This is a genomic window from Bacteroides stercoris ATCC 43183 (genome assembly GCF_025147325.1).
GTDB classification, from domain to species: domain Bacteria; phylum Bacteroidota; class Bacteroidia; order Bacteroidales; family Bacteroidaceae; genus Bacteroides; species Bacteroides stercoris.
Genome location: NZ_CP102262.1, coordinates 1,498,652 through 1,613,994, shown reverse-complemented (window position 1 = coordinate 1,613,994; position 115,343 = coordinate 1,498,652). Strand labels below are relative to the sequence as shown.

Here is a 115,343-nt window from a genome sequence, read left to right as displayed (position 1 = left end):
GATGAGGTATATGAAGCGTTTCGCACCGAAAATTTCCCGATGGAATACATATCCGTATGGAAGCCCGAAACGCACAAATACCATATAGATTTGTGGGCAGCCAACCGTTTGCAACTCTCCGACTTCGGAGTGCCGCCCCGGCAGATAGAGAATGCAGGCATCTGTACCTACCGGCAGCATGAGGACTTCTTCTCGGCACGGCGTCTGGGCATCAAGTCGGGACGTATCCTGTCGGGAATTATGTTGAACGGACAGGAAAAGGGAGAAAGAAAGTAACGCCTATATTTGAAAGAGTTGCAGTTTATGGCTACTTTTGTACCGTGCCGATAAGTTGAAGCAACTCTAATTCTCGACTCACATTATACGAACAAACCAATACCTCCAATGATATGAAACAAAACCGGGAAGACATTCCTTTCGAATATGCCCATTGTTTTGCCACAGACGGGCAGTGTCCGCAACGTTCGGGATGCCTGCATGCCCTGATAACGGAGCTTCCGATGAAAACATCGCAATACGCAAGCAATATCATAACCGCCATAGACCCGCGCTACATTGCTTCGCTGCATGGCAAGGGCGGCTGTACCTTCTACCGTAGCTCCGACCTCAAGCGTTATGCCTGCGGAATGTCCCGGATGTTCGACGCCGTGCCCAGCAGAATCGTAAGCGAAGTCAGAAGATGTGTACAGAACTGCTTCACCTGCCGCAGCTATTACTTTGCCAGCCGCAAAGGCAAGAGACTTATCTCACCCGCAGAACAGGCGGAGATTGCATCCGTTTTCCGTGCCCTTTGCCCGGAGTTACGTCCCATATACGACAGCTTTGAGGAAAGATACGAATGGTGACCGGAGAAGTACAGGCGGGTGATACTGCAAACCTGCCTGTGCCAGATCTATCCCACACTTAGTTTATTTTTATTTATCCACAATAAACTTCGAGTTTAATCCTATTAAACTCCGGGTTCATTAGGATTAAACCTGAAGTTTAACGCCGTTAAATTCCAAGTTTATCCACGACGAACCGACAGTAAACCATACACAATGAAAAGCCCCATGTACCACATCACCTTATCCGAAGAGATTAAGCGCCTCTGCCCCGCCTTTCAGGGCGTTGCCGTCATGGCGCAAGTAACCAACTCCGCACACAACGCAGAGCTGTGGCGGGAAATCGACGCTTTCACCCGCGAACTGAGAGCCGATGAAACCGCGGAAAGCATCAAACAGCAACCCGCCATCGCCGCCACCCGCGAAGCCTACAAGCGTTGCGGCAAAGATCCCAGCCGTTACCGTCCTTCCGCCGAAGCATTGCGCCGCCGTCTTATGCGGGGACTCGAACTGTACCAAATCGACACGCTGGTAGACCTCATCAACCTCGTATCGCTCCGCACCGGATATTCCATCGGCGGCTTCGATGCGGACAAGATACAGGGAGACAGCCTTGAACTCGGCATCGGACGTGCGGAAGAGCCCTTCGAAGGCATCGGGCGCGGAACGCTGAACATCGAGGGGCTTCCCGTCTACCGCGACCGGGCAGGCGGCATAGGCACTCCCACCAGCGACAACGAACGTACCAAAATGGGACTCGAAACCCGGCGTATCCTTGCCATAGTCAACGGATACAACGGACGCGAAGGGCTGGCGGAAGCCGCCGGAATGATACAGGAACTCCTGCGGAAATACGCAGACTCCGACGGCGGAACAATACTCTATTTTGAATAAACAATGACAACAAAGAGATGCCGCCATGCAAGCCGGTGCAAAAAAAATAACACGCAGAACCGTCCAAGTATTCAAACGTTTCACTACATTTGCAAAACGTTTTACCTGAAAAAAAGAATTGAACTTTAAAACATATCGATGATAGAAAAACTGATTGTTCTTGAGGATATCGACCCGGTTATCTTTTACGGCGTAAACAACGCCAATATGCAACTGATAAAAGCTTTGTATCCCAAACTCCGCATCGTTGCCCGCGGCAATGTCATCAAAGTGCTGGGAGATGAAGAGGAGATGTGCGCGTTTGAAGAAAACATCACCAAACTCGAAAAATATTGTGCCGAATATAATTCTCTGAAAGAGGAAGTCATCATCGATATCGTCAAAGGGAACGCTCCGCAGGCTGAGAAGTCGGGCAATGTCATCGTGTTCAGCGTAACGGGAAAGCCCATTATTCCGCGCAGCGAAAACCAGTTGAAACTGGTAGAGGCATTTAGCAGGAACGACATGGTATTTGCCATAGGCCCTGCCGGGTCGGGCAAGACCTATACGGCCATCGCCCTTGCCGTACGCGCGTTGAAGAACAAGGAGATAAAGAAAATAATCCTCAGCCGTCCCGCCGTAGAGGCCGGAGAGAAACTCGGCTTCCTGCCCGGCGACATGAAGGACAAGATAGACCCGTACCTGCAACCGCTTTACGACGCCTTGCAGGACATGGTTCCCGCCGCCAAACTGAAAGAGTACATGGAGCTGAACATCATTCAGATTGCCCCCCTTGCTTTCATGCGCGGACGCACGCTGAACGATGCCGTAGTGATTCTGGATGAAGCGCAGAACACCACCACCCAACAGATAAAGATGTTCCTCACCCGTATGGGCATGAATACCAAAATGATTGTAACGGGGGATATGACGCAAATCGACCTTCCCCAGTCACAGACTTCCGGACTGGTGCAAGCGCTCCGCATCCTGAAGGGCGTGAAAGGAATCAGCTTCATCGAGCTGAACAAAAAAGACATTGTACGCCACAAACTGGTTACTCAGATTGTGGAAGCCTACGAAAAGTTTGACAAAGAAGCGAAAGCCGAACGGGAGAAACGGAAAGCAGAACAAGCCGCCGGACAGCAACTCCCGGCATAGACAGTAAATATCCAACTCATAAATATCACTAAAATGAATGCATTAACAGCAACAGATTTCAACTTTCCCGGACAGCAAAGTGTCTATCATGGAAAAGTGCGCGATGTGTACAACATCAATGGCGAAAAGTTAGTTATGGTCGCTACCGACCGCATTTCAGCCTTCGACGTAGTATTGCCGAAAGGTATTCCTTTCAAAGGACAGATGCTGAACCAGATTGCAGCCAAGTTCCTCGATGCCACCACCGACATCTGCCCCAACTGGAAAACAGCCACCCCCGACCCTATGGTAACCGTGGGCGTAATGTGCGAAGGCTTCCCGGTTGAGATGATTGTACGCGGCTATCTCTGCGGCAGTGCATGGCGCGCCTACAAGAGCGGTGTCCGCGAAATCTGCGGCGTAAAGTTGCCCGAAGGCATGAAGGAGAACCAGAAATTCCCCGAACCCATCATCACCCCGACCACAAAAGCTGAAATCGGCGAGCATGACGCCGACATCTCCAAAGAGGAGATTCTTGCCAAAGGCCTGGCCACTCCCGAAGAGTATGCAATTCTGGAGAAATATACAATGGCGCTCTTCAAACGCGGTACGGAAATCGCTGCAGAACGCGACCTGATTCTCGTCGACACCAAGTACGAATTCGGCAAGCACAACGGCACTATCTACCTGATGGACGAAATCCACACACCGGACTCCAGCCGCTATTTCTACTCCGAAGGCTACGAAGAACGCTTTGCCAAAGGCGAACCGCAAAAGCAGCTTTCAAAGGAATTCGTGCGCGAATGGCTAATGGACAACGGTTTCCAGGGCAAAGAGGGACAGCAGGTTCCGGAAATGACCGACGAAATCGTGACTTCCATCAGCGAACGTTACATCGAGCTGTACGAGCACATCACCGGCGAGAAGTTTGTTAAAGAGGACACAAGCAACATCGCCGAACGTATTGAAAAGAACGTAACGGAGTACTTAAAGTAACGATTGACGGATGGACTACCCCCAAGAACACATCAAGCCTTACGGCAACGACGGCAAGAAGAGCGAACAGGTTGAAGAGATGTTCGACAACATCGCCCCCGCTTACGACAAGCTGAACCATACCCTGTCGATGGGCATAGACCGCAGCTGGCGCAAGAAGGCGATTGACACGCTCCGCCCTTTCAGCCCCCGGCGCATCATGGACGTAGCGACCGGAACCGGAGACTTTGCCATACTTGCCTGCCGCGAATTGCAGCCCGATATGCTCATCGGAACCGACATATCCGAAGGCATGATGAACGTGGGACGTGAAAAAGTAAAACAGGCGCACCTCTCGGACAGGATTTCCTTTGCCCGGGAGGACTGCACCTCTCTCTCGTTTGCCGATGAAAGCTTCGATGCCGTGACCGTGGCGTTCGGCATCCGTAACTTTGACGGACTGGATAAAGGATTGTCCGAAATGTGCCGCGTACTCGTACCCGGCGGACATCTCGTCATTCTGGAACTCTCCACGCCGGACCGCTTCCCGATGAAACAACTCTTTACCGTCTACTCCAAAGCCGTCATCCCGCTGCTCGGCAAGTTCATTTCGAAAGACAACAGCGCCTACACCTATCTGCCCCAAAGTATCCGCGCCTTTCCGCAAGGCGAAATCATGCAGGGAGTAATCCTCAAGGCAGGGTTCAGCGAGGTACGCTTCAAGCGATTGACTTTCGGAATATGCACCTTATACATTGCTAAGAAATAGTCACTTATATTCCCCCTTTAACACATTTTGGATATGCAGAAATACGGTTTAATCGGTTACCCGCTGAAACATTCGTTCTCCATCGGCTACTTCAACGAGAAATTTAAAGCAGAGAACATTGACGCCGAATATGTGAACTTCGAGATTCCCCGCATCGAAGACTTCATGGAAGTGATTGAAGAAAACCCCAATCTCTGTGGACTCAATGTAACCATTCCCTATAAAGAACAGGTTATACCCTACCTCGACGAACTGGATAAGGACACCGCCAAGATTGGTGCGGTCAACGTTATCAAGATTGTCCGCCTTCCCAAAGGCAAAATCAAGCTGATAGGCTGCAACTCGGACATCATCGGATTTACGCAATCCATCGAACCCCTGCTGCAACCCCAGCACAAGAAAGCGCTTATCCTGGGCACAGGCGGTGCATCCAAAGCCGTATATCGCGGCCTGGAGAATTTAGGAATAGAAAGCACTTTTGTGTCACGTACCAAAAAGGACGACAAGTTCCTGACCTACGGGGAGCTGACTCCCGAAATCATGGCCGGACATACGGTCATCGTAAACTGTACGCCCGTGGGCATGTTCCCCAAAGTGGATTTCTGCCCGGACATACCCTACGAACTGCTTACTCCCAACCATTTGCTCTACGATTTGTTGTATAATCCAAATGAAACACTCTTCATGAAGAAAGGCAAAGCGCAGGGAGCCGTCACCAAGAACGGACTTGAAATGTTGCTGCTGCAAGCCTTTGCCGCATGGGAAATTTGGAACAAGTAACATGAAAAAAATACTGAAATATTCATTCATAGGTCTCGCTGCGCTTTGTACCGCCCTGTTGTGCGGCGGATACTATATGCTGGGGCATGCGCTGAACCCGGATGAACTGATTACACGCTCCCGCAACAGCCAGGCTTCCTACGAATACATGTTCGGGCAATATCCCGAGCTGAAGCCGTGGGTGGACAGCCTGCAGACGGCAGGGGCGCTGCGCGACTTCTATATAAAGAACGACCGGGGCGAAACCCTGCATGCGCTGTATGTAGCCGCCGCCGAACCCACCCGTAAAACAGCCGTCATTGTGCACGGCTATACCGACAACTCCATCCGCATGCTCAACATCGGCTACCTGTACAACCGGCAACTGAAGTACAACATCCTTCTGCCCGACCTGCACGGTCATGGCGCAAGCGAGGGTGCCGAGATACAAATGGGCTGGCTCGACCGTCTCGACGTACTGCAATGGACCGCAACCGCCGACGAGCTTTTCGGCAGGAACAATGAAACGGTGACCGCAGGCGACAGCACCCGTATGCGCAGCAGCGGTACGGAAATGGTAGTACACGGCATCTCGATGGGAGCTGCCACCACCATGATGGTGTCCGGCGAAGTGGAACATGGAATACACCAGCAACCGTTCATCAAATGTTTCGTCGAGGACTGCGGCTATACCAGCGTATGGGATGAATTCCGGGGCGAACTGAAAGCACAATACGGCTTGCCCGCTTTCCCGCTGCTGCATGTGGCAAGCCGACTTTGCGAGCAAGAGTACGGATGGGATTTCCGTGAAGCTTCGGCTTTGGAGCAGGTCAGAAAGTGTACCTTGCCCATGCTCTTTATACACGGCGATGCGGACTCCTATGTGCCTACATGGATGGTCTACCCTCTTTACGAAGCCAAGCCGGAACCGAAAGAGCTGTGGATTGTTCCGGGTTCCGCACATGCCATGTCCTACAAGGACTATCCGCAGGAATATACGGAGCATGTAAAGAAATTCGTAGGGAAATACATACGTTGACGTGATTTTTCCTACCTTAGCCCCTACAAATACAATAAGTATGAAACGATTTATCTCCATAGCATTCCTCTTGTGCATGCTTATTTCCCTGCAGGCACAAGAGATTTACACCACCGGAAACATTCCTAAAGTACATCTTCAGGACAAGACACGCTACGTTTGCAACCCCGCCGGTATCCTTTCCACTTCGGCATGCGACGAAATAGACCGTATGCTCTATGCCCTGGAACAGCAAACCGGCATTGAAACCGTAGTGGCGGTTGTCCCGTCCATCGGCAGTGAAGACTGTTTTGACTTCTCGCACCGGTTGCTCAACGAATGGGGCGTTGGCAAGAAAGGAAAGAATAACGGACTGGTTATCCTGCTGGTAACCGACCAGCGCTGTATTCAGTTCTATACCGGATACGGACTGGAAGGAGACCTGCCCGATGCCATTTGCAAACGCATTCAAACGAGGGACATGATTCCTTACCTGAAAGACGGTAACTGGGATGCCGGTATGGTGGCCGGCGTTCGTGCCGTATGCGCCCGTCTTGACGGAAGTATGGCAAACGACCCGGACGAAAGTGACGGCGGCTCTCCGATAGGATTGATTCTGGCCGTTGCGGGGTTCTTTGCCATCGCCATCGCGGCAGGAATACTGAAAACACGCGCTGCAAGCAAATGCCCGCAATGCGGCCAGCATAAGCTGCAACGGAGCAACAGCGTGCTTATCTCACGCCGCAACGGAGTACGGACGGAAGATGTCACCTATACCTGCCGCAATTGCGGACATAAGGTAGTACGCCGCCAGCAGTCTTACGATGAGAACTATCGGGGCGGAGGTGGCGGCGGTCCCGTCATTTTCGGAGGCGGCGGCTTCGGCAGCAGTGGCGGAGGATTCAGCGGCGGCAGCTTCGGAGGCGGCATGGGCGGTGGCGGCGGAGCCGGTTCACGGTTCTGAGCGGAACAGCCGGGCGTCTCCTGTAACAAACCAATTCAGATTGCATCATTAATAACAAAAAAAGAAGTATGAAAAAATCAACCATTATCATCATTGTTGTCGTAGCCCTTCTCGCCATTTGGGGAGTCAGCGGTTATAACGGACTTGTTACCATGGACGAAAACGTCAGCGGGCAATGGTCTAACGTAGAAACACAATATCAACGTCGTGCCGACCTGATACCGAATCTCGTAAACACAGTCAAAGGATATGCCTCTCACGAAAAGGAAACGCTGGAAGGTGTGGTAGAAGCCCGTAGCAAGGCCACCCAGATGACCGTAGACGCCAACGACCTGACACCGGAAAAGCTGGCCGAATACCAAAAGGCACAGGGCGCGGTTACTTCTGCTCTCGGCAAGCTGCTCGCCATTACCGAAAACTATCCCGACCTGAAAGCCAACCAGAACTTCCTGGAGCTCCAAGCCCAGTTGGAAGGTACGGAAAACCGCATCAACGTGGCACGTACCAACTTCAACAATGCGGCGAAGAATTTTAATACGGCAATCCGCCGCTTCCCAAAAAACATTCTTGCCGGTCTTTTCGGCTTTGAGAAGCGTGCCTACTTTGAAGCCGCCGAAGGAAGCGAACAAGCACCTAAGGTGGAGTTCTAAAGAGACGGAATTGAATATCAAACATCCCCTCATCCGGTGTCGCACCCGCACAGACTTGCAAGTACGATGCCGGATGAGGGGATATTTTTTACGCAAAGCTAAGGCTATAAGCGAAATAATCACTACTTTTGTGCTCAATTGAACAAACTTATTATCCCATGAGTAATCAACGATATATGATGAGGGGCGTCAGCGCATCCAAAGAAGATGTGCACAACGCCATTAAGAACATCGACAAAGGTATATTCCCGCAGGCTTTCTGCAAAATCATCCCCGATATCCTGGGCGGTGACCCTGAGTATTGTAATATCATGCACGCAGACGGCGCAGGAACAAAATCCAGTCTGGCCTACATGTACTGGAAAGAGACAGGCGACCTCTCCGTCTGGAAAGGCATCGCACAGGATGCGCTGATTATGAACATCGACGACCTGCTCTGTGTAGGTGCTGTGGACAATATCCTGGTATCGAGCACCATCGGACGCAACAAGCTGCTTGTGCCCGGAGAAGTGATTTCCGCCATCATCAACGGTACGGACGAACTGCTTGCCGAACTCCGCGAAATGGGTGTAGGCGTATATGCCACCGGTGGCGAGACCGCCGATGTGGGCGACCTGGTGCGTACCATCATCGTTGACTCTACGGTAACCTGCCGCATGAAGCGTTCGGATGTTATCGACAATGCCAATATCCGTCCGGGAGACGTGATTGTAGGTCTCTCCTCTTGCGGACAAGCCACTTACGAAAAAGAGTATAACGGCGGTATGGGCAGCAACGGGCTTACCAGCGCCCGCCACGACGTATTCGCCAAATATCTGGCGGAGAAATATCCGGAAAGCTATGACAAAGCCGTACCCGACGAATTGGTATACAGCGGAAAGCTGAAACTGACAGACAGCGTGGAAGGCAGTCCGCTGGATGCCGGAAAGCTGGTGCTCTCTCCCACCCGTACATATGCGCCGGTGGTTAAGAAACTGCTCGATGCGCTCCGTCCCGAAATTCATGGTATGGTACACTGCTCCGGCGGTGCGCAGACCAAAGTGCTGCACTTTGTCGGAGATAACTGCCGCGTTGTCAAAGACAACCTTTTCCCCGTTCCGCCGCTGTTCAGGACCATCAAGGAGCAAAGCGATACGGACTGGAGCGAAATGTATAAGGTATTCAATATGGGACACCGTCTGGAAGTATATCTTTCTCCTGAGCATGCGGAAGAAGTGATTGCCATCAGCAAAAGCTTCAACATCGATGCACAGATTGTAGGACGTATCGAAGAGAGCGATAAGAAAGAACTGATTATCAAGAGTGAATTCGGAGAGTTCAGATATTAATGCCGACTTGTCATCTCATAACATTACCACTTTAATTAAATGGCAGATAACAACACCATATTAGAGAAACTGGAAGGCCTCGTTGCCCGCTTCGAAGAAGTGTCCACACTGATTACCGACCCGGCGGTGATTGCCGACCAGAAGCGCTACGTCAAACTCACCAAAGAGTACAAAGAACTGGGCGACCTGATGAATGCCCGCAAAGAGTACATGCAGGTACTGAACGGCATCGAGGAAGCCAAAGAAATCATCGCTAACGAAACCGACGCCGAGATGCGTGAAATGGCACGCGAAGAACTTGATGCCTGCCAGGCACGCCAGCCTGAACTGGAAGAAGAGATAAAGCTCCTGCTTGTCCCCGCCGACCCGCAGGACAGCCGCAACGCCATTCTCGAAATCCGCGGTGGTGCAGGTGGAGACGAAGCCGCCATTTTTGCAGGCGACCTCTTCCGCATGTACACCAAGTATTGTGAGGCTAAAGGCTGGAGACTGGATATATCCAGCGCCAACGAAGGCGCAGCCGGCGGTTTCAAGGAAATCATCTGCTCCGTAACGGGAGACAACGTATATGGCACGCTGAAATATGAATCGGGCGTACATCGCGTACAACGCGTGCCTGCCACCGAAACGCAGGGACGTGTACACACATCCGCCGCATCCGTGGCGGTACTGCCCGAAGCCGAAGAGTTCGATGTAGTCATCAACGAGGGAGAAATCAAATGGGATACCTTCCGAAGCGGCGGTGCGGGCGGTCAGAACGTAAATAAGGTGGAATCCGGCGTACGCCTGCGCTATAACTGGAAGAACCCGAATACGGGTGTCGTAGAGGAAATTCTCATCGAATGTACCGAAACGCGCGACCAGCCGAAGAACAAAGAACGCGCCCTGTCGCGCCTGCGTACCTTTATATACGACAAAGAGCACCAGAAATACATTGACGACATCGCTTCCAAGCGCAAGACAATGGTCTCTACCGGTGACCGCTCGGCAAAGATACGTACCTACAACTATCCGCAGGGACGTATTACCGACCACCGCATCAACTATACCATTTATAACCTTGCCGCCTTTATGGACGGTGATATTCAGGATTGCATCGACCATCTGATTGTTGCGGAAAATGCAGAGCGACTGAAAGAAAGCGAATTGTAGTTATGAAAGGGCTATCAGTAGAGAAAGCGTTTCACACGGTTACCGAAGCGTTTCAGAACTGCCTGAAGCGCTTCCCGGTTACGGTAGCCTTTATCTTTGCATTCACAGCCTATCTCATTCATCTGACATCAATAAGCTGGACAGGCGAAGAACGGTTGCTGTTTATAACCGGTTACTACCTGTCGGTAGGCATCCTGCTTTCGCTCACGCTTCATCTGTGGAGCGAAGAAGTAAAAAGCCGGATGTGGAAGACAGGCATACAACTTGCCGCACACGCCCTGCTCATAGCCGATGCTTTCCTGCTCTACCGTTATCTCGGTACAGAGAGTTCATGGATTGAAATCGGCATCGCCCACACGGCGGCCATTCTCACCATAGGGCTTTCCACATTCTTCCTCTCGTTCCTGCGCGAGAAGAATGACATTGCCAGTTGGAATTTTGCACTGAACGCTGTTTCTTCGTTCGCTGTTACACAAATCATAGGCCTCATCCTATGGGCAGGCATCAGTCTGCTGTTGTTCTCACTGCACCAGCTGTTCGACATCCATTTCAGCGGAAAGTGCTATGCCTATATCTATTATCTGTGCAGCATAACGCTCGCCTTGATACTGTTCCTCGGATTGTTGCCGCAGGGAGAGGACAAACACAACCGCGACCCCCACTCATCCGAATTCCTGAACGGCATCATACACTACCTGTTCCTTCCGCTTACAGCCGGATATCTGACAGTGCTTTACATGTATGCCGCCCGCATCCTTGTCAGTTGGGAACTGCCCACAGGCTGGGTGTCATGGCTCATCGTAGCATTAATGACGGTGTGCATCGCCATTCAATTCGGTCTGTATCCCGCACGCCTTGAAAATAACAAACGGTTTGACAACTGGATTGCCCGCTGGATGCCCGTACTGATACTGCCTCTGCTGTTGCTGATGACCATAGGCATCGTGCGCCGGTTCAACGATTACGGCATTACCGTTAACCGGCTCTATCTCGCCACACTCAACGGCTGGTTCTATTTTGTCTGTATCGGGTTGTTCGCCATCAAGGCACGGCGTATCAACTGGATACCCATTTCGTTTGCCATCATCTTTTTGCTGACATCGGCATTGCCCGTCAACTATGCCGGCATTACAAAGAATGTCATTCTTAACGAAATCAAAGCCGAGATGCAACGCAGTTGCCAGGCAAAAGCCCCCCTCTCGCTACAACAATATGAGGAATGGATGTACTCGCTGCCGGAAAAGCAGGCGATACGGATAAACAGTAAATTCAGATACCTGAACAGCTGGTTCGGCACGGAGAGCGTCACTCATCTGATAGACAGAAACGTAACCTACAACCTCTATTCCGTGGCAGCGGATACTGAAACAAATGCAGCGCCCGCCGGCACTGATAGCGGCAAGGTTACTTATAGCGGAGCAATCGACAGTCAAACGAACATCAGTGTTCCCAAAGGCTACACGCGATTTATCGCCATACCCAGCGACGGTATGTCAAGCCGCTTTCTTACCATCCCCCGCCAATATCTTGAAAATGGAATATTGCCCGTTTCACTCGATACCCGGACGGACAATCTGAACGATAGCGCATATATCGAACTCAGCACATTGGAAATGTTGGAAAAGAACAGCAAGCACGGTCATATACCGCCTACCTCTTTCCGATGCAATTCTCCCAAGAACCTGTTCATGCTGACTGCATTCGATATCCATTATGAAAAGAACAGTGACGAAGATATAAGAATGAGCATCAAGGGATATTTATTTAAAAAGTAAAACCATTAAACCAACAAATTGCGATATGAACAAACAACAACTCTTTGAGAATATCAAACGCAAGAAATCATTTCTATGCGTAGGTCTGGACACGGATATCAAAAAGATTCCGGAACACCTGCTGAAAGAAGAAGACCCCATCTTTGTCTTCAACAAAGCGATTATCGATGCAACAGCCGACCTGTGTATCGCCTACAAACCGAATCTCGCTTTCTATGAGAGCATGGGAGTAAAAGGCTGGATTGCCTTTGAAAAGACCGTGAACTACATCAAGCAGAACTATCCCGACCAGTTTATCATCGCCGATGCCAAACGCGGCGACATCGGTAATACCTCTGCCATGTATGCACGTACTTTCTTTGAAGAACTGGACATAGACTCGGTAACCGTAGCTCCTTATATGGGCGAAGACAGCGTTACTCCATTCCTCACCTACGAAGGCAAATGGGTTATCCTGCTCGCACTGACCAGCAACAAAGGTTCGCACGACTTCCAACTGACGGAAGACAAAAACGGTGAACGTCTCTTTGAAAAAGTATTGCGCAAGTCACAGGAATGGGCAAACGACGAGCAAATGATGTACGTGGTAGGCGCCACCCAAGGACGTGCTTTCGAAGATATTCGTAAGATTGTTCCCAACCACTTCCTTTTAGTGCCCGGCGTAGGTGCGCAAGGCGGTTCATTGGAAGAGGTCTGCAAGTACGGCATGAACAAGACTTGCGGGCTGATTGTTAACTCCAGCCGCGGTATCATCTATGTAGACAAGACCGAAAATTTCGCAGCTGCTGCACGCAAAGCCGCACAGGAAGTACAGGCTCAGATGGCGGAACAGCTGAAAGCGATACTCTGAGAAGCAAATAAGAACTTATTTTAAACATAACCGGGCAGAATCAGGTGAACAACTACCCATTTCGCCGATTCTGCCCGGTTCGTATCAATACATGATAATCCCGCATGATATGCTCGAAGGTTTCAAAAGGACCAATCTGTCATAGCCCGCCACATTGCAAATGTTTTCAATGAAGGAGAACTTGACAGAGACGAAGGTGTGTCGTAATGCACGATGCACCTCTTTTTTGTTCATCACTATACAAATCTGTTCATTTTCTTTAAGCTGCGATAATTCGAAGATTTCTTTGATTTATGTGTCTCCAGCATCTAAATAAAGCGACAGTAAGTTCATAAAACCATCCAATCAGCCATTTCGTATCTTCTTTTGTCAGTTTTGCACACATTTTTTTTATATTGAAGGCAATGGCTAGGAAGGCAAAGTCCATGAAGACCTTGTCCTTTCCAAAATGTCGGAAACGTTTGTAGTTCATATTGTTTTTAATTTGTCCGAACACGGCCTCCGGTTCTATGCATCTCTGCCCTCTGTGTTTCAGTCCTTTCTCAGAGCAGAGCAGTTCTTTGGCTCTCCGCTTGTATTGTCTAAGCCTATGATTCAGTTCTATCGTCCTGTTTCCTTTTGCTTTAAAACAGCGGCATCGCAGGGGACAACCTTCACACCTGACAGCTCTGTACCGTGCATTTTCGCTGACATATCCGGATGCGGTTTTCACATTCCTGGTGCCTATCCTCCGCATCCTTTGCCCCATAGGGCAGATGCAGAAGTCATGTTCTTCATTGTAGTAGAAGTTTTCGGCCTTGAACGGGGCCGGTTTGAATCTCGGCCGCTGCTCCATGTGGAAATAGTTGTACTTTACGTAGGCTTCCATGCCGTTTTCGGACATGAAGCGGTAATTCTCTTCGGAGCCATAGCCGGAATCAGCAACCACCGTATGGGCCATCCGTTCATACCTGTTTGAAAAAGATTGCAGGAAAGGAATCAGGGTCAGTGTATCCGTAGGGTTCGGGAAGAGTGCAAAATCGGTGATGAACTGATTTTCGGTGCCGATTTGAAGGTTGTAACCGGGCTTCGTCTGTCCGTTGCGCATGGCATCCTCCTTCATTCTCATAAAAGTAGCGTCCTTGTCCGTCTTGGAATAGGAATTCCTCTCTTGCAGTGTTTCCAGATGGCAGTCGTATTCCTGCAGTTTGTCCCTGTGTTCTTCCAGTTCCTTCAGCTGTTTGCGTTTCTTTTTCAGTTCAGTCTTTTCCTCTTTCGCGGATGGCTCGGAAACCTGTTCCAGTGCATGACGCAATTCTCCTGCCATTTCAGTCAGCATGGCCGGAGTGAACTCAACTTCCTCATTGTTCTCTGATGACTTCTCCTGAGCAATGACATCGTCTATCTGCCCTAACAGGACATGTATCTTCTTCATCAGGCGTTCACGGTTCCGCTCAACCGTTTTTCGCCAGACGAAAGTGTACTTGTTGGCTTTGGATTCGAGCTTTGTCCCGTCAATATATTCCACATTCAGGCTGATGAAGCCTTTGGAAGAGAGAAGAAGTACGGTTTGCGTAAACACTTCGTTAATTTCCTTCTTCACCCGGTTGCGGAAACGGTTGATGGTAATGAAATCCGGTTTCTCATATCCGGCCAGCCAGATATAATGGATGTCACGGTGAAGGAGTTTTTCAATTTTCCGGCAGGAGTAGATGTTGTTCATATAGGCATACAGAATGACCTTGAGCATCATCTTGGGGTGGTAAGGGCTGCGACCGCATTCCTTATACAGTTTTCTGAAACTTTCAAGATTCAAGCCCTCAACCAGGGCGTCAACCATGCGCACCGGATCGTTTTCTGCAATATCCTCATCAATTCTTTGAGGAAAAAGAACGGTTTGGTTGGGATTGTAAGGACGAAAATGTATCTTTGTCATAGTAAAGAACTTATGCTTAAAGATACAAAATCTTTAGGTAATAACAAAGCCCCAGCTTGTGAAAGTCGGGGCTTTGTGCGTAAAAAACAGAAGGTGTGCATTTTGACACACCTTCATCTCAAAATATAAACCTACTGCGATTTACAACTTAGAGGTTATCATCTCAACACGACTGGTGATGAACTTCCTTGTATAGCATCATATTTTGTCATCTCCTAAAAACAAATTACCTTTGTCCTCAAATACTTAGCTATGCCTTACGAACGTAAAATCATCAACGATCCGGTGTTCGGATTCATCAACATACCCAAAGGACTGCTGTACGACCTTGTACGACATCCCCTTTTGCAACGCCTCACCCGTATCAAACAATTGGGATTATCGTCCGTGGTGTATCCCGGCGCACAGCATACCCGGTTCCAGCACTCACTGGGGGCATTCTACCTTATGAGTGAAGCTATCCAGCAACTTACCGCCAAGGGAAACTTCATTTTCGACAGTGAAGCGGAAGCCGTACAGGCGGCTATCCTCATGCACGACATCGGGCACGGTCCGTTCTCGCACGTGCTTGAAGATACTATTGTAAAAGGTGTCTCGCACGAAGACATTTCCCTGATGCTCATGGAACGCATCAACAAAGAAATAAACGGGCAACTGACACTTGCCATCCAAATATTCAAGGACGAATATCCCAAGCGTTTCCTCCACCAGCTGGTAAGCGGACAACTGGACATGGACCGCCTCGACTACCTGCGCCGCGACAGCTTCTATACCGGAGTGACGGAAGGTAACATAGGTTCGGCGCGCATCATCAAGATGCTCGATGTAAAAGACGACCATCTGGTCGTAGAATCCAAAGGAATCTACTCTATCGAAAACTTCCTCACTGCACGCCGCCTGATGTACTGGCAGGTATATCTGCATAAGACATCGGTTGCCTACGAAAAGATGCTCATCAGCACCCTGCTGCGTGCCAAGGAGTTAGCCGGCAAAGGCGTGGACTTGTTTGCCCCGCCCGCACTGAAATTCTTTTTATACAATGATATCAACCGGGAAATATTCTACAATAACCCGGACTGCCTGGAAAACTTTATCCAACTGGACGACAACGATCTTTGGACTGCCCTGAAAGTATGGAGCACACATCCGGACAGGGTGCTTTCCACACTAAGTATGGGCATGGTTAACCGTAACATATTCAAAGTGGAAATCTCCACCGAACCTTTCAGCGAGGAGCGTAAAGAAGAAATCACCCGGCAAATCGGCAAACAGCTGGACATCCCTCTTTCCGAAGCCGGTTATTTTATCTCTACCCCAAGCATTGAGAAGAATATGTACGACCCGGCAGACGACAGCATCGACATCCTGTACAACGACGGCTCCATTAAAAACATAGCCGAAGCATCGGACATGCTCAACATCTCCCTACTCTCAAAAAAAGTAAAAAAGTACTACTTATGTTATCAACGTTTGCATAGATAAGTATAAAATATTCACCGCAGGACAAGGATATATAAAAAAAAAGTCCGTTATTTGTGTTTTGAAACCATCTAACAACAATAAAACATGGAGTTCTCTGCTAAACAAATTGCAACATTTATACAAGGAGAAATCGTAGGAGACGAGAATGCAACCGTGCATACCTTCGCCAAGATTGAAGAAGGAATACCGGGGGCAATCTCTTTCTTATCCAACCCTAAATACATACCTTATCTGTATGAAACCCAATCGAGTATTGTTTTGGTTAATAAGGATTTCACTCCCGAACAGGAAGTAAAAGCTACCATGATTAAGGTAGACAATGCCTACGAAAGCCTTGCCAAATTATTAAACCTGTATGAACAGAGCAAACCGAAACGCACCGGCATCGACCCGCGCGCATACGTTGCCGAAACTGCCAAAATAGGCAAAGATGTTTACATTGCGCCTTTTGCTTATGTAGGAGACCATGCAGAAGTGGGCGACAATACGGTAATTCATCCGCATGCCACTATCGGAAGCGGTGCTAAAGTAGGCAATGATTGCATTATTTACGCAAATGCAACAATCTACCACGATTGTCGCGTAGGCAACCGTTGCATCCTGCATGCCGGCTGTGTAATCGGTGCAGACGGTTTCGGTTTCGCCCCCACTCCCGAAGGGTATGAAAAGATTCCCCAAATCGGAATCACCCTATTGGAAGACAATGTGGAAATCGGCGCCAATACATGTGTAGACCGTGCCACGATGGGAGCGACTATCGTTCACAGCGGTGTAAAACTGGATAATCTGGTGCAGGTGGCACATAATGATGAAATCGGTTCGCATACGGTAATGGCGGCCCAAGTGGGCATAGCCGGTTCCACCAAAGTAGGCGAATGGTGTATGTTTGGCGGTCAGGTGGGTATAGCCGGACACATCCACATCGGAAACAAAGTGAACCTTGGCGCACAATCCGGTGTTCCCAGCAGTATTAAAGAAAGCAGTGTATTAATAGGTACGCCGCCTATGGAAGTGAAGCCCTACTTCAAGTCACAGTCCGTATTCCGCAAGCTGCCGGATATGTACTTTGAGTTGAATGCGCTCCGCAAAGAACTCGATGAATTAAAAAAACAATTAAATAAGTAACCAATGTTGAAACAAAAGACTCTGAAAGACAGCTTTTCACTCAGTGGGAAAGGTCTTCACACTGGACTTGATCTGACCGTTACTTTCAACCCTGCTCCGGACAATCACGGATATAAGATTCAGCGTACCGACCTGGAAGGTCAGCCTATCATTGACGCTGTTGCCGATAACGTGACCGAAACGACACGCGGCACCGTGCTTTCCAAAAACGGGGTTAAGATAAGTACCGTAGAGCACGGCATGGCTGCGCTTTACGCTTTGGGCATAGATAACTGCCTTATTCAGGTGAACGGTCCGGAATTTCCTATCCTGGATGGAAGTGCCCAATATTATGTCAACGAAATAGAACGTGTAGGTACGGTGGAACAAAGTGCCGTAAAGGATTTCTATATCATCAAATCCAAGATTGAATTCCGTGACGATGCCACCGGCTCATCCATCATCGTATTGCCCGATGAAAACTTCAGTCTGAACGTACTGGTATCCTACGACTCGACCATCATCCCCAACCAGTTTGCCACATTGGAAGATATGGCAAAGTTCAAGGATGAAGTAGCAGCCAGCCGCACTTTCGTATTTGTACGTGAGATAGAACCGCTGTTGCAAGCCGGACTTATCAAAGGCGGCGACCTGGACAACGCCATTGTTATCTATGAACGTGAAATGCCGCAGAATGCCTATGACAAGCTTGCCGACGTAATGGGCGTGCCTCACATGGACGCCAAACAGTTGGGTTACATCAACCACAAACCGCTGGTATGGCCCAACGAATGCGCCCGCCACAAACTGCTGGACGTTATCGGCGACCTGGCTCTGATTGGCAAGCCCATCAAGGGACGTATCATTGCCACACGTCCGGGACATACCATCAACAACAAGTTTGCCCGCCAGATGCGTAAGGAAATCCGTCTGCACGAGATACAGGCCCCTACTTACGACTGCAACCGCGAACCCATTATGGATGTAAACCGCATCCGTGAACTGTTGCCGCACCGCTATCCGTTCCAACTGGTAGATAAAGTAATTGAGATAGGTGCCAACTACATCGTAGGTGTCAAGAACGTAACAGCCAACGAACCTTTCTTCCAGGGACACTTCCCGCAAGAACCCGTCATGCCGGGCGTATTGCAGGTAGAGGCCATGGCGCAGACAGGCGGTTTACTTGTTCTGAACTCCGTAGACGAACCCGAACGCTATTCCACCTACTTTATGAAGATAGACGGCGTCAAGTTCCGCCAGAAAGTAGTGCCGGGAGATACTTTGATTTTCCGTGTCGAACTGCTGGCTCCTATCCGCCGGGGTATCTCTACTATGAAAGGCTATGTATTTGTAGGCGAAAAGGTAGTGTGTGAGGCTGAATTTATGGCTCAAATAGTAAAAAACAAGTAAATTAATTATGATAAGTCCCTTAGCGTATATTCATCCCGAAGCGAAAATCGGGGAAAACGTAGAGATTGCTCCTTTTGTTTTCATCGACAAGAATGTGGTAATCGGCGATAACAATAAGATTATGGCGAATGCCAACATTCTGTACGGTTCACGCATCGGCAACGGGAATACAATCTTTCCCGGAGCTGTAATCGGTGCTATCCCGCAAGACCTGAAATTCCGGGGAGAAGAGACTACCGCCGAGATAGGCAATAATAATACCATCCGCGAGAACGTGACAATCAACCGGGGTACAGCTGCCAAAGGAAAGACAATCGTTGGCAGCAACAACCTGCTGATGGAAGGTGTACATGTTGCACACGATGCCTTTATCGGCAACGGTTGCATCATCGGCAATTCCACAAAAATGGCAGGCGAGATTGTCATAGACGACAATTCCATCATCAGCGCCAACGTACTGATGCACCAGTTCTGCCACGTAGGCGGATTCGGCATGATACAGGGCGGATGCCGCTTCAGCAAAGACATACCGCCGTACATCATAGCCGGACGGGAGCCCATCTGCTATGCAGGCATCAACATCGTGGGACTGCGCCGTCGCGGTTTCTCCAACGAAACCATCGAGGCCATTCACAACGCCTACCGCATTATCTATCAAAGTGGACTGAACAATACGGAAGCTTTGAAAAAGATTGAGAATGAAATGGAAATGACCCCAGAAATCAGCTATATTGTAAACTTTATACGCGAATCGGCTCGCGGCATTATTCCTGCAAGCAAATAAAAAGTTAATAATATGATATATAGATTTACCCTCATCTCCGATGAAGCGGACGACTTCATCAGAGAAATACAGATTGACCCGGAAGCCACGTTCTATGATTTTCATGAAGCCATCGTGAAATCAGTAGGTTATACCGACGACCAGATGACCTCTTTCTTCATCTGCGACGATGATTGGGAAAAGGAAAAAGAAGTTACCCTCGAAGAAATGGACGACAATCCGGAAATAGACAGTTGGGTGATGAAAGACACTCAGGTCAGCGAATTGGTAGAGGACGAAAAGCAGAAACTTCTGTACGTGTTCGACTACATGACAGAACGTTGTTTCTTCATCGAACTCTCCGAAATCATTACCGGCAAGAATATGACCGGAGCAAAATGCACCAAGAAAGCCGGAGAGGCTCCCAAGCAGACCGTTGACTTTGAAGAAATGGCTGCTGCCAGCGGCTCGCTCGACTTGGACGAAAGTTTCTACGGCGACCAGGACTTCGACATGGAAGACTTCGATAAAGAAGGATTCGGCGGTTTGGACGATGGAGCCGCAGGTATTGCTTACGAAGACGACAAATTCTGATAAACCGGTTCGGGCGAATAGCACCTGCTCCAATGACAACGAGACTTCCCTTGAGGATACATTCGTTTCAAAGGATGCAATTGTTTTTCGCCCGAATTATTTTGTTGCAATCTCATGAAAACATTGATAGTACTTATAGGCCCCACGGGAGTAGGAAAGACAGAACTCAGTCTCCGACTGGCGGAACACTTCGGAACATGTATCATTTCCGCCGATTCACGACAGCTTTATGCCGATTTGAAAATCGGTACGGCCGCCCCTACCCCGGAACAACTGCAACGGGTACGGCATTACTTTGTAGGCACACTGCAACTGACCGACTATTACAGTGCCGCCCAATATGAAGCCGAAGTACTGCAACTTCTTGAGCAACTCTATACCCAGCACGAGGTCGTACTCCTGACCGGCGGCTCCATGATGTACGTAGATGCCGTATGCAAAGGCATTGACGACATTCCTACCGTAGATGCCGAAACCCGCCGGCTTATGCTGCACAAATACGAAACGGAAGGTTTGGAGCACCTCTGTGCCGAACTGAAACTGCTGGACCCGGAATATTACAAAATCGTAGACCTGAAGAACCACAAACGGGTAATCCACGCACTGGAAATCTGTTATATGACTGGCAAGACCTACACCTCTTTCCGCACACAGCAAAAGAAAGAACGCCCCTTCCGCATCATCAAAATAGGACTCACCCGTGACCGTGAAGAATTATATGCCCGTATCAACCAACGCGTAGAACAGATGATAACGGACGGACTGGTAGAGGAAGCCCGCAGTGTCTACCCTCACCGTGCACTCAATTCACTGAACACCGTAGGCTACAAGGAAATCTTCAACTATCTGGACGGTGAATGGACACTGCCTTTTGCCATTGAGAAAATCCAGCAGAATTCACGCATCTACTCCCGTAAGCAGATGACGTGGTTCAAGAGGGACGAAGAGATACGCTGGTTCCATCCGGAACAAGAAACGGAGATACTTGCATATCTCCGTTCCCAGCTATCGTAAACCTGCCCGCAACCGGCACAGCCCCTAAAACCTTTCCGAGCCTTTGCACCCGGCTATCGTCAAGGCAAAGCCGTTATTGTCTTTTTCAGCCTTATGTCCTGGCTGGATGCGCCTATCATAACCTCAAACTCGCCCGGCTCCACTGTCCAGTTCATATTGCGGTCCAGAATCTGCAAGTCTTCCGGCTTCAAGGAGAAAGTGACCTGCCTGGTTTCACCCGGTTGCAAGGATACCCTCTCAAAACCGCGCAACTGCGAATCGTAGGTAATGACACTGCTCACCTTATCGCGTACATACAATTGCACCACCTCGTCACCCGCACGTTTTCCAGTATTCGTAACGTTGACTTTAATCGTATATTCGCCCTGCGTATGCTGTTGCAACGGAGAGACTTCCAAATCGGAGTAAGCAAAAGTCGTATAGCTCAGACCGAAACCGAACGGATACAGTTCGCCGATGATGCGTGTTGCGCCCGAACCGTTTGGACCGGAATGCGGTTGAGCGCCATGCGAACCGGGTTTGAAAGGGAAGTTCAGCTCTATCTGTCCTACGCTCTTAGGGAAAGTCACTGTCAGTTTGCCACCCGGATTATGCTCGCCAAACAGAGTCTCCGCAATCACCGTTCCCCCCTGACAACCAGGAAACCACGACTCCAAGATGGCTGGGATATAAGCATTTGCCCAGTTGACGGTGAGCGGCTGCCCGTTTATCAGCACCAGTATCACCGGCTTTCCCGTTGCATGCAATGCCTCAAGTAATTGCTGCTGGCGTCCCGGCAAGTCGAGCGAAGTACGCGAACGGCTCTCTCCCGTACGATACTCATCCTCGCCAAGCACGGCAATAATGACATCACTTTCACCGGCTTTTGCTACGGCTTCGGCAATGCCTTGCTTTTCCTGTTCGCTCATGGGCGCAGGCAATATCTCTGTGGCAGGCCAACCTGCATCCACAATATCACAGCCTTTGGCATAATCCACTTCGGCAATGCCTTTCAGATAATTACGCAAACCGGCAAGCACGGTAACCGTCTCCAGTCCGTTAGGGCCGTAACGGCTGGTCATAAAGTTATCCTCATCAGCCAACGGGCCGGTCACCAGCACCTTCTTTATCTGCCGTTTATCCAGCGGAAGGATATTATTCTCGTTTTTCAGAAGCACAAGTGCCTGTTGCTGCATCTGCTTCACAAAATCCATATTCCGGTCTGCCCCGCCTACTCTGTCGGCGGCTTTCGTATCGGCTACATAAGGTTGGTCGAACAGTCCCAAGCGGAATTTCACCCGCAGCACTTCCGACACACGCTTGTCTATCACAGCCATTGAAATCTTCTTTTCTTCCAGCAACCGGCGGATGGGCAGAATAAAATCGGAAGGCGGAGTAAAGTGGGTACGCACATTCAAGCCGGCTTCCAAAACCTGACGCACAGCCTCATCATAGGTATCCGCCACATGATGCTTGGACTCCACAAACTCCACAGCCTCGCTGTCGCTCACCACATAGCCGTCGAAGCCATACTCCTCGCGCAGCAATTCCGTCAGAAAATAGTAGCTGGCGGATACGGGCACACCGTCCCAATCGTTATAACTGCTCATCACTCCCATAGGATGCGAGTTCTGAATGACCTTCTTAAAAGGATAAAGAAACAGTTCGTGCAACTCGCGCGGAGCCACATGCGGGTCGGTACGGCAATTCCCGTCACGCCCGCCTTTGGGCACGCTGTAAACTGCATAGTGCTTCAAGGTGGCGGCTACTCCCTGCGACTGGATGCCGTTCACCATTTCCGTTCCCAAAGCCGCTATCAGATAGGGTTCTTCTCCATAACACTCCAGTGTACGTCCCCAACGCGGGTCGCGTACGATATCCAGTATGGGAGCATACACATTGGTATATCCCAACGCTTTCGCCTCTTGTCCGGCTATGACACCGGCACGGCGGACAAGCTCTTTGTTCCAGGTGCTTCCGATGGCAATAGGAGCAGGCAACGGAGTGGCTTTGGTGTGGTTCAGTCCGTGAATCCCCTCATTCGTGAAGTCAACGGGAATCCCCAAACGGGTTTCCTCCACAAACCAGCGTTGCACGGTATTGACGGCCTCGGCATGATTGCTGAAAGGGTACAATAAACCGGGAACCTGCGCAGACTTCTTTCCCACGCCGTTCAGCATCTCATCGATATTGGCAATGCCGTCTTTCCATATTTCGTTTTTCCAGCCGGCAACGGGCAGGGAATCCTTTAACACACGTCCGTAGCCGTAAAGAGTTGCCAGTTGGCAGGTTTTCTCTTCCACTGACATTTGGGAGAGCAGGTCGGCTACCCGCTTTTCAACCGGTTGGGAAGGGTCTTCATAAATGTCCTTCACCCCGTTCTTGTTGAAATCGATCCAACCGTTCCGATACATTTTCTTGTTTTGCGCCTGCACATTTCCGGCAAGCCCCAGACAAAGAGCGGAAATGCAGATAATCAGTTTGTGTTTCATGTATAAAATCAATAATAAGTAATTAAAGTTCAAATAATTCCGCATATTCGGCTTCAATGAACGCATCCAGCTCATTATAGAGCGACTGCATTGCCTTTACATCCGCTTCCCCTTTCCTGCGCCACTCTTTCAATACCGGTACGGTGCGCCGGAACACCTCATCCTCTACCGGAGCCAGCAACTGCATATAGCCGTTCTTATCGGTATTATAAAGCCTTTCCCAGTTCATATAGCGGTTGCTGCCCATACCTTGCCCGTAAGAGAAAACATCCCCTGCCAGTATTACCGACCAATTGCCCAAAGGAGAAACCTTCTTTGCTTCATCACGAACCAGCAACCTCGGCAAAGCCTTGTCCGCCCCTTTCACCCAGACGGGCATTGCCACTCCGGTAGGCGGATACCCCAGAATTGTCCACATCGTAGTGAGTTCGGGCCGCTCCCCTTCTTTCACGCCCTGCACCACCACCGAACTTGCCGTACTGCTGCGTGCGATGAAGTCCTGGTCTACAAACCACCCCGTTGTCTTAGGACGATTGAAATCCCCGCTCTTCAAATCAATCCCCAAAAGCGGATTGGCAAAAGAGCGGGAAAGTTCCCTGAATATCCATTGCGGCGTAATCTGTTCCGTAGCAGAGGCCGGCATCAGCAGCTTATCTTCCTGCATAAAGCGGACATAACCCGCTCCCTCATTCACCTTGCCGGAAAAAGAGAAGTTGGTGCGTGCAATGTATCCGCAAGGCGCATCCTTGGGATTGTTGGCATCGTACACCACATACTCGTAATAATCCACTTCGAACATGGCAGCACCGCCTTTGGCATCAATCACACCGAAGTTGGCCTCTATCAGGCTGGGCTTGGACAGCGTATCGAGAAATTGTCGGAAATCCTTCACCGTGGCACACACTTCCAACGCACGCCGCATTACCCGTCCGTTGGCCTCTCCACGCTCCTCACCGGGTTTCAGCTCGACCAGATTATAGGATTGCGTATTCATAATGGAGAAGCCCGCGGCGTTCGTACCTATCCACACATCCGTCGGATTGTCTTCCACACTGTTCACAACGGCTACAAAAGGATAGCGACCGCCGGAGAAGTATCTCACGCTGTTTTGCGGAAAGTCCGTATCGCGGTTCTTCCACAACAAAGGACGTCCGTCGGGGGTAACCTTGCCGGAAATTACGGCAGAAGTACAGGCGGAAAGCGGTTCGGCGCTTCCCAAAGATACAATGGCGGCAATCAAAGCCAATAAAGTCCGTTTCATAGCAAAGAAGTTTTACCGTTAATCTCGACAAAGATAAAAAATCAATCCGGATTAGTATATCACACCGGTCAAAATACCTACAAATAGCGATTGCAGTTCTCGAAGAAAAGCCGTTACTTTGCGCCCGAAACATAGAGTGGAAAGAAATAACCTGCAATGAATGAACAACATAAATATCGGGCTACGGACAAGATGAGCGACCTCATCTGTGACAATTACTCCTTATTAATGGTGATGAGCCGTTTCGGGCTGTCGCTCGGCTTCGGAGACAAGAGTGTAAAGGATGTCTGCGAAGCCCAGCATGTAGACTACCGCACTTTCCTCGCCGTAGCCAATTTCATCAGCGAGGAGCAATACTCGTACAGTGCGGACAATGATTCATTCTCGATTCCGGCACTGATGGATTATCTGAAACGCGCACACGCCTACTTCCTCGACTTCAACCTGCCTGCCATGCGCCGTAAGCTGATAGAAGCCATAGACTGCTCCAGAGACAATGATGTGGCTTATCTCATCCTTAAGTTCTTTGACGAATACGCCAAAGAAGTGCGCCGCCACATGGAATACGAAAACAAAGCCGTCTTCACTTACGTGGAGCAACTGCTGCAAGGCAGACCGTCCGATGTGTACAACATCGCCACTTTCGCCAGCAAGCACAACCAGATAGACACCAAGCTGAAGGAACTGAAAAACATCATCATCAAGTACTATCCGGAAAAAGAGAACAACAATCTTCTGAACGCCGTCCTTTTCGACATCTTCAATTGCGAACAGGACCTTGCATCGCATTGCCAGGTAGAAGACTATATGTTTGTTCCCGCCGTAGCGCAAATAGAAAAAAGACTGAAAGATGAACAATAATATTTCTCTGAAAATAGTTGTTGCAGAAACTTCGGTCATTGTACGAAGTGGTCTTGCGGCAGTGCTCAAACGCATTCCCAATCTGAATGCGCACCCCATCGAGGTGTCGTCACCGGAAGCATTGCAGAACTTTATACATCTGCACACTCCCGATATTGTAATCGTAAACCCTACTTTCGGCGGTTGGTTCGACCTGCCCTCTTTCAAGACAAACCATAACGGAAACAGTATCAAATACATCGCATTGGTATGTTCCGTCATCGACAATAATGCGCTGAAAGAGTATGACGAAAGCATCGCCATCTGTGACGATATCGAAATGATTACCACAAAAATCAACCGTCTTCTCCATACCGAAGAAGAAGATGAGAAGGACAGCGAACAGGAAACGCTCAGCCAACGTGAAAAGGAAATCATTACCTGCGTCGTAAAAGGCATGACCAACAAGGCGATTGCCGACAAACTGTATCTGTCTATCCATACCGTCATCACCCACCGCCGCAACATTGCACGCAAGTTGCAGATACATTCTCCCGCAGGCCTCACCATCTATGCCATTGTGAACAAGCTGGTAGAACTGAGCGATATTAAAGATACTTTATAATCCTTTCTTCCACACAGCCTGCCGGAAGAAAGAATGCAAAACCCGTTTCCCCATAGGAGGAAAACATATTGACCTGCCGCTGGAACTTCATCAGTCCGGCAGGTATCTCCGCCGCATCCGCCACAAAACAAATCCCCGCTTCACGATGTCGCATCGGAAAACGGGGATCCTTTTATCTTCATAAAAGTGGTTACGTAATTATGACTAACTAATTCATTCTTTAAATCTGATGTTGCAAAGATACGGCATCGCACCCGATGCCGCAATCACCTGATATAGGTATATTAAAGAACGACAGTCATTATAAATAGGTAACGCCGCCATTCAACCATGTATTTCTGCCAGCCCTATCCCTTTGCCATCTCTTCCTTAACCGCTGCGGACAGTTGTTCCAGCGCTTTTTGCAGCACCGAACGGGGACAGCCTACATTCAACCGCATAAAGCCTTCTCCCGGTTTGCCGAACATCGTCCCGTCATTCAGGGCCAGATGAGCTTTTTCCGCAAACAGTCTTGCCAACTTCTCTTGCGGCAGGCCCAATGCCCTACAATCCAGAAAAACGAGATAAGAGGCCTGCGGGCGTATCATACCGATGCCCGGAACATGTTCTTTCAGATAATTCTCCGTAAAGTCGATATTGGCCTGTACATATCCGAGTACCTGTTCCAGCCACTCTTCACCGTGCGTATAGGCAGCTGCAGCGCCGATGTAAGCAAATAAATGCCCTTCGCAGAACTCGCCCGCTTCCATAAACTCCCGGAAACGCCGACGAATATCCTCATTCACCGCTATGGCATACGAACTGCCCAATCCCGGCATATTGAAAGCCTTGCTGGGAGCCATAAAAGTAAGAGAATTCTGTGCGGCAGCCTCGGACACCGTGGCGAAAGGATGATGCTTATAAGGGGGTAAGGTAAGATCTGCGTGTATCTCGTCGGAAACGACCATAGTCCCGCTCTCTTTACAAATATCCGCTATCCGACGCAGTTCTTCGACCGTCCATACACGTCCGCCCGGATTATGGGGATTACAAAGGATAAGCAACCTGCATCCCCGGATATCCTTAGAGAAACGCTCAAAATCAATATGATAATGCCCGTCGTACAAATCGAGCGGAGAATAGACCACTTCGCGTCCCAAGCGTTCGGTCACCAGGAAAAAAGGATGGTACACCGGAGTCATTACCATTACCTTGTCGCCCGGTTTGGTAAAGCATTGCAGCGCAAAGGCCTGCCCGCGTACAATTCCGGGAACAAACGTCAGCATATCACGCGTAACATCCCACTGGTGACGCTTGTGCAACCAACTGCAAATAGAGGTATACCACTCCTCACAGGCAAAAGTATATCCCAAAACCTCGTGGTCGAGACGACGGCGCAACGCATCCATCACAAAAGGCGGCGTACGGAAATCCATATCGGCCACCCACATGGGAAGCAAATCTTTACGTCCCCATACATTCTCCACGCCGTCCCATTTTACGGAGTCCGTACCGCGGCGTTCAATCACTTCATCAAAATTATACTTCATAAGGTTCAAGCTATTTTAATTGAGTTTCCGAGTTTAACGACAGTATATAAAATTATTCGCAAAAGTACGAAATATCTTTGCTTTTGAGTAAATTTGCCAACCAATTTAAAAGAGACATATATGATTAAAGCCCTGTTTTTTGACATCGACGGTACACTGGTGAGCTTCAAGACCCACCAGATTCCCGTTTCCACCATCGAAGCGCTGGAAGCCGCCAAAGCCAAAGGCATACAGATATTCATTTCTACCGGACGTCCGCGTGTCATCATCAATAACCTCGCCGCCCTGCAGGAACGGAAACTGATAGACGGCTACATCACCATGAACGGCGCCTATTGTTTTGTGGACGATACCGTTATCTACAAAAGTCCCATACCGGCAGCCGAAGTCGATGCACTGACAGGCTTCTGTCACGAGCGCAATCTCCCCTGCATACTGGTGGGTGAACACGATATTTGCGTCAATCAGCCGGGCGAACTCGTAACAGAGATATTCAACAGACAACTCAAAACAGACCCCATCCCACCCAAACCCTATACAGACAACCATTCGGACAAGGAGTACTACCAACTGACGCCCTTTATCGATATTGAAGAAGAACAACTCCTGCTGCCTTCCATTCCCAACTGCGAAATGGGACGCTGGCATCCGGCATTTGTAGATGTCACCGCCAAAGGAAATACCAAACAACGCGGCATCGACGAGATAATCCGGCATTTCGGCATCCGTCTGGAAGAAACGATGGCTTTCGGCGACGGTGGAAACGATATCAGCATGTTGCGTCATGCAGGCATTGGAGTGGCTATGGGCAATGCCAAAGACGATGTTAAAGCCGCAGCCGGTTATGTCACTACGAGCGTTGACGACAACGGCATAGCCAATGCACTAAAACAATACGGAATAATCGAAAGTTGAGGGTTGAAAGCCAGCTATGCATATGTCCTTCGTACCCGACACTCAGAACAAGGAGTTTCAAGATGCCTTGAACCTCATACAGTACACCCGCCAGTCTGTTTTCCTGACGGGGAAAGCGGGTACGGGAAAGTCTACCTTTCTCCGGTATATCTGCGAACATACCAAGAAGAAACACGTTGTGCTGGCTCCTACGGGAATTGCCGCCATCAATGCGGGGGGAAGCACGCTGCACAGTTTCTTCAAACTGCCGTTTTATCCTCTGCTGCCCGATGACCCCAATTTCAGCTTACAACGGGGACGCATCCACGAATTCTTTAAATACACCAAACCTCACCGCAAGCTCCTTGAAGAATTGGAGCTGGTTATCATCGACGAGATTTCCATGGTACGGGCAGATATCATCGATGCCGTCGACCGTATTTTGCGGGTTTACTCACGCAACCTCAGGGAGCCTTTCGGCGGAAAACAAATCCTGCTGGTGGGCGATGTATTCCAGTTGGAACCCGTAGTGAAAGGGGACGAACGGGACATACTGAACCGTTTCTATCCTACCCCTTATTTCTTCTCTGCAAGAGTATTCGGACAGATAGACCTCGTGTCCATTGAACTGCAAACCGTCTACCGTCAGACCGACAAGGTATTTGTCAACGTACTGGACCATATACGGAGCAATACAGTAGGCGCTGCCGACCTGCAACTGCTCAATACCCGCTACGGTACACAGATAGAACAGTCCGAAGCCGATATGTACATCACCCTCGCCACCCGCCGCGATAATGTGGATTATATCAATGACAAAAAACTTGCCGAGCTTCCGGGAGACCCCGTTACGTTTCATGGTGAAATCATGGGCGACTTTCCCGAAAGCAGCCTTCCCACCTCTCAGGAACTGGTACTCAAACCGGGCGCTCAAATCATTTTCATTAAAAACGATTTCGACCGCCGGTGGGTAAACGGTACAATCGGCATTGTCAGCGGCTTCGACCCTATTGAAGAAACACTCTACATCATTACCGACGACGGCAAGGAATGTGATGTGAAACGGGAGTCCTGGCGGAATATCCGCTACAAATACAACGAAGAAAAAAAACAGATTGAGGAAGAGGAATTAGGAACTTTCACCCAATATCCTGTACGACTGGCATGGGCCATCACTGTCCATAAAAGCCAGGGACTGACTTTCAGCCGGGTAGTCATCGACTTCACCGGTGGCGTATTTGCCGGTGGACAAGCATACGTGGCACTCAGCCGGTGCACATCGCTGGAAGGGATACAACTGAAAAAGCCCGTCAGCCGCGCCGATGTATTCGTACGTCCCGAAATTGTAGGATTCGCCCAACGCTTCAACAACCGCCAGGCCATTGACCGTGCCTTGAAGCAGGCACAGGCAGATGTGCAATATGTAGCGGCAGCCAAAGCCTTCGACCAGGGAGACTTCGAGACTTTCCTCAATGAATTCTTCAAGGCCATCCATTCCCGTTATGACATCGAGAAACCCGTAGTGCAACGTCTTATCCGCAAAAAGCTGAATATCATCAACCGGCTGAAAGCGGAGAACGTCTGCCTGAAACAAGACATGGAAAAACAGCGGAAGCGCCTGCAAGACTACGCCCGCGAATATTATGCCATGGGGAACGAGTGCATCACCCAAGCCCGCGACGCCCGTGCCGCCCTTGCCAATTATGACAAAGCTTTGGAGCTTTATCCCGAATACACGGATGCCTGGGTGCGAAAAGGCGTCACCCTCTTCAACGAAAACCAATACCAGGAAGCCGAAGAATGCCTGAACCGTGCCGTACGCTTGCGCCCCGCCGAATTCAAAACCGTGTACAACCGTGGAAAGTTGCGGCTTAAACTCGGAAACATTGAAGGTGCCATAGCCGACCTGGACAAAGCCACCACCCTAAAGCCCGAACATGCCGGGGCTCACGAACTCTTCGGGGACGCTTTGATGCAAGCCGGAAAAGAGGTTGAAGCAGCCTTGCAATGGCGATTGGCGGAAGAACTCCGCAAAAAGCGCTCCTCAAAATAAAATCCATCCTTATACATTTGATTTCAAGAAACTTATTATTACTTTTGTAATATACTTTTAAACCAAGTCCGACAATATCATGCTTCTGAAACTTTATGAAAAGAACAACAACCCGGCAGATTTGCAACAAGTAATCGACATTCTGAACGACGGCGGCATCATCATCTACCCCACCGACACCATGTATGCCATCGGCTGCCACGGACTGAAGGAACGTGCGATAGAACGTATCTGCCAGCTCAAAAACACCGACCCCAAGAAGAACAACCTTTCCATCATCTGCTACGACCTGAGCAGCATCAGCGAATATGCCAAGTTCGACAACAACACGTTTAAATTAATGAAGCGCAACCTTCCGGGCGCTTTCACCTTTATCTTAAACGGCACAGTCCGTCTGCCGAAGATATTCCGCAACCGGAAAGAAGTAGGAATCCGTATGCCCGACCATCCGATAATACGGGAGCTGGCACGCCTGCTGGATGCCCCTATCATGACCGCCACACTCCCCCATAACGAAAACGAAGACATTGAATACTGCACCGACCCCGAACTGATTGATGAGAAGTTCGGCAATATCGTCGACCTGGTTATCGACGGTGGAATAGGTGGCATAGAGGGTTCCACAGTAGTGGACTGCACCGGTGGCGAGGCAGAAATCGTACGTCAGGGAAAAGGCTGGCTGGACGAAGGATAAAATTCAATCTCCGCATATTCCTCAAAAACATTTCCGGCTCTTATAATGTTTCTTTTTCAAAGAAACAACATATTCTATGAGTACAAAAGAGCAATACTGGAAATATTCATTGATTACCATCATTATCGGGTTGGGGATTATCCTCGCCAGGCAAATCACTCCCTTCTTAGGCGGTCTGTTGGGTGCATTGACCATCTATATACTGGTCAGGCGCCAGATGATTTATCTGTCCGAAAAGCGAAAGATAAAACGGAGCATAGCTGCCACCGTCATTACGGCAGAAGCCATTTTATGCTTTCTCGTTCCTCTGGCATTGGTAGTATGGCTGGCGGTAGTAAACCTGCAGAACATCAACCTTGATCCGCAGGCAGTCATTGCACCTTTTGAAGAAGCCGCCTCCATTATCAAGGCCAGAACCGGATACAATGTACTAAGCGGAAACAGCCTTTCATTCTTCATTTCATCCCTTCCACGCATCGGACAGACATTAATGGGAGGCATCAGCAGCTTCATCGTCAATATGTTTGTACTGGTATTTGTCCTCTACTTCATGCTGATAGGCGGAAAGAAAATGGAGCAATATGTCAACGAACTTCTTCCTTTCAATGAAACCAACACACAGGAGATAGTACACGAAATCAATATGATTGTCCGTTCCAATGCCATCGGCATACCTTTGCTTGCCGTAATACAAGGCGGAGTAGCCATGCTCGGCTATTGGATATTCGATGCTCCCAATATTCTATTTTCAGGCTTTCTTACAGGTTTCGCCAGTATCATACCCATGGCAGGTACGGCATTGGTATGGATTCCCATAGCCGTATACATGGCACTTATCGGCAACTGGTTCCAAGCAATCGGACTGGTCATATTCGGTTCCCTTGTCATCTCGCAACTCGATAATCTGATACGTTTCGTCATTCAAAAGAAAATGGCCGATATTCATCCGCTCATCACTGTCTTCGGAGTTGTTATCGGCCTCTCCCTTTTTGGATTTATGGGGGTCATATTCGGCCCGTTACTACTTTCCCTGTTCTTTCTCTTTGTCAATATGTTCAAAAAAGGGTATCTGGACGGAGCAAAATAAATCGCTCCTAAGGTGTAAACAGAACAAAGCACCGGACTCCCCCGAAAGCCTCATAACCGACTTTGGAATGGCAGTCCGATGCCTTGCATATCAGAAGAGTCCGGCTGAATGCAACGTACCTCTACGGAAAACGTTTACTTCCGGCCGGTTTCCTCATTGTATTCCGATGTTATGATGTACCGGAGTCAGGATAAACGTAAATTCATAATCAGCATAAGGCACCTGATACTCAGGACGGGCTATGCGTCCCCAACTATCCTCGCATCCCAAACCGGCTTGAACCTTATCAATGCAGAAGTTTGTCAAATCCGCCTCTTCCACCTCCTGAGAGTGCCCCTGGCGCTTGCTCCAGCCTTCATCCAAAGATTCAATCGTATAGTGTAAAGCCGATGCGGAGAACGGAGCGGCAGCAACTGCCTCTATACCGTTACCGGCTGCATCCAGCATCTTCCACCAGCGGATATCCGTCTTTGTGCCATTTTCCTGCGGACGGATATACGGATAGAACTGCTCCGATACGCTCTGGCGATAGATACCGAGGTCGGTACAATGGTTACGGTCTGCATAGTTCTCCACCGGACCGCGGCCGTAGTATTCTACAGTTTCAAAGCTGCGGGGCATAGGCATCTGCATGCCGAAACGGAAGAGGTTGGCTACTTTGGCATTTTTATCGGCAACCATCTTTTGAGTGATTTTAACAGCACCACTGTCGTTGATAACATATGTCAGACTTAACTCCGCCGATGCTTCCGGCAGTTTATAAGCCGTTTCCACAATCACTTGTCCGTTCTCGGTGTGCTGACTGAAAGAAGTCAGTTTTATCTCCGGATTCTTCCAGACAGCATATTTACGTTGCAGGTTAGCGCCGAAATCATTGTCGGTAGGAGCACGCCAGAAGTTGGGCGTAAGCGCCTCACCTTCCTTAATCATATCCAAACCGTTCACTTCGTATTTGGTCAGATAACCGGTATGCCTGTTGAACTCCATGCGGAAAGCCTCACCGGAGACAATAAGATAGTTGCAGTCATTCTCCTGTATCACGGGAGCAGCCACTTCCACGTTGCTCAATTCCGTGTTCTTCAAATCCATTGCAGGAGCCTGATAGGCATTCAGCGTCAATTGGTCTTTAGCAACAATATGCCCTGCCGGAAGCAGACCTTCACGTTCCTTCAATTTATAAGACACGTTAAGCAACCACTCGGCACACTGGCAGACAGTTCCCAAATCCAGTTTGACTTTAGCAGTCTGCTGCGGAGCTACATTCAGGTCATCCACACGACCGCTGCGCATCACCTTGCCGTCTTTCAGCATTTCCCACTCCAGATAACAGCCCGAAAGGTCACGGAAGAAGTTTTCGTTGAATACATTAATTTCTCCACGCTGCAAATCGGCCGGAGTTGTCCAGATATTCTGATAGATACGTCCTACCTCGTACATATGAGGATTGGGTACGCGGTCGGGACTGACAAGACCATTGTTACAGAAATTGACATCGCTGGCATCAAAGCGGTTGAAGTCACCGCCATAGGCATAAATCATCTTACCGTTCTTACCGGTCCAACGAACGGACTGGTCTACAAAATCCCAAATGAAACCACCCTGATATTTGGGATATTTGCGAATCATATCCCAATATTCTTTGAAACCGCCTTCCGAATTACCCATGGCATGCGCATACTCACACTGAATGAGAGGTCTGTTCATAGAATCATCCTCACAATATTTCAGACAATCGTTATATCCATAATACATCGGACAGAATATATCGGTCTTTCCTGTCTTTCCGGCCTGTTCGTATTGCACGGCACGGCTCGGGTCTTCCGCTTTCACCCAGTCATAAGCCGCTTCAAAGTTAGACCCATAACCGGCTTCATTACCCAATGACCAGAAAATGATGCTCGGATGATTGAAACTGCGCTGTACATTACGCTGATTACGCTCCATATGAGCTTTCTTGTAATCGGCACGTTTGGCAAGAGTGGATTCTTCATATCCCATTCCGTGAGACTCGATATTGGCTTCCGCTACCACATAAATACCATATTGATCGCACAAATCATACCACAGATTATTATCGGGATAGTGGCAGGTACGCACCGCATTCAGATTGAACTGCTTCATAATCTGAATATCCTGAATCATACGCTCACGGGAAACGACATAACCGTAATCAGGATCCATTTCGTGACGGTTGGCTCCCTTGAACAGGACAGGCTTGCCGTTTACCAATACCTGCGCATTCTTCAGTTCTATTTTACGGAAACCCACTTTTATGGGAATAACCTCGCCACTGCCTTGCAAAGCAGCACGTAATGTATAAAGATACGGAGTTTCAGCTGTCCATTTGTGCGGATTGTCAAGGTTCATTACAGCAACCCCGTTACCGCGTACAGTTGCCGTTGCCACCTGCTTGCCTTCGGCATCCAATAGCTCCAAGGCGGTATTACCGTTACCTTTCAGACTGACTTCCACACGCAAAGAGCCGTTTTTGTAGTCAGCATCCAAATCCGGAGTGACACGGACATCCTCGATACGTTTCTTATCACGGGCATACAGATAGCAGTCGCGTCCCACTCCGCTATAACGGAAGAAATCCTGATCTTCAAGATATGTGCCGTCGCACCAGCGGAACACCTGAAAAGCTATCAGGTTCTTCTGTCCCGGTTTCAGGTAAGAGGTGAGGTCGAATTCTGCCTCCAGTTTACTATCCTCGCTGTAACCTACATACTTGCCGTTCACCCACAGGTACATATTGGAAGTCACCGAACCGAAATGAGCTATAATGTCCTTACCTTTCCAAGTAGCAGGCACTACAATCTCCCGGCGGTATGAACCGACATGATTATCCACAACAGGCACTTGCGGCGGATTATTCTTGAACTGATTGCGCCAGGCATAACCTACGTTCACGTAAATAGGATCTCCAAAGCCATTCAGCTCCCAAACACCGGGAACAGGCATATCGCACCAGCCTTTATCATTGAACCCCGGCTTCCAGAAATCAACGGGGCGGGCGTCTGCATCTTTCACCCAAAAGAATTTCCAAGTACCGTTTAAGGTCATAAAACGGGAAGAGTGCTCTTTAACTCCCGTCTGTGCCACGCCTTCCGATTCGTAAGCAAAATAATTGGTGTGCATCGGGGCACGGTTCACAGCATTCACTTCCGGATTCTGCCATTCGGTAAAAGACTGCGCGTTTGCCATCACAGCCAGGGCAGTAAATAATCCGGTAACAATTCGTTTTTTCATGATATCTATTATTTATTCAGGTTTGTATGCTGCAAAGATAAAAACTACAAATCAAAACCCAACCGGGTTTTAAGTCAAAAAAAAGAAAACATGGGAAATATGTATGTACAAATAGCTATAGAAATAAACAGAAAACAAACAGCCAAAAGAAAATTCTACAATTCGCAAAAAAAATTATTTCTCAGTTGTTTATCTGCAAAAACATAGTACATAATCCTATTATAAACGTACAAAAACAAAGTGAAACATCAGGGAAAACCTCGTTCCGCAATTGGGGGCTGCCGGGTTTCCAACTGGCAACCGCAGAGCCTGCAACTGGCAACCGTAGAGCCCGCAATTGGAAAACGAAGTTATATATGTAGGTTTACTACATTATACATCTATCAAAATCACAAAAACAACAAGGAATAACAACTTAAAGCAAAAAGCTTTTTTCATCATTTGCCGAAGAAAGTCGCTCTAATTTACCTATTGCATAATAGGAAAAGCGTGTACACTATACCATATTTGCGGCTATGATAAAGAAAATGCAATGTTTTAACCGATATTAACGCAATTCATTATACACTACTTTCAATATTGATTATAAGGTAATTAGCATATAAAAACGGAGAATATACCGCAAAAAACAGTGACGACAAATAGATTGTCATCACTGTCGTCACAGTTGTCATCACTCACTCTATCCCCTTTCCACAGAGGGATAGAGAGTAATCCATGCCAAGTGATGACAAAAAAGTTATCAAACAGTATTGAAACAGTAATATTGATAATGTATATATTGCTGACCTAAGCCCAAGAAGAACGGCTTCCATACGGCAGTCCTTCCGCATTTCAATATCCATTTTAATATTAAATACAAGTAAAGATGAAGAACCACTCAATCTACAAACAGAAAATATCGTATATTTGCACCCCAACCAATTTACAGGCTCATGGCAGGCATCTACATCCATATTCCCTTTTGCAAGACACGCTGCATCTATTGCGATTTCTACTCCACCACCCGCAGCGAACTGAAAAGCCGCTATATCCATGCGTTGTGCAAGGAGTTGCAGATGCGGAAAGAATATCTGAGGGGAGAGCCAGTCGAAACGATTTACTTCGGTGGTGGAACCCCCTCACAGCTTGCCGAAGAGGATTTCCGCGAAGTATTTGAAACCATCCGGAAATACTATGGAATGGAACACTGCCGGGAGATTACCCTCGAAGCTAATCCCGACGACTTGACCGAAGCCTATGCCGCCATGCTGCAAAATTTGCCTTTCAACCGCATCAGTATGGGGATACAGACTTTCGACGATTCCACTCTGAAACTGCTAAACCGCCGCCATAATGCAGCACAAGCCGTCAATGCCGTAAAGCACTGCCGCCATGCAGGCTTCAACAACATAAGCATCGACCTTATCTACGGACTGCCCGGCGAAACGGATGAACGCTGGAAACGTGATTTACAACAAGCCGTCAGCCTCAACGTAGAGCACATCTCCGCTTACCACCTGACATACGAAGAAGGCACTCGCATTTACGAGCTGCTGCAAGCGCACCGTATCCGCGAAGTAGACGAAGAAAGCAGCGTCCGATTCTTCTCCACCCTGATAGATACGCTTGGCAGTGCCGGCTACGAGCACTACGAGATATCCAATTTCTGCCGTTCGGACATGTATTCCCGCCACAATACATCTTACTGGAAAGGAATTCCTTACTTGGGCTGTGGCCCTTCGGCACATTCATTCAATACGGATACCCGCGAATGGAATGTGGCTTCCCTGGAAAAATACATACATGCCATCGAAAACAATCAACGCTTGTCCGAACAGGAGCATTTGGACCGGACCACCTGCTATAACGAATGCATCATGACTTCCATTCGTACCCGTTGGGGAGTGCCCCTGAATGATATAGAACAGAAATTCGGCAAAGAACTGTGGCAATACTGCTTCGATATGGCACGTCCGCATCTGGACTGCGGAAATCTGGAAATATACGACAACAACCGTCTCTGTCTTAGCCGTAAAGGGATTTTTGTATCGGATGGCATTATCAGCGATTTAATGTTTGTAGAAAGCTAAAGTATACTTTTTCAACTGAGTGAAATAGCTCTTCAAAAGGAACAGCAGAAAGGGCTTTCGATGAGAAGATAATAATTGAGTAAATGTAATCAGTTATAATCGTAAGGATTTGATGCACAACTGAATAAATATAGTAACTTTGTAAACGAATTAAAGAAAAGTATGGCTAAGAACACAAAGATACAAACGGTTGATAACTTGACGGATAACTTCCGTGGCTATGCGGCATTGCTTCGCAAAATCAAGCAACGGGTACTGATTGCCCAGCAACGGATAATTTATGCCGCCAACGAAGAAATGCTTCGGATGTATTGGGATGTTGGCGAAATGTTACAGCAAAGCCAAGATGCAGACGGTTGGGGCAAGAAAACCTTACAACGGTTGGCTGTGGATTTGAAGAATGATTATTCCGAGATAAAGGGCTTTTCTGTACGCAATATGCAGTGCATGATACAGTTCTTCAACGAATATAATCAGGAACTTACAATGGTGAAAGGAGCAGTTTCTCCAATTACGCAATCACTGATTGCGCAATTAGAAAAATATAATTTCACCCTCCCCATAAAGCATTTGGGATGGACGCATAATCTTATTCTCTTACAACAGGTCAAGGACATTCGGGCACGTTATTGGTACATGATTCAGAGCATTACATCGCATTGGAATACACGTTATCTGCAAGAAGCCATCAAACTTGACGACTACGGCAAGCACGGAGCGTTAGCAAACAACTTCACTGAAACCCTCCCAGCACCGGAAGCAAACGATGTGAAGTCCATGCTCAAAGACCCGTATATATTCGATATGCTGACTTTCACCGACCAATACAATGAGCGTGATGTGGAAATCGGCTTGGTGAAGCATGTAGAAAAATTTCTCGTAGAAATGGGAGCTGGATTCGCCTTCATGGGGCGGCAATATCACATAGAGGTGTCGGGCGATGATTATTACATCGATATATTAATGTATAATGCATTCCTGCACAGATATTTAGTGATTGAATTGAAAGATACGGAGTTCATGCCGGAATATATCGGCAAATTGAATTTTTATTGTTCTGCCGTGGATGATATTCTTTGTCGAGAGGGAGATAACCGAACGATTGGATTGTTGCTTTGCAAGAGCAAAGACCGTATCAAGGCTGAATATGCCTTGCGTGATATTCAGAAGCCTATCGGAATCTCTGATTATGAATTAGGGCACGCCTTACCGAAAGACTTCCGAGGTAGTTTGCCTACTATTGAAGAAATCGAGAAAGAATTGGCATCTGATAATCAGTGAGCAATTTGAGACATCCTATCCACAACAAATAATAGATATGAAACCAATAACAGCAATCATAGTATTTTTCTCTTTGATGTTTCCTGCATTGTTCCTTGGATACAACAATTATGCAGAAGCAAAAGAGAATATAATCAAAGATGTAAATCAAGCTTTGGCAAAAACTGTAATATATAAAATGCCAACAAAGATTACTGCGGATACATTACAAGTTTTCAAGTCAAATCTGCAAATAAACCAATTAAAGGAAACATCATATCCGCATCTGGACTGCGGAAATCTGGAAATATACGACAACAACCGTCTCTGTCTTAGCCGTAAAGGGATTTTTGTATCGGATGGCATTATCAGCGATTTAATGTTTGTAGAAGAATGAAAGCGTTCCACTCCATTCTACAAGCATTTCTTTTTGTATACTTATAATGCATATTCTCTATCACATTAACACATAATACCCTTTAATATTACATTTGCATTACAAAACAGAACTGTTTTTGTGCATTTTCACAATCACCAATTGATATAAATCAAGAAATGAAGGTAAAACCTGCACTTTTCTTTATTTTCATTTTTGTGTTATAAAACATAATCATACATTTGCATAGGTAAAAAGAAAAGCTAGACGCTTACGACTGTTTTCAGTAGGTATTAGATTTTTATTAGATTAGTTTTTAGGTATAACAATTAAAAAAGTAGGTATTATGAAACGTTTTGGATTAACATTAGTGGCAGCCGTATGTCTGTCTGCCAGCACATTCGCAGCAGGAAACCAGCCAACAACTGCAAGTTGGGAAGGTAACATCAATGTAAGCAAGCTGAGCAAATATTTGAAATTGTCCGCTAACCAGCAAAAAGAGGTTACCAACATTTGCGAATACTTTAACGAGCAGATGTCACGTGCCACAAACTCAAAGAAAAATCAGGAAAAGTTGCTACGTAACGCTATTTACGGTAATCTGAAATTAATGAAAAGAACTTTGGATGAAAAGCAATATTCCGACTATGCAAAAGTTTTGAACGTTACACTGCAGAACAAAGGCATTGAAGTAAAGTAACATGTATTTCCGGCATAGGTACGGAAAACATATAAAACAGAAAAAGGATACCGGCAAATGTCCCCGGTATCCTTTTTTCTGTTTGTCAACATTGTTAGAGTAATGGACATTCAACTTCACATACCAATCATCAGCCTGCTTTCACAAACAGAAACGTTCTTGCAATTCCTTCTTAAATTTCTTCGAGACAAGTAACTCCGTAATTTTATCAAAAGGCGGGTATAGCACACACCTGTTATCCCGTATGAGCATCAGATAATCTATATTGATAATATACGATTGATGTATCTGCACAAAACACGGAGAGAACGATGTAATCTGTTCGGCAGTCATACCGCGGCGCAAAGCCAGAGGCAACTGGTCATTCAGCACGACCTCCCACTGTTTGCGTTCGGAACAATAACGGAAAAATCCTATCTCGGCAGGGCGCAACGCACGCATATCATTAGTTGGAGTAAAAACGATGAAAGTCTGTCCGGTATGCATGGGATTTCCTACCGGAAACGATACCCGCTGCCCGGTGGTTTCAACCTGTTGGGTAAAGCGTGTCAGAATCTCTTTCAAATCCCGTTCATCGAAAGGTTTCAGCAGATAATCGAATGCCGCTTCCCGAATAGCCTGTATCATATACTTGTCGTACGCCGTATAAAATACGACCCTCATATTCCACGATACATAATCGCGTATCTCCTGCAACAGTTCCAGCCCCGTCATGTCCGGCATCTCTACATCCAAAAACAGCAAATCGGGTTGCACTTTCATAATAAGCTTCTTCCCTTTCCTACCATTCCGTGCAGTACCTTCCAAAGAGAAGCGGGCATCTTTCCACAACTCAAAGCTCAAATTTTCAAGAGCTACGTCATCATCATCTACTATAACGACTTTGTATTTGTCCATATTCCATGTTTTGGTCTGGCGAATATAAATATTTTCTCGTTTCCATACAAAACAGCAAATAGGCATTTACGAACTATTCTTCCGCAGCCGGCTCTATCAATAAAAAAAATGCCACTAAGCGGTTACTCTTAAATTCTATAATCGTACTTGTCCGGTAATAAAAAAGTTACTTCACAGCCGGTTTCACCACTCGGCAAAGTGACATTATGTACAGATATATCAATTGCAGCCTGATTTTTCATATTCAAAATCTGGATTGTTTGCATGATGACTTTCATACCTGTACCAGTGCCTCTGTTCCGGCTCTCCGGATGGTAACCGCCGCCGTTATCCGTAATCCTGATGCAAACACCGCCTTCCCGACGATCTGCGGCAATCCACAGATTCCGCTTTCCTTCCTTGCCACGCAATGCGTGTTTCACGGAATTTTCCACCGGAATCTGTATCATCATGGAAGGTAGCCAGACCTGCTCGGGCAGTACATCTCCGGCTATTTCAATAACCGGATGGAAAGTTGCTCCGAGCGAACGGCGCTCCAAGTCGATATACGTCTTGACAAAGTCCAGTTCTTCGGTTAAGGTGACACACAACTGCTCCGCCAGCTCCAGATTTCGACGCATCAGTTTCACCAACGATACCAACTCCTGCTTTTCCTCTTCCTTGTGGTTTACCACCTCCTGATTGAGAACGTTGAATATAAAATGAGGAGACAGGCGGTTGCGGATGTTCTCAAGACGAAGTGTAGAGACCGTTCTTCGGTTTTGGGCAAGCAGCAGATCCCGCTTTTTCCTATTATAAAGAAATAGGAAAGCTGCAATCAAAAGGGCAATAACGGCAACCGCTAATGTCACGAGACGGGTCTGCCTCAATATCAGCATCTCGTTTTCCTGTTTCTGGAACAGCACTTTATGTGCCATTAAGGTAGAGTCCTGCTGATAGCGCAATGTCAAATCTGCCGTACGCATCCTTATACGCTCATTGCGAATAGAGTCGTCCAGACGTTTATTCTCTTTCAAGTAATCATACGCTTGCCTATAGTTGCCGGTTTCTTCGTAAAACTGCTGCAAATACTTGTTACGGATATGTATCATGTCTGCATCTATTTCCGGCGAAGCCTTACTCATCGCCAACAATCGCCTTGCCTCCGCAAAGTCCTTGCACTGCAACGCCAGTTCTATCTTTTGAGTATCAATATAATAAAGAGCAGTAGTAGAACCGAGTTCTTCAAAGAACGGCTGGCATAACTCCAGGTATTTGACTACCGAATCGGTTTTATTCAGTTGCAGAAAGCAGTCGCTCAGGTTCAGATAGCTCAGATTAAGCGCCCAAGACATATCGGGGTAATCTTTCACAAGCTCCACTACTTTTCTAAAATAACCGATTGCCGTGGAGTAATCTCCCCGGTAATAATAAGAGTTTCCACGATTATTCAGGTAGAAATGCTTCTCATCCGGAAACATATCCGCATAATTCTTGCCCGCAAGTTCCGAATAATAGTCGCATTGCTCGTAATCGCGCAAAGCCAGGTATCCTTGTGACAATCCGTAATAAATAGAGATTTTCTTTCTGTAAGGCATCTTCAGCGAATCGCACATCAGCAGAGCCTTTCTATACCAAAAAGCACCCATATCCGGCCTGCCCAAATGGTTGGTAGCATCAGCAAGATTTATCAGGATATCAGGAATCACCTCGAATTTTGTTCCTTTCAATCTTGCTTCATAGGCCTCCTTGAAGCAGACCGCGGCAGAATCTATATAGCCTTTTCGCGAATAGACATTACCCTTTATATTAAAACATTCGGACTGCAAATCGGCCAACCGATGCGAAAAAGGCTGTCTGCCGGCAAACGCCTCAACTTGCCGGAGCAAAAGTTGTGCGGAGTCGAAGTCGGAAGTAGCCAGACAGGTTTTCAAGGCAACAGCAAGATAATTATACCGCACCATACTATCTTTGGTTCTTTCCATTCTCTGCAATGCCTGTGCTTTCATCCAGCGCGGCGCCATCACTACGGAATCGCTGTGAGTGCTGAAAAAAGAATCGAATTCCTGCATTTCAGAAACTCTGCCACTGCCGCCTTTATAAGTACAGGCACCCGGCAATGCCACTGCCAAACATAGAAAGATTAAGATAAGAATCCTGTTTTCCTTACCAACCTGCATCGCATATACCTTATTTTACCGTCACCATAGTAGCTCCAAATCCATACTCCTGAAAGGAAGCATCCTGCGTCTTACAAGTCGGATATTTCCGTTTCAGCTCATCCAGCAACGCTTTACGAAGCACACCGTCACCCTTGCCGTGAATAAAGACTATGCGTTGTTCACGCTTATTCCTATACTGTTCCATCACCTCACGAAATTTATCCAACTGATAGTTCAATATCTCGCTGTTACTCATGCCGCGCGTATCATCCAACAGTTCACCGATATGCAGGTCTATTTCGATGATTTCATTTTTGCCGCCCCGCTTCACGATAGTCCGGGGTCTGGACGGACCGTCTGTTGCTTTCTTTTGCATCAGAGCATCCTGTAAGTCCTCAGCCGACACATAAACCTGCCTGGCGGGAGCATCATTCCTCACTACATCGTACACCAATGCTGGAGTATCAAAGAAATCGGTAGGCTGAAAAGTATGCAACTTATAGAATTTCACCGTATCGATGCGGATTTCCACATTGGCAGCAGGCTTCATAGCGAAAGAGCGGTTGTCCTTGAACGCCACCAACTGAACAGCTACACGCTCCCGGTCGTTCAATTCCGATTTTTCAAATTCCTCTAACAAGAGTTTCGTATTCGGTTCTATCAAACCATGAGAACGGGCAGTCCACGACTTGCCCTCCGCACTCGAATAGGTATAATACATGCAGTAATTGCTATCATTCACCAAATAAGCCTCAAACGGAGTAGTGCTTACCGCCTTGATATCTTCCGGAACAAAGGCAAGATACACATTCAGCACATCTCCGCCTTTCATTTCCGGCTGACGATAAACAGATACCTGAGGTTTAGCCGTACACTCTATCTGCCGTCCGGAGTCCAAAACGGAAGATACCGGCTTCGAGGCTACCGAAGCCATACGCGCAGCCGATTGCTCCTCCGCCTTCTTCTTGGCTGCTTTGGAAGCAGGAGTAGGAATATTGTAATCATCCGTTTCAATCACCACACATTCACGCACCGGCATCGGAATGTCAAACCCGTCGGCATCTTCCACCAACACTATATCTTTTCCCCGGAATCCCGTTACAACACCGCCACCTACTTCACTGAGGAAGCGCACTTTATCTCCTATTTTCATAATTTCCATTCTGTTTTTTAATCATTATCCGGAAGACACATCGGAACCATTATAAACATACGGTTCAGACATCTTCTTTTATCTCTCGCAAAGTTAGAAATTATTTGATGATTATATACAAACATACCTTTTTTGTATTGGCAAGAAATACATTGTGTATCCATGAACCGGAATGACCTTATGACTGATATGTCATTAATTGGCTGTATATAATCCAAATCTTCCCAAATATCCGTACCTTTGCAGTCCCCTAATAAAATAAAGATATGAAAGAAGATCCCAAACATATTAGAATCAGCGAATTCAATTATCCGTTACCGGATGAGCGCATTGCCAAGTTTCCATTGCCTGTGCGTGACCAATCCAAGTTATTGTTGTATCGCCACGGCGAAGTTACCGAAGACATATTCACTTCCCTGCCCGACTATCTGCCGGCAAACAGCCTGATGATTTTCAATAATACCAAAGTTATTCAGGCGCGTCTGCACTTCCATAAAGAAACGGGAGCGCTTATCGAAGTATTCTGTCTCGAACCGATCCAACCCAACGACTATGCCCTCAACTTCCAGCAAACGGAGCATGCCGCATGGCTCTGCATGATAGGCAATCTGAAGAAATGGAAAGAAGGTGCGCTCAAACGGGAAATAACCGTGAAAGGAAAGCCGCTTACCCTGACCGCCGAACGCGGGGCGTGCCATGGAACCAGCCATTGGGTGGATTTCCGCTGGAACAATCCGGAAATAACATTCGCCGATATTCTCGAAGTGTTCGGCGAACTACCCATCCCTCCTTATCTGAACCGGGAGACGCAGGAGAGTGATAAGGAGACTTACCAGACCGTTTATTCCAAGATAAAAGGTTCGGTAGCCGCACCGACAGCCGGTCTGCACTTCACTCCGAGAGTTCTGGACGCTTTGCGTGAAAAAGGGGTAGCATTGGAAGAACTGACCCTGCACGTAGGAGCCGGCACTTTCAAGCCCGTCAAAAGTGAAGAGATAGAAGGGCACGAAATGCACACGGAATACATATCCGTCAATAGGAGTACGCTGGAGAAGCTGGTAGCACATGAAGGAAAAGCCATTGCAGTAGGGACAACCTCTGTACGTACACTGGAAAGCCTCTATCACATAGGCGTTACTCTGCTGCACAATCCTAACGCTACGGAAGAAGATTTGCATGTAAAACAATGGCAACCTTATGAAACGGCGCTTGAAACAGCAGCAACACCCGCTGTAGATGCTTTGCAGGCAATCATAGCCTACCTCGACCGGCATCACATGGAAACGTTGCATTCCAGCACGCAAATCATCATTGCTCCGGGATACGAATATAGAATCGTAAAAGCCATGGTTACCAACTTCCACCAGCCGCAAAGCACATTGCTGCTGCTTGTCTCAGCGTTTCTGCATGGAGATTGGCGCAAGATTTACGATTATGCGCTTGCCCATGATTTCCGATTTTTGAGTTACGGTGATTCGTCTTTGCTGATACCGTAACTATTCTCGGAGAATGTAACATTTTCATCGATAAAACCAACAAAAAGCTCAGAATTAATGAATAGCGACAATAACCAGGAAATGTTTCCTCTTGTTAACGAGCAGGGAAACATCATAGGTGCAGCCACCCGCGGTGAGTGTCACAACGGAAGCAAACTGCTGCACCCCGTAATTCATCTGCATGTATTCAATTCCAAAGGAGAATTATACCTGCAAAAACGTCCCGAATGGAAAGACATACAACCCGGCAAATGGGATACCTCGGTAGGCGGACACGTAGATTTAGGTGAAAGCGTAGAAATGGCGTTGAAACGGGAAGTGCGCGAGGAATTAGGGATAACCGACTTCGCACCGGAAACTATCACCAGCTATGTTTTTGAATCCGCTCGCGAAAAGGAGCTTGTCTTTGTGCACAAAACCGTATATGACGGAGAGATACATCCCAGCGACGAACTGGATGGCGGACGCTTCTGGCGTACAGAGGAAATTAAAGAAAATATAGGGAAAGGGATATTCACTCCCAATTTTGAGCAAGAGATAGGGAGAATCATTCAACTGTAACAACATAAAAAACACAGAAACACAAAGATACAGAGAGTAGACAGCTAAACTCTGTTTCTTTGTGTTTCTGTGTTCTAAAGAACGGTACAATTATTTTGCCAAGTCTTCAATTACTTTCATAATCTGCCGACCGATTTCTTCGGCTGCTTCCGGCGTAGCCGCTTCGCTGTAAACGCGAATAATCGGTTCCGTGTTACTCTTGCGCAGATGTACCCATTTGTCGGGAAAGTCAATCTTTACACCGTCAATATCATTGATTTCTTCGTTCTTATAGATTTCTTTTACTTTGGCAAGGATGGCATCGACATCCGTATCCGGAGTCAGGTCTACACGGTTCTTAGCCATGAAATAGGCCGGATAAGTGGCACGCAATTCGCTAACTTTCTTACCTTCGTGCGCCAGGTGACTGAGGAACAAGGCAATACCTACCAAAGCATCGCGCCCGTAGTGACTGGCAGGATAAATAACTCCACCATTGCCTTCGCCACCGATAACAGCGCCTACCTCTTTCATCTTGGTAGTTACATTCACTTCGCCTACAGCAGAAGCGGAATATTCCTGACCGTACTTACGTGTTACGTCACGCAACGCACGGGTAGAACTCAGGTTGGAAACCGTATTGCCCGGAGTGTGCTTCAACACATAGTCGGCCACGGTAACCAGCGTATATTCTTCACCGTACATCTTACCGTCCTCACAAATCATGGCCAAACGGTCTACATCCGGGTCTACCACAAAAGCAACATCTGCCTTACCGCCTTTCATAAGGTTCATGATGTCGCCCAAATTCTTTTCCAAAGGTTCCGGATTGTGCTGGAAATTACCGGTAGGCTCGCAGTAGAGTTTCTCCACATGCTTCACTCCGAGCTGTTCCAGCAGTTGCGGAAGAATGATGCCGCCTACGGAGTTTACACAATCAATGGCTACACGGAAATCGGCTTTCCTGATAGCTTCCACATCCACCAGGTCAAGCGCCAACACACTGTCGATATGCTTTTGGTTATAAGTAAGGTCTTTGCGATAAGAGCCGAGCTTGTCCACTTCGGCAAAGTTGAACTCTTCAGCTTCGGCAATACGAAGCACTTCATTGCCCTCCTCCTTGTTCAGGAACTCTCCTTTCTCATTCAGAAGTTTCAAGGCATTCCATTGCTTGGGATTGTGAGAAGCAGTCAGGATGATACCTCCGCTGGCACCTTCCATGGTAACAGCCAGTTCGGTAGTCGGAGTAGAAGCCAAATCGATGTCCACTACATCCCAGCCCATACCCATGAGCGTGCCTACCACCACATTCTTTACCATCTCGCCCGAGATGCGTGCATCACGGCCTACTACAATTTTGTTGCTTTTTACTGTACACGTTTTGCGGATAAGCGTAGCGTATGCCGAAGTAAACTTCACAATGTCGAGCGGGTTCAACCCCTCGCCTGCACCACCGCCTATTGTTCCGCGGATTCCAGAGATAGATTTGATTAGAGTCATAGGTTAATTATTTAAATAAATGGTTAGTTATTTCCAGATTTGATATTTCCGGATGTCATAAAAATAAGGGTAGACATATTGCATAGCTGTCTGATGCCCCATCTTGGAAGGAACAATCAGTTTGACATGAGCCATGTCGCGAACATAAGTCAACGGGACAAGCCAGCCTGCCGGAACTGTCGGTGAGGAATAATAAGTCATCATATATCCCTGCAGGAATGTACCTGCAATGGACGAAGAAGTCACCGCATAGCGGAATGCATCTACGGTTTCCACCGCATTCAGGTTGGACAATGTGGTATCTTTGTCAAGAATGCTATATTCCATAAAACGCACCAGCACTTCATCGTTGTTTTTCACAGTGTCGGCTGCATTTTCAGAGCCTTTATCCACTATCTGCATGTACACTCCGCTGGCAAGCTGCACATACTCATTCTCCTCGACGTTGGTAGTAGAATCCTGCGCATAAAATTCGCTTTGAGAGATGACCTTGATGCCTTCCTTTTTGATAAAGTCATTTATACCGTCTTTTTCCTCATCAAGCATTTCCGCATAGGTCTTGCCGTCATCACACGCCTGAAAACCCAAGCCGAATGCCAGTAAGGATAAAAAGAATAAAGTAAGTTTCTTCATTTCTGTTATTTAGTAATTTCGTACAAAAATATCTGATTTACCCGAAAGTTAAAAGTTGCAAGTAGAAAGTTCGTATCTTTTAACCTTTACAACCGCTGTTTTTTTATCCTTTGGCATTAAGCAGCGGTTTGAATTTTTCCAATGCAAGTTCCAGCACTTTTTTAGCCTCTTCCAATGTACCGTAAAATTCTCCGCCGGAAGCATTTAAATGCCCGCCGCCGTTAAAGAATTCTGTAGCCAGCCGGTTGCATGGGAAACTGCCTACCGAACGCAGGGATACCTTTATCATCGGCTTTTCCGTATCTTCACGCAGGAAGCAGGAGAAAACGACATTTTTAATGCTCAACGGTATGTTTACAAACCCTTCGCTATCGCCACGGATATAATTGAAATTGCCTTGTTCCTTCTTAGTCAGCGTAATCAGGGCGGCACGATGTTCCGGATAGACTTTCATCTGCGACAGCACATGCCCCATAAGACGCAGACGGCTTTCGGAATAGGTGTTGTACACTTTCCGGTAAATCTCATCCTTGTCGATACCTTTCGAAAGCAGCTCACTGATTATAAAATAAATTTCACGGTTATTGGAGTTGTACGTAAAGCCACCCGTATCGGTCATCATACCGGTATAGATACATTCAGCTCCCTCTTTGGTGATGTCACTGAAATATCCCATGCGGCAAATCAGGCGGAACACCAGCTCGGAAGTCGAGGATATTTCGGGATGGGAAATGATGATTCTGCAAAAGTCTTCAGGATTCAAATGGTGGTCTACCAATATCTTCCGCGCAGGAGAAGCCAACACGGCGTCTGCCATAGCATCGATACGGCTGATAGCGTTGAAATCGAGGCAACAGATGACATCGGCTTCCGCTATCAATTTGTCGGCAAACTCTTTATAACGGTCGTACAGAAGTATATCCTTGCTGCCGGGCATCCATTTCAGGAAATCGGGAAAAGCATTGGGAACAATGACAGTCGCATCCTTGTCCTGCGTATTAAGAAAATGCCACAACCCCAGAGAAGAGCCTACTGCATCTCCGTCGGGAGCCACATGGGCAACAATAACTATTTTATCCGCACGTTCCAGCCACTTGGCAAAGTGGTCTATTTTAGATTGATCTATTACTTTGGTCAACATATAGTTACTCGCTATTTTACAGTTTACGTTGCATATCCGGAACAACTTCGTCTCACCTGCAACAAAAGAAAGGGCAAAAGTACGAAAAAGTTTATGATTTATAATAATATGTGCACAGAACCTTTTTCGGAAAGAGGAAGATAAGGAATTCCCAACCGGATACAATCGCTGATAATCCTCTCCCGATAGTATTCGGAAAGAGATGCGTCAATCACTACCGTACCTACTTCAAACAAGGAAACGAGTTCCTGCATATCTCCCTTATAACCGTGAGAAACATACAGATAATCAATAGAAACAGGCACATCGGATATCTTGTTGCCCCAACGGTCGTCGTACAACAGACAGATGCGTTTCCCTGCATAAAAAACGGTTTTGTTACGGACTGAAATTTCAGGAAGCAAACAATCTCCCTCAATCACGTCAGGGCGTTCCAGGCGCAAACGGCTCCAGTAGGAAGAAAGCGAACGTTCCAACCGGGTGACATCGGGCAGCGTATCGGCGCAGACCAGCCATGAAGTGGAGTTATCTGCCAGACAATGCACTGCCGGACAGCCACGGACATTATAAAAAACAATGCTGCGCCGGGGAGCATCTGTGATAAACGCATACGAATGATAGGAGACGCATAGCAGCAGGGCTGACAAAGCGATATATACATTCGCTGCCGTACGCCTCATCCAAACACGGCAGAACAACAACAGGCAACAATAAAACAGGAAGACATCCCATATATCGACCCAAATCCGGTCTATGGAAGCCAAAGGGAGCTGTTCTATCCAACGGAGCAAAGCATTCTGCATCCTTAGCGGTATTTCTACCACATCGGCAAAGAGCTGTTGCAAGACAGGAAAAGGAGTCAGGACAAGCAATATAACAGCCGCATACACAATCAACGAAACCAACGGGATTACCAACAAATTAGTCAAGAGGAAGTGTGTGGAAAAGCGTGAAAAATAAAGCATTACCAACGGAGCCGTTCCTATCTGGGCGGCAACGGAAACAGTAACCAGCCCCCACGCCTTACGCAAAAGGCGGTTCTTCACCGATAACAACCCGTACAGCCCGGGTTGTAACAGTACAATAGCTGCAACAGCCGAAAAAGACAACTGAAATCCCACATCAAACAGCCAGACAGGGTTAAACAGCAGCATCAGGAAAGCCGTAACCCCCAATGTATTCAAAGTAAGCTTCCGGCAGGCAGGTATCAGCATGGAAAGTAATCCAAATGAGCACATGACAACCGCACGTACCACGGAAGAAGACAACCCTGTAAGGAAAGCAAATCCCCACAACAAGAGGATTACAGACAGAAACAAAAACGGCTTTAAAAACCGCCACCTAATCCACAAAGGAGACAGGACAAACAGCAACAGGGCGGAAATAAAGCCGATATGCAGCCCGGAAAGTGCCAGTACATGGCTGGCTCCGGCAACCGAATACGTCTCTACGATACTCTCACTCAGCTCTTCTTTATCTCCTATTGTAAGCGCAGAGAGTACCGCCAATTCATCTCCCCGAAACCCCATGTCCCGATATAAAGCAACCAGCCTGCTCCGACACTCCAAAGCCTGCTGACGAAAAGCGAGAGTGCTGTCGCAACCAATCGCACACCAATGTCCGGCACGTACGTACGCTGTTCCGCTTACCCCTTTCCGAAGAAGATAACAGGCGTAATCGAACTCATCCGGATTGCCGTTATTGGCAGGTGGAGACAAACGGGTGCACACCAACAGTTCATCCCCTCTTTTCAAGGAATATGCCGCCGAATCTTTAGGGAAATAAAACAGAAAAGTCTTTTCTGAAAAGTTATATAAAAATGTATCTTTCAGCACTTCTCCCCGCAAAGCAACGCGAAATAAAATACTGTTTTTCTTGATTTCCGGCTTTGTCGTAAGAGTAATCCGGTAAGTGGAAGATTTTTCCGTATTCGGGAATATATATTCGGCTTGCTTCAACTGCACACTCACTAAAGTCCACCCCAATACAAAACACGCCAAAAACACGACAGCCCCATATAGCTTGCAAAGAACATAATACTTACGGCCAAGAATATATGTCCCTATCAACAGTAGAATGACAGCTATCCACCAACCGACGGACAGTATATAAGGATATTTATCCCCATATACTATTCCACCAACCAACGGCATCAACAGTCGCAGGAAAGGATGCCGTTGTAAGTTGTTTGTTATCAATAAATATTACAGATTTTTCAAAGCACGGATTGCTTCTGTTGGGTCGGGAGCAGAAAATACGGCATTGCCGGCAACCAAGGCATCGGCTCCTGCATCTACCAGACGGGAGCCTGTATCCAGATTGACACCGCCGTCGACCTCTATCAGGGCTTCCGAACCGGTCACTGTTATCAATTCGCGCAACTCGCGTACCTTATCAACAGTATGTGCTATAAATTTCTGACCGCCGAATCCCGGATTCACCCCCATTATCAACACCATATAGACATCGTTGATAATATCTCTCAGCATAGATACCGGGGTAGCCGGATTGATAGTAACCGCCGGCAACATTCCCGCTTCGCGGATTTGCTGCACTACCCTATGCAAATGCGGACATGCCTCATAATGCACGTTCATTATACGTGCCCCCAACTCCTTTACTTCCGGGATGAACTTTTCCGGCTGTACAATCATCAGATGCACATCCAAAGGCTTCTCGGCAAGCTTTGCCACATACTTCAATACCGGAAAACCGAAAGATATGTTGGGAACAAACACGCCGTCCATTATATCGACGTGTACCCAGTCGGCTTCACTGCCGTTAATCATTTCAATATCATTTGCCAGGTATGCAAAGTTGGCAGACAATATGGAAGGGGATATTATAGGTTTCATAACAGTTACATTCTAATAGGTTACATGAATTTACAACAGACAAATGTACAAAAAGATTTCGGATAAACGCTTAATGCACCCGACATTCTCCGGTCAGTTTAAATCCACGCAACAACTCATCCGTTTTCAGGCGTTTCTTGCCGGGAAGCTGCAAAGCACGCACACCAATCCAGCCGTCCGTACCGGCTATGCGGATATACGTCTTGCCATCGGTCTGCAAAGTTCCGGGAGCGGATTCATGCAGATGCTCTATCTTCTCTGTTTCAAAAATTTTCAGAACCACCGCTGTTCCGTCGGACTGTACCAATTCTGTCCACGCAGCCGGATAGGGAGACAAACCACGGATAAAATCATAAATCCGCTTGACAGGCTGGTTCCAGTCGATGCGACAAGTATCCTTGAATATTTTGGGAGCCGGACGCAATTCGCCCACTACAGCCATTTCTTCCTGCGGAACGGATTTCACCGTATCTGCAAGAATGGCATCCACAGTCTCCGTAACCAGACGTCCGCCAAGCATCATCAACTTATCGTGTACAATACCTACATTGTCCGTATCCGCAATCGGCACACGAACCTGTTGGATGACCTCTCCCGTATCAATCTCATGTTTCAGGAAAAAAGTTGTGATGCCCGTTTCCGTATCACCGTTAATCACCGCCCAGTTGATAGGTGCAGCTCCACGATACTGCGGCAGCAACGAAGCATGCAGATTGAAAGTTCCCAGACGCGGCATATTCCAAACCACCTCCGGCAACATTCTGAAAGCAACCACAATCTGCAAATCGGCATTCCAGGCACGCAAAGCCTCGACAAACGCTTCATCTTTCAATCTTTCCGGCTGGAGAAGTGGCAGGTCATGCTCCAGCGCATACTGTTTCACCGGAGAGAATTGCACCTTATGTCCACGTCCAGCCGGCTTGTCGGGCATCGTGATTACCCCTACTATATTATATCCGCCTTCTACGAGGCAGCGCAAGGGCTCCACCGCAAATTCAGGAGTCCCCATATATACAATCCGTAAATCTTCTTTCTTCATAATCATCTCTTTTAATCTTCCGAGAAATGTACCAATACCTGACGGTACGAGTTAAATATCTTTGATTTGGACACGAAACCGAGATACTTGCCTTCTCCGTCCACCACCGGCAGGTTCCATGCTTTCGTATCGTCAAAAGTGCGCATCACCTGTTCCATGCTGTCCGTATCATAAAGGCGCGCCGGAGCGGAAGTCATCAGTTTGCCTACCGTAAAACGATGATACAGTTCCTGCCGGAACATGATATTGCGTATGTCGTCCAGCAGGACAATACCAATCAGCTTACCCTCATTGTCCGTCACCGGAAATATGTTGCGGTGTGAGGCGGAGATGGCTTTCACCAACTCGGCAAGATCCATTTCCGGATGTACCGCAACAAAGTCTTTCTCTACCACATTCTCCACTTTCATCAGCGTCAACACCGCTTTATCCTTATGATGTGTCAGCAACTCACCTTTCTTTGCCAGACGCATGGAGTAAATGCTGTGCGGTTCAAAAACGATAATCGTCAGATAAGAGCTGACCGCGACTATCATCAACGGCAAGAACAAGTCGTACCCTCCCGTAAGCTCGGCAATCAGGAACACTCCCGTAAGCGGAGCGTGCATAACGCCACTCATCACTCCCGCCATGCCCAGCAAGGCAAAGTTCTTTTCAGGCAGATAGGCAGTCATCTCAAAATCATTGCTGAAATGGGAAAAAACAAACCCGGCGATACACCCCAAATACAGAGAAGGCGCAAAAATACCACCGCAACCACCACCGCCATTCGTTGCGCTCGAAGCGAAAACCTTAAACAGGATTATCAATATCAAATACAGCAGCAGCAAGTGGCTGTGTCCGTAGAAGAAAGAGTTATTCATCACCGTATCCCACTCAACATTACTTGTACCGTTGAGCAGTAATTCTATCGTATCGTACCCTTCACCGTAAAGCGGCGGGAAAAGGAATATCAGAATACTCAACATAGCGCCGCCCACCAGCAGTTTCTTATAAGGCAGTTTCAGTTTACCGAACATTCCTTCCACCGAACTCATGGCACGGGTAAAGTAGAGGGAAACCAGTCCGCAGAAAATACCCAGCATGATCACATAAGGGATACGCTCCAATTCAAAAGCCTGGTCAAGGTGGAACTTAAACATGGCTTCCGTACCCGTCACGATATAAGAAACGGTTGCCGCCGTCACCGCCGAAATCAGTAACGGAAGCAGCGAAGACATTGTAAGGTCTATCATAAGCACCTCCAACGTAAAAACAAGTCCCGCTATCGGAGCTTTGAAAATACCTGCCACGGCCCCGGCAGCGCCACATCCCACCAACAGCATCAGTGTGCGGTGCTCCATTTTGAACAGGCTGCCCAAGTTGGAGCCGATGGCCGAACCGGTAAGCACAATCGGCGCCTCTGCCCCGACCGAACCGCCGAACCCGATTGTTATGGAACTGGCAATAATGGATGACCACGTGTTATGACGTTTGATACGTCCCTGCCTGCGGGATATGGCATATAGAATTTTCGTAACTCCATGACTGATATCATCCTTTACGACATAACGTACAAACAACCCGGCCAAAAAGATTCCCACCACCGGATATATCAGATACTGGTAATTAGCCTCTGTTGTGTCGAAATTCTCTGTAAGAAAATTTTGTATCCAATGTATCAACAGTTTCAATATCAATGCGGCAAATGCCGTAAAGATACCGACCAGAAAGCTAAGAACCAGGATAAACCGTTTCTCCTTGACATTCTTCTCACGCCAAATGATAAAGCGTTGCAACCAACTTCTCTCTTCTCCAGTCATTTCCTTTATTCACGGATTATTTTAATCACTCCGCCTTTATCCAACTTGATAATGCTGGACGGCTTCGGATTACTCATCTCTTCCTGCCGGTAGCCCACGATATAATCCACCGCTGACTTTACCTCCTCACTTATTTCGCTGAAGTTCTTCGGCGAAGGCTGCCCGCTGATATTGGCTGAAGTAGAAACAATCGCCTTACGGAACTGCTGGCAAAGACGCTTGGAGAAATCTTCATTTGTCACTCTGATGCCCACGCTTCCGTCTTCCGCCAGCAAATTTGCCGCCAGATTACGCGCTCCCGAATAAATAATAGTCAACGGTTTGTCTGCCAGGTCTATCAAATCCCACGCCACCTCCGGAACATCCCGGACATAGAAATCCACTTTTACGGAAGAATCCACCAACACCAGCATCGCTTTGCTGTCCTGACGCTGCTTTATTTCATATACACGGCGCACCGCATCTTCGTTGGTAGCGTCACAACCAATACCCCAAATGGTATCGGTGGGGTACAGAATCACCCCGCCTTCCCTCATTACCTGGCAGGCTTTTTTAATGTCTTCTATCATTTCTTACTCTATAAATACAGTGATTAACACGCAAAAATAGTAAATTCGCACCGATTACAAACAAAGTTTAGGAGAAAACAATGGAAGATATTAAATTTAACCACACACTACCCATACAGCTACGTTTCAATGACGTCGATAAATTCGGTCACGTCAACAACACCGTCTATTTTTCCTTTTACGATTTAGGCAAGACGGAGTATTTCGCTTCCGTATGCCCGCATGTCGACTGGCAGAAAGACGGCATCGTCGTAGTCCACATCGAAGCCAACTTCCTTGCCCAGATTTACGGCTCCGACCACATTGCCGTACAAACCGTCGTGACCCAAATAGGCACGAAGAGTTTTCATCTTGCACAACGTGTCATAGATATCGAGACGCAGGAAGTAAAATGTATATGCACTTCCGTCATGGTAGCTTACGACCTCAGCAAGCACGAATCCAAACCGCTGACAAAAGAGTGGATAGAAGCTATCTGCAAATACGAGGGGCGGGATTTACGAAAAAAATAAAGATTGGCAAAATAACTTTATCGAAAACAAAACTAATACTTTTTTTTTCTACATTTGCATAGTTAAGGAACGTATAATTTATGATTCGATTAATACTGCTAAGCGATTTCACTGAATCTTTCTCCTATAATCTACTGAAAGGAGTATTGATGTACGCAAACAGCCACGAACCGTGGGTGGTGTGCCGAATGCCGCTTTCCTATAAACAAACCTATGGCATAAAGGGAGTGCTGAAGTGGGCAAAAACGTGGCATGCAGATGCTATTATCGGCAGATTCGACAACGACGACAATGTAGAAATTTTCCGTGAAAATGGAATCATTGCCATAGCACAAGATTACAAAGCAAGATTCAGTAATATTCCAAACATCACTGGAGATTATTACAAAACTGGCAGGATGGCAGCGGAATTCTTTCTAAGAAAAGGGTATCAAAATTTTGCTTTCTATGGCTATCGAGATACGGTTTGGTCACAAGAGCGTTGCGAAGGTTTCTATAAATGTATAGCCGAACATGGTTTTGGTAATTGTTTCCAATCATATCAAGAGCAATCTCTCGATGATCTTTGGTTTTATGAAGCTCCTCCTTTACTCAAATGGTTGCAATCGCTCCCCCTGCCTACGGCACTCTTTGCTTGTGATGATAATCAAGGTAATCGCATTACTGAATTATGTAAAGTAAATAATATCAGAGTACCCGACAAGATAGCAATATTGGGTGTGGATAATGACGAAATTATATGTAACTTATCTGATCCTCCTTTATCCAGCATAAGCCACAATATTGTAAGAGGCGGATTTGAGGCAGCAGAACTCATCGTACGCCTACTGAACGAAGAGAAAGTCAACTATCAAGATGTAGTACTGCAACCCATAAATATTATAAACAGACTTTCAACCGATTTTTATTCTACTACCGATACGCATATCCAAACAGTTTTGAAATATATCAATAAGCACCTGACTGAACATATCACCGTATCAGATCTCGTAAAACAAGTCCCCTTGTCACGTAGGTTACTAGAGATTCGTTTCAAAGGAGTTACCCAACAGTCCATTCAAAAATACATATTTTCTCTAAAAATAGAAAGGTTTGCTCAACTGCTACTTACCAGCAATGCTCCTATCTCAACCGTAGCGGAATCTGTAGGAATAAACAATCTAAAAAACTTGTCACGCCAATTCAAGGCTCTAAAGAATATTTCTCCCTATGAATACAGAAAAAGGCATCAAATAATGTCCGACTGCTATTACCAAGCTAAAGACTGCAGTTCTATTCATTTTTTAGGCAATTAGCTTGTGTAATTTTCCACGAAACATACGCAAACAAGATAAATAAATGTAAATCATATAATTACATTTTTAACGTATCTATTTTTGTATTCTCATAATCTGAATGAAATAGCAGTTATAGTTGACAATACATTAAAAAAAGACGTCATGCTTTTCTTATTGTTTAATGGCATGAAAAAAGCAAAATACCGGTTCTCAAACAAATGCTCCATACCAGGATTGTACGATGAACGGCACCACCCGGTACAGAGAAAAAAATTCTAATCCGGCAAAAACAGCATCTCGGCCGGAATGGGAGTTTCGGGAATATCTCGTCCTAAAAATCCGACCTCCAGTTCCTGCCCCATATAATTTTCAAAATACAATAAATGCAATGCATGATAACCTTTCTCAAGAGCAACCTTACCTTCGGCACGACGAACACTATGTCCACCATCATTATCAACTATCAGCTTATCATCAATATAAAGTTTAGAACCATCATCCGAAATGGTATAGAAGCGATATACGCCTCTTTTGGAAATGTAAATCAAAGTACGGAATTCATAGGCAAAGTGATCAGCAATGGCAGCATCCTTTATCAAAAAGTTCTTCATAATACCTTCCTTTACTTTCAAACAAGAAGTAATGTCAGCCACTCGTTTACATTGACCTTCATAATAAGTATAAGCTACCCCTTGTTTAGGTGATGCTACATTCATTGCCGGAAAATAATTCATCACCCGTTCCTCATCTGAATTTAATCCGGAGGGATAGTAATAGATCGCCTCACGACCTGAAAGCGTAGCAATCCAAGTATCAAACTTAAATTCACCTTCATACAGTTCAATGATACGTGCACCTCTAATCAATTCTCCGTAAGCATCCGCACCAGTCACCCGACCATATCCAAGCAATATTCTTTTATTGATACCAACATAATCATTATCATGGTCGTGACCGGCGAATACCCCCATTACATCTTTCCTATCAAGAAACGAAGCAAATATACCAGAATTGACCTTTGAAGAAGCAACTCCACCTTCTCTATCATTACCAAATGTCTTACCATCACCTATCAGTTCATTATATTCTAATAAAGGTATGTGAAAGAATGCCAATGAAGGTAAAGGACGTCCATTATTACAAGAAGCAAAATGAGCACTTTGTTTACGATACCATGCTATTTGGTCGAAATGTATCCAATCGTAAACTCCATAAAGTTTGTCAGGCTGATAATCATTAGAGTCTATACAATAAAGCACTGATTCTACCTTTTTCTTTGTCATCGAATCAAAAATCGGTATCACACAATTACCACACCCCATAACATCTCCAGGCCCCTTCGTTCCAACATAGCATGGAGATTTTTGCAACAAATCATAAATGCTATCCTTAGCCATGTGCTCCGCATCATGGTTACCCATAGTTACAACAAATGGCACTTTGGCATTATTAAATATTTCTACAACCGACATCCAGCCATTAATTGCAGGGGCTTCTGTCACTATGTCTCCAGTCAATATGGCAATATCCGGATTTTCGGATTTCAGTATCGTACGAATAGTTCTTTCTGTTTCAGCACACTTCGGTGAACCTGATGTCCAATGTAAGTCTGTGAACTGAACTATTTTAAACTTTCCATTTTGAAAAGACAATTGCCGTTGTGCAAAAAGCATTGATGGGATAACTCCCCATAACACTAACAAAAGAATTAATATTTTCTTCATAAGAATCTGATTGATTAGTTTATTTCTATTTCATCTATCGCCAATCTGCTTTGTTCTCCTTCATTGAAATATCCTTTTGGACATAAGCCCCCACTCAACAAGTCCAAGCGTACAAATGTAGCTTCCACTTCAGGAAATGAAAGAGAAGCAGGAAAGCGAGTGCTTTCCGTCAACGTAAAATCATATGATAAAACTTTATTACCTACTCCAAAAAAGTTTTTCCCGTCTGCCGAAACGGAAACACTCATTGCCTTTGCCGGCCAAATCATATTCCAAGGACGCCATAAGGAAGCAAAAGCTACTTGTTTTATTCTTTGCGTACCTTTCAACTCCACCACAATCTGTACACTATCCTGATAGAAGCTTACCCATCTACGCATGTCTTGAGCATATCCACAATATCCGTCAGTCAATCCAAAGCTTTCATCCAAATGTTCCCACTCTGTTTTAGGAACACACTTATAATCACATCCAGTGGCCTTGTTAATGGCAAATTCTTTATGAGTCACCCTACCCATAGATTTGCCTTCCTTATAAACGGCTGCGTAAATAACTGCATCTTTACTCAACAATATTGGTGACTTGTACAGAGAAGAAGAAGCCGTTATCACAGAATCATTAATCGCATAGTGTATCTCCGCATCCGGACAAAAAGAAGATAAAGCCACTTCATAGGTCTCATGATTCTCATTCCACACTCCCGCATAATTCACTTCATAAAAATTGCGGCAAGAATTCACCTGACAATAGTCCAACCGTTTGAACTCCTTATCCAACCTGCGAGTAAAAAACACAAAATCTTTATATTCAGGTTGCGTCCACTGCACTTCGGACATAGCCAACAAACGAGGAAAAGCCATATATTCAAATGCTTCAGGAGTTTGAATATATTCTCCCCAAATATTCGCCTGCGTACCTATTATATAAGACTGCTCTTCGGTAGTCAATCCAGCTGGTAGTGGGTTATAAAAATATACACTATCCAACGGAAGGAAACCACCAATCGCCAGTGGAGCATATTCTGGGCTCTCTTGATAATAATCTATATAGCATCGTTTACTCGGTGTCATAATAACCTTATGCTTTTGACGGGCCGCTATAATACCACCTTCTTCACCACGCCACGACATTACAGTAGCATTAGGAGCAAGCCCGCCTTCCAATATCTCATCCCAACCGATAATATCACGCCCCCTGCTGTTAACAAATTGTTCAATCTTATGAATAAACCAACTTTGTAAAGCTTCTTCATCTGGTAGTCCCTCTTTCTTCATCAGAGTTTGACAATGAATACACTTTTTCCAAGCTTTCTTAGGACATTCATCACCTCCAATATGAATGTAATGACTAGGAAAGAGTTCCATAACTTCCACCAATACATTTTCCAAGAAATCAAACGTATGCTCCTTAGGACAATAGACTTCATCAAAAACATCAAAGTAATCGCGTACCACATAATCTTTTCTCAACCCACAAGAAAGCTCTGGATATGACGCCAATGCAGCAGAAGCATGTCCCGGCATTTCTATCTCAGGAATTACTGTTATAAAACGGTCAGAAGCATACTTAACAATCTCTCTAATTTCTTCTTGTGTATAATATCCCGCTTGTTTTTTTCCGTCAAACCGCCGTGGGTAATAATAATCAGAATGTCCTACTTGAGTTTGACTACGATGCGACCCCACCTCTACCAACTTCGGATATTTTTTTATCTCAATTCTCCAACCTTGATCGTCAGTCAAATGAAAATGAAATTTATTCAACTTATAGAAAGCCATCAAATCAAGAAACTTCAGTACCTCTTCTTTGGGAAGGAAATTACGACCAACATCCATCAAAGCACCACGATAAGGAAAACGAGGAGCATCCTTAATACTGACAATTGGAATTTCAATACATCCCTCATACCTACGATCGGAAGCATAGATTTCTGCCGGCATCAATTGCAATAAAGATTGAACACCATAAAACAGTCCTGCTGCAGTTTCGTTAGAACAAATCCGTATAGCATCGGAAGCCACCTCCAATGTATAAGCCTCATCTTTTAGAGAATTATCAATTAACAGATAAATATCGGCCTTCTCTGTTGGAGAAACAGCTCTTAATGTTACCTGTGTGTTCTTCAAAAAGTTCTCTAAATAACGAAAAACTTTCATTTCATTCTCTCCGGAAGACACAGCCACAGTTTTCTCCCCTTGCAAAAAATACTTTCCTCGGGATAGAGTTATATCATTGGGCATCGGTATGATACCATAGTTTTCTACAGATTCCTTGCTTCCGCTGCCACATGAAAAGAGAGCCAATGAGATGGCAGTAAACACCCCCCAAATATATTTCATAACGTTTGTAATAAAAGGTTAGGATATGTCTGAACTACTTTAAGGATTAGCTCGCCAAACAGCGTGTTTGCCCAAGCAAACCAAGGACGTGTGAAATCAGCTGCATTTTCCGCATTAAAAGACTCATGCATAAAACCTGTTTCACCGTCCGTATCGCGCAGTTGCTTCAAACAACTGCGTATTTCTTCCTCATCATCAGTCGTAAAAGCTTTCATTATGATACTCATTGGCCAAATATAGTTCAACCCTACATGTGGACCGCCTATTCCTTCTCCAGCTTTTCCTTTAAAAAAATAAGGATTATTATCGCTCCATATCAATTTACGAGTATTTTGGTAAACTGCATCCTTGAAAGAACAATATCCCAAATAAGGAGCAGACAACAGACTGGGAATATTAGCATCATCCATACAAAGCACATTGCCAAACCCATCCACTTCAAAAGCATAAACCCGCCCACAAATAGGATGGTTAAACGTACCATACCTGCGAATTGCGGCATCTACTTCATCAGCTAAAGCTATACATTCTTTAGCAAAATCTATATGATTATAGACTGTATGTTCTATTTCAGACAATTGCCGCAACGACACAACAGCAAACATATTGGAAGGGATGAGAAAACCAAATTGAGTAGCATCATCCGAAGGGCGAAACGAAGAAACGATCAGTCCAACTGGCTTAACTGGTGCACCCCAACCATTATTGATTTGCGAGTCTGTAGGACGATCACAATCGCGCGAGAAACTATAAGTGCCGATTCCTTGTTTACGCTGCTGTTCCTTAAAAGTACGGACTACCAATTTCATAGCCTCGTGCCAATCTGCACTAAAGATAGACGTATCTTTAGTCAATGTCCAATACTGGTAAGCCAATCGAATGGGATAACATAGAGAATCGATCTCCCACTTACGTTCATGCAACTCTTTCACCATATGCTGTGTATGATCAGTTTCCCAATAACTACCCAATGGACCATCATTGAAAGCATTAGCATAAGGGTCTATCAGTATACATTCTGTCTGCCTGTTAATAAGTCCGGCTATCAAAAACTGCAAATCCCTATCGTCTTTCATCAACGGCAAATAAGGCCACACCTGCGCGGAAGAATCACGCAACCACATAGCGTCAATGTCACCAGTTATGATAAACGTATCCGGACGGTCGTTTTTCATCTTATATCTGACAGTAGTATCAAGTGTATTGGGAAAACAATTTTCAAACATCCACCGCAGTTTTTCATCTTTTATCTTTGGCTTTACTTCTTTAATGATTACCTCTACAGCTCTTGATACAAAACGCCTTTTGTCTATTGAAGGACGCAAGGAAACGAATTTCGTTTCTGATTCCCTGAAAGCGGCAAACGACAAAGATGGACGGACGGACATAGCAGCCAAAGCTAATCCTCCCATCTTCAGGAAATGACGTCGTGACATATTCTTTTTCATAGATTATCTTTTTAATAAGTGTGTTTACCAGGAAGCACAGTAATTTTCTTCTCTTTTTCACCATAAAGTACGAACAATTCAAAGCCAATATTCGTATCTACCGTAATGTGCGGTTCATCATTGACAGAACGGCGTGCTTCCGCCTTTAAACTGATAATACCTTCTGGTCCGAAAGGATAACGTTCTATTCCATTGGCCTCTGTCAGGTTCATGTCCCAAACAATTTGCTGTTTGGAGTAATCTCCCCGAATACCTATTATAAACTCTATCAGTTCGGCAATAGGTGGAAGTCCTGACCAACCGACAAATTCCTTTCTAGCCATAAATCCAGGCTCTGCCTTCTCCGGAGAATAGTATTCCCAAAATGTACCCGTATTCTTATATACCTCAAGTACTTCATTATAATGGTTCAAAGCTATTTCACGGGCTAACTTACGATAACCTTTCTTCACAAGACCTTGTATCACCATGTAGTTGGTACCCGGCCAGATGCCACCTTGCCAATAGCGACCGTTTTCCTTATACTTAGGATGGTCTGCCGACAAAGAAGGAACACGGAACTTGCGGTTAAAAGTTTCCGGATTATCCAATTCTTTTACCATACGGTTTAGTTGTATTGTATCTAACACATTGGTAAATAGCGCCCAATAAGCACCTATACCTTTGGTTTTGCAAAGAGTGCCATCAGCATATTGGTCATACAAAAATCCAGTCTTTTCATCCCAAAGATTATCATGAATATACTTTCCCAGCATCTTAGCTTCGTCTTCAAATTCTTCTATCTCTTGCCAGCGTTCTAAATAAAATCCCATTTCAAGTAATAAATTTGCAATGAACAATTGCTGAAGATTAGTATCTAACCAAACCATATGTCCATGACTATAAATAGGGCTATATCCGTTCGGAACCCGCGGCATATTATCCATACCTGTCCCCCATCCACTCGACCAATAAGTACCATTACGCCATGTACGGTTAAGTCTCAGCCACTTATAATATGAACAAAGTACGGGAAAAACTTTATGCAGACGCTCCATATCTCCAAACTGATGGTAATAAACCATTTCACACCAAGGCATCAAATTAGGTCCAGTGCTTACCGGATCATATCGTTCGAAACAATCCGCTCCATCTGCTTTAATTTCTCGGCAGATAAAACCGTCAGGATGTTGTTTGGCATAAAAGTTATCTAACGTGCGCTGAAAAGGGAAAAAACGTGTACCATACCGTGCAAACATCAGTATGAAAGAAGAATCCCACATGAAGATATTACCATTGTAAGCAGTATCCAAATAACTTGATACAAAACCCGAACCGGACTGTGGCTTACGAATATTTCCGACTGCTATTTCCCATGCCCTCCAATACATTTCCATTTCTTTTCCATGCCCATCCCAAATCGGATTGGGAAGTATCTGCCGAGCTTCTTCAAAACTCTTCGGTTCAATAACCTCGGGTTTGGCCACACGATACTCGTTCTCGGTAACCAAAGGTTCTTTTACATATGTATTCTTATAGGGCAAATGATAAATTTCATCATTACCACAATTTTGAGCTTTCAATAAAGGAGTTACAGAAAAGGAAAGTAAACATGTAAACAAGATATGTTTCAGCATAGGAAATAATATTTTAGTTATAGATTAAGCAGTTTCTTTATCTTATCAAAAATTGCGGTATTCTCATATATACCTGTAAACTCCTGTGCACCGGGCCCAAAAGCATATACAGGTACCATTACACCACTATGACCACCTGTAGAAAATTTACAAACAATTTTACCCTCTTTCAAATCACCATCTACCAATGTAAGACCACCGGTTTCATGATCGGCGGTAACCACTACCAGCGTTTCACCATCCTTAGCCGCCCATTCGTAAATGGCACCGATAGTACGGTCGAAATCATGTGTTTCCTGCATCAAGAGATTAATATCATTAAAATGTCCATAATCATCCAATTGCGAACCTTCAATCATCATGAAGAAACCATTATCATTTTGGCTTAAAAGTTCAATACCTTTTAACGACGCACGGGCAAGAAGGTCTCCACGTTCGTCAGGCAACGGAGCATCCACTGGATAAGGCACTGCAAATACCTTGCCACTCTTAATTTTTACCAGTTCATCCCAACTACGAGGCGTTTGAAAACCTTTGTCGCGCAACTCCTTGAACAAGTCACGTCCGTCCTCACGATTCTCAAAGAGTTTAGCACCACCGCCAAAGACATAGTCTACGTTACTGTTCACATAATCCGCCACAATTTCAGCCTCAGCATCACGATCTTTGTTATGGCAACAAAAATCAGCTGGAGTGGCATCCCAAAGGCGACAAGTAACTGCAATACCCGCAGATTTATCTTTGCCTACAGCAAAGTCTACCAACGACTTCAAAGGACGGCCTTCCACATCTACGCCTACGCTATGATAATTTGTTTTCTGTCCAGTAGCAATGGCCGTCCCCCCTGCTCCAGAATCGGTAATCAGTTTATTTGCACAGTAGGTTTTCGAAAGCCCCACAGCCTGACAATTATCCAAAAAAAGTTTACCACGATTAGCCGTCCAAGCAGAATATACGTGCATAAGACTCATACCATCACCAATCATCAAAACAACATTTTTAATCTTCTTCCCTTGTAACGGTGTTATTTTGTTAACTTCATAGGGATTCTCCAACACATAAGTCTGTTCTTTATCACGACGTTCTTGTGCAAATATATTAGCAGGGAATAATACTACTAACAATACTATAACACAGCACTTCCTTATTTTTTTCATTATTATCTGGTTTTATCAGTTACATTTACAAATTATTTATTATTCATAGTACATAGGACAAGATATTCAGTTCTAAACCTAAAGATGAACCTCCTAAACCTTAAATTTATTATTTTCAACCTAAAGTTCAAAAAGTAGAAAACTACTCTACAGTAACCAGCACCGGAGCATGATCCGATAAAAACTCTGATCCTTCTGTCTCGGCAAGCACTCCGTATCTCAATACCTTAAGATCGTTGCGTACAAACACATAGTCTATCAATGGACGTTTATCATAAGGTATCTTTCCAAAATCGTGAAAACTCCATGATGGTCCATAAACAATTGGAGACATAAGCCGTGTATCTTGCAGATGCTTTGGATTCTCGGCATCGGTCATGTGCTTGATAACATCCGATTCTGGCTCTGCATTAAAATCACCTGTTACAATTACTGGTAATCCGTCACTCAATTCGTTCACTCTGTCCAATATAAGGCTCACTCCTTCACGACGAGCCACAACTCCTATATGGTCTAGATGTGTATTCAATGCAAAGTATTCCTTTCCTGAAATCTTGTCTTTCAATTTACCCCATGAAGCAATGCGTTCACAAGCACCATCCCACCCTCTAGAACCAGCAATTTCAGGTGTTTCGCTCAACCAAAAATATCCAGAAGCAAGTAACTCAAAACGCGCTTTTTTGTACCAAAGAGCACTATATTCGCCTTTTACCTTTCCATCTTCACGCCCGACACCAATCACACCATATTCTGGTAAACGCTGCTTCAGGTCTTCTAACTGATTGTGAAGCACTTCCTGTGTACCCAATATATCAACATCATAGAATCGGATAGCCGTTGCAGCACGGTCTTTTCGGTATTGCCAATTATTCATACCATCTTCTGGATTGTCATAGCGGATATTATATGACATTACATTAACACGCGCCTGTTCAGAAACTTGTTGTTTCACTTGCCCGCAGGATACTACCCCAAAAGATAGAAACAATAAAATGATTTTTTTCATAACAATATATTTAATTATTCCACATACAAAACAGAAGAAGGAATTGGTACCAACGTTTCAGCAGAAGGCAATTTCCAAGCCCAACTCAAATGTTCTCCTTCATAATCTTCAAAGTAATAGAGCTTATAGGAATGGAAACCTTTTTCTAAAGCTATGAATCCGGTAGCAGGAATTGCAGCATGTGAACCGTCATTGTTCACTACCAGTTCATTATCAATGTATAATACACTGCCATCATCTGAACTAGTTTGGAAAGTATATACTCCATTTTCAGGCACTTTTATCAGTCCGGAAAAAATGTAACCAAAATGGTCTGTCCTGCTTGCACCTTGTATAGAAGGTTTAGACAAAACTCCAGTCCTCAACAAAGGTGTTTTTTCTATGTCAGTTACTTTCTGGTAATTACCTTCAAAGTACTTATAGGTCACACCATTCTGTACAGGATGTACAGAAAGAGCATCCTTCAATTCCGCTTTGAGAGCTATAATAGACAAGACTCTACTTGGATGATAACCTTCCTTAAATCCTCTCGCTTTCACTTGAGTCGTCTTATTCAAACTGAAAGGATGTTTATAAAGGAATGACTCCTCGGTCGGTTCGCTTCCGTCCAGTGTATACCTTATTTTCGCACCTTGAGTGGTTGTGGCCAGCTCTACAACTACACTTCCTTGGAATAAATTCAAATCCTTATCGACGTAAGGGATAGATACAACTTTATCTCGGGTATAGGAGTAAGGCGCAGTTTGTTCAGCAGTACCTCTGCTCTTATTTGGCTTGTCAGACAAGGTAAAACGCAACTCTCCTCCTCTCATCAGACAGTCATAGGTAATAAAGTTTGTATCTATCTGTTTCCCATTTAGTTCCACCTTTGTAATATAAATATTTTTCTGCGGATCATTGGCAAGTATCGTCAAAGTTCTTCCATTAGCCAAATGCACTACAACTTTCTCGAACAAGGGAGTAGTAAGAACATATTCGTTGCTACCAGGACAAACCGAATAAAGTCCCATACTTGAAAGAATATACCATGCCGACATCTGCCCGCAGTCTTCATTGCCAATAATACCTTCCGGAGTGGGATGATACATCTCGTTCAGCAAGCGTCGCGACATTTTCTGTGTTTTCCAAGGCTCACCCACATAATTGTACAAATAAGCGATGTGATGACTAGGCTCATTCCCGTGGACATACTGCCCTATTAAACCTGTGATATCTACAAGATTGCCATGTATCTCTGCATCCGTATTGAAAATATCATCAAGAGCAGCAACAAATTCTTCTTTACCGCCAAAAAGTTGTATCATCCCATTCACATCATGGGGTACAAAGAAGCGATATTGCCAAGCTGTAGCCTCTGTATAGGCACGTCCCACTGCAAGCGGATTAAAAGGTGATTCCCAATTGCCATCCATACGCTTTCCGCGAAAGAATCTCGTAGCACCATCAAACACATTGATGTAGTTTTGCGAACGTTCAATGTATTTTTTATAAATATCTTCTTTTCCCATTTCTTGGGCCATACGTGCAATACACCAGTCATCGTACGCATATTCAAGCAGACAAGATACAGATTCTCTTTTAATATTAGAAGGAATAAAACCATATTTTACGTAAAAGTCCGAACCTTTTTTGTTTTTATCGGAGGATATCATCATAGCCTCCAAAGCCTTCTCTGCGTCGAAAGACCTAATTCCCTTCAAATAGGCATCAGCTATAACTGATACTGAATGATAACCAATCATCGTGCCTGTTTCTCCAGCAGAAAGCGGCCAAATAGGAAGTTCCCCTGAAGTATCATAGATGTCGAGAAAGGAGTTTATCATGTGATTGACCAAGTCAGTATCTATCAACGTCATCAGCGGATTCCATGCACGGAAAGTATCCCAAAGGGAGAAAGTGGAGTATTGGATCCTTCCTATTGGCAACTTACCTATCTGCATGTCGTGGCGACGATATTCACCATTAACATCGTTCACGATATTAGGTACAACCATAGCGTGATACATAGCAGTATAAAAGTTCTCCTTGTCGGCTTCACTACCACCCTCCACAGTAATAGTAGATAGTTGTTGTTCCCAAGCACTTCGAGTAGCTGTATGTACTGCATCAAAATCGAAATCCTTCACTTCGGCCTCCATGTTTTGACGCGCGTTCTGCACACTCACCAATGACAATCCCACTTTAGCAATAATAGGCTCACCGTTCGTGTTATCAAATGTGAGGATAGCCTGTAAATCCGTACCGGTCAACTTGGTATTGATAGGCACTTTCTTCTTATTTTTCACAAACTCTACAGTCTGAAAGGATTTGGAAAAACGAGCTACGAAATAAATATATTGATTATCTGTCCATCCCCTGGTTCGGCGCATACCCGTAATTTCGTTGTCTGCAGTTTTCTCTAATTCAGCTTCATAAATATATTCATTATCAAGCGAATGTGCCATATCTACAATTACAGCAGCAAGATTTCCTGTAAGGTAAGTGTAACGATGCATACCTACATGAGGGGTCGCCGTCAATTCAGCCTTTATACCTTCATCTTTCAACAGCACCGAGTAATAGCCAGCCGATGCCATTTCGTCTTGATGGGAAAAGTTAGCAGGACTGTAGAAGAACTCATTTGTAAAGCTTGGTTCTTGGGTGGTAGGACGAAATAATATATCACCCAAATCTATGCATCCAGTTCCACTCAGATGGGTATGTGAAAACCCCCTCAAGGTAGTATCATTATAGTGATATCCAGCACAGGCATCCCAATTGCCTACACGTGTATCAGGACTTAACTGCACTGCACCAAAAGGAGCGGTGGCTCCAGGATAGGTATGACCGTGAAACCCTGTACCGATAAAAGGATCCACGTAATCAACGGAAAATTTCTCCTCAGAGTTACAAGCACTACATATAAAAAGGTACAACAAGATATGTAAAATATTCAATTTCATCAAAGCATGTATTTGAAAATTATTCGGTTAACAACCACACTTCATTCGACAAATCTAATAAAAATCTGCAAGAACCAGCATACAAAGAAGACACCAATCCTTGCAGACAAGACCAATGGCAATGATCTACTTTTTAATCGTAAACTTCCAAAAGAGAAAGATTACTCATAGATATTTTGTTTCAACTGCCCGTTTGAGTTTATAATCTGATTAGACGGATAGGGAAAAACAATGAAGCAATCCTTATAAGAAGTTTTGTCTGTATAATCCGTGTAAAACTCAACTTTATGTGTATAATCAATAGCATCGGGTTTTCCATCTCCATTTGTATCGACCATACCACGGTTCTTGTAATGACGAACGAGAGGACGAGCATTTAACTCTTTCTCCGCCAATGCCTTGATTTCTGCATTAGAAGAATGGTGCCAACGTTTCAAGTCGAAAAGATGATCGGTAAATTCAAATGCTAATTCACAACGACGTTCATGATACAACTGTTCCATTGTAGCTGGTGATGGTAAAGAAAGACCACAAGCGCGTACATGAATTCTGTTCAAATCTTTCCAAGCCTTATCCGGTTGGTTCTTCATCAAATAAGCTTCTGCCCGAAAAAGCATCATTTCAGCAAAACGGATTATCGGGAAGTTAACTCGTGCAGTAGGCCAGTCACCATTAGCATTTACATATCCTTCGGTTGTAGCATTAGCATAACCAAAAGGTTCCATATACTTATTAATTTGGAAACCTGATTCAATGTCGGACGCTGAATAAAACTCGCGTTCCTCTCCAAAAAATAGGAATTTTTGTCCGTATTCTAAAATAGAACGTTTCAATCGGTCATTTTCTTTACCATCTTTTAGCATTTCCGCATAAATGTCATATGTCGGTTTAATTTGTCCCCAACCATTGTAGATGCCCCAACCTTTATTTTCAAGTATAACACCCGGAAATTCAGAACCTCCTCCAGTAGAACCACCCGTACCTGGAATAGTCCATAAATATTCCTTTCCCCAATATTTTGAGAAGTCAGAAGAGAACAATTCATCGAAAGTGTCTGCCAAACCACGATTATACGTCGTTTCCAGCTCATCTACCAATTTAATAACCTCATCCCATTTCGTTTCATCCCACATGGCCCAGTAGGCATATACCTTTACCTGAAATGCTATAGCTGCTGCCTGATGCGCGCGCCCTAAGTCCTTATCATCATAATCTTCGAAACGTGGCAAACGTTTCTTAGCATTTTCCATATCTTCAATAATCAATTTATAGTTATCAATAACTGAAGCCTGCTGGGGTGGAATAGAGTTATCATATCCATTTACAAAATCTTCATAACGTACAAAAGGAACTCCTTGTTTATCTGTACCATAGCGATAAGCCATCAGAAAATGTGCCCATCCTCGAGTAAAATAGGCTTCACCAAGACTCCTGTTTTCTATTTCTGTCAATGCAGTAGTCTTTTCCTTATCTACTAATTGATCAATCACCCAATTAGAACGGGAAATCACTTTATACATGGTTTCGAACACAGTACGTAATGGAGACTCATCACCTGTATATTTAAACGTCGCAAGTGTCGGGAAATCACGTGTTTTTCCCCAAACTATATCATTAGCAGCACCCTGCTCCCAAAATAATTCTCGACCATACATGGCTTCCTGATGAAAACGTTCGTATAATCCGTCCACAGCGTCAATTGCCTGCTGATCATTTAAGAAATAAGCATTGTCTCTGGCATCTCCTTCGGGTTGTACATCAAGGAAATCACTACAAGAAGTGGCAGTAAGTAGTGCAACGCATACTACTCCAAATAATATATTCTTTTTCATAATCTTCATTCAATTTATAATTAGTAAGTCAGTTTTACTCCTAAAGAGAATACACGAGATACCGGATACTTCAAAGCATCCCACCCCCCGCATTCAGGGTCCATACCAGAATATCTGGTGATAGTTGCCAAATTTTCTCCACTCAAAAATACAGATAGGCGGCTGTTGCGGTCATTCAAGTGTGACCACTTACAAAATACGTCACTCAAATCATAAGAAAGCGTTACATTCTTCAAGCGCAGGTATGAAGCATCTTCCAGATACCAATCTGAAGCTGTGCTAAAGTTTCCATTGTTGTCATTCTTTGACAGAATAGGAATGTTAGATCCTCTGTTATCGGGCGACCAAGCGTTCAAGATCTCACGAGAACGGTTAAAGTTACCTTCTACATCACTTAAAAGCATATATTTGGAAACATTCATTGCTTGTGCTCCACCTACTCCTTGAAACATTGCACTGAATGACAATTTCTTCCAAGTAAATCCAAGTGTCCATGCAAAGGTAGTTTTAGGAGTAGCACTACCCATATATTGACGGTCACCAAAACCAATTGTACCATCACCGTCATAATCTACAAACTTCAAATCTCCTTTTTTAGCATCAGGTTGAATTCTCTTACCATTCTTATCCACATATGCCGCTGCTTCCTCATCACTTTGGAATATTCCAGCTGTCTGTATCAAATGAAAAGAATTCAAAGGTTCACCTTCTGTGGTCTGATAAATATCTTTCACACTACGGAAACTCTTATCATCTGTCCACACTCCCGGAGTTCCATCCTCATTCTTCACCCCAATGTCAGAAACCCAATTCTTCAGATAAGAAAAGTTACCTGTTACAAAGTAAGAAAAGTTTTTATTTATTCTATCATTCCAACCTATAGACAATTCAAAACCACGATTTCGGACCTCTCCAAGATTTACCAACATAGCATCCAACCCCATAGTAGAAGGCCAGTTCATCGGTTGTGGCTGTATCAAATTGAAAGTACGTTTATCAAAATAATCCATTGACAAAGAAAGACGGTTATTGAACATTTCCATATCTAAGCCCAAGTCGTACTGTTCAGAAGTCTCCCATGTCAAATTTGGATTTAAAGCAGTACTATAATAAGCAAAGTTATTCCATAATTGATTAGAAGTTACACCGTATTGTGCTTGTTCTGAATAAGTATTTTTCGATAATAGTGGTGATTTATAATTATAATCAATAGACCCCAAATTACCGACACGTCCCCAAGAAGCACGTAATTTCAAAAGGTTTACGATATCGTTCTTCTTAAAAAACTTCTCATTAGAAATTTTCCATCCTAATGTTACAGCGGGAAAATCGCCAAAGTTATGTTCCTTAGGCAGGCGTCCTGCATAGTCACGGCGCCATGAAGCGGTTACGAAATAACGGTCGTCATAAGAATATGCCAAACGAGCAATCATTGAAACATTCGCATCTGGTCCCGTTAAATAATCAAGCACTTCAGTTGAATTGGCATAAGCCATGTATTGCAGATAGACTGCTTCACTAGACAAGTCCTTTCCAATCGCTTCCAACCCCCGTTTCGAATAATGGTCAGCCGTAGTAGAGAACAAAGCACCTACGGTATGTTTACCAAATGTGTTATCATACGTTAATGTATTCTCTGTCTTCCAAGCGTCCATACGATAAGATTGCTCCTGAACATTATTTGATAGGTTCGGTTTACCAACTTCGTCACGGATAGGATTGAATTTTTTATAATAATAGTTCTGCAAATTGTAAGTAAAACGACTTACAAACTTTAAACCAGGCAACACATTACCTATTTCCAAACTAGTAGTACTCCACACATCACTTGTCTTATTGTAGAGATTTTCTGCCTCAAGCAAACGTACAGGGTTCACAGCATCACCATGAGCATCGGCAAAGTTTGAGCCATACTTTTCAATGTAAGCAGGGTCTTCTGTTGTTGTACCACCATAAGAGCCATCCAAGGGATTATAAATAGTAGCACTAGCCGGCATATATACAGCTGATAATATAGGACCGGTGTATGCATCATTATCCGTTTCTTTAGAACGACTTGTTGTATTCTTCCACACCAAATCTTCGCTGATTGTAATCCACTTGTTCAATTGCATCTTACCATTATAACGCAAAGCAAGATTTTTCTTATAAGTATTAATCAAAGTACCCTGATCGTTATCAAAAGACAATGAGAGGCGGCTGGAAGACTTATCTGTACCTACATTTAAAGCAATATTGTGGCGCTGATAAAAAGCTGTACGGAAAATAGCATCCATCCAATCAGTACGTGTAGTACCTACCCACGGATTTTTTGTTACATTCCAGCCATCAGGTAATGCCTGGCCTGCATTTTCATACGACCTTCTACGCATTTCCACTTGTTCTTCTGCATTGAGTGGTTCAATTAAATTAGTAGCCTGACGAAAGCCGAAAGTTCCGTCATACGTCAAAGTAGGAGCACCTTCTTTTGCCTTTTTGGTAGTAACAAGCACTACACCACCTGCTCCTGACTGCGCACCATAAATAGCGGCAGAAGCAGCATCTTTCAATACAACAATACTTTCAATATCGTTCATGGAAGTAATAGGAGCTCCCGGAACACCGTCTACCACCCATAATACGTTATCGCCGTTCTGCGAACCCTGACCGCGAATCACGATATTAGGAGTTGAAGTAGGATCACCACCATCAGCCTGAATAGTTACACCAGGCAACTGCCCTTGTAACATACTTTCCGTAGAAGTAACAGGTCGTGCAGCCAACTCATCTGTATTACTAATTATACCTACAGAAGCTGACAAGTCTTGCTTACGTGTATTGGCACCATATCCCAAAACAACTACCTCGTCCAGCAATTCTGTGTCTTCTTTCAACACAATTGTCATTTGCTTCTCACTTACAGGTATTTCTTGAGTAGTATAACCCACAAAGCTAACAACCAATACATCACTTTTAGAAGCGGAAAGAATAAACTCACCATTAACGTTTGTAATAACTCCATTAGTAGTGCCTCTCACTAGTACATTAGCACCTATTACAGGCTCTCCAATTTGGTCTTTCACAATTCCTTTTACTGAAATTTGCTGTGAGTACGCAATCACAGAAGTAAACAATCCCAATAATAGAAACAAAACCATTCGATAAAATCCAAGATTTACTTGTTTCATACATTAAAAATTTAAAGTTTATAATATAAATTTATAATTCCATCACAAAGGTTTAAAAACAGAATTACAATATTATTAAAAATAAAAAAAATATTACTATTTTCCAGAAAATGGTAATACCTGTCTATCCCAAAAGTGCTGAAGCTCCTAATAGACCAGCATCCTGTAATTGTGAAGACACGATTTTCACATCAGCCACAACTCGTGGATAAGGAAAATCTTTTAAAGTCTCATACATCGCTTCTTTAAAAAGCGGGAAAGCTGTTGCTATTCCACCTCCTAGTACTATTAACTGTGGAGAATAAGCAAATAATACAGCCTTTACCAATTGTCCTATATGCCCACCGAACTCCTGCCACAACAATAGAGCATCATTATCTCCTTTCAATGCTTTTTCCGACTCAGCAGCACCAGTGGTATTCCTACGTTTAAAAAATCCGCTACTACAATAATATTCGTAATCAGCCTCTAAATAGGGTAATGCTCCCAATTCACCTGCACCGGCATATCCCCCTCCGTACAAACTATGATGAATAATGATTCCCAGCCCTATTCCGGTACCGATAGTAATACCCACCATATTTTCATAAAGTCGCCCGCTTCCAAAAAGACTTTCTCCCAAAGCAAAACAATTAGAATCATTATTGACAGCCACTGGTAAGCCAAACTTCTCCTCCAGCAGTTCCTTTAAATGCACTTCTTTCCACGAAGCAATATTCATCGCATCATACACTATACCATGAACTGTATCAACGATCGACGGTACACCAATACCAATCCCCTCAACAGTCTCACCTATCATAGGTTCAATAAGTTCAAAAAGCTGCGTCAAGATCACATCAACATCTTGTGTAGCCAAACAAGCAACCGAATTCCTTTTCAAACACTTTCCTTCCGCCACTTGTGCTATCCTTATATTAGTACCACCTAAATCAATGGCTAACTTCATAATTTCTCTATTCTAAATATTTTTATATTGCAAATCACTACTGTCCCGTAAAAGTGGATAAATAGTTCTTTGAAATTATTGAAATATAGTCAATTACACGTTTTTTTGAAATGAAACGGACTTGATTTTGCAACTTTGCAGTCTAATACAAATGGCTGCTATGTTCCAAGACAAATACGTATTCTCTCAATTAACCGCTTTTCTGAACAGGACTCAGTTCAACAACTATGTTCGCAAGTATGATGGCAACAGATATGTGAAACATTTCACTTGCTGGAATCAGATGCTCGCGATGATGTTTGGACAACTGAGTAACCGTGAGAGCCTGCGAGACTTAGTCGTTGCTTTCGAGGCGCATAGGGCCAAGCAATATCATCTTGGTTTAGGTCGTGAACCGATAGCCAAGACAACTCTTGCGACAGCGAACCAGAACCGTGATTACAGAATCTTCGAAGACTTTGCATTCTATATGATGAAGGAAGCCTGCGAGAAGCGGACGACCAACATCCTTGACATTTCCGGAAAGAAATATGCGTTTGATTCAACAACGATTCCGTTGTGTCTTGCAACATTCCCATGGGCAAAGTTCCGAAGCAAGAAAGGAGGGGTGAAAGCTCATGTCTTATACGACATTGAAGCACAAGTTCCTGCCTTCTATACTGTAACTACTGCATCAAAGCATGATTCCACAGCAATGTCTTCAATCCATTATGAACCAAATGCTTATTATATATTCGACAGGGCTTATGACTCCTTTAAAGAACTCTATAGGATACATCTTACAGACTCTTTCTTTGTTGTCAGAGCCAAGACGAACTTAAAGTATAAGACAGTCAGATGGAAGCGAAGAATGCCAAAGAACATAATGACAGATGCGGAAGTGAAACTGACCGGATATCTCTCCGAGAAAAAATATCCTGAGTCATTCAGACTCGTCCGATATTACGACGAAGAGGATGACCGTGAGTTCACTTTTTTGACGAATGCAAAACAACTTTCTGCACTGGATGTCGCCGATCTTTATAAGAAAAGATGGTTAATCGAGCTGTTCTTCAAATGGCTCAAGCAGCATCTCAAGATAAAGAAATTCTGGGGCACAACAGAGAACGCTGTTCGCATACAAATCAGTGTGGCTATTATCACGTACTGTCTTGTGGCTATTGTCCAACATGATATGAAGTTGAAACGTTCAACCTATGAAGTTTTACAAATTCTCAGCATATCATTGACTGACAAAACCCACTTGCGTGACCTGTTCGACAAGACTAATTTCAATGATGTCAAAGATCTAAATGATCCCCTGATTCCGGGGCTTTTTGATTAATTGTTTAACTCGTCCCATTTTAACGGGACACTAATGATTGCAAATATAAATACACATAAGTCAACAAAGTAAACAATTTGCGTATTTGAATCCTCTTTTTACGCAAACTAATTATTTCCTCTTATGAGACAATCTAACAACTCAAGCCCTTCAGGACGCTGTACAAAATCCATAAAAACAATACCACACATCTGGCTTCTTCTTTGTTTTAGATACTCTGACACAAACTTATTCACTTGTTTAGCAAAAACTTCAGGTGTGCCTAGCGGAAGTCCAGTAGCACTAACGAAAGAAATCGCCCATCGATATGAAGAACTAGGTTCTGCTGCTACATTATGCAAATTACGCATACAAGCTTCTATTTTTAATCCAACTTCCTCATCCGAAGCATACTGATATTCATCTTGAAGTAAGACTTGTGCTTCCGCACCATTACTGCCTCGAAGCGTCATCAAACATGTGGCATCATCCTTCCAACCCTCACAAGCAGTTCCGGGATATTTGTTCATGGCTACATCTCGGTGTAAAAACAGAATTTTTCCACGACAATCACCCAATGCTAAATCCTGACAAAAATTCCAAACAAAGAAAGGCTTTGCATCAATAGCCGACAAGGAGGTTTCTACCAAAGAAGCGTAAGCCTCAGAACTTCCGCCCTCTCTCTTTAAAGACACAATCAACATCTCAGAAGGATGTTCTTTCAGAAATTTTATAAAAGTAGGTAATACATCCGTTTCCCAATACATATTCTGAAAAGCATGACTATGAAACACTCCCAGCTTTCCGTCTTTCTCAGCTAAACGAATATCAAAAGCACGAATGCCCAATTCTAATTGCGAGAAAATACCTGCATCTTGAGTTTTCAACATACAACCACCATAAATAGCACCACTGTCATGAGTACCAGGGATAGAAAGTTTGCATACAGGCAATGTATCAGAAAGAAGTTTCATCCAATCGCCTTTGCTGCCTGCGAAAGCCGGTTTTGCACAAAGGAACCAGCTCAGCATAAATACAACAGAAAACATGTGTACAGATGTTATATTCATAGTTTCAAATATTAGATATTACAAAAGTACACAAACGCCAAATGACTTACAGCCGCAATTTGCGAATATAAATCCTCTTTTTGCGTAAACAGAAAATGCATCTAACTGTTTACCGCCGCAAACTGTTTCGATATATAATTAAGTAGGAATATATTCTTAAAATATCCGTCTAATTTTTACTCCAATACAAACTGCAAATGATTATCCGTACTGAGTCCCTCGTCAAAAGTAAAACCTTCCCACGAAAAACCTCTCAAATCTTCGGGGCATCCAATGCGATTTTTGATGATGTGACGCACCATCTCCCCTCTGCACATCTTCGCATAAATGACAACGGTCTTTAACTTTCCGCCTTTCCACACTTGAAAATCTGGAGTAACCACACGCACCTCTGACTCCACCCGTTTCCAGTCGAATAAATCCTTCATCTCACCACTTGCCAAGTTGACCAGTATACCGCCCCGTTTCTTGATTTCTTCTATGAAACAGTCCGTCAGCAGAGGTTTCCAATAATCAAACATGGTGATACCGCCTTTCTCCGGCAGGCGCACATCTCCCTCCAGACGATAAGGTCTGATACCGTCCAGCGGACGGAGCAATCCATAAAGAAAAGAGGTGATACGGAGATGTTCCTGTGCATAACGGAAGTCATCAGCCGTAAAATCCTTTGGCAGGATGCGTTTGAAAACAGCTCCCGTATATGCACCGATTGCCGGCATAGGGCGATTGTCTTCCGAACAAAAGTCATGAAAGCGTGCCCTGTTTTCCGCAGCAATCTTAGCATTCACCTTCAAGAGTTTTTCCAGTTCTGCGGCAGAAACCTGTGACATTTCCAACGCATTCCGTACAGCTTCCGCTTCAAAATACGGAACGGTAACTTCGGGCACTTTCAAAGAACAGTGCGACGCCATGGTCTTGGCACAAGAGATAAAAGTGAGCATAGGCATATTCCTTATATTTGAAGAAAGTCCAAACGAACTCTTAGACGCCACAAAAATAAAAGGATTTCAGGAGAGAAAGCGCATCATTAAGAATATTTTCCATAGAATTCACATCGGTTTCAAGAGTTTTTCATACCTTTACAGCTTGTTGGAGAAATAGCGCACAGCAATCGGATAACACTAAGTTCCCCTTATTCTCCGGCACTTGGCGATAGAAAAAGAAAAAATAATATATAAAATGACTCACAAATGGAATTATTTACCCATTACATCCGATCAGGCAGAAGCAAGCCAACGACTGGCCCAGGAATTAGGGATTAGCCCTGTACTTGGGAGATTGCTGGTGGAGCGGGGAATAACGACAGCGACAGCTGCCAAGAAGTTTTTCCGCCCGCAACTACCGGATTTGTACGACCCGTTCCTCATGAAAGATATGGACGTGGCCGTAGAACGCCTGAACAAGGCAATGGGAAAGAAAGAGCGCATTCTGATTTATGGAGATTACGATGTAGACGGAACCACCGCCGTGGCCCTGGTCTATAAGTTTATTCAACAGTTCTATTCGAACATAGATTATTACATACCCGACCGTTACAACGAGGGATATGGCGTTTCGACACAAGGTGTGGACTATGCCTCCGAAACCGGTGTGGGACTGATTATCGTGCTGGACTGCGGCATCAAGGCCGTAGATGAAATTGCATACGCCAAGGAAAAAGGCATCGACTTCATCATCTGCGACCACCACGTACCCGATGAAGTGTTGCCCCCTGCCGTAGCTATACTGAACGCCAAGCGCGAAGACAACACCTATCCTTACGAACATCTTTCGGGCTGCGGAGTAGGTTTTAAATTCATGCAGGCATTCGCTATCAGCAACGGCATCGAATTCCACCATCTGATTCCGCTGTTGGACTTGGTGGCAGTCAGCATCGCCTCGGACATCGTACCGATTATGGGAGAGAACCGCATACTTGCCTATCACGGTTTGAAACAGCTCAACAGTAATCCGAGCGTAGGGCTGAAGGCCATTATCGATGTATGCGGACTGTCGGAAAAAGAAATCACCGTCAGCGATATAGTATTCAAGATAGGTCCGCGTATCAACGCCTCCGGACGTATCCAGAACGGCAAGGAAGCGGTAGATCTGCTGACGGAAAAGGACTTCTCGGTTGCTCTGGAAAAGGCCGGACAAATCAACCAGTATAACGAAACCCGCAAAGACCTTGACAAGACCATGACCGAAGAGGCCAATCAAATCGTAGCCGGTCTGGAAGGACTCGCAGACCGCCGCTCCATCGTGTTGTACAATGAGGATTGGCATAAAGGAGTAATCGGAATCGTCGCTTCCCGCCTGACGGAAGTATATTACCGCCCCGCCGTAGTGCTGACACGCACGGATGATATGGCAACCGGATCGGCACGTTCCGTTTCCGGTTTCGATGTATACAAAGCCATCGAGTACTGCCGGGATTTACTGGAAAACTTCGGCGGACACACCTATGCTGCCGGTCTGTCCATGAAAGTGGAAAACGTACCCGCTTTCACTGAACGTTTCGAAGAATTCGTATCCCGGCATATTCTGCCGGAACAGACCAGCGCCGTAATCGACATCAATGCCGAAATCGACTTCCGGGATATCACTCCCAAATTCTGCAATGATTTGAAGAAGTTCAACCCCTTCGGTCCCGACAATACCAAGCCCGTATTCTGTACCCACAACGTGTACGACTACGGAACCAGTAAAGTCGTAGGACGCGACCAGGAGCATATCAAGCTGGAACTGGTGGACAACAAATCAAACAATGTAATGAACGGAATTGCTTTCGGGCAGAGTTCTCACGTGCGCTACATCAAGACCAAGCGTTCGTTCGACATCTGTTACACCATTGAGGAAAACACCCACAAACGGGGAGAAGTACAGTTGCAAATTGAAGATATAAAGCCGAATTAAGCCGAAGAAGACGGGAGAAGATTCTCTTTGTGTTTTTCCTTTAGGCACGGATTATACGGATTTTACTGTTTTTTTAGTCTACAAAGTCCGTGTAATCCGTACCTGAAATACCATCATTATATATAGTATCACACACTCTTTTTATCTTTCAACTTTACAACCATGTCCTCGCAGCCCGACGCCTCCCAACTTTCAACTCTCAACTCCCGAATCCTAAAGCAGTATTGGGGATATGACCGTTTTCGGGGTATCCAGGAAGATATCATCGACAGCATCAGCAAGAATAAGGATACCTTGGGACTAATGCCTACGGGTGGCGGCAAGTCCATTACTTTCCAAGTCCCGGCACTTGCCAAAGAAGGAATGTGCCTGGTGATTACCCCCCTGATAGCCCTGATGAAAGACCAGGTACAGAATTTGAAAAAGCGGGGTATCAAGGCACTTGCCATCTACTCCGGCATGAGCCGGCAGGACATCATCATCACCCTTGAAAACTGTATATTCGGCAACTATAAGTTCCTCTATATCTCACCCGAACGTCTGGATACGGAAATATTCCGCACCAAATTGCGGAAAATGCACATCAGCATGATTACGGTAGACGAAAGCCACTGCATCTCGCAATGGGGGTATGACTTCCGTCCCGCCTATCTGAAAATCGCAGAGATACGCGAACTGCTGCCGGATGTCCCCGTTCTGGCACTGACCGCCACTGCAACCCCCGAAGTGGTAAAGGATATCCAAGCCCGTCTGCATTTCCGTCACAAGAATGTATTCCGCATGAGCTTCGAGCGGAACAACCTCGCTTATATTGTTCGCAAAACAGAGAACAAGACTGCCGAACTGTTGCATATACTGCGCAGCATGCCCGGCAGTGCCATTGTATACGTACGCAACCGCCGCCGCACCAAGGAAATTACCGAACTGCTGAACAACGAGTACATCACAGCCGATTTCTACCATGCCGGACTGGACGATGCCACCAAAGACATCCGCCAGCACCGCTGGCAATCCGGCGAGAGCCGTGTCATGGTGGCAACCAATGCTTTCGGCATGGGCATAGACAAACCGGACGTGCGCATCGTTATCCACATGGACCTGCCCGACTCCATAGAAGCCTACTTCCAGGAAGCCGGAAGAGCCGGACGTGACGGGCAGAAGGCGTATGCCGTCATCCTATATGCCAAGTCGGACAAGACTACACTGCACAAACGCATCCCCGACACCTTTCCGGAGAAAGAATATATCAGAGACGTTTACGAACATCTCCAATACTATTATCAAATGGCAATGGGTGACGGACTGGATTGCGTACGCGAATTCAACATCGAAGATTTCTGCCGCAAATTCAAATACTTCCCCGTACCGGTGGACAGCGCTTTGCGAATCCTGACCCAGGCGGGCTATCTGGAGTACACTGCCGAACAGGACAGCACCTCACGCATCCTCTTCACCATACGCAGGGATGAACTCTACCGGCTGCGCGAAATGGGCGAAGACATGGACAGGCTCATACAAGCCGTGCTTCGTTCCTATACCGGAGTATTCACAGACTATACCTATATCAACGAAGATTCGCTTGCCATACGCACAGGACTTACCCGCCGGCAAATCTACGAAATGCTGGTTCACCTTGCCAAACTGCGCATCGTAAGCTATATTCCCCATAAAAAGACACCTTATATAATATACACGCGCGAACGCGTGGAAGCACAACGCATCCATATCTCCCCGGAAGTATACGAACACCGGAAAGCACGCTATGAAACGCGCATCAATGCCATGCTCGATTACGTGACCAACGACACCGTATGCCGCAGCCGTATGCTGCTGGACTACTTCGGGGAGAGAAACGAACATAACTGCGGACAATGCGATACCTGTATCAGCCTGCGCAGCAAATCAAAAGCTTCTGAACAACCGGACCGGGAAACGCTTTGTGCAAAAGTATGCGAGATATTGTCCTGTGAATCCCTGACTCCCGCCGGCCTGCTCAAACAACTTCCAATGGACAAAGAGCTTCTGACCGAAATATTGCACCGGTTATCGGACGAAGGAAAAATTATTGCCGTTGACGGAATACTGCAAATCAAAAAATAAATCATTACTTTTGTACAGTGCATCAGCACACCAATCCTATCAACCTATTAAAAACATAACTAAAACAACATCGTAATCATGGGATTCTTTAAATCGTTCTTCTCCGGCAAGCCGGCAAATCCGGAAGAGGAAAAACAGAAAAACAATCAGAAGAACTTCGAGATATTCAAGTACGACGGTATGCGTGCCCAACGTATGGGACGCGCTGACTATGCCATCAAATGTTTCACCGAAGCCCTTGCGCTACAAGAAGATTTCGAGACAATGGGCTACCTGGCACAAGTATATATCCAGTCCAACGAACTGGATGAAGCCCGCAAGCTTTTGGAAAGAATGATCCGAACAGAACCGGAGCATACCTCTACTTTACTCACCCTTGCCAACGTCTGCTACATGCAGGAGGACTATGCCGCCATGGCGGAAGCCGCCCAAAAAGCCATTGCCGTTGAAGAAGGCAATGCCATGGCGCACTATCTGCTGGGAAAAGCCGACAACGGCCAGAACGACGGCATCATGTGCATCGCCCACCTCACAAAAGCCATCGTACTCAAGGACGACTTCACCGAAGCCCGTCTGCTGCGTGCCGAGGCTCTGACAAAGATGCAGCAGTACAAAGAGGCCATGGAAGACATCGACGCCATACTCGCCCAAGACCCGGACGATGAAAACGCCATACTGCTCCGCGGAAAGATAAAGGAAGCGACCGGTGCAGAAGCCGAAGCAGAAGCCGACTATCTTCATATAACGGAACTGAATCCGTTCAACGAACAGGCATTCCTCTACTTGGGACAGTTGTACATCGTCCAGAAAAAGCTGACCGAAGCCATCGCTTTGTTTGATGAAGCTATCGAGCTGAATCCCGACTTTGCCCAAGCATACCACGAACGCGGCCGCGCCAAACTGCTGAACGGCGACAAGGAAGGCTCCATGGAAGACATGAAACGCGGATTGGAGCTTAACCCGAAAGAGTTGCAGGATTTCAACGGACAATACGGCAATCTGCCGGGCAACAATACGACAAATGTATTAGGATTATAAAACATTATCTATAAAATGATGCAATTATCAAAAAAAACATTGGTTTTTATTTGCATCTAAAAGAAAAGTGTTACATTTGCCACATAATTCAAAACGAAAAGCAAGAATGAAATCATTTACTTATGCATATTACTTCTTTTTTTACTTTTACTTTAGCCGGAAAGTAGAGCGGGAGTTTGTATGTATCAAGTGACAGTGATGCTTAAGAACAGAATAGAGAACTAAGTAATATATAAAGTCCCGCTCCAGTGTATGGAAGCGGGATTTTTTTGTAGCATAAATCAAGAAAAAGAGAGTCAGGAATGAAGAAGGTAGCCATTCAAGGAACATTAGGTTCGTATCACGACATTGCCGCACACAAGTACTTCGAAGGAGAAGAAATACAGCTTATCTGCTGCGCCAGCTTCGAGGACGTATTTGCTGCTGTCAAACAGGACAGTCAGACCATAGGCATGCTGGCAATAGAAAATACGATTGCAGGAAGCTTGCTGCACAACAATGAACTCCTGCGCCAAAGCGGCACACAGATTGTAGGCGAATACAAATTGCGCATCTCGCATAGCTTTGTTTGCCTGCCCGACGAGGATTGGGACGACATCACGGAAGTAAACTCCCACCCCATCGCCCTGATGCAGTGCCGTGAGTTCCTCGGACAGCATCCCCGCATCAAGGTAGTGGAAGGCGAGGACACCGCTCTCAGTGCGGAAATCATCAGGAAAGAAAACCTGAGAGGACATGCCGCCATTTGTTCCAAAGCCGCCGCCGAACGTTACGGCATGAAGGTGTTGCAGGAAGGTATCGAAACCAACAAACACAACTTCACCCGCTTTCTGGTTGTGGCAGACCCCTGGCAAGTGGACGAGCTGAGCCGCCACCGCAACAAGGAAGTGAACAAGGCAAGCATGGTATTCACGTTGCCGCATACCGAGGGAAGCCTTTCGCAAGTATTGTCCATCCTGTCTTTCTACCGCATCAACCTGACAAAGATACAGTCACTGCCCATCATCGGGCGCGAATGGGAATATCAATTCTATGTAGACGTAGTTTTCGACAATGTGCTGAAGTATAAACAATCTATCGTGGCTATCACCCCACTGACCAAAGAACTTAAAATATTGGGAGAATATGAAGACGGAAAATCAACTATCTAAAATAAAGCCGGCCGACCGGCTGGCAAGCGTAAGCGAATACTATTTCTCTAAAAAGCTGAAAGAAGTGGCACAGATGAACGCCGAAGGCAAGGATGTAATCAGCCTGGGCATCGGCAGTCCCGACATGCCTCCTTCGGAGAGTACCATACAGACGCTTTGCGATGCGGCCCGCAACCCCGACGGACATGGCTACCAGCCCTATGTGGGTATTCCCGAACTGCGCCGCAGCTTTGCCGGCTGGTATAAAAAATGGTATGGCGTAGAGCTGGACCCGAATACAGAAATACAGCCGCTCATCGGCTCCAAGGAAGGTATCCTGCACGTTACGCTGGCTTTCGTCAACCCGGGCGAACAGGTGTTGGTTCCCAATCCCGGCTATCCCACCTATACTTCATTGAGCAGGATACTGGGTGCAGAGGTCGTAAACTATAACCTGAAAGAGGAGAACGGCTGGATGCCCGACTTCGACGAGCTGGAGAAGATGGATATGAGCCGCGTAAAACTGATGTGGACCAACTACCCCAATATGCCGACAGGAGCGAACGCCACACCGGAACTGTACCGAAAACTGGTGGACTTTGCACGCCGCAAGGACATTGTCATCGTCAACGACAACCCGTACAGCTTTATTCTGAACGAACACCCTATCAGTATTCTCAGCATTCCGGGTGCGAAAGAGTGCTGCATCGAATTCAACTCCATGAGCAAGAGCCACAACATGCCGGGCTGGCGTATCGGTATGCTCGCCTCTAATGCAGACTTTGTACAATGGATACTGAAAGTGAAGAGCAACATAGACAGCGGTATGTTCCGTGCCATGCAACTTGCCGCAGCCAATGCCCTGGAAGCCGGTGAGGAATGGTACGAAGGCAATAACAAGAACTACCGCAACCGCCGCCAACTGGCAGGAGAGATTATGCGTGAGCTGGGATGTACTTACGACGAGAACCAGGTAGGCATGTTCCTTTGGGGAAAGATACCCGACAGTTGCGCCGATGTAGAGAAACTGACCGAACGGGTATTGCACGAAGCGCACGTATTCATCACTCCGGGATTCATCTTCGGCAGCAACGGAAAGAGATATATCCGCATCTCGCTTTGCTGCAAGGACGACAAACTGGCGGAAGCGTTGAAACGCATCAAAGGAATGAGATAAATCATTACAGAAAAACAGCTTATTAATAAAACCGATTCATCCGCTTAATAAATCTCTTCAAGATTTTACTATAATTCTTGAAAAATTATAGTAAAATTCTACTCGAATTTATTAATAGCCTGAAAACCCGCTATAGGAAAGGGATGCAGAAGCGAGAGTAACGGTTTAGAAATATTTATACAACCGAATATAATTAAACAAATAAAGAATATGGAACTTGAATTAGAATCAATCTTGTTGCCGGGTATCGAGGAGAAGCGTCCTCTGGTTATTGCCGGTCCATGCAGTGCAGAGACGGAAGAACAAGTTATGGACACCGCCAAGCAATTGGCTGCCAAAGGTATGAAGATATTCCGCGCAGGCATCTGGAAACCCCGTACCAAACCGGGCGGTTTCGAGGGTGTAGGCGTAGAAGGGCTTGCCTGGCTTAAAGAGGTGAAGAAAGAAACAGGCATGTATGTATCCACCGAAGTGGCCACAGCCAAGCATGTATACGAATGCCTGAAAGCCGGAATAGATATACTCTGGGTGGGTGCCCGCACTACCGCCAATCCTTTTGCCGTACAGGAAATAGCAGATGCCCTGAAAGGCGTGGATATCCCGGTCTTGGTAAAGAACCCCGTAAATCCGGATCTGGAATTATGGATAGGTGCCATGGAGCGCATCAATAATGCCGGATTGAAACGCCTGGGAGCCATTCACCGCGGTTTCAGCAGCTACGACAAGAAGCTCTACCGCAACCTGCCGCAATGGCATATTCCCATCGAACTGCGTCGCCGCATTCCAAACCTGCCCATCATCTGCGACCCCAGTCATATCGGCGGAAAACGCGAGTTGGTTGCCCCGCTTTGCCAGCAGGCTATGGACCTGGGCTTCAATGGTCTGATTGTGGAAAGCCATTGCAACCCGGACTGCGCATGGAGCGATGCCGCCCAACAGGTTACGCCGGATGTATTGGACTACATTCTCAACCTGCTCGTTATCCGCAAGGAGACACAAAGCACCGAAAACCTCAGCGAATTGCGCAAGCAGATTGACGAATGCGACAATAACCTTATCCAGGAACTGGCCAAAAGGATGCGTATAGCCCGTGAAATCGGCACCTACAAAAAGGAACACGATATGACGATTCTACAAACGGGACGCTATAACGAGATTCTCGAAAAACGCGGCTCGCAGGGTTCGCTCTGCGGCATGGATTCCGAGTTTATCAAGAAAGTGTTTGAAGCGATACACGAGGAGAGTGTGAGACAACAAATGGAAATAATCAATAAGTGATAATTTCGTAGATTGAGGGTAGAAGCAAATAGTAAGTGGATTGTAGTTTTGACATACCTTCGGTTTTTATAACAGTCAGAAAATTATGCGAATATTAATACTCGGAGCCGGCAAAATGGGCTCCTTCTTCACAGATATTTTAAGTTTTCAACACGAGACGGCCGTGTTCGACGTCAATCCGCACCAACTGCGTTTCGTCTATAACACCTACCGTTTCACCACGCTGGAAGAAATCAAGGAATTTGAACCGGAACTGGTGATCAATGCCGCTACGGTAAAATATACTCTGGAAGCTTTCCGGCAGGTGTTGCCTGTGCTTCCCAAAGACTGCATCATCAGCGACATCGCTTCGGTAAAGACCGGACTGAAAAAATTCTACGAAGAAAGCGGTTTCCGTTATGTGTCGACACATCCTATGTTCGGCCCTACTTTTGCCAGTCTGAGCAACTTGAATACAGAAAATGCCATCATCATCAGCGAGGGTGACCATTTGGGCAAAATCTTCTTTAAAGATTTATACCAGACCATGAAGCTCAATATCTTTGAGTACACCTTCGACGAGCATGATGAAACGGTGGCCTACTCCTTGTCCATTCCGTTTGTTTCGACTTTCGTGTTTGCAGCAGTCATGAAGCATCAGGAAGCTCCGGGAACTACATTCAAGAAACACATGGCCATTGCCAAAGGCCTGTTGAGCGAGGACGATTATCTGTTACAGGAGATTCTGTTCAATCCCCGCACCCCCTCACAAGTAGAGAATATACGTCTGGAACTGAAACAACTACTGGAGATTATCACCAACAAAGATGCGGAAGGAATGAAGAAGTATCTGACGAAGATCAGAGAAAAAATTAAGTAATTAGTGATTAGGGGTTAGTGATTAGCGATTAGTACCATGCGGCATAATAGCGCAGCCTGCTAATCGCTAATCACTAACCCCTATTTTTTTTGCAGAGGCTGATTTTATGTGTAACTTTGTGCTCGAATCATGATAGACCAACCCACCATAGACAGAATTCTGGATGCGGCACAAATCGTTGATGTCGTGTCAGACTTCGTCACGCTGCGGAAACGCGGAGTGAACTATGTAGGTCTGTGCCCGTTCCACGACGATAAGACCCCGTCGTTCTACGTATCGCCAGCCAAGGGACTGTGCAAATGCTTTGCCTGCGGCAAGGGCGGCAATGTAGTGCACTTTATCATGGAGCACGAACAGATGTCCTATCCTGAGGCACTGAAATACCTTGCCAAGAAATACGGCATCGAGGTCAAGGAACGGGAGCTGTCCAACGAGGAAAAGCTCGTTCAGAGCGAGCGAGAAAGCCTTTTCATCGTCAACCAGTTTGCCCGCGACTATTTCCAGAATATCCTGCATAACCATGTAGACGGACGCAGCATCGGTATGGCTTATTTCCGTAACCGCGGATTCCGGGATGACATCATCGAAAAATTCCAGTTGGGATACTGTACCGAAAGCCATAATGCCATGGCGGAAGAAGCCTTGAAGAAAGGATATAAGAAAGAATTTCTCGTCAAGACCGGACTCTGCTACGAAACGGACGATCACCAACTGCGCGACCGTTTTTGGGGACGCGTAATCTTTCCCGTACATACCTTATCGGGTAAAGTGGTGGCTTTCGGCGGCCGTGTACTTGCCAGTGCCACAAAAGGAGTCAAGGTGAAGTATGTCAACTCTCCCGAATCGGCAATCTATCATAAAAGCAACGAACTGTACGGTATCTATTTCGCTAAGCAGGCTATTGTGAAGCAAGACCGTTGCTTCCTGGTGGAAGGCTATACGGACGTCATATCCATGCACCAGTCCGGTATAGAAAATGTGGTGGCCTCTTCGGGCACTGCGCTGACACCGGGGCAAATTCGTCTGATTCACCGCTTCACCAACAACATGACCGTATTGTACGACGGGGATGCAGCCGGTATCAAGGCTTCTATCCGGGGTATCGACATGCTGCTGGAAGAAGGCATGAACATTAAAGTGTGCCTCCTGCCCGACGGAGACGACCCGGACTCTTTTGCCCGCAAACATAACTCGACAGAGTTCCAGCAATTCATACAGGAGCATGAAACAGACTTTATCCGTTTCAAAACCAACCTGCTGCTGGAAGATGCGGGCAAAGACCCGATTAAACGTGCCGAACTAATCGGTAATCTTGTACAAAGCATCTCGGTCATCCCCGAAGCGATTGTGCGCGATGTGTACATCAAAGAGTGCGCCCAGCTATTGCGGGTGGAAGACAAACTGTTGGTTTCCGAAGTTGCCAAACGGCGTGAGATGCAGGCTGAAAAGCGTGCCGAACAGGCAGAACGGGAACGTAGAAACGCCGGCAGACAGGCAGAAAGCACACAGAATGTAACAGGCGCCGAAAGTTCGACTCCCGCTGCCCCGACAACGGCAGACGCAACCCCAACTGCCGCCGGAGAAGTTCCCGGACACAATGCAGATGCACCGTTCCCGCCGGAAGACAGCTATATATCCTTTATTCCGCAAGAAGGAAAAGAAGGACAGGAATTCTATAAATACGAACGGCTGATTCTTCAAATGATTGTGCGCTATGGCGAAAAAGTGATGTGCAATGTAACCAATGAAGAAGGGCAGGAAATACCGGTGAGCGTAATTGAATATGTCGTCAGCGACCTGAAGCAAGACGAGTTGTCATTCCACAACCCGCTGCACCGCCAAATACTGACCGAAGCCGCCGCGCATATCCATGACGCCGGATTTACAGCCGAACGTTATTTTCTGGCTTATCCGGACCCTGCCATCAGCAAACTGAGCGTAGAACTTATCAGCAACCGTTACCAGCTGAGCAAATACCATTCAAAAAGCCAGAAGATAGTAACCGATGAAGAACGTCTTTACGAGCTGGTTCCGGCATTAATGATAAACTTCAAGTATGCCATTGTCAGCGAAGAGCTAAAGCACATGATGTCTGCCCTGCAAGACCCTGCCATCGCCAACGACGAAGAGAAATGCAACGCCATCATGAAACGCTACAGCGAAATGCGCGAAGTGCAGAGTATTATGGCAAAACGGTTGGGAGACCGGGTGGTGCTCCCCTGACATTAAGAAGTGTGGCGGATGAGGTTCATAAACTCTTCACGCGTCTTGGCCTGATTGAAAGCCCCCGTAAAGTCGGAAGTGGTGGTTATTGAATTCTGCTTCTCCACGCCACGCATCTGCATGCACATGTGTTTCGCCTCTACCACGACCATCACGCCTAAAGGATTCAACGTTTCCTGAATACACTCCTTTATTTGGAGCGTCATACGTTCCTGTACTTGCAAGCGGTGAGAGAAGATATCCACCACACGGGCAATCTTGCTCAAACCTGTAATGTAGCCGTTGGGAATATAAGCCACGTGCGCCTTGCCGTAGAAAGGCAGCATATGGTGTTCACAGAGAGAAAAGAAATCAATGTCTTTCACAATCACCATCTGATTATAATCTTCCTTGAACTTGGCGGAGCGGAGTACTTCGTGCGGGTCCATAGAGTACCCCTTAGTCAGTGCCAGCATGGCTTTGGCTACCCGTTCCGGTGTTTTCAGCAACCCTTCACGCTCAGGGTCTTCACCTAACAAAGTCAATATATGATGATAATGTTCTTTCAGTTCGTCCAATGAAGGAGATACGATTTCTTCTTTTCCTAACATGAGAAAGTGAGGGGGATAATTATGAGTTATGAATTAAAGGGGGATATTTATCTGATCTTTCACGATAGACACTTCCTTGAAAGCACCGGTGGCACGCAGTTGGCGCATCATGGCATCCGCTTCCTCAATGCTGCGGAAGTCGCCTGCACGGCACAACCAGCGGGGCGGGTTGAAAGATGTATAAACGGGAAGGTCAGGAAAACGCTCTTTTATATTGGAAGCCACCGAATAGGCTTCATTCTTGGCCTGACGGGTGTTATTACCGGCATATACCTGTACGCGATAGCCCGAACTTTTAATCACTTTCCGGTCGTCCGAACCGGTAGGGATATACTCCGAACCTATCAGTGCCCCGATACGGACATCCTGATGAATGGACACTTTACCCTGCCCCGGCACATTACGTTCCAGACTCTTTACGATGTTATTCTGCGCCACAGATATAGCGGCAAAGGCAAAACATGCAATTAAAAGCAAACCGAGTTTCTTCATAAAAGAGTGTTTTATACAGTTTTAAAAACAAGCTTTAAACATGAAGAGTCGGAAGTTGGCCTTCCTTTGGATACGGCAACTTCCGGCTCTCTGTTATTAATTAAAAGCGTCGATGATACCCTTGAAGTCAGCAACCTTCAAAGCAGCACCACCAATCAGGCCACCGTCTACATCAGGATTTGCAAACAGTTCCTTTGCATTGGAAGGCTTGCAGCTACCACCGTAAAGGATAGAGCAGTTTTCAGCGATTTCCTTGCCATACTTCTCGGCAACGGCAGAACGGATGAAAGCATGGATTTCCTGTGCCTGTGCCGGAGTAGCAGTCTTGCCTGTACCGATGGCCCAAACCGGTTCGTAAGCCAGGATAATCTTGGAGAAATCTTCGGCAGACAGAGAGAATACAGATGCCAACTGAGCGGCAACCACTTCATTCTGCTTGTTAGCTTCACGTTCTTCCAGCACTTCACCGATACAGAAAATCGGAGTCAGACCGTTGGCCAAAGCCAATTTTACTTTTTCTTCCAGGATTTCCACTGTTTCACCGTAGTAAGCACGACGTTCCGAGTGACCGAGGATTACATACTTGGCACCGGTAGAAGCAACCATAGCGGCTGATACCTCACCTGTATATGCACCAGATTCCTTATCTGCACAGTTTTCTGCACCTACACCGATTTTGGCAGCATCTACCAGCGGAGTAACAGATGCCAGGTGAATAAACGGAGTACAGATGATTACATCACAATTAGGCTTTTCGTTAGCCAACGCTTCATTCAGTTCTTTTGCAAGAGCAATACCCTCCTGAAGGGTTTTGTTCATTTTCCAGTTTCCTGCAACAATGTTTTTTCTCATTTTGTTTTAATTATTAAAAGGGTTAATATATCTGCTATTCAAAGATTTACAATTTGTCATTTTCCCGATTGTCCGAGGATTGGGCGGCTTGCTGCTCCCTGCTTTTTCTTTCTCTCCGCTTGATTATCAGAATATCAATGCCGACAACCAGCGTCAAAGGTACGATAAACCACAATAATACGTAGCCAATGGTGTGCAATTTATTTTCCTGTTTCTGCTGTCCCAACTTTAATTTATCCAGACTATCGTTCAGTACATATTCATCGGGAAGTTGGTTATCGCTCCATTTATTCAGGATTGTACCGTCTTTTATCAGCAGCAGGCCGGGATTGGAACGGATAATCGTTTTCAGGGTAATATCATCCATCTGGCAGAACGGGTATTCCGCACCGGTTCTTTCACGCCACATCTCAATTTCTTCATCCGGCGAGGAAGTCAGCGCATAAAAACCGTAGCCGTGCTCCACACTGTAATCATAGATTTCATTGATAAGGTCGATATTGCTATCGTCCGCTTCCTCTATCCGGTGGGCTACCAATAAAAAGGTATATCCTTTGTCGGTCAGTACACTGTCGGTTATATCTTCACCCGTGCCCAGGCTTATCATGGAGAAATCATGAATGGGTGGTTCATAGCCTTTTTCTTTCAAAACGGTACGCGTTTCGACAAAAGTCCATGTGCTGTCCGGATAATTATCCAATGTAAACTCCTGTTGCCTGCCGTCTTTCTCCAATACAAAGCGGCTCTCGAATACACTCGGTTTCGCACCTTCGGGAATCTCCATGCCCGCCTTTATATCCGCTCCGATCTTATAAGGGCGGAAGTCCAGTACCGGCAGATATTCCAAGCAATAAAAAGAAAGTGCAAAGACAAACAAAAGCGTGTATAAGGACACCATCCATTCTATCTTCAGCGTAACGAAGCGGAACATGAGTTTCCGCTCCCGGAATACCGCTATCGCCGCAATCAGCAATACGATATTCTTCCCGAATGTCTGCCAGTTCGTCAACACCCAGGCATCGCCAAAGCATCCGCAATCGGATACGGGATTTGCCAAAGCAAGATACAAGGTCAACGGAGTCATTACGCTCATCAGGAGAAGCGCCAAGGTCGACGCAATCTTCCGGCGTACACCGAAAAAGAGGAAAACTCCTACACAGAACTCTGCAGATGACAGAATGATGGCAAAAAGTAACGGCAGGTATGTAGGAAACCATGAAATTATGCCGAATGCCGCCAGATAATCCTGAATCTTATAAAATGAACCGAGCGGATCGACAGCCTTCACAAATCCGGAGAAGATAAACAACGTTGCCAGCAAAAAACGGCAGGTATTTACCCAGACGAGCTTTATAATATGTTTTTTCTCAGTCTCCAAACTCTATCTTTATCAAACCAAATACGGAATAATTAATCATGTCCATATAGTTGGCATCGACACCTTCCGAAACCAGTGTCTGGCCGGACAGACTTTCAATTTGCTTTGTACGGTATATCTTCATCAATATCAAGTCCGTATACGAACTGATACGCATACTGCGCCAAGCCTCATCGTAATCGTGGTTCTTGGCAAGCATCAATTCCAGCGACTCTTTCGCATATTTATCATACAGGACCATTGCCTCTTCGTTCGTCATATCCGCAGATTCGGCATATCCCAACTCCAGTTGTATCAAACCGATAATACCGTAGTTGACAATCGCAATGAACTCCGAACGGATACCTTCGTCCACCAAAGTCACGCCTTTAGTCTCAATGCTCCGAATACGATTGGCCTTAATGAATATCTGGTCGGTTACGGAAGCCGGACGAAGAATGCGCCATGCAGGACCGTAATCATGAAGTTTCTTGGAGAACAGGTCACGGCAAATGGCGATGACATGCTCAAATTGTTGCTTGGTATCTTTCATATCCTTACAAATAGGCTGCAAATTTAGGAATAATTAAAGAGAAAAGAAAAGAGGGCACTCTAAATTATATTAAAGTGCCCTCTCCTATAGAGATTGTTTACGTTTAGAGAGTATTTCCGTTTTATGAGCAACGCAATACCTGTCCCGGGCGGAGAATTGTTCTCCGGGTAATGCGGTTCAGCTTACAAAGCTTGTCGATGCTTGTACCCTGACGGGATGCAATCTTGGATAAGGTATCGCCTTTCTTCACCTTATAGAACAGACCTTCACCCGATGCCATACTGCGAGCCGTACCGGAAGTGCCTTTGGTCTTACGGAACGTATAAGAATCGGCAACAATATCCTGCTTTTCAAAATCGAACATCAATGCAGGGTTAATAGGAATTCCCAGGAAACGAGTTTCAAAGTGGAGGTGAGAGCCGGTAGAACGTCCGGTATTACCGCCCAGTGCAATAGGTTCACCGGCCTTTACCAACTGGTTTATATCAACCAATTGCTTGGACAAATGCCCATAGACCGTTTCCAAACCGTTATCATGACGGATAACGACATATTTACCATATCCGCGACGGCCCTGATTCTTAACGATACGTACCTTACCGTCAAACGCGGCACGAATTGTATCGCCTACATATACTTTAATATCCAAACCGTAATGCGCTCTTCTTCTGCGAGGGCGATAGCCGAATACGTCAGTGATACGGGTATGTTCAGTAGGCATGCAAAAGCCTTTCAAATCAAAAGTATAACTTTCCGGCACGATAGCATTGCCATAAGCCTGCACAAATTCATTGTTCCAGCTCGGATACAAATCCAACCCCGGATACAAAGACTGTTCCGCACGGATTTGTTTCTGCAAAGCCAATGAATCTACGCTTTTAAGTTTTCTGTCAATGGGAGCTTGGCGGGCAATCAGGTCCTGCGAGAAAGAGTTCAGGCTGACCATTGCCGTTGCTGCTAATAAAGCCGTTCTAATCCAATTAAAATTCATTCCGTTTCGTCATTCATTTCGGTATCCGCAGAGCATATCCGGTGAATCAACCGCACCCTGTTTTACGCGAATATCCAGATTATTTTCAAAAATTCTTCCAAAGGTAACATTTCTCTCTGAAAAGGCGTTTGTGTCGTTAACTATTTTTTTGAAGCCACAAAAGTAAAAGCCACGAATAATAGCTAATAAATAACTAACAACAAGCCAATTACATCACAAACATGTTTAACAACATAAACACACAAATAAAGCGTATGTTTAACCGTTTTTCAGCTTATGGCCGCCCAATTAACGTTTGCCTTTCGCAAGGATTTCAACTGTCGCCACAATATTTCATTTTCAGGAAGGGAACCATTCGGGTCCTTATCGACAATGGTCTGGGCTACTTCACGGACATATTGCAGAAGTTGTCCGTCGCGGGCTATATCCGCTATTTTCAAATCAAAAGCAATGCCGCTTTGCTGGGTTCCTTCCAAATCACCCGGCCCGCGAAGTTTCAAATCAGCTTCGGCTATCTCGAAACCATCGTTCGTGCGTACCATAATCTCCAGACGTTTCCGGGTATCTTCCGCCAATTTATAACCGGTCACCAGAATACAATAAGACTGGTCGGCTCCGCGCCCTACACGACCACGGAGCTGATGAAGCTGGGAAAGTCCGAAACGTTCGGCATTCTCTATTATCATCACGGAAGCGTTAGGTACATTCACACCGACTTCAATAACCGTGGTGGCAACCATTATCTGCGCCTCGCCGGAAACGAACAACTGCATTTGCGCATCCTTTTCGGCAGGTTTCATTTTCCCGTGCACCTTGCAAACCCTACAATCGGGAAACTCCTCACAGATATGCAGATAGCCTTCTTCCAGGTTCTTGAGGTCAATCTTTTCGCTCTCCTTGATTAAAGGATAAACGATATAAACCTGACGTCCTTCGTCAATCTGTTTGCGCACGGAACGATACAGGCTTACGCGATGGCTGTCGAACTGATGAATGGTGGCAATCGGCTTTCTTCCCGGCGGAAGCTCATCAATGACCGATACATCCAGATCGCCATAAAGCGTCATTGCCAGAGTCCGCGGTATGGGAGTCGCGGTCATGACCAAAATATGAGGCGGCTGTACGCTTTTTGTCCACAAACGGGCACGCTGGGCCACGCCGAAACGGTGCTGCTCGTCAATGACAACCAGTCCCAATGATGCAAAGTTCACGGTATCTTCAATGACGGCGTGCGTACCGATAAGTATCTGTACATCTCCTGTCAGCAGGCCGGAAAGAATGGTCTCCCTCCGTTTGCCTTTGATTGAACCGGTCAACAGTTCAACCCGTACATCCATTCCGTACAATAGTTCACGAATCGTTTCGTAATGTTGGTTTGCCAATATTTCGGTAGGCGCCATCATACATGCCTGATAACCGTTATCAAGCGCAATCAGCATACTCATCAACGCAACCAATGTCTTTCCGCTCCCCACATCTCCCTGCAAAAGACGGTTCATCTGCCTGCCTGCACCCAAGTCCCGGCGTATCTCCTTCAACACGCGTTTCTGAGCGTTCGTCAACTCAAAAGGAAGATTGCGGGAATAAAAGCCGTTGAATATATCCCCCACTTTCTCAAAAACATACCCCCAGTATTTGCGCTGCCTGTCTTTGGCATAACGCAGTATGTTCAACTGGACATAGAACAGTTCCTCGAATTTCAGGCGGTACTCCGCTTTTCGCAGCACATCCGGACCGGATGGGAAATGGATATTCATCAAAGCATCCGTCAGCGGCATCAGATGGTGCTCTGCCAGCAGGGCGGGAGAAAGCGTTTCGGGCAGAGGTTCGTTCAACTGCCCGACGAGGCTTTTCATCATCTTCTCGATGGCGTGCGAGTTGAGCGAGCTTCGCTTCATCTTCTCCGTCGTATTGTAATAGGGCTGCAACCCCATGGCAGAGAGCTTCAGTTCGGAAGCCGGGTCTATGTCCGGATGCGCAATGTTTATCCTGCCGTTAAACACCGTAGGTTTGCCAAATACGATATATTCCTGATGAACCTTGTACTTTCCTATCAGATATTTGATGCCTTGAAACCAAATCAGGTCGACTATCCCCGTACCGTCCGAAAAGTGAGCTATCAGCCGCCGTTGCCGTCCTTCACCCGCCGTTTCAAAGCCTAAGATTTCACCTTTCAACTGGATATAAGGCATCGCACCGTCTATTTCACGGATGCGATAGATGCGGCTGCGGTCTACGTATTTATAAGGAAAATAATACAATAAATCATGGAAAGAAAAGATGCCCAATTCCTTATTGAGCACCGAAGCACGCTGCGGCCCGACGCCCGACAGATATTTTATGTCACGCGTAGTTAAATCGAACATGAGTCCAAAAGGGCGGCAGCTATTTTCAAATCAAAAGGAGTGGTTATCTTTATGTTTTCCCGGTTACCTTCCGTCAGATAAACGGGCTTGCCCAATGCCTCGACCACCGAGGCATCATCCGTAAAATGCGAAGTATAAGGCTGCTCATAAGCCTGTTTCAGCAAATCCGCATCAAACACCTGCGGAGTCTGTACCAGCTTGTATGCGTCGCGGCTGACAGTTTCACTTCCTTCGCCAACCAAATGACGCACCGTCTCCACCACATCCGTCACAGGAATCACCGCCTGCTTCCCGGCAGCCAGGGAGTAACAACGGGCTATAACCTCCTGAGCCACAAAAGGGCGTACCCCGTCATGCACTCCGACCAAACCCGGTGTTGTAACAAATGCCAGTCCGTTCTTCACCGAATGGAAGCGTGTTTCTCCGCCGTCTGCGATTTGATGAGGGATTGAAAAACCATGTTTCCGGCACAACTCATTCCAGTAAGCCTGCTGGTTGCATGGAAGCACCAATATTATCCGTATCTCCGGGCTATACGCATAAAAGGCCTCTATGGTACGCATCAATACAGGTTTTCCCCCTATCGGAAGAAATTGTTTGGGAAGTTCGCATCCCATGCGCAAACCTTTACCGCCGGCTACAATCAGAACATACTTCATTGGATTCACACAGCCTCTTCATTATTTACAATCAGACAATCATCGCCTCTTTCAATTCGGCAACTTTATCCTTGCCCTGCAGCAATTCTACCACCGCCAAAGCAAACTCCATGGCAGCGCCCGGACCTTTTCCTGTAATGACATTGCCGTCTTTTTCCACCATCGCTCCAGTGCAGTCGGCACCCTCCAGATATTGTTCAAAACCCGGATAGCAAGTAGCTTTCTTACCTTTCAACAGTCCCAGTTTGCCGAGCACCATAGGAGCGGCGCAAATGGCTGCAATCGGTTTGTTTTCTTCGGCAAAGCGTAAAATCAGTCTACGCAAGTCATCGCACTTCTCCAAAGTGGCCGCACCCGGCATACCGCCCGGAAGCAATATCAAATCAGCGTCGAAAAAGTCACAGTTCACGATATTCTTGTCACAAAGCACCGGTACGCCATGAGCGCCCTTCACAATCTCGTCAGGAGTAACCGTAATCATTTCCACATTCAACCCCGCACGTCTCATTACATCGACCGAAGTGAAAGCCTCTATTTCTTCAAAACCGTCTGCAAAAAACACATAAACTGTACCCATAATAGTTTCTCCTCTTATTTTAGATTAAAATAATATGTAATCGTTCCCGTCTGGTTACTCAATCCGCTTACCGTATTGAACCTCGCTTTCTTCGCCGCGTCTTCGGCAGCTTTCCGCAAGGCGGGGTTTACGGTATTCGTCTGGCGGTTGATGCTGGTGCCGATAACCTGCCCGGCTGGATTTACGGTAATGGTAACCACCACTTTTCCCTCATCCTGCACATTATATACGGGACGCGGCAATCCGCCCTCGCCTATGGAGCGTCCGCCAAGGTTAAAGGTCCCGTATCCGCCGGTCCCGGCAGTTGCCCCTTCCGAAGAGTTTCCCGTAGGACTCCCCTGCACACCGGTTCCTTCCGTAGCACCTTTGCTGCCCATTTGCGCACCTTTGCCGAAAGCTCCCGCTACACGTTTGCGGGCAGCTTCTTCGGCTGCCTTCCGTTCACGCTCCGCTTTTTCCGCAGCCAGCTTACGCGCCTCTTCGGCTTTCTCGGCAGCGCTCTTTTCGGGTTTCTTCACCTCTTTCTTCTTTTCTTCCACCTTAGGCTTTATGGCAACGGTTTCTTCATCTTCCTGCGTCAGCATCTCCTGCTCCGCCTCTTCCGGCATTTCCGGAGCGGCCTCTTCCGGCATCGTCTCCACTTCAACCAAAGAAGGGTCGGCAGCCCCCCACGCATCGGGTGTTTCTCCCATCATCACGGGCACACCGCCTTCCTCCGACTGTTCGGGCAAGGTAAATCCCACCAGTATCAAAAGGGCAATGACAACAACGTGCACCAACAGCGCACCTGCCAATCCTATATATTTTCCTTTCTTCTTCCGATTCACCGTTCCGATTTACGATTTAGCTATTTACGGTTAACACCGTTTACTTATTCTCAGGCGGGCGTGTAGCCAGCACCATTTTGAAATGATTTTCATTAGCGATATTCAGCACCTTCACAATTTCCCGATAGGGGACGGACTCATCGGCATACAATGCCACATACATTTCGGGCTCTTTCGCTGCGCACGATTGCAGAAAAGGAGTCAGCTCGTCCAAAGCCAGCGCCTGTTCCTTATCATTACCGAAAGCGGCGTAATAGTTCAAGTCCTTATCAATGATAACCCTTGTCAGCGGCTTGGCAGATGTCTGCTGTTTTCCCTGCGGAAGCAATACCTTGATTGCATTCGGTGATACTACCGTAGAAGTAATCATAAAGAAAATCAACAGCAGGAATATAACATCCGTCATGGACGCCATACTGAAATTGGGTGATATTTTTGCTCTACGTTGTAACACGGTCGTTGTTTCTGATTTATGAATTATGATTTATTTGGCAGGCTCGTTCAGCAAGTCCATGAAAGCCATTGTCTTGGCTTCCATTTTATTTACCACACCGTCCACCAGCGTCACCAGGTAATTGTAGGCGAACATGGCGATGATGCCCACAATCAGACCGCCTACCGTAGTAATCATAGCCTCGTATATACCGCCGGAAAGCAGGGTGATGTCGATATTATTACCGGCATTCGCCATTTCAAAGAAAGCACGCACCATACCGGTCACCGTACCCAGGAAACCAATCATCGGAGCGCCGCCCGAAATGGTAGCCATGATGGTCAGCCCCTTTTCCAGTTTCGCCACTTCGATGTTGCCGACATTCTCTATGGCTGCCTGCACATCATTCACCGGGCGTCCCAACCGGCTGATACCTTTCTCTATCATCCGTGCCGAAGGCGTATCCACACTGCGGCAATAGGCAATGGCGGCCTTAATCTCACCACCCAGAATATAATCCTTGATCTTATCCATAAACATAGGGTCTTCCTTGCCCGCCTTACGGATAACGTAATTGCGCTCGAACAGAATATAGAAGCACACTACGGAGAGTACTCCGAGCACTACCATAATCCAACCACCCTTGACAGCCATGCTCCACAGATTCATTTCATCGGGAGCGGCAATGGGAGTAAGTACCGGATTGGCGCCGGCAACAGAATCGGCCAACGCCGGAGCCACTTGGGCCAATAACAACATAAGATTCATCAGCGGAGACAGTTTTTATATTCCTGAATGGTACGTTCCAATCCCAGATACAAAGCATCGCTAATCAGCGCATGACCGATAGAGACCTCATCCAGCCAGGGTATGTTTTTATAGAAATAATTCAGATTTTCCAGACTCAGGTCATGGCCTGCATTCAGTCCCAGTCCCAGGCTGCGTGCCGTTCTGGCTGCTTCCACAAAAGGAGCTACCGCAGCTTCCGGATTTTTAGGGAATGCCGTAGCATAGGGCTCGGTATAGAGTTCCACCCGGTCGGCACCGGCTTTGGCGGCATACTCTATCATCTCTGCATCGGTAGACACGAATACCGACGTACGGATACCGGCGGTATTGAACGCTTCCAGCACTTCGGTCAGAAACTCCAGATTGGCTTTCGTGTCCCAGCCGGAGTTGGAAGTCAACTGAGTGGGGCTATCCGGAACCAACGTTACCTGATGCGGTTTCACTTTCAGTACCAAGTCGATAAATTCGGGTGCGGGATATCCCTCTATATTAAACTCCGTGCGCAACAGCGGACGCAGGTCGTAAACATCGCTCTTACGGATATGTCTTTCATCGGGACGCGGATGCACCGTTATACCGTCGGCTCCAAAACTCTCGCAATCCAACGCCACTTTTACAACATTAGGCACATTTCCTCCACGTGCGTTACGCAATGTCGCTACTTTATTAATATTTACACTTAATCTAGTCATAATTCGGCTTATAGTTTGGGGCAAAAGTACAAATAATAGCAATATGTTGGCAGCATTCTGAGAAAAAAACTATTTTTGCATCTTACAAAAACAGAAAACAATTATGAAATTTGCCATATTCGGAAATACCTACCAGGCGAAAAAGTCATCGCATGCCGAAAATCTTTTCCGCCTGCTGGCTCAGCATCAGGCACAACTCTGTGTCTGCCGCGAGTTCTATAATTTCCTGACTTCCGACCTACACCTCAACATTCCGCCCGCCGAATTGTTCGACGGTGACGACTTCCGCGCCGATATGGTTATCAGCATCGGCGGTGACGGCACGTTTTTGAAAGCCGCCAGCCGTGTAGGCAAGAAAAACATTCCTATTCTGGGCATCAATACGGGACGCCTCGGCTTTCTGGCCGACATATCGCCCGAAGAAATGGAAGAAACGATTGACGAAATCTACAACAACCACTATAAAGTAGAGGAACGCAGCGTATTACAGTTGAAGTGCGATGATGAAAAACTGATGGAATATCCGTACGCCCTCAATGAAATAGCCGTACTGAAACGTGACAGTTCGTCCATGATAAGCATCCATACCGCCATCAACGGAGCACACCTCACCACTTATCAGGCCGACGGACTGGTCATTGCCACCCCTACCGGTTCCACCGCCTATTCGCTAAGTGTGGGCGGCCCGGTCATCGTATCTCACAGCAAGACCATCGCCATCACCCCCGTTGCCCCTCACAGCCTGAATGTACGTCCCATTGTCATCTGCGACGACTGGGAAATCACGCTCGATGTGGAAAGCCGCAGCCACAACTTCCTCGTAGCCGTCGACGGACGAAGCGAATCGTGCAAGGAGACTACGCGGCTCACTATTTCACGTGCGGACTATTCCATAAAGGTAGTGAAACGATTCAATCACATCTTTTTCGATACGTTGCGGAATAAGATGATGTGGGGAGCAGATGTGAGATAACTCCCACGAGGGTATGTCCAAAGATAGTAAAAACGCAAAAGCCCCGCGACTTTCCCTTTCCGGCAAAAGTCAGCGAGGCTTTACTTATTATATTCCAGGTCGTCTCCCGATTAGAGAGCGCCTACTTCTTTCAGAGCAGCATTTGTCTTGTGGACGGCAGCGGCGCTGGCAGCGAATTTAGCTTTTTCGTCAGCGTTCAGTTCCAGTTCAACAATCTTTTCGATACCGTTCTTGCCAAGGATAACGGGAACACCGATGCAGATATCCGATTCGCCGTATTCACCTTCCAGATATACCGAGCAAGGAATCATCTTCTTCTGGTTGTGGATGATGGATTCAACCACATAAGCACCTGCCGCACCCGGAGCATACCATGCAGAAGTACCCAGCAACTTAGTCAGCGTAGCGCCGCCTACCATAGTGGAAGCAACTACTTCATCCAGTTTTTCCGCGCTCAACAGCGTGCTTACCGGCTGGCCTTTGTACGTAGCCAGACGAGCCAGAGGAATCATGGTAGTATCACCGTGACCGCCGATAACCATACCTTCTACTTCGTTGGCATTGCAGCCCAAAGCCTGAGACAGGAAGTATTTGAAACGAGAGCTGTCCAAAGCGCCGCCCATACCGATGATACGGTTCTTGGGGATACCCAGAGATTTCAAAGACAGATAAGTCATAGTGTCCATCGGGTTGGAGATAACCACGAGGATAGCGTTGGGAGAATATTTCAGAATGTTCTGCGCAACCGACTTAACGATGCCTGCATTCACACCAATCAACTCTTCGCGGGTCATACCCGGCTTACGGGGAATACCGGAAGTGATTACCACAACATCGGAGTTAGCTGTCTTCTCATAATCGTTGGTACAACCTACAACAGTGGTATCGAAGCCCAACAGTTGAGCAGTCTGCATCATATCCATTGCTTTACCCTCTGAAACGCCTTCTTTAACATCCAGCATTACCACTTCGTCAGCCACTTCATTAAAGGCTAACACATTAGCGCATGTAGCACCTACGTTACCTGCACCTACTACGGTTACTTTTGACATAATTTCTAAAGTTTTTGTTTATTAGTGTTCTATAAAGTTGCTACAAAAATACAACGACATTCCTGATTAAAGAAATATTTCCGTAATAATTTTAGTTAAATGAAGAATTTGATTGGGGTTAGTGATCAGTGATTGGTGATTAATGATTATTTTTGCGGCGATTTACGATTATAGAGGGAAGCATCCGTCTGTCAATCACCAATCATTAACCACTAAACACTATCAAAATGGCCAACAAGAAAAATACGCTTCAGGTTGTTGTCGGAAGCATTCTGATACTATTATTAATAGGTGTTACCGTATTGCTGATTTCAGAAAAACGCGCCAACAACGAGTTGGTGCAGGAATTCAACCTGGAAAAGGAAGACCTGGAAAACCAGTACACCGACTTCGCCAAGCAGTACGATGAATTGAAGCTCACCGTATCCAACGACTCCCTTTCCGTCCTTCTGGAGCAGGAACAACTGAAAACGCAGCGTCTGCTGGAAGAGCTCCGTACCGTAAAAAGTACCAATGCCACCGAAATACGCCGATTGAAGAAAGAACTGGCAACCCTGCGTAAAGTAATGATAGGCTATATCAACCAGATAGACTCCCTGAGCCGCCTCACTACCCACCAGAAAGAGGTGATAGCCGACGTTACCCGCAAATACAATGTCGCTTCGCAACAAATCAGCAGCCTTGCCGAAGAAAAGAAAAACCTGAATAAGAAAGTGACGCTTGCCGCCCAGCTCGATGCAACGAACATCAACATCTTTGCCGCCAACAAGCGGGGCAAGAAAGCCAAAAAGGTAAAAGACGTCGTCAAGCTGAAAATCAACTTCACAATTGTCAAGAACATAACTGCCGAAACAGGCGAACGCACCCTCTACGTCCGTATCACCAAACCGGACAACGGCGTATTGAGCAAAAGCGATTCCAATACATTCCCCTATGAAAACCGCGAACTGGTATATTCCATCAAGAAATATATAGAATATAACGGCGAGGAACAGAACGTAACGGTGTATTGGGATGTCGAGGAGTTCCTGTACGCAGGAAGCTACCGTGTAGACATATTCTCGGACGGAACGCTTATCGGTTCACAGTCGTTCAATCTGGATTGATTCGAATTGATTCGGACAGAAGAACAAAAGAACAAATTTGAGGTGTGTCAAAACTAAAATTTGTTCTTTTGTTCTTCTGTCTGAAAAAGATTGTTTTCTGTTTCTTCCCCTCCCTTAAATCAAAAAATCCGCAATTTATTTTGTAATATCATTGAAACTCTATACATTTGCATCGTTGTTTATGCAATTATTGTTGCTTCATAAAACAATATTCCCACAACATTTACAATGTATAGATACAATGAAAAAGTTCTTCTGTTTCATCTACTTGACCTGCCTGATGCTGCCAACGAGCGCACAGGGCATCCTGAGCCTGGATAGTTGCCGTGCACTGGCCGTAGCCAACAATAAGGAGCTGCTGATAAGCCGCGAGAAAATCAATGCGGCGCACTACCGTAAAAAAGAAGCATTTACAAACTATCTGCCCAAGATTTCCGCTACCGGCGGATATATGCGCAACCAGAAAGAGTTTTCCTTATTGAACGATGCACAGAAAGGTGCACTCGGCAGTGTAGGAACGCAGGTAAGCGGCGCGCTGCAAAACGGAATCCAGGGAATGATGACCCAATACCCGCAACTGGCACAGAACCCGCAATTCATGGCACTTGTGCAATCATTGGGCAATATAGACATTGCCACTCCGCTCAACGGATTGGGACAATCGCTCGTAGATGCTTTCCGCACCGACACACGCAATATGTATGCCGGAGCGCTGACGCTGACCCAACCCCTCTATATGGGCGGCAAGATACGCGCCTACAACAAAATAACCAGATATGCCGAAGAACTGGCACGCCAGCAGCACAACAGCGGAATGCAGGAAGTAATTCTGAGCACCGACCAGGCATACTGGCAAGTGGTGTCTCTCGCCAACAAGAAGAAACTGGCGGAAAGCTATCTCGAACTCCTGCAAAAACTGGAAAGCGACATAGACAAGATGATTGCCGAAGGAGTGGCGACCAAAGCGGACGGACTGTCGGTAAAAGTCAAAGTGAACGAAGCCGAAATGACACTGACAAAAGTAAACGACGGTTTAAGCCTTTCCAGAATGTTGCTATGCCAACTATGCGGATTAGACCTTTCCACTCCCGTCACTCTGGCAGACGAGCAGGAAGACGACCTGCTCCCCACCCCGGCCGACAACAGCAGCATCGACATGAATAACGTATATGCCACACGGCCGGAAGTGCGCAGCCTGGAACTCGCCGCACAAATCTATAAGCAGAAAGTGAACGTGATCCGTTCGGAATTCCTGCCGTCCGTAGCGCTCATCGGAAACTATATGGCAACCAATCCGTCCGTATTCAACAGCTTCGAAAACAAGTTCAAGGGCATGTGGAACGTAGGCGTCATGGTCAGCATACCTGTCTGGCATTGGGGAGAAGGCATCTACAAGGTAAAAGCCGCCAAGTCCGAAGCACGCATCAGCCGGTACCAACTGGACGATGCCAAAGAAAAGATAGAACTGCAGGTCAGCCAATCGGTTTTCAAGGTAAACGAAGCGGCCAAGAAACTTATCATGGCGGAGAAGAACCTGGAAAAGGCTGATGAGAACCTGCGCTACGCCACTCTCGGATTCGAGGAAGGGGTTATCCCGGCAAGCAATGTATTGGAAGCCCACACCGCCTGGTTGTCTGCCCAATCGGAAAAGATAGATGCACAGATAGACGTGAAGCTGACGGAAATCTATCTGAAGAAAGCAACGGGAAGTCTGAATATCGAGAATTAAAAACTGAAATCATAAATTACAATAATGGATACAAAATCACAAAACAGTAACATGTTGCTGGCATTCCTCACCCTGACGGGAGTAATCGCCATCGTTGCCCTCGTAGGTTTCTTCATGCTGCGCAAAGGGCCGGAAATCATACAAGGGCAGGCCGAAGTAACAGAGTATCGCGTATCGAGCAAAGTACCGGGACGTATCCTGGAGTTCCGGGTGAAAGAGGGACAGAGCGTGCAGGCAGGAGATACGCTTGCCATTCTCGAAGCCCCGGATGTGCAGGCAAAACTGGAACAGGCCCGTGCTGCCGAAGCCGCCGCACAAGCCCAAAACGAAAAAGCCTTGAAAGGCGCCCGCCAGGAACAGATACAGGCAGCCTACGAAATATGGCAAAAAGCCCGGGCAGGACTTGCCATTGCCGAAAAATCGTACAAACGCGTAAAGAACCTGCACGACCAGGGAGTGATGTCCGCCCAGAAGCTGGACGAAGTTACCGCCCAGCGCGATGCCGCACAAGCCACTGAAAAAGCCGCACAAGCCCAGTACACTATGGCGAAGAACGGCGCGGAACGCGAGGACAAGGCTGCCGCAGCCGCCCTGGTAGAGCGTGCGAAAGGCGCTGTTGCCGAAGTGGAATCATACATCAGGGAAACCTGCTTGATAGCGCAGACAGCCGGAGAGGTTTCCGAAATATTCCCCAAAACAGGCGAACTGGTAGGCACAGGCGCCCCCATCATGAACATTGCCGTTATGGACGATATGTGGGTCACTTTCAACGTGCGCGAGGATTTATTGCAGGGACTGGGCATGGGAACCGAATTTGAAGCTTTCATCCCCGCCCTCGACAGGAACATCCGTCTGAAAGTATACTACCTGAAAGACCTCGGCACATACGCCGCCTGGAAAGCTACCAAAACAACCGGACAGTTCGACTTAAAGACATTTGAAGTCAAGGCATCTCCACTGGAGAAAACAGAAGGCCTGCGTCCGGGTATGAGCGTGATATTGAATAAGTGACAAGATTGCATAAGGTTGTAAAACAATAAGGTGACAGAGTGATAATGGAGAAGAAGAACAACAAATACACAGCCCTGCTGAATGTGATGAAACGCGAGTTGCGACGGCTCGTTTCGCGCCCGCTATACCTGTTCTGCATGGTCATAGCACCTCTGTTCTGCTATATATTCTTCACAACGCTAATGGATTCCGGCTTACCTACCGACATGCCCGTCGGCGTGGTGGACCGGGACATGACCGCCACTTCACGCCAATTGGTGCGCAACCTGGATGCTTTTGAGCAAACCGCCGTCGTAGCCCGCTATCCCGATATTTCCGATGCACGCATCGCCATGCAGAAAGGAGAAATTTACGGCTTCTACTACATCCCCGAAGGAACAGCCGCCAAAGCACAGGCACAACGGCAGCCTAAAGTATCCTTCTACACCAACAATACGTTGCTCATAGCCGGTTCACTGCTCTTTAAAGACATGAAGATGATGAGCGAACTGGCATCGGGAGCCGCCGCACGCACCGCACTATACGCCAAAGGCGCAACGGAAGAGCAGGCAATGGCATTCCTGCAACCGATTGTCATCAACACCCATCCGCTGAACAATCCGTGGCTGAATTACTCCGTATACCTGTGCAACACTTTTGCTCCGGGCGTACTGATGCTGCTTATCTTTATGATAACCGTCTACTCCATCGGGGTGGAAATCAAGGACCGTACCGCCCGCGAATGGTTGCGCACGGGCAACGGTTCCATCTGGATATCCCTTGCCGGAAAGCTGCTGCCGCATACAGCCGTATTCTTCCTTATGGGAATCTTATACAACACATACCTGTACGGTTTCCTGCATTTCCCCTGCAACAGCGGAATACTGCCGATGCTGCTCGCCACGCTCTGCCTGGTGCTGGCATCGCAAGGCATGGGCATACTGATGATAGGTACTCTGCCCACCCTGCGTCTGGGACTCAGCTTTGCTTCCCTATGGGGCGTACTGTCGTTCTCCATGTGCGGACTGTCATTTCCCGCCATGGCGATGCATCCCGTACTGCAAGGCCTGGCAAACCTGTTTCCCCTGCGCCATTACTTCCTTATCTACGCAGACCAGGCCCTGAACGGCTATCCCATGATTTACTCGTGGATGAACTATGTGGCACTGCTTGTTTTCATGATGCTTCCTTTCCTTGTGGCCCGCAGGCTGAAAGAAGCATTGATACACTATAAATACCTACCCTGATGAAACAGATTACCTTCAAACAGAAAGTAGTACAAGGCATATACGACCTGTTCTATGTATGGAAGCAGGAATTACGCAACCTCTTTCGCGACCAGGGTGTGCTGATATTCTTTGTACTCGTTCCGTTGACATATCCTTTGATATACTCGTTCATCTATACCAACGAAACAGTCCGTGAAGTGCCTGCCGTGGTGGTGGACAACTCGCGCAGTTCCCTGAGCCGGGAATATCTGAGGAAAGTGGATGCCAGTCCCGAAACAAGCATCGTGGCGCATTGCGCCGATATGGAAGAAGCCAGACTCATGCTGAAAGAGCGCAAGGCATACGGCATCATCTACATACCCTCCGGCTTCAGCGATGACATAGTCCGGGGCAAGCAGACGCAAGTCAGCATCTTCTGCGACATGAGCGGACTGCTCTATTACAAGGCATTGCTCACTGCCAACACCAACGTGTCGCTCGCCATGAATGCGGATATTAAAATGGAACGTGCCGGCAATACTACCGCCCGCCAGGATGAAATAACAGCCTACCCCATCGAGTATGAGGACATAGCCATCTTCAACCCCACCAACGGGTTTGCCGCCTTCCTGATACCTGCCGTACTCATACTGATTATACAGCAGACATTGCTGTTGGGTATCGGTCTGGCATCCGGAACAGCCCGCGAGCAAAACCGGTTCAAAGAATTGATTCCTGACGACCCTCATTACAACGGAACATTCCGTATCGTCATGGGAAAAGGATTGAGTTATTTTATGGTCTACTCGCTGGTAGCCGTGTACATACTATGTGTAGTACCGCGCCTTTTCAGCCTCAACCAGATAGCAATTCCCAGTGTGCTGGCTCTGTTTGCCCTGCCCTACCTGACAGCCTGCATCTTCTTTGCAATGACAGCATCCATTGCCATACGCAACCGGGAAACCTGTATGTTATTGTTTGTGTTCACTTCCGTACCGCTGTTATTCCTCTCCGGCATCTCCTGGCCAGGCGCCGCAATGCCCGAATTCTGGAGGTATTTTTCCTATATCTTCCCTTCCACTTTCGGAATCAACGGCTATGTACGTATCAACAGCATGGGAGCCACCCTCAACGAAGTAGCCTTCGAGTATCAGGCCCTATGGATACAAACCGGAATTTACTTCCTCACCACCTGCCTCGTCTACCAGAGAAAGAGAAGTTAGCGATTAGTGTTATCACTAATCCCTAACCGCTAACCTATAGCATACCGGCACTGTGCTGTTGCCTACGCGATAGATGCCGAACTTGAAGTAGTAGCCGTCGTCGTCGTTGCGTCCTATCAGGATTTCTTCGTTATTCACGATATGCTCTTTAACGGTTTTCTTTTTGTCGGCATACTCCATCTGCACATCCAGCTTACCCGGTTTCACAATGGTTTCGGCTTCCTTGCCGTAGGTGGTCCAGTCGATATGAATGCGGAAAGTCACCCAACAATCTTTGGGGAAGTCGGCAAAAGGCATTTTATAGGCTATCGTAGAAGCCTTGTATTCGGAAGTAACGGGCTTCATTATCGGAGTCTTTTCCGGATTGGCATTGCAACGGTCGTCTTTGTCGGTCAGCCAGCGGCGGTCCGAATTGGCCTTGATGTAGAACCAACCGCCGGAAAATCCGAAAGCCAGCGGCGGATAACCGCCCTGCTCTACCAGCCAGCCGTTCTTCTTCCCTGCCTTATAAACAGGGTTTCCCTTTTTATCTTTCACCGGATTTCCCAGCTTATCCAACTTTGCCACCTTTTCATATCCGGTATTCTTCTTGAAGATAGTAGTCTTATCCAGCTCTATGAACTCGTCAACGGTCAGCTTCTTCACTTCACCCTCAGGAGTCTGCACAAGCGTGCGGTCGGGCATGCCGTGCCATTGGGCAAAAATGGTGGACACATTGCTGTCCAAATCAGACGGAATATATACGGAAAACTCATAATCGCGCGAAGCCCCTTGCGGACAGATGCCTTTTCCGTGATGATATACGGTTTTCGTAATTTGCGCTTTCCGGTAAGCATCCGCCGGCAGTCCGTTAAAATCCGCCGAAGTGGCATAACAATAAGAAAGCTCGGCACGGCCTTTGGTTTCTCCCTTGCCGTATCCCTCCAATGTGTTGTCCTCCCGACGCAGTTCGAAACGGTAAGAAGGCTTGCCGTTGAACAGACATGTGAAATCCCGCTGAATCGCGTGTTTCTTCTTTGCACCGACAGCCACCCAGCGACCGTCTATAATCTGGTCGATACGTGCAGAGTCTGCCTGAACATTCACCCGTTCGGTCAGGGGAACCAACGTTTCAGCGCCTTTGGTTTGTGCGGTCAGCGTTGCCATGCACCCCGCTGCCGTCACCATGCAGATAGCAAAAATGTTTTTCTTCATCCTTATTTGATATTAAACTTAAAAACGATGCGGCAAAAGTACGAAAGCTGCGCCTCACACCTATCCCCTATTTGTTTCGGAAAACCCTATATTTGTGCAAATACTCCACAAGATATAGAAATTCTGAAAGATATTAGTATCTTTGGTCCATCATAAATTTTACGGTTCAATAATGAGTATCCTGAAAAAGATAACAACCATCCTGTTTATTTTATGTATAACGGGAGTCTCTAACGCTTATCCGGAAGCTTGGGGACAGATAAACTTTTCTTATATATCCATTAACGACGGTCTGTCACAAAGCACGGTCTTCTCCATAGCGCAGGACAAGCTCGACAATATGTGGTTCGCCACCTACGACGGCGTCAACAAGTACGACGGATACACATTTACCGTATATCAGCACGATGAAAACGACCCCAACAGCATCGCCAACGACATCTCCCGCATTGTTATGACCGACAGCAAGGGGCGTGTATGGATCGGCACCCGCGACGGCCTGTCGTATTATGACGAGGAAAAAGACAAGTTCCAGAACTTCTTCCTCGAAAAGAACGGCAAGCACCTGCAAGTCAACGGCATTGTGGAACTTTCGCCGGAGCGGCTGCTTATCAGCACGCTCGAAGGGCTGACTATGTTCGACATCCCCGCATCCCGTTTTGTAGACGACATATTCGGCACGGCAATGCACAAAATGGTTGCATCCGCCCTATACAGGCATGACGACCAAATCTATATAGGCACACCGTCGGACGGTCTGTACTGCTATTCCATTCCGAAGAATACACTCGAAAAACTCGCTTACATTCCAGGCAGCAAGCAAATCCAAAGCATCCTGCAGCAATCTCCTACCCGTATATGGGTAGCCACGGAAGGTTCCGGCCTTCTCCTTGTCAACCCCAAGACCCGGGAAGTCAAAACATACAGGCATTCCCCTTCCGACCCGCAATCCATCAGCTCCAACTATATCCGCTCACTGGCACTGGATTCACAAAACCGCTTGTGGATAGGAACTTTCAATGACCTCAACATCTACCATGAAGGCAACGACTCGTTCATGTCCTACAGCAGCAATCCCGTAGAAAGCGGCAGCCTGTCGCAACGCTCCGTACGCAGTATCTTCATGGACTCGCAAGGCGGCATGTGGCTGGGAACGTATTTCGGCGGACTGAATTATTACCACCCCATCCGCAACCGCTTCAAGAACATAGAGCACATCCCGTTCAAGAACTCGCTGAGCGACAATGTTGCAAGCTGTATCGTCGAGGACAAACAGAAGAACCTTTGGATAGGAACCAACGACGGCGGCTTGAACCTCTACGTCCCCGGCGCTCAGAAGTTCATCCACTATGCATTGCAGGAAAGCCAGCGCGAAGACGGCTTAGGCTCCAACAACATCAAATCCGTATACGTGGACGAACCGAGAGGACTAGTATACATCGGCGCACATGCCGGCGGCCTGAGCATCCTGCATCGCAACAGCGGACGCATGGAAAACTTCAACCAGCTCAACAGCCCGTTAATCAATGAGAACGTATATGCCATCCTTCCCGACGGAGAGAACAATTTCCTTTTAGGAACATTAAGCGCTCTGGTACACTTCAACCCGGAAAAACGGAGTTTTACCACCATCACTCAGGAAAATGACGGAACGCCAATCAACGTCCAGAAGATTACTACCCTGTTCCGGGATTCCAAAAAGCGTCTTTGGATAGGCGGTGAGGAAGGCGTGTCCGTATTCAACCAGCATGGAACCTCCATACAGAAAGCGGACATTTTACCCGAATCCACCGCTACTAAAGCATTCACCAATTACATCTACGAGGCAAACAACGGCTTGGTCTGGATAGGTACACGCGAAGGATTCTATTGTTTCGACGAAAAAGCCAAGCAGATTAAACGGTATACCAAAGCCGACGGACTGCCCAACAACGTGGTTTACGGCATTCTCGAAGACTCTTACGGCCGCCTGTGGATGAGTACCAACCGGGGTATCTCATGCTTCAATCCGGAAACGGAGAAATTCCGCAACTTCACCGAAGCGGACGGATTGCAGAGCAATCAGTTCAACACCTCTTCCTGCTACCGCACTTCCGATGGCGAGATGTACTTCGGAGGCATAAACGGCCTTACTACATTCCGTCCGGAACTGTTGCAGGACAATCCCTATACCCCGCCGGTAGTAATCACCAAGCTACAGCTTTTCAACAAGACCGTCCGTCCCGACGATGAAACCGGCATTCTGAGCAAGAATATCAGCGACACGGAAAGCATCACGCTGAAATCCTGGCAGACAGCATTCTCCCTGGAGTTTGTCGTATCGAACTACATCTCCGGACAGCATAATACATTCGCCTACAAATTAGACGGTTACGATAAAGAGTGGTACTACCTCACGGACAGGCATCCGGTGTCCTACTCCAACCTGCCGCAAGGTACTTATCACTTCATGGTGAAAGCTGCCAATAACGACGGCAAATGGAACACCACGCCTACCGTACTGGAAATCGTTATTCTGCCCGTGTGGTACAAGACCTGGTGGGCTGTCATACTGTTCCTTGCCACTTTTGCCGGCTTTGTCACATTCGTATTCCGCTTCTTCTGGATGCGCAAGAAAATGGAAGCAGAGCTTGAAATCGAACGCCGCGACAAGGAACACCGCGAAGAAATCAACCAGATGAAGATGCGCTTCTTCATCAACATTTCGCATGAACTCCGTACACCGCTTACCTTAATCCTGGCACCGCTTCAAGAGGTCATCAGTAAAATCAACGACCGCTGGACCCGCAACCAACTGGAATACATCCAGCGGAATGCCAACCGCCTGCTGCACCTTGTCAACCAACTTATGGACTACCGCCGGGCGGAACTCGGAGTTTTCGAGCTGAAAATAAAGAAAGGCAATGCCTATCGCCTGATACGCGAGAACTTCCTGTATTATGACAAGCTGGCACGCCACAAAGAGATACACTACGCTTTCCACTCCGATTTGGAAGAAAAAGAGGAACTTTTCGACCCTAACTATCTGGAACTGATTGTCAACAATCTTTTGTCCAATGCTTTCAAATATACGGACAACGGAAAAAGTATCACCGTTACCCTGAAAGAGGAAAACAACTGGCTGATACTGCAAGTGAGCGACACCGGTGCCGGCATTCCTATCAATAAGCAGGGTAAAGTGTTCGAACGCTTCTATCAGATAGAAAGCCAGCATATAGGAAGCGGCATCGGACTGTCGCTGGTACAGCGTCTGGTCGATTTGCACCACGGACGCATCGAACTGGAGAGCGAAGAGGGCAAGGGAAGTACATTCTCCGTCTATCTGCCGCAAGACCTGGCCGTTTATAAGGCCACCGAGCTGGCAGACTCCAACACTTCCAAGGAAGAAGAGCAGGTGTACTCCACCAACTCCAAA

Annotated in this window: 94 protein-coding genes (2 of these 94 running past the window's edge); 50 read left to right on the top strand and 44 right to left on the bottom strand. The window is 46.3% G+C overall.

Annotated features, from left to right (window positions below; translation table 11 throughout):
- The 14 genes from pgeF to pyrF form a co-directional block, all read left to right on the top strand.
- Positions 1 to 276: the 3' end of a peptidoglycan editing factor PgeF gene (pgeF, locus tag NQ565_RS06605; RefSeq protein WP_005657974.1), read on the top strand. Its footprint begins 558 nt before the window's first position; only the last 276 of its 834 coding nucleotides appear in the window; its start codon lies off the left edge, out of view; it ends in the stop codon at positions 274 to 276.
- A 113-nt stretch (positions 277 to 389) separates the two neighbouring features.
- A complete protein-coding gene (locus tag NQ565_RS06600; RefSeq protein WP_005657976.1) occupies positions 390 to 845 on the top strand; it encodes a DUF6078 family protein in 456 nt (151 codons plus the stop codon).
- A 207-nt stretch (positions 846 to 1,052) separates the two neighbouring features.
- On the top strand, positions 1,053 to 1,718 hold the full coding sequence (locus NQ565_RS06595) for a B3/B4 domain-containing protein (protein WP_040316364.1): 666 nt from the start codon (positions 1,053 to 1,055) through the stop codon (positions 1,716 to 1,718).
- Positions 1,719 to 1,856: 138 nt separating this feature from the next.
- Positions 1,857 to 2,855 (top strand): PhoH family protein, encoded by a 999-nt coding sequence (locus tag NQ565_RS06590; RefSeq protein WP_005657979.1) that lies wholly within the window; start codon positions 1,857 to 1,859, stop codon positions 2,853 to 2,855.
- A 33-nt stretch (positions 2,856 to 2,888) separates the two neighbouring features.
- A complete protein-coding gene (locus tag NQ565_RS06585) occupies positions 2,889 to 3,830 on the top strand; it encodes a phosphoribosylaminoimidazolesuccinocarboxamide synthase (protein WP_005657981.1) in 942 nt (313 codons plus the stop codon).
- A 10-nt stretch (positions 3,831 to 3,840) separates the two neighbouring features.
- Positions 3,841 to 4,578: a bifunctional demethylmenaquinone methyltransferase/2-methoxy-6-polyprenyl-1,4-benzoquinol methylase UbiE gene (gene ubiE, locus NQ565_RS06580; protein WP_005657983.1), complete on the top strand. Its 738-nt coding sequence runs from the start codon at positions 3,841 to 3,843 to the stop codon at positions 4,576 to 4,578.
- Positions 4,579 to 4,611: 33 nt separating this feature from the next.
- Positions 4,612 to 5,358, top strand: a complete 747-nt coding sequence (locus tag NQ565_RS06575; protein ID WP_005657984.1) for a shikimate dehydrogenase family protein — start codon at positions 4,612 to 4,614, stop codon at positions 5,356 to 5,358.
- A gap of 1 nt (position 5,359) precedes the next feature.
- Positions 5,360 to 6,376, top strand: a complete 1,017-nt coding sequence (locus tag NQ565_RS06570) for an alpha/beta hydrolase (protein ID WP_005657986.1) — start codon at positions 5,360 to 5,362, stop codon at positions 6,374 to 6,376.
- Positions 6,377 to 6,416: 40 nt separating this feature from the next.
- Positions 6,417 to 7,319 carry a TPM domain-containing protein gene (locus NQ565_RS06565; protein ID WP_005657987.1) on the top strand — a complete coding sequence of 301 codons (903 nt, stop codon included), beginning with the start codon at positions 6,417 to 6,419 and terminating at the stop codon, positions 7,317 to 7,319.
- A gap of 68 nt (positions 7,320 to 7,387) precedes the next feature.
- The gene (locus NQ565_RS06560) at positions 7,388 to 7,969 is read left to right on the top strand and encodes a LemA family protein (RefSeq protein ID WP_005657989.1); all 582 of its coding nucleotides are present in this window, start codon (positions 7,388 to 7,390) and stop codon (positions 7,967 to 7,969) included.
- Positions 7,970 to 8,127: 158 nt separating this feature from the next.
- Positions 8,128 to 9,297: an AIR synthase-related protein gene (locus tag NQ565_RS06555; RefSeq protein ID WP_040316318.1), complete on the top strand. Its 1,170-nt coding sequence runs from the start codon at positions 8,128 to 8,130 to the stop codon at positions 9,295 to 9,297.
- Between the two features lie 39 nt (positions 9,298 to 9,336).
- Positions 9,337 to 10,449 (top strand): peptide chain release factor 1, encoded by a 1,113-nt coding sequence (gene prfA / locus NQ565_RS06550; RefSeq protein WP_005657992.1) that lies wholly within the window; start codon positions 9,337 to 9,339, stop codon positions 10,447 to 10,449.
- A gap of 2 nt (positions 10,450 to 10,451) precedes the next feature.
- Positions 10,452 to 12,224 carry a DUF4153 domain-containing protein gene (locus tag NQ565_RS06545; protein WP_005657993.1) on the top strand — a complete coding sequence of 591 codons (1,773 nt, stop codon included), beginning with the start codon at positions 10,452 to 10,454 and terminating at the stop codon, positions 12,222 to 12,224.
- A 25-nt stretch (positions 12,225 to 12,249) separates the two neighbouring features.
- Positions 12,250 to 13,074: an orotidine-5'-phosphate decarboxylase gene (pyrF, locus tag NQ565_RS06540; RefSeq protein WP_005657995.1), complete on the top strand. Its 825-nt coding sequence runs from the start codon at positions 12,250 to 12,252 to the stop codon at positions 13,072 to 13,074.
- A 259-nt stretch (positions 13,075 to 13,333) separates the two neighbouring features.
- On the opposite strand, the gene NQ565_RS06535 is transcribed toward pyrF, so the two are convergent.
- Positions 13,334 to 14,989, bottom strand: a complete 1,656-nt coding sequence (locus NQ565_RS06535) for an IS1182 family transposase (protein ID WP_005656266.1) — start codon at positions 14,987 to 14,989, stop codon at positions 13,334 to 13,336.
- 252 nt (positions 14,990 to 15,241) lie between these two features.
- Here NQ565_RS06535 and NQ565_RS06530 point away from each other — a divergent pair, with 252 nt between their 5' ends.
- The 6 genes from NQ565_RS06530 (at position 15,242) to miaA (ending at position 21,356) form a co-directional block, all read left to right on the top strand.
- Positions 15,242 to 16,471 carry an HD domain-containing protein gene (locus NQ565_RS06530; protein WP_005657999.1) on the top strand — a complete coding sequence of 410 codons (1,230 nt, stop codon included), beginning with the start codon at positions 15,242 to 15,244 and terminating at the stop codon, positions 16,469 to 16,471.
- A gap of 84 nt (positions 16,472 to 16,555) precedes the next feature.
- Positions 16,556 to 17,596: a UDP-3-O-(3-hydroxymyristoyl)glucosamine N-acyltransferase gene (lpxD, locus tag NQ565_RS06525; protein ID WP_005658001.1), complete on the top strand. Its 1,041-nt coding sequence runs from the start codon at positions 16,556 to 16,558 to the stop codon at positions 17,594 to 17,596.
- Between the two features lie 3 nt (positions 17,597 to 17,599).
- Positions 17,600 to 18,985, top strand: coding sequence for a bifunctional UDP-3-O-[3-hydroxymyristoyl] N-acetylglucosamine deacetylase/3-hydroxyacyl-ACP dehydratase (locus NQ565_RS06520; protein ID WP_005658002.1), 1,386 nt, complete (start codon positions 17,600 to 17,602; stop codon positions 18,983 to 18,985).
- A gap of 7 nt (positions 18,986 to 18,992) precedes the next feature.
- Positions 18,993 to 19,769 carry an acyl-ACP--UDP-N-acetylglucosamine O-acyltransferase gene (gene lpxA / locus NQ565_RS06515; RefSeq protein WP_005658004.1) on the top strand — a complete coding sequence of 259 codons (777 nt, stop codon included), beginning with the start codon at positions 18,993 to 18,995 and terminating at the stop codon, positions 19,767 to 19,769.
- A 12-nt stretch (positions 19,770 to 19,781) separates the two neighbouring features.
- Positions 19,782 to 20,342: an IS1096 element passenger TnpR family protein gene (locus tag NQ565_RS06510; protein WP_005658005.1), complete on the top strand. Its 561-nt coding sequence runs from the start codon at positions 19,782 to 19,784 to the stop codon at positions 20,340 to 20,342.
- A 114-nt stretch (positions 20,343 to 20,456) separates the two neighbouring features.
- Positions 20,457 to 21,356 (top strand): tRNA (adenosine(37)-N6)-dimethylallyltransferase MiaA, encoded by a 900-nt coding sequence (miaA, locus tag NQ565_RS06505; protein WP_005658007.1) that lies wholly within the window; start codon positions 20,457 to 20,459, stop codon positions 21,354 to 21,356.
- Positions 21,357 to 21,415: 59 nt separating this feature from the next.
- Here the strand turns inward: miaA and NQ565_RS06500 are convergent, their stop codons facing one another.
- Together NQ565_RS06500 and NQ565_RS06495 are read right to left on the bottom strand one after the other, a co-directional pair.
- Positions 21,416 to 23,827 (bottom strand): glycoside hydrolase family 3 N-terminal domain-containing protein, encoded by a 2,412-nt coding sequence (locus NQ565_RS06500; protein ID WP_040316320.1) that lies wholly within the window; start codon positions 23,825 to 23,827, stop codon positions 21,416 to 21,418.
- A 22-nt stretch (positions 23,828 to 23,849) separates the two neighbouring features.
- The gene (locus tag NQ565_RS06495) at positions 23,850 to 25,088 is read right to left on the bottom strand and encodes a C45 family peptidase (RefSeq protein ID WP_005658012.1); all 1,239 of its coding nucleotides are present in this window, start codon (positions 25,086 to 25,088) and stop codon (positions 23,850 to 23,852) included.
- Between the two features lie 156 nt (positions 25,089 to 25,244).
- Here NQ565_RS06495 and NQ565_RS06490 point away from each other — a divergent pair, with 156 nt between their 5' ends.
- Together NQ565_RS06490 and NQ565_RS06485 are read left to right on the top strand one after the other, a co-directional pair.
- The gene (locus NQ565_RS06490; protein ID WP_005658014.1) at positions 25,245 to 25,949 is read left to right on the top strand and encodes a hemerythrin domain-containing protein; all 705 of its coding nucleotides are present in this window, start codon (positions 25,245 to 25,247) and stop codon (positions 25,947 to 25,949) included.
- Positions 25,939 to 26,553: a response regulator transcription factor gene (locus NQ565_RS06485; RefSeq protein ID WP_005658017.1), complete on the top strand. Its 615-nt coding sequence runs from the start codon at positions 25,939 to 25,941 to the stop codon at positions 26,551 to 26,553. Before NQ565_RS06490 ends, NQ565_RS06485 begins: the two co-directional genes overlap by 11 nt.
- Here NQ565_RS06485 and NQ565_RS06480 read toward each other — a convergent pair.
- On the bottom strand, positions 26,537 to 26,707 hold the full coding sequence (locus tag NQ565_RS06480; protein ID WP_005658021.1) for a hypothetical protein: 171 nt from the start codon (positions 26,705 to 26,707) through the stop codon (positions 26,537 to 26,539). The two genes, NQ565_RS06485 and NQ565_RS06480, sit on opposite strands and share 17 nt — an antisense overlap.
- A gap of 193 nt (positions 26,708 to 26,900) precedes the next feature.
- Positions 26,901 to 28,082 carry a MalY/PatB family protein gene (locus NQ565_RS06475; protein WP_005658024.1) on the bottom strand — a complete coding sequence of 394 codons (1,182 nt, stop codon included), beginning with the start codon at positions 28,080 to 28,082 and terminating at the stop codon, positions 26,901 to 26,903.
- 120 nt (positions 28,083 to 28,202) lie between these two features.
- Between NQ565_RS06475 and NQ565_RS06470 the strand changes: the two genes are divergently transcribed.
- The 4 genes from NQ565_RS06470 to NQ565_RS06455 all read left to right on the top strand — a co-directional run bounded on the left by NQ565_RS06470 (position 28,203) and on the right by NQ565_RS06455 (position 32,810).
- Positions 28,203 to 28,997: a Cof-type HAD-IIB family hydrolase gene (locus NQ565_RS06470; RefSeq protein WP_005658025.1), complete on the top strand. Its 795-nt coding sequence runs from the start codon at positions 28,203 to 28,205 to the stop codon at positions 28,995 to 28,997.
- Between the two features lie 22 nt (positions 28,998 to 29,019).
- Positions 29,020 to 31,029 carry an AAA family ATPase gene (locus NQ565_RS06465; protein ID WP_040316323.1) on the top strand — a complete coding sequence of 670 codons (2,010 nt, stop codon included), beginning with the start codon at positions 29,020 to 29,022 and terminating at the stop codon, positions 31,027 to 31,029.
- A 79-nt stretch (positions 31,030 to 31,108) separates the two neighbouring features.
- Complete coding sequence (locus tag NQ565_RS06460) at positions 31,109 to 31,723, top strand: L-threonylcarbamoyladenylate synthase (RefSeq protein WP_005658029.1); 615 nt, start codon at positions 31,109 to 31,111, stop codon at positions 31,721 to 31,723.
- Positions 31,724 to 31,799: 76 nt separating this feature from the next.
- On the top strand, positions 31,800 to 32,810 hold the full coding sequence (locus NQ565_RS06455; RefSeq protein ID WP_005658031.1) for an AI-2E family transporter: 1,011 nt from the start codon (positions 31,800 to 31,802) through the stop codon (positions 32,808 to 32,810).
- A gap of 153 nt (positions 32,811 to 32,963) precedes the next feature.
- Here the strand turns inward: NQ565_RS06455 and NQ565_RS06450 are convergent, their stop codons facing one another.
- A complete protein-coding gene (locus NQ565_RS06450; RefSeq protein ID WP_005658033.1) occupies positions 32,964 to 36,059 on the bottom strand; it encodes a glycoside hydrolase family 2 TIM barrel-domain containing protein in 3,096 nt (1,031 codons plus the stop codon).
- 935 nt (positions 36,060 to 36,994) lie between these two features.
- Between NQ565_RS06450 and hemW the strand changes: the two genes are divergently transcribed.
- The 4 genes from hemW to NQ565_RS06430 all read left to right on the top strand — a co-directional run bounded on the left by hemW (position 36,995) and on the right by NQ565_RS06430 (position 40,467).
- On the top strand, positions 36,995 to 38,131 hold the full coding sequence (gene hemW / locus NQ565_RS06445; RefSeq protein WP_016661551.1) for a radical SAM family heme chaperone HemW: 1,137 nt from the start codon (positions 36,995 to 36,997) through the stop codon (positions 38,129 to 38,131).
- 162 nt (positions 38,132 to 38,293) lie between these two features.
- Complete coding sequence (locus tag NQ565_RS06440; RefSeq protein ID WP_005658043.1) at positions 38,294 to 39,412, top strand: PDDEXK nuclease domain-containing protein; 1,119 nt, start codon at positions 38,294 to 38,296, stop codon at positions 39,410 to 39,412.
- Positions 39,413 to 39,449: 37 nt separating this feature from the next.
- Positions 39,450 to 39,788: a hypothetical protein gene (locus NQ565_RS06435; RefSeq protein ID WP_005658045.1), complete on the top strand. Its 339-nt coding sequence runs from the start codon at positions 39,450 to 39,452 to the stop codon at positions 39,786 to 39,788.
- A 325-nt stretch (positions 39,789 to 40,113) separates the two neighbouring features.
- Positions 40,114 to 40,467 carry a hypothetical protein gene (locus NQ565_RS06430; protein WP_005658047.1) on the top strand — a complete coding sequence of 118 codons (354 nt, stop codon included), beginning with the start codon at positions 40,114 to 40,116 and terminating at the stop codon, positions 40,465 to 40,467.
- A 141-nt stretch (positions 40,468 to 40,608) separates the two neighbouring features.
- Here NQ565_RS06430 and NQ565_RS06425 read toward each other — a convergent pair whose 3' ends face one another.
- The 3 genes from NQ565_RS06425 to NQ565_RS06415 form a co-directional block, all read right to left on the bottom strand.
- The gene (locus tag NQ565_RS06425) at positions 40,609 to 41,364 is read right to left on the bottom strand and encodes a LytR/AlgR family response regulator transcription factor (RefSeq protein WP_005658049.1); all 756 of its coding nucleotides are present in this window, start codon (positions 41,362 to 41,364) and stop codon (positions 40,609 to 40,611) included.
- A gap of 128 nt (positions 41,365 to 41,492) precedes the next feature.
- Positions 41,493 to 43,523: a histidine kinase gene (locus NQ565_RS06420; RefSeq protein WP_005658051.1), complete on the bottom strand. Its 2,031-nt coding sequence runs from the start codon at positions 43,521 to 43,523 to the stop codon at positions 41,493 to 41,495.
- A 10-nt stretch (positions 43,524 to 43,533) separates the two neighbouring features.
- The gene (locus NQ565_RS06415; protein ID WP_040316366.1) at positions 43,534 to 44,658 is read right to left on the bottom strand and encodes a DUF2027 domain-containing protein; all 1,125 of its coding nucleotides are present in this window, start codon (positions 44,656 to 44,658) and stop codon (positions 43,534 to 43,536) included.
- Between the two features lie 266 nt (positions 44,659 to 44,924).
- Between NQ565_RS06415 and NQ565_RS06410 the strand changes: the two genes are divergently transcribed.
- Positions 44,925 to 46,154 carry an S-adenosylmethionine:tRNA ribosyltransferase-isomerase gene (locus tag NQ565_RS06410; protein ID WP_005658054.1) on the top strand — a complete coding sequence of 410 codons (1,230 nt, stop codon included), beginning with the start codon at positions 44,925 to 44,927 and terminating at the stop codon, positions 46,152 to 46,154.
- Positions 46,155 to 46,211: 57 nt separating this feature from the next.
- The gene (locus tag NQ565_RS06405) at positions 46,212 to 46,715 is read left to right on the top strand and encodes an NUDIX hydrolase (protein ID WP_005658055.1); all 504 of its coding nucleotides are present in this window, start codon (positions 46,212 to 46,214) and stop codon (positions 46,713 to 46,715) included.
- A gap of 90 nt (positions 46,716 to 46,805) precedes the next feature.
- On the opposite strand, the gene glmM is transcribed toward NQ565_RS06405, so the two are convergent.
- The 8 genes from glmM to NQ565_RS06365 form a co-directional block, all read right to left on the bottom strand.
- The gene (glmM, locus tag NQ565_RS06400) at positions 46,806 to 48,194 is read right to left on the bottom strand and encodes a phosphoglucosamine mutase (RefSeq protein ID WP_005658056.1); all 1,389 of its coding nucleotides are present in this window, start codon (positions 48,192 to 48,194) and stop codon (positions 46,806 to 46,808) included.
- 27 nt (positions 48,195 to 48,221) lie between these two features.
- Entirely contained in the window at positions 48,222 to 48,827 is a 606-nt protein-coding gene (locus tag NQ565_RS06395) for a DUF4827 domain-containing protein (RefSeq protein ID WP_005658057.1), read from the bottom strand.
- A gap of 103 nt (positions 48,828 to 48,930) precedes the next feature.
- Positions 48,931 to 49,968 (bottom strand): DHH family phosphoesterase, encoded by a 1,038-nt coding sequence (locus NQ565_RS06390; protein ID WP_005658058.1) that lies wholly within the window; start codon positions 49,966 to 49,968, stop codon positions 48,931 to 48,933.
- Between the two features lie 98 nt (positions 49,969 to 50,066).
- Complete coding sequence (locus NQ565_RS06385) at positions 50,067 to 52,121, bottom strand: ComEC/Rec2 family competence protein (protein WP_005658059.1); 2,055 nt, start codon at positions 52,119 to 52,121, stop codon at positions 50,067 to 50,069.
- Positions 52,122 to 52,172: 51 nt separating this feature from the next.
- Complete coding sequence (gene rpe / locus NQ565_RS06380; RefSeq protein ID WP_005658060.1) at positions 52,173 to 52,823, bottom strand: ribulose-phosphate 3-epimerase; 651 nt, start codon at positions 52,821 to 52,823, stop codon at positions 52,173 to 52,175.
- A gap of 70 nt (positions 52,824 to 52,893) precedes the next feature.
- A complete protein-coding gene (fmt, locus tag NQ565_RS06375; RefSeq protein WP_005658061.1) occupies positions 52,894 to 53,868 on the bottom strand; it encodes a methionyl-tRNA formyltransferase in 975 nt (324 codons plus the stop codon).
- Positions 53,869 to 53,873: 5 nt separating this feature from the next.
- The gene (locus tag NQ565_RS06370) at positions 53,874 to 55,664 is read right to left on the bottom strand and encodes a chloride channel protein (protein ID WP_005658062.1); all 1,791 of its coding nucleotides are present in this window, start codon (positions 55,662 to 55,664) and stop codon (positions 53,874 to 53,876) included.
- Between the two features lie 5 nt (positions 55,665 to 55,669).
- Positions 55,670 to 56,233 (bottom strand): L-threonylcarbamoyladenylate synthase, encoded by a 564-nt coding sequence (locus NQ565_RS06365; RefSeq protein WP_005658065.1) that lies wholly within the window; start codon positions 56,231 to 56,233, stop codon positions 55,670 to 55,672.
- A gap of 80 nt (positions 56,234 to 56,313) precedes the next feature.
- Here NQ565_RS06365 and NQ565_RS06360 point away from each other — a divergent pair, with 80 nt between their 5' ends.
- Positions 56,314 to 56,745 (top strand): acyl-CoA thioesterase, encoded by a 432-nt coding sequence (locus NQ565_RS06360; protein ID WP_005658067.1) that lies wholly within the window; start codon positions 56,314 to 56,316, stop codon positions 56,743 to 56,745.
- An 80-nt stretch (positions 56,746 to 56,825) separates the two neighbouring features.
- Entirely contained in the window at positions 56,826 to 58,040 is a 1,215-nt protein-coding gene (locus NQ565_RS06355) for an AraC family transcriptional regulator (RefSeq protein WP_005658069.1), read from the top strand.
- Between the two features lie 257 nt (positions 58,041 to 58,297).
- Here the strand turns inward: NQ565_RS06355 and NQ565_RS06350 are convergent, their stop codons facing one another.
- The 10 genes from NQ565_RS06350 to NQ565_RS06305 form a co-directional block, all read right to left on the bottom strand.
- A complete protein-coding gene (locus NQ565_RS06350) occupies positions 58,298 to 59,746 on the bottom strand; it encodes a metallophosphoesterase (RefSeq protein WP_005658070.1) in 1,449 nt (482 codons plus the stop codon).
- Between the two features lie 14 nt (positions 59,747 to 59,760).
- A complete protein-coding gene (locus NQ565_RS06345) occupies positions 59,761 to 62,085 on the bottom strand; it encodes a glycoside hydrolase family 20 protein (RefSeq protein ID WP_005658072.1) in 2,325 nt (774 codons plus the stop codon).
- The gene (locus tag NQ565_RS06340) at positions 62,082 to 63,533 is read right to left on the bottom strand and encodes a glycoside hydrolase family 125 protein (RefSeq protein ID WP_005658074.1); all 1,452 of its coding nucleotides are present in this window, start codon (positions 63,531 to 63,533) and stop codon (positions 62,082 to 62,084) included. Before NQ565_RS06340 ends, NQ565_RS06345 begins: the two co-directional genes overlap by 4 nt.
- A gap of 11 nt (positions 63,534 to 63,544) precedes the next feature.
- Complete coding sequence (locus NQ565_RS06335) at positions 63,545 to 65,149, bottom strand: MGH1-like glycoside hydrolase domain-containing protein (RefSeq protein ID WP_005658076.1); 1,605 nt, start codon at positions 65,147 to 65,149, stop codon at positions 63,545 to 63,547.
- A gap of 17 nt (positions 65,150 to 65,166) precedes the next feature.
- Positions 65,167 to 66,306: an alkaline phosphatase gene (locus tag NQ565_RS06330; protein ID WP_005658078.1), complete on the bottom strand. Its 1,140-nt coding sequence runs from the start codon at positions 66,304 to 66,306 to the stop codon at positions 65,167 to 65,169.
- Positions 66,307 to 66,448: 142 nt separating this feature from the next.
- Positions 66,449 to 67,312, bottom strand: a complete 864-nt coding sequence (locus NQ565_RS06325; RefSeq protein ID WP_005658080.1) for an endonuclease/exonuclease/phosphatase family protein — start codon at positions 67,310 to 67,312, stop codon at positions 66,449 to 66,451.
- Positions 67,313 to 67,326: 14 nt separating this feature from the next.
- Positions 67,327 to 70,254 carry a GH92 family glycosyl hydrolase gene (locus NQ565_RS06320; protein WP_005658082.1) on the bottom strand — a complete coding sequence of 976 codons (2,928 nt, stop codon included), beginning with the start codon at positions 70,252 to 70,254 and terminating at the stop codon, positions 67,327 to 67,329.
- A gap of 161 nt (positions 70,255 to 70,415) precedes the next feature.
- On the bottom strand, positions 70,416 to 72,086 hold the full coding sequence (locus NQ565_RS06315) for a RagB/SusD family nutrient uptake outer membrane protein (RefSeq protein WP_040316371.1): 1,671 nt from the start codon (positions 72,084 to 72,086) through the stop codon (positions 70,416 to 70,418).
- Positions 72,087 to 72,106: 20 nt separating this feature from the next.
- Complete coding sequence (locus tag NQ565_RS06310) at positions 72,107 to 75,253, bottom strand: SusC/RagA family TonB-linked outer membrane protein (RefSeq protein ID WP_005658088.1); 3,147 nt, start codon at positions 75,251 to 75,253, stop codon at positions 72,107 to 72,109.
- A gap of 124 nt (positions 75,254 to 75,377) precedes the next feature.
- Positions 75,378 to 76,202, bottom strand: a complete 825-nt coding sequence (locus NQ565_RS06305) for an ROK family protein (protein ID WP_005658089.1) — start codon at positions 76,200 to 76,202, stop codon at positions 75,378 to 75,380.
- Between the two features lie 160 nt (positions 76,203 to 76,362).
- Between NQ565_RS06305 and NQ565_RS06300 the strand changes: the two genes are divergently transcribed.
- Positions 76,363 to 77,526 (top strand): IS4 family transposase, encoded by a 1,164-nt coding sequence (locus NQ565_RS06300; protein ID WP_016660807.1) that lies wholly within the window; start codon positions 76,363 to 76,365, stop codon positions 77,524 to 77,526.
- 107 nt (positions 77,527 to 77,633) lie between these two features.
- Here the strand turns inward: NQ565_RS06300 and NQ565_RS06295 are convergent, their stop codons facing one another.
- Together NQ565_RS06295 and yaaA are read right to left on the bottom strand one after the other, a co-directional pair.
- Positions 77,634 to 78,536, bottom strand: a complete 903-nt coding sequence (locus NQ565_RS06295; RefSeq protein WP_309573589.1) for a phosphatidylinositol-specific phospholipase C — start codon at positions 78,534 to 78,536, stop codon at positions 77,634 to 77,636.
- 215 nt (positions 78,537 to 78,751) lie between these two features.
- On the bottom strand, positions 78,752 to 79,516 hold the full coding sequence (gene yaaA / locus NQ565_RS06290) for a peroxide stress protein YaaA (protein ID WP_074713661.1): 765 nt from the start codon (positions 79,514 to 79,516) through the stop codon (positions 78,752 to 78,754).
- A 238-nt stretch (positions 79,517 to 79,754) separates the two neighbouring features.
- Between yaaA and recJ the strand changes: the two genes are divergently transcribed.
- The 8 genes from recJ to dnaG all read left to right on the top strand — a co-directional run bounded on the left by recJ (position 79,755) and on the right by dnaG (position 91,275).
- Entirely contained in the window at positions 79,755 to 81,470 is a 1,716-nt protein-coding gene (recJ, locus tag NQ565_RS06285; protein WP_022103805.1) for a single-stranded-DNA-specific exonuclease RecJ, read from the top strand.
- A gap of 162 nt (positions 81,471 to 81,632) precedes the next feature.
- Positions 81,633 to 83,570: a RecQ family ATP-dependent DNA helicase gene (locus NQ565_RS06280; RefSeq protein ID WP_005658099.1), complete on the top strand. Its 1,938-nt coding sequence runs from the start codon at positions 81,633 to 81,635 to the stop codon at positions 83,568 to 83,570.
- 78 nt (positions 83,571 to 83,648) lie between these two features.
- Entirely contained in the window at positions 83,649 to 84,608 is a 960-nt protein-coding gene (locus NQ565_RS06275; RefSeq protein ID WP_005658101.1) for a tetratricopeptide repeat protein, read from the top strand.
- Between the two features lie 302 nt (positions 84,609 to 84,910).
- Positions 84,911 to 85,759 carry a prephenate dehydratase gene (locus NQ565_RS06270; RefSeq protein WP_005658105.1) on the top strand — a complete coding sequence of 283 codons (849 nt, stop codon included), beginning with the start codon at positions 84,911 to 84,913 and terminating at the stop codon, positions 85,757 to 85,759.
- Complete coding sequence (locus tag NQ565_RS06265) at positions 85,734 to 86,915, top strand: pyridoxal phosphate-dependent aminotransferase (RefSeq protein ID WP_005658107.1); 1,182 nt, start codon at positions 85,734 to 85,736, stop codon at positions 86,913 to 86,915. The genes NQ565_RS06270 and NQ565_RS06265 overlap by 26 nt, the downstream gene beginning before the upstream one ends.
- A 210-nt stretch (positions 86,916 to 87,125) precedes the next feature.
- The gene (locus NQ565_RS06260) at positions 87,126 to 88,193 is read left to right on the top strand and encodes a bifunctional 3-deoxy-7-phosphoheptulonate synthase/chorismate mutase type II (protein ID WP_005658109.1); all 1,068 of its coding nucleotides are present in this window, start codon (positions 87,126 to 87,128) and stop codon (positions 88,191 to 88,193) included.
- 85 nt (positions 88,194 to 88,278) lie between these two features.
- Positions 88,279 to 89,052: a prephenate dehydrogenase gene (locus NQ565_RS06255; protein WP_005658111.1), complete on the top strand. Its 774-nt coding sequence runs from the start codon at positions 88,279 to 88,281 to the stop codon at positions 89,050 to 89,052.
- A 129-nt stretch (positions 89,053 to 89,181) separates the two neighbouring features.
- Positions 89,182 to 91,275, top strand: coding sequence for a DNA primase (dnaG, locus tag NQ565_RS06250; RefSeq protein ID WP_005658113.1), 2,094 nt, complete (start codon positions 89,182 to 89,184; stop codon positions 91,273 to 91,275).
- 2 nt (positions 91,276 to 91,277) lie between these two features.
- On the opposite strand, the gene folE is transcribed toward dnaG, so the two are convergent.
- From folE to NQ565_RS06185, 13 genes are all read right to left on the bottom strand, one after another.
- A complete protein-coding gene (folE, locus tag NQ565_RS06245) occupies positions 91,278 to 91,865 on the bottom strand; it encodes a GTP cyclohydrolase I FolE (protein WP_005658114.1) in 588 nt (195 codons plus the stop codon).
- Positions 91,866 to 91,898: 33 nt separating this feature from the next.
- Positions 91,899 to 92,357 (bottom strand): SPOR domain-containing protein, encoded by a 459-nt coding sequence (locus NQ565_RS06240; protein WP_005658116.1) that lies wholly within the window; start codon positions 92,355 to 92,357, stop codon positions 91,899 to 91,901.
- Between the two features lie 96 nt (positions 92,358 to 92,453).
- On the bottom strand, positions 92,454 to 93,209 hold the full coding sequence (tpiA, locus tag NQ565_RS06235) for a triose-phosphate isomerase (protein WP_005658117.1): 756 nt from the start codon (positions 93,207 to 93,209) through the stop codon (positions 92,454 to 92,456).
- A 46-nt stretch (positions 93,210 to 93,255) separates the two neighbouring features.
- Entirely contained in the window at positions 93,256 to 94,587 is a 1,332-nt protein-coding gene (locus tag NQ565_RS06230) for a BT_3928 family protein (RefSeq protein ID WP_005658119.1), read from the bottom strand.
- On the bottom strand, positions 94,577 to 95,119 hold the full coding sequence (locus NQ565_RS06225; RefSeq protein WP_005658120.1) for a DUF1599 domain-containing protein: 543 nt from the start codon (positions 95,117 to 95,119) through the stop codon (positions 94,577 to 94,579). The genes NQ565_RS06230 and NQ565_RS06225 overlap by 11 nt, the downstream gene beginning before the upstream one ends.
- Before the next feature lie 121 nt (positions 95,120 to 95,240).
- On the bottom strand, positions 95,241 to 96,110 hold the full coding sequence (locus tag NQ565_RS06220; RefSeq protein WP_005658121.1) for a peptidoglycan DD-metalloendopeptidase family protein: 870 nt from the start codon (positions 96,108 to 96,110) through the stop codon (positions 95,241 to 95,243).
- Positions 96,111 to 96,379: 269 nt separating this feature from the next.
- A complete protein-coding gene (gene recG, locus NQ565_RS06215) occupies positions 96,380 to 98,476 on the bottom strand; it encodes an ATP-dependent DNA helicase RecG (RefSeq protein ID WP_005658123.1) in 2,097 nt (698 codons plus the stop codon).
- Positions 98,464 to 99,135 (bottom strand): 2-C-methyl-D-erythritol 4-phosphate cytidylyltransferase, encoded by a 672-nt coding sequence (locus tag NQ565_RS06210; RefSeq protein WP_005658124.1) that lies wholly within the window; start codon positions 99,133 to 99,135, stop codon positions 98,464 to 98,466. The genes recG and NQ565_RS06210 overlap by 13 nt, the downstream gene beginning before the upstream one ends.
- Before the next feature lie 31 nt (positions 99,136 to 99,166).
- Positions 99,167 to 99,712: a DJ-1 family glyoxalase III gene (locus tag NQ565_RS06205; protein WP_005658126.1), complete on the bottom strand. Its 546-nt coding sequence runs from the start codon at positions 99,710 to 99,712 to the stop codon at positions 99,167 to 99,169.
- A gap of 14 nt (positions 99,713 to 99,726) precedes the next feature.
- Positions 99,727 to 100,539 (bottom strand): cell envelope integrity protein TolA, encoded by an 813-nt coding sequence (locus tag NQ565_RS06200; RefSeq protein WP_005658128.1) that lies wholly within the window; start codon positions 100,537 to 100,539, stop codon positions 99,727 to 99,729.
- A gap of 40 nt (positions 100,540 to 100,579) precedes the next feature.
- Positions 100,580 to 100,954 (bottom strand): ExbD/TolR family protein, encoded by a 375-nt coding sequence (locus NQ565_RS06195; RefSeq protein WP_005658129.1) that lies wholly within the window; start codon positions 100,952 to 100,954, stop codon positions 100,580 to 100,582.
- 69 nt (positions 100,955 to 101,023) lie between these two features.
- Positions 101,024 to 101,740, bottom strand: coding sequence for a MotA/TolQ/ExbB proton channel family protein (locus NQ565_RS06190; RefSeq protein WP_005658130.1), 717 nt, complete (start codon positions 101,738 to 101,740; stop codon positions 101,024 to 101,026).
- Complete coding sequence (locus NQ565_RS06185; RefSeq protein WP_005658132.1) at positions 101,740 to 102,453, bottom strand: pyridoxine 5'-phosphate synthase; 714 nt, start codon at positions 102,451 to 102,453, stop codon at positions 101,740 to 101,742. The genes NQ565_RS06190 and NQ565_RS06185 overlap by 1 nt, the downstream gene beginning before the upstream one ends.
- Positions 102,454 to 102,556: 103 nt before the next feature.
- On the opposite strand from NQ565_RS06185, the gene NQ565_RS06180 reads away from it, so the two are divergent.
- Complete coding sequence (locus tag NQ565_RS06180; RefSeq protein WP_005658133.1) at positions 102,557 to 103,426, top strand: NAD kinase; 870 nt, start codon at positions 102,557 to 102,559, stop codon at positions 103,424 to 103,426.
- Positions 103,427 to 103,536: 110 nt separating this feature from the next.
- Here NQ565_RS06180 and mdh read toward each other — a convergent pair whose 3' ends face one another.
- Positions 103,537 to 104,478: a malate dehydrogenase gene (gene mdh, locus NQ565_RS06175; protein WP_005658135.1), complete on the bottom strand. Its 942-nt coding sequence runs from the start codon at positions 104,476 to 104,478 to the stop codon at positions 103,537 to 103,539.
- Positions 104,479 to 104,705: 227 nt separating this feature from the next.
- Here mdh and NQ565_RS06170 point away from each other — a divergent pair, with 227 nt between their 5' ends.
- The 5 genes from NQ565_RS06170 (at position 104,706) to NQ565_RS06150 (ending at position 110,734) form a co-directional block, all read left to right on the top strand.
- Entirely contained in the window at positions 104,706 to 105,584 is an 879-nt protein-coding gene (locus NQ565_RS06170; protein ID WP_005658137.1) for a hypothetical protein, read from the top strand.
- A gap of 241 nt (positions 105,585 to 105,825) precedes the next feature.
- A complete protein-coding gene (locus NQ565_RS06165; protein WP_040316330.1) occupies positions 105,826 to 107,313 on the top strand; it encodes a TolC family protein in 1,488 nt (495 codons plus the stop codon).
- A gap of 24 nt (positions 107,314 to 107,337) precedes the next feature.
- Positions 107,338 to 108,324, top strand: a complete 987-nt coding sequence (locus tag NQ565_RS06160) for an HlyD family secretion protein (protein WP_005658139.1) — start codon at positions 107,338 to 107,340, stop codon at positions 108,322 to 108,324.
- A gap of 44 nt (positions 108,325 to 108,368) precedes the next feature.
- Positions 108,369 to 109,550 carry an ABC transporter permease gene (locus NQ565_RS06155; protein ID WP_005658141.1) on the top strand — a complete coding sequence of 394 codons (1,182 nt, stop codon included), beginning with the start codon at positions 108,369 to 108,371 and terminating at the stop codon, positions 109,548 to 109,550.
- The gene (locus tag NQ565_RS06150; RefSeq protein ID WP_005658143.1) at positions 109,550 to 110,734 is read left to right on the top strand and encodes an ABC transporter permease; all 1,185 of its coding nucleotides are present in this window, start codon (positions 109,550 to 109,552) and stop codon (positions 110,732 to 110,734) included. The genes NQ565_RS06155 and NQ565_RS06150 overlap by 1 nt, the downstream gene beginning before the upstream one ends.
- Before the next feature lie 15 nt (positions 110,735 to 110,749).
- Here NQ565_RS06150 and NQ565_RS06145 read toward each other — a convergent pair whose 3' ends face one another.
- A complete protein-coding gene (locus NQ565_RS06145) occupies positions 110,750 to 111,928 on the bottom strand; it encodes a heparin lyase I family protein (RefSeq protein ID WP_005658146.1) in 1,179 nt (392 codons plus the stop codon).
- 172 nt (positions 111,929 to 112,100) lie between these two features.
- Between NQ565_RS06145 and NQ565_RS06140 the strand changes: the two genes are divergently transcribed.
- Positions 112,101 to 115,343: the 5' portion of a hybrid sensor histidine kinase/response regulator transcription factor gene (locus NQ565_RS06140; RefSeq protein WP_005658150.1), read on the top strand. Its footprint extends 822 nt past the window's final position; 3,243 of the gene's 4,065 nt are visible here — the first part of the coding sequence; it begins with the start codon at positions 112,101 to 112,103; the stop codon falls past the right edge of the window.

What these genes read in the sequence shown, in the direction of transcription:
- NQ565_RS06570 (WP_005657986.1), top strand. Translation starts at nt 5,360, where the DNA reads ATGAAAAAAATACTGAAATATTCATTCATAGGTCTCGCTGCGCTTTGT.
- NQ565_RS06410 (WP_005658054.1), top strand. Translation starts at nt 44,925, where the DNA reads ATGAAAGAAGATCCCAAACATATTAGAATCAGCGAATTCAATTATCCG.
- NQ565_RS06480 (WP_005658021.1), bottom strand. Translation starts at nt 26,707, where the DNA reads ATGCGACATCGTGAAGCGGGGATTTGTTTTGTGGCGGATGCGGCGGAG.
- NQ565_RS06305 (WP_005658089.1), bottom strand. Translation starts at nt 76,202, where the DNA reads ATGAAGTTAGCCATTGATTTAGGTGGTACTAATATAAGGATAGCACAA.
- NQ565_RS06510 (WP_005658005.1), top strand. Translation starts at nt 19,782, where the DNA reads ATGATATATAGATTTACCCTCATCTCCGATGAAGCGGACGACTTCATC.
- NQ565_RS06555 (WP_040316318.1), top strand. Translation starts at nt 8,128, where the DNA reads ATGAGTAATCAACGATATATGATGAGGGGCGTCAGCGCATCCAAAGAA.
- NQ565_RS06560 (WP_005657989.1), top strand. Translation starts at nt 7,388, where the DNA reads ATGAAAAAATCAACCATTATCATCATTGTTGTCGTAGCCCTTCTCGCC.
- NQ565_RS06325 (WP_005658080.1), bottom strand. Translation starts at nt 67,312, where the DNA reads ATGAAAAAAATCATTTTATTGTTTCTATCTTTTGGGGTAGTATCCTGC.
- NQ565_RS06275 (WP_005658101.1), top strand. Translation starts at nt 83,649, where the DNA reads ATGGGATTCTTTAAATCGTTCTTCTCCGGCAAGCCGGCAAATCCGGAA.
- NQ565_RS06315 (WP_040316371.1), bottom strand. Translation starts at nt 72,086, where the DNA reads ATGAAAAAGAATATATTATTTGGAGTAGTATGCGTTGCACTACTTACT.
- tpiA (WP_005658117.1), bottom strand. Translation starts at nt 93,209, where the DNA reads ATGAGAAAAAACATTGTTGCAGGAAACTGGAAAATGAACAAAACCCTT.
- NQ565_RS06210 (WP_005658124.1), bottom strand. Translation starts at nt 99,135, where the DNA reads ATGAAGTATGTTCTGATTGTAGCCGGCGGTAAAGGTTTGCGCATGGGA.
- NQ565_RS06195 (WP_005658129.1), bottom strand. Translation starts at nt 100,954, where the DNA reads ATGGCGTCCATGACGGATGTTATATTCCTGCTGTTGATTTTCTTTATG.
- NQ565_RS06425 (WP_005658049.1), bottom strand. Translation starts at nt 41,364, where the DNA reads ATGGACAAATACAAAGTCGTTATAGTAGATGATGATGACGTAGCTCTT.
- NQ565_RS06590 (WP_005657979.1), top strand. Translation starts at nt 1,857, where the DNA reads ATGATAGAAAAACTGATTGTTCTTGAGGATATCGACCCGGTTATCTTT.
- NQ565_RS06585 (WP_005657981.1), top strand. Translation starts at nt 2,889, where the DNA reads ATGAATGCATTAACAGCAACAGATTTCAACTTTCCCGGACAGCAAAGT.
- NQ565_RS06520 (WP_005658002.1), top strand. Translation starts at nt 17,600, where the DNA reads ATGTTGAAACAAAAGACTCTGAAAGACAGCTTTTCACTCAGTGGGAAA.
- NQ565_RS06545 (WP_005657993.1), top strand. Translation starts at nt 10,452, where the DNA reads ATGAAAGGGCTATCAGTAGAGAAAGCGTTTCACACGGTTACCGAAGCG.
- NQ565_RS06300 (WP_016660807.1), top strand. Translation starts at nt 76,363, where the DNA reads ATGTTCCAAGACAAATACGTATTCTCTCAATTAACCGCTTTTCTGAAC.
- NQ565_RS06155 (WP_005658141.1), top strand. Translation starts at nt 108,369, where the DNA reads ATGGAGAAGAAGAACAACAAATACACAGCCCTGCTGAATGTGATGAAA.
- NQ565_RS06190 (WP_005658130.1), bottom strand. Translation starts at nt 101,740, where the DNA reads ATGAATCTTATGTTGTTATTGGCCCAAGTGGCTCCGGCGTTGGCCGAT.
- NQ565_RS06465 (WP_040316323.1), top strand. Translation starts at nt 29,020, where the DNA reads ATGTCCTTCGTACCCGACACTCAGAACAAGGAGTTTCAAGATGCCTTG.
- NQ565_RS06355 (WP_005658069.1), top strand. Translation starts at nt 56,826, where the DNA reads ATGATTCGATTAATACTGCTAAGCGATTTCACTGAATCTTTCTCCTAT.
- NQ565_RS06395 (WP_005658057.1), bottom strand. Translation starts at nt 48,827, where the DNA reads ATGAAGAAACTTACTTTATTCTTTTTATCCTTACTGGCATTCGGCTTG.
- NQ565_RS06280 (WP_005658099.1), top strand. Translation starts at nt 81,633, where the DNA reads ATGTCCTCGCAGCCCGACGCCTCCCAACTTTCAACTCTCAACTCCCGA.
- NQ565_RS06440 (WP_005658043.1), top strand. Translation starts at nt 38,294, where the DNA reads ATGGCTAAGAACACAAAGATACAAACGGTTGATAACTTGACGGATAAC.
- NQ565_RS06475 (WP_005658024.1), bottom strand. Translation starts at nt 28,082, where the DNA reads ATGAAGTATAATTTTGATGAAGTGATTGAACGCCGCGGTACGGACTCC.
- lpxD (WP_005658001.1), top strand. Translation starts at nt 16,556, where the DNA reads ATGGAGTTCTCTGCTAAACAAATTGCAACATTTATACAAGGAGAAATC.
- NQ565_RS06370 (WP_005658062.1), bottom strand. Translation starts at nt 55,664, where the DNA reads ATGACTGGAGAAGAGAGAAGTTGGTTGCAACGCTTTATCATTTGGCGT.
- miaA (WP_005658007.1), top strand. Translation starts at nt 20,457, where the DNA reads ATGAAAACATTGATAGTACTTATAGGCCCCACGGGAGTAGGAAAGACA.
- NQ565_RS06530 (WP_005657999.1), top strand. Translation starts at nt 15,242, where the DNA reads ATGCCTTACGAACGTAAAATCATCAACGATCCGGTGTTCGGATTCATC.
- NQ565_RS06490 (WP_005658014.1), top strand. Translation starts at nt 25,245, where the DNA reads ATGAATGAACAACATAAATATCGGGCTACGGACAAGATGAGCGACCTC.
- NQ565_RS06260 (WP_005658109.1), top strand. Translation starts at nt 87,126, where the DNA reads ATGGAACTTGAATTAGAATCAATCTTGTTGCCGGGTATCGAGGAGAAG.
- NQ565_RS06150 (WP_005658143.1), top strand. Translation starts at nt 109,550, where the DNA reads ATGAAACAGATTACCTTCAAACAGAAAGTAGTACAAGGCATATACGAC.
- NQ565_RS06390 (WP_005658058.1), bottom strand. Translation starts at nt 49,968, where the DNA reads ATGTTGACCAAAGTAATAGATCAATCTAAAATAGACCACTTTGCCAAG.
- NQ565_RS06575 (WP_005657984.1), top strand. Translation starts at nt 4,612, where the DNA reads ATGCAGAAATACGGTTTAATCGGTTACCCGCTGAAACATTCGTTCTCC.
- NQ565_RS06240 (WP_005658116.1), bottom strand. Translation starts at nt 92,357, where the DNA reads ATGAAGAAACTCGGTTTGCTTTTAATTGCATGTTTTGCCTTTGCCGCT.
- yaaA (WP_074713661.1), bottom strand. Translation starts at nt 79,516, where the DNA reads ATGCTCACTTTTATCTCTTGTGCCAAGACCATGGCGTCGCACTGTTCT.
- recJ (WP_022103805.1), top strand. Translation starts at nt 79,755, where the DNA reads ATGACTCACAAATGGAATTATTTACCCATTACATCCGATCAGGCAGAA.
- NQ565_RS06255 (WP_005658111.1), top strand. Translation starts at nt 88,279, where the DNA reads ATGCGAATATTAATACTCGGAGCCGGCAAAATGGGCTCCTTCTTCACA.
- NQ565_RS06415 (WP_040316366.1), bottom strand. Translation starts at nt 44,658, where the DNA reads ATGAAAATAGGAGATAAAGTGCGCTTCCTCAGTGAAGTAGGTGGCGGT.
- lpxA (WP_005658004.1), top strand. Translation starts at nt 18,993, where the DNA reads ATGATAAGTCCCTTAGCGTATATTCATCCCGAAGCGAAAATCGGGGAA.
- NQ565_RS06360 (WP_005658067.1), top strand. Translation starts at nt 56,314, where the DNA reads ATGGAAGATATTAAATTTAACCACACACTACCCATACAGCTACGTTTC.
- folE (WP_005658114.1), bottom strand. Translation starts at nt 91,865, where the DNA reads ATGTTAGGAAAAGAAGAAATCGTATCTCCTTCATTGGACGAACTGAAA.
- NQ565_RS06430 (WP_005658047.1), top strand. Translation starts at nt 40,114, where the DNA reads ATGAAACGTTTTGGATTAACATTAGTGGCAGCCGTATGTCTGTCTGCC.
- NQ565_RS06270 (WP_005658105.1), top strand. Translation starts at nt 84,911, where the DNA reads ATGAAGAAGGTAGCCATTCAAGGAACATTAGGTTCGTATCACGACATT.
- NQ565_RS06500 (WP_040316320.1), bottom strand. Translation starts at nt 23,827, where the DNA reads ATGAAACACAAACTGATTATCTGCATTTCCGCTCTTTGTCTGGGGCTT.
- fmt (WP_005658061.1), bottom strand. Translation starts at nt 53,868, where the DNA reads ATGATTATGAAGAAAGAAGATTTACGGATTGTATATATGGGGACTCCT.
- NQ565_RS06485 (WP_005658017.1), top strand. Translation starts at nt 25,939, where the DNA reads ATGAACAATAATATTTCTCTGAAAATAGTTGTTGCAGAAACTTCGGTC.
- NQ565_RS06310 (WP_005658088.1), bottom strand. Translation starts at nt 75,253, where the DNA reads ATGAAACAAGTAAATCTTGGATTTTATCGAATGGTTTTGTTTCTATTA.
- dnaG (WP_005658113.1), top strand. Translation starts at nt 89,182, where the DNA reads ATGATAGACCAACCCACCATAGACAGAATTCTGGATGCGGCACAAATC.
- NQ565_RS06535 (WP_005656266.1), bottom strand. Translation starts at nt 14,989, where the DNA reads ATGACAAAGATACATTTTCGTCCTTACAATCCCAACCAAACCGTTCTT.
- pyrF (WP_005657995.1), top strand. Translation starts at nt 12,250, where the DNA reads ATGAACAAACAACAACTCTTTGAGAATATCAAACGCAAGAAATCATTT.
- NQ565_RS06405 (WP_005658055.1), top strand. Translation starts at nt 46,212, where the DNA reads ATGAATAGCGACAATAACCAGGAAATGTTTCCTCTTGTTAACGAGCAG.
- NQ565_RS06320 (WP_005658082.1), bottom strand. Translation starts at nt 70,254, where the DNA reads ATGAAATTGAATATTTTACATATCTTGTTGTACCTTTTTATATGTAGT.
- NQ565_RS06365 (WP_005658065.1), bottom strand. Translation starts at nt 56,233, where the DNA reads ATGATAGAAGACATTAAAAAAGCCTGCCAGGTAATGAGGGAAGGCGGG.
- NQ565_RS06330 (WP_005658078.1), bottom strand. Translation starts at nt 66,306, where the DNA reads ATGAAAAAAATAAGGAAGTGCTGTGTTATAGTATTGTTAGTAGTATTA.
- glmM (WP_005658056.1), bottom strand. Translation starts at nt 48,194, where the DNA reads ATGACTCTAATCAAATCTATCTCTGGAATCCGCGGAACAATAGGCGGT.
- NQ565_RS06295 (WP_309573589.1), bottom strand. Translation starts at nt 78,536, where the DNA reads ATGCTGAGCTGGTTCCTTTGTGCAAAACCGGCTTTCGCAGGCAGCAAA.
- NQ565_RS06220 (WP_005658121.1), bottom strand. Translation starts at nt 96,110, where the DNA reads ATGAATTTTAATTGGATTAGAACGGCTTTATTAGCAGCAACGGCAATG.
- NQ565_RS06170 (WP_005658137.1), top strand. Translation starts at nt 104,706, where the DNA reads ATGGCCAACAAGAAAAATACGCTTCAGGTTGTTGTCGGAAGCATTCTG.
- NQ565_RS06470 (WP_005658025.1), top strand. Translation starts at nt 28,203, where the DNA reads ATGATTAAAGCCCTGTTTTTTGACATCGACGGTACACTGGTGAGCTTC.
- NQ565_RS06600 (WP_005657976.1), top strand. Translation starts at nt 390, where the DNA reads ATGAAACAAAACCGGGAAGACATTCCTTTCGAATATGCCCATTGTTTT.
- hemW (WP_016661551.1), top strand. Translation starts at nt 36,995, where the DNA reads ATGGCAGGCATCTACATCCATATTCCCTTTTGCAAGACACGCTGCATC.
- NQ565_RS06225 (WP_005658120.1), bottom strand. Translation starts at nt 95,119, where the DNA reads ATGAAAGATACCAAGCAACAATTTGAGCATGTCATCGCCATTTGCCGT.
- NQ565_RS06160 (WP_005658139.1), top strand. Translation starts at nt 107,338, where the DNA reads ATGGATACAAAATCACAAAACAGTAACATGTTGCTGGCATTCCTCACC.
- NQ565_RS06180 (WP_005658133.1), top strand. Translation starts at nt 102,557, where the DNA reads ATGAAATTTGCCATATTCGGAAATACCTACCAGGCGAAAAAGTCATCG.
- recG (WP_005658123.1), bottom strand. Translation starts at nt 98,476, where the DNA reads ATGTTCGATTTAACTACGCGTGACATAAAATATCTGTCGGGCGTCGGG.
- NQ565_RS06350 (WP_005658070.1), bottom strand. Translation starts at nt 59,746, where the DNA reads ATGAAGAAAATATTAATTCTTTTGTTAGTGTTATGGGGAGTTATCCCA.
- NQ565_RS06420 (WP_005658051.1), bottom strand. Translation starts at nt 43,523, where the DNA reads ATGCAGGTTGGTAAGGAAAACAGGATTCTTATCTTAATCTTTCTATGT.
- NQ565_RS06340 (WP_005658074.1), bottom strand. Translation starts at nt 63,533, where the DNA reads ATGAAAAAGAATATGTCACGACGTCATTTCCTGAAGATGGGAGGATTA.
- mdh (WP_005658135.1), bottom strand. Translation starts at nt 104,478, where the DNA reads ATGTCAAAAGTAACCGTAGTAGGTGCAGGTAACGTAGGTGCTACATGC.
- NQ565_RS06345 (WP_005658072.1), bottom strand. Translation starts at nt 62,085, where the DNA reads ATGAAATATATTTGGGGGGTGTTTACTGCCATCTCATTGGCTCTCTTT.
- NQ565_RS06385 (WP_005658059.1), bottom strand. Translation starts at nt 52,121, where the DNA reads ATGCCGTTGGTTGGTGGAATAGTATATGGGGATAAATATCCTTATATA.
- NQ565_RS06565 (WP_005657987.1), top strand. Translation starts at nt 6,417, where the DNA reads ATGAAACGATTTATCTCCATAGCATTCCTCTTGTGCATGCTTATTTCC.
- NQ565_RS06495 (WP_005658012.1), bottom strand. Translation starts at nt 25,088, where the DNA reads ATGAAACGGACTTTATTGGCTTTGATTGCCGCCATTGTATCTTTGGGA.
- prfA (WP_005657992.1), top strand. Translation starts at nt 9,337, where the DNA reads ATGGCAGATAACAACACCATATTAGAGAAACTGGAAGGCCTCGTTGCC.
- NQ565_RS06145 (WP_005658146.1), bottom strand. Translation starts at nt 111,928, where the DNA reads ATGAAGAAAAACATTTTTGCTATCTGCATGGTGACGGCAGCGGGGTGC.
- NQ565_RS06205 (WP_005658126.1), bottom strand. Translation starts at nt 99,712, where the DNA reads ATGGGTACAGTTTATGTGTTTTTTGCAGACGGTTTTGAAGAAATAGAG.
- ubiE (WP_005657983.1), top strand. Translation starts at nt 3,841, where the DNA reads ATGGACTACCCCCAAGAACACATCAAGCCTTACGGCAACGACGGCAAG.
- NQ565_RS06165 (WP_040316330.1), top strand. Translation starts at nt 105,826, where the DNA reads ATGAAAAAGTTCTTCTGTTTCATCTACTTGACCTGCCTGATGCTGCCA.
- NQ565_RS06335 (WP_005658076.1), bottom strand. Translation starts at nt 65,149, where the DNA reads ATGCTGAAACATATCTTGTTTACATGTTTACTTTCCTTTTCTGTAACT.
- rpe (WP_005658060.1), bottom strand. Translation starts at nt 52,823, where the DNA reads ATGAAACCTATAATATCCCCTTCCATATTGTCTGCCAACTTTGCATAC.
- NQ565_RS06185 (WP_005658132.1), bottom strand. Translation starts at nt 102,453, where the DNA reads ATGACTAGATTAAGTGTAAATATTAATAAAGTAGCGACATTGCGTAAC.
- NQ565_RS06450 (WP_005658033.1), bottom strand. Translation starts at nt 36,059, where the DNA reads ATGAAAAAACGAATTGTTACCGGATTATTTACTGCCCTGGCTGTGATG.
- NQ565_RS06595 (WP_040316364.1), top strand. Translation starts at nt 1,053, where the DNA reads ATGTACCACATCACCTTATCCGAAGAGATTAAGCGCCTCTGCCCCGCC.
- NQ565_RS06455 (WP_005658031.1), top strand. Translation starts at nt 31,800, where the DNA reads ATGAGTACAAAAGAGCAATACTGGAAATATTCATTGATTACCATCATT.
- NQ565_RS06265 (WP_005658107.1), top strand. Translation starts at nt 85,734, where the DNA reads ATGAAGACGGAAAATCAACTATCTAAAATAAAGCCGGCCGACCGGCTG.
- NQ565_RS06435 (WP_005658045.1), top strand. Translation starts at nt 39,450, where the DNA reads ATGAAACCAATAACAGCAATCATAGTATTTTTCTCTTTGATGTTTCCT.
- NQ565_RS06460 (WP_005658029.1), top strand. Translation starts at nt 31,109, where the DNA reads ATGCTTCTGAAACTTTATGAAAAGAACAACAACCCGGCAGATTTGCAA.